We start from the raw sequence: 110,924 nt of genomic DNA, 5'->3' as shown, positions 1-110,924 counted from the left end.
GCTGAAAGCCCCGCTCCTCGCCGTTGCCGAAGAGGACGGTCGCAACGCCCTCGGACACCCGCAGGCTGATGGCGTGGTTGTGCCCCCACTGGCGGCCGAAGCCCCGGCTGGCGCGGGCGGAGTCCAGCGCCCAGTGGCTGCGGTAGATGCGCACGAAGTCCAGGCTGCCTCCCCACGGGTCCTGGTGGTCCACGATCTCCTGGAAATTCTCTCCGGTGGCGGGAATGACGGGGTCGCCCACGCACATGCCGTCCTGCCCGCCAGGGAACACGGAGACACCCCGGTAGCCGTCGCCGGGCGGCGGCACTGGGGGTGGGGGCGGCGGCAGGGGCGGCGGGGGTGGGGGAGGAGGTGGCGGCGGTGGGGGAGGCGGCGGGGGCGGTGGTGGCGGATCGGGGTCGATCAATTGCTTGGGGCCGCACCAGCCGCTGATTTCGGAGTCGCGCACATCACCTCGGTAGGCGCTCAGGCAGACGCAGGAGAACTGGTCGGTGTCCCGGTCATATTTGGGCCGGCTTTCGGTCCAGCCCGCCGGGTTGTAGAGGTATTCGGGGTGCTCGTTCTTGGGACGGTTGCAGATGGGCATGATGCTGGGGCCAAATCCATCCACGTTCTCGCAAGGATCGGGGCCCAGGTAAGGAATCCCTGTACAGAAATTGCGTCCATAGCTGGACCGCGCGCAAAACTGGGTCGGCCCATATCCGGCTGGCAACGCGCCGCATACGCCCGCCACCGTGCTGGACAGGACCGTGTAGCGCATCACGGGCGCCAGCGGGGCCTCTACGGCGATGCCATACCCAAACGGCTTGCTCCTGTCGATCCCCCCTGCCTCCGCCACGCCCCAATAACCCATGGCCTGCAATGCGATGCAGGCGGCCCATACAACCCTCATGAATCCCTCTCCCATTTGATCTTGAGTTACGCATTTTATCGACTGTGCAGAAACTCGAACATCAAGATACAAAGAGTTACATTACTCGCGACTTGCCTTGAAAATGCGCCAGGCCTTTTGTCTTCACGCCTTCAGATAATCCGACTTCCCGCCCAGCCACCGCATCACATGCCGCTCGGCCAGGGCGGGAAACCGGTCGAGCATGTGCGGTGCCAGCTCCCTCGCCCACTCCAGCAGCAGGGTGTCGGTGGCCAGGTCGGCAAAGCGCAGCAGCGGCGCGCCGGACTGGCGGGCGCCCAGGAATTCGCCCGGGCCGCGGATGTCCAGGTCACGCCGGGCGATCTCGAAGCCGTCGTTGGTCTCGGCCATGGCCTTGAGGCGTTCGCGGGCGGTCTCGCCCAGCCGCCCGCTGTCGTTGGTGGAGTACAGCAGCACGCAGGCCGAGGCTGCCGCGCCCCGCCCCACGCGCCCGCGCAACTGGTGCAATTGGGAGAGGCCGAACCGCTCGGAGTGCTCGATGACCATGAGCGAGGCATTGGGCACGTCCACGCCCACCTCGATCACGGTGGTGCTGACCAGCACGCCCATGGCGCCGCTGGTGAAGAGCGCCATGACGGCCTTCTTCTCGGCGCTGGGCATGCGCGAGTGCAGCAGGCCCACCTGCACGGGCGCCTGGCCTGCGGCGATGCCGCCTTGCAGGGCCTCGCTCAGCTCGGCATGGGTGGCGGTGGCGTTGGACAGGTCCAGCGCCTCGCTTTCCTCGATCAGCGGGCACACCCAGTACACCTGCCGGCCCGAGGCGACCTGGGCGGCGATGCGCTCGATGACCTCGTCCTTGCGGCTGTCCGCGATGAGCTTGGTGACGATGGGGGTGCGCCCGGGGGGCAGCTCGTCGATGGTGGAGACGTCCAGGTCGGCGTAGTAGCTCATGGACAGGGTGCGCGGAATGGGCGTGGCGCTCATCATGAGCATGTGCGGCTCCATGCCCTGCCCTTCGAGCTTTTGCCGCAGCGCCAGGCGCTGCGCCACGCCGAACCGGTGCTGCTCGTCGATCACGGCCAGGGCCAGGCACCGAAAGCGCACCTGCTCCTGGATCACGGCATGGGTGCCGACCACCAGCGCGGCCTCGCCGCTCTCCACCAGGGCCAGCATGGCGGCGCGCTCTTTCTTCTTCTGCCCGCCGACGAGCCAGGCCACGCGCTGGCCGCGCGCGGCCAGCAGGGGCTCCAGCCAGCCGACGAGCTTGGCGAAGTGCTGCTCGGCCAGGATTTCGGTGGGGGCCATCAGCGCGCACTGCCAGCCCGCGTCGATGCACACGGCGGCGGCCAGGGCGGCCACCACGGTCTTGCCCGAGCCCACGTCGCCCTGCAGCAGGCGGTGCATGGGCACGGAGCGGCCCAGGTCGCGGGCGATTTCCTCGCCCACGCGGCGCTGGGCGCCCGTGAGGCCGAAGGGCAGCACGGCCAGCAGTTGCTCGGCCAGCGTCAGGCCGCCGTCGCCGGGCGGCGGCGCCTGCAGCACCGGCGCGCGCAGCCGGGCACGTTCGCGCTTGGACTGCTGCTGGGACAGCTGCTGGGCCAGCAGTTCCTCGGCCTTGAGCCGCTGCCAGGCGGGGTGGCTGTGGTCCTCCAGGGTGGCGATGGCCACGTCGGGCGCCGGGTGGTGCAAAAAAGTGAGCGCCTGCCGCAGATTCCACCCCGGCGCCAGGCCGTTTTGGCCGGGCACACGGCCCACCGGCGGCTCCACGCCGGGCGGCAGCGTCTCGGACAGCTCCACGCGCTGCAGGGCGCTCACGATGGCGCGGCGCAGGTAGGCCTGGGGCAGTTGCGCCACGGTCGGGTAGACCGGGGTGAGCGCGGCCGGCAGGTCGCCGCTGGCCGTGCGAAAGGCCGGGTGCAGCATCTGTCGGCCCCAGAAGCCGCCCTTGACCTCCCCCCGGATGCGCAGGCGCGCGCCCACGGCCAGGGTCTTCTGGTGGGAGGGGTAGAAGCTGAAGAACCGCAGTTCGCACGTGCCGGTGCCGTCGTCCACCTGCACCAGCAACTGGCGGCGGGGGCGCGGCTGCACCTCGCTGGAGACGACGGTGGCCTCGATCTGCACGGTGTCGCCGTCCCGGGCGTTGCGCAGGGGGGTGATGCGGGTTTCGTCCTCGTAGCGCAGGGGCAGGTGCAGGGCCAGGTCGATGTCGCGCACCAGCCCCAGCTTCTGCAGGGCCTTCTGGGCAGGGCTGGGGACGGGCCGGGCCCCGGAGGGGCTGGGGGGCCCCGCACGCCCGGGCGCGCCCGCGGAACCGGCGGCGGCAGTGGCGGCGGCGCTACGGTCGGTCATGGGAAGGGGAAGCGGGCGCAAACAATGCGCAACAAGAGGAAACCGGCATGGGCAGAAAAGGCTAACATGCCAGCGCCGTCGTTCGGCGTTTTTTGCGGACGCACCCGCGTTATCCACTGGTCCCATGCTCAAGCGAATCAGCGTCCAACATCTTGCCCTGGGCATGTACCTGCACCAGTTCTGTGGCTCCTGGATGGACCACCCGTTCTGGCGCACCGGCTTCGTGCTCCAAGACCCGGCGGACCTGGCACGCATCCACGGCACCACCATCGCCGAGGTCTGGATCGACGTTTCCAAGGGGCTGGACGTGGCCTCCGATGTGGCCACCACCTCGCCCGAAGAGGCCGAGGCCCGCCTCGATACCGACTTCAGCCAGCTGCAGGAGATGCCGGACCTGAAGATCCCGCCCGCTCCGCCGCCCGCCCCGTCGCCTCGCATCCGCTCGCTCGCCCCCACCACCATGGCCGAAGAGCTGGGCCATGCGGCGTCGATCTGCCACCACGCCCGCCAGGCCGTGTCCTCGATGTTCCACGAGGCCCGCATGGGCCGCGCGGTGGATTCCAGCGATGCGCGCAGCCTGGTGCAGGAAATCTCCGATTCGATCACCCGCCACCCGTCGGCGCTCATCAGCCTGGCGCGGCTGAAGACGGCGGACGACTACACCTACATGCATTCGGTGGCGGTGTGCGCGCTGATGGTGGCCCTGGGGCGCCAGATCGGCCTGGACGCCGCGCGCATCCGCACCTCCGGCCTGGCCGGACTGATGCACGACATCGGCAAGGCGGCCATCCCGCTGGCGGTGCTGAACAAGCCCGGCAAGCTCACCGACGAGGAATTCGACATCGTGCGCAGCCATTCCGAGCACGGCTACCGCATGCTGCTGGAATGCGGGGGCGGCGTGGAGGACGAGGTGCTGGACGCCTGCCTGCACCACCACGAGAAGATGGACGGCTCGGGCTACCCGCACCGCCTGCCGGCCGAGCAGATCAGCCTGACCGCGCGCATGGCCTCGATCTGCGACGTGTACGACGCCGTCACCTCCGACCGGCCCTACAAGCGCGGCTGGGACCCGGCCGAATCGCTGCGGCGCATGGCCGAGTGGACCAACGGGCACTTCGACCCCCGCCTGTTCCAGGCCTTCGTGAAGAGCATCGGCATCTACCCCGTGGGCTCGCTCGTGCGGCTGACCTCGGGGCGCATCGGCGTGGTGATGGAGCAGGCCGCCTCGCTGGTGTCGCCGCGCGTGAAGGTGTTCTTCTCCACCAAGTCCGACCTGCGCATTGCGCCCGAGATCATCGACCTGGCCCAGCCCGGCTGCCCGGAGAAGATCGTGGCCCGCGAAGACCCGGACAAATGGCGCTTTCCGGACCTGAACGAGCTGTGGACCGGCATGCCGTCGGTGCCGCGCTGACGCCCCGGCCCTGACGCGACACCGGCCGCCCGCATGCCCCCGCCGCGCGCCAGCAACGATCCCGCGGGTGCCGTGCGCACCTACGCGATGGTGGAGCGCTCCAGCCACCTCGATTTCGACATCCGCGACCAGAGCGGCCGCACGCCGCTCACGCAGCCCCACAAGCACGAGTATTTCCAGATCCAGGTGAACCTGGAAGGCCACACGCAGCACCACATCGGCGGCGTGGCGCGGCCGTTCACCGCGCGCACCCTGAGCTTCGTGCTGCCGCACCGCATGCACCTCGTGCCGCACCCGCCGGGCACGCGCTGGCTGGTGGTGAACTTCAGCCAGCGCTTTCTGTGGCCCGGCCTGGCCGTGGACCCGCTCGACCTGGAAGACGTGCCGCTGGCCCTGGCACCGGAGCTGGCGCCGTTCCAGTTCCAGGAGCACCTGGACTTCACCTTCGACGAAAGCGGCTTCGAGGCCGTGCGGGCGCTGCTGGACCCCCTGCAGCGCGAGAACGCGGCGCGGCGCCTGGCCTCGCTGGCGTGCATCCGCGGTGGCCTGCTGCAGCTGCTGGCGCTGACCTGCCAGCGCTGGGAAGGCGAGTTGCGCGCGCTGGCCGCGGCCCAGGCGCAGCGCGGCAGCCGCCGCGCGGCCATGGCCCGGCTGCTGCGCTACCTGCGCGGCGAACTGGCCGGCGACCCCACGCTGGCCGACGCGGCCGAGGCCGCCTGCCTATCCCCCAACTACCTGGCTCACCTCATCAAGAAGGAAACCGGCAAGACCTTCACCGAGCTGCTGACCGAACGCCGGCTCGCCCTGGCGCAGGAACTGCTGCTGGCCACGGGCGAGCGCATCGGCGAGATCGCACGGCGCTGCGGCTTTGCCGACGAGGCGTATTTCGCCCGGCGCTTTCGGCAGTGGCACGGCCTGAGCCCCAGCGCCTGGCGCGCGCAGCGGCTGCGCGAACTGCAGGGCACGGCCGTGGCGGTGCCCGGTTCCGTCCAAGTTGTGCGCTGAATCGTCCGGGTGCGCCACGCCGGCGAACCTTAAGCTTTCCGTTGACCAAAACAACGGAGACGCTTTCATGGACCTGAACCGCCGAGACCTTTTGATGACCTCTTCCGCCACCGTGGGCGGCGCCCTGGCCGCAGGCTGCGCCAGCGTGACCGCCACCCCGTCCCAGCCCGCGCCGTTTTCGCTGAGCGTGCCGGCCGTGCCCATCGCCGGCAGCCGCGAAGTCTTTCCGGTGCACCGCATTTACTGCATCGGCCGCAACTACGCGGCCCATGCGCGCGAGATGGGGTCCGACCCCACGCGCGAGCCGCCGTTCTTCTTCCAAAAGCCCAACGACGCGGTGCAGTTCGTGCCGCCGGGCACCACGGTGGACCACCCCTACCCCGCCCTCACCCGCAACTACCACTACGAGGTGGAGCTGGTGGCCGCCCTGCATAGCGGCGGACGCAACATCGCGCCGGAGCAGGCGCTGCAGCACGTGTACGGCTATGCCGTGGGCCTGGACATGACGCGCCGCGACCTGCAAAGCGACATGAAGGACCAGAAGAAGCCCTGGGAGATCGGCAAGAGCTTCGACCTGTCGGCCCCCATCGGCCCCATCCACCGCACGGCCCAGACCGGCCACTTTCCCAAGGGCGCCATCACGCTGTCGGTGAACGGCACGGTCAAGCAGAGCGCCGACCTGGCGCAGATGATCTGGAGCGTGGCCGAGCAGATCAGCAACCTGTCGCAGGCGTTCGAGCTCAAGGCCGGCGACCTGATCTACAGCGGCACGCCCGAGAACGTGGGCGCCGTGGTGCGCGGGGACCTCATGGTGGCGCACATCGACGGCCTGCCGGACCTCTCGCTGCGCGTGGTCTGAGCCGGGCCGCATCGGCGCCGAGAAGGCGTTGGCAGGCCGGCCGGCGTGGCGGTGGCACACTGCCCCGCCATGACCTCCCCTTCTGCTCCTGAGCACCGCCGTGGGTGCGCGGCACGCGCCGTCGCTGCCCTCATGGCGCATGCCGCCTTCCGGTCCCGCTGGCTGGTCCTGCCGCTGCTGGGCCTGGCCGCCGGGCTGACCCAGGCGGCGGGCCTGCGCATGATCGAGGTGCCCGCCGATGCCCAGGGCCCGGCATTGCGCGGCGCGATCTGGACGCCCTGCGCCACGCCGCCGGGGCCCGTCGGCATCGGCCCGCTCACCCTGGAGGCGGTGCGCGACTGCCCCGTGCAGGGTGCACCGCTGCCGCTGGTCATCGTCTCGCATGGCTCGGGCGGCACCGCCTTCAGCCACCACGACACGGCCGCGGCGCTGGCCGATGCGGGCTTTGCCGTCGCGGCCATCAGCCACCCGGGCGACAACGCGCAGGACCTGAGCCGCCAGGGCCAGCTTTCCGCGTTCGCCACACGGCCGGCCGACATGCGGCGGCTCACCGACTACCTGCTGGGCACCTGGCCCGGCCATGCGGAGCTGGCCCCCGGGCGCATCGGCTTCTTCGGGTTCTCGCGCGGCGGCACCACGGGGCTCGTGGCCCTGGGCGCGGTGCCGGACTTCACCCAGCGCCCCGAGCTGTGCCCGGCCGGCTCGCCCATCCCGCTGTGCACCGAGATCCGCAACCGCTCCTGGCCCGCGGTGCCCGCGCCGGACCCGCGCATCCGCGCCGCGGTGATCGCCGACCCACTGAACTTCTTCACCCCCGAGACACTGCAGGCCGTGAAGGCCCCCGTGCAGCTGTGGGCCTCCGCGCTGGGCGGCGATGGCGTCACGCCCGGCAGCGTCGAGGCCCTGCGCCACGCGCTGCCGGCTACCCCCGAATGGCATGGGGTGCCTCAGGCGGGGCACTTCGCGTTCCTCGCGCCCTGCTCCGCCGCCCTGGCCGAGCGGCTGCCCGCCCTTTGCCGCGATGCGCCCGGCTTCGACCGCATCGCCTTCCATGCGGCGTTCCACCGCGAGGTGATCGCGTTCCTGCGCCAGCAGTTGGCGCCGGCCGGAGCCGGCGGTCCTTCCGCACGTTAAAGGCCGGCGGGCTCGCGCCCAGTGCCCATGGGACAATCGCGCGCTGTCTTTGGTCGTTTTTTCCTTGGAACGGGCCCGTCCGGCCCTCAAGTCCCCATGCCTGCCAGCCCCCGCACCTTCACGCTCAGCGATTTCGACTTCACGCTGCCCCCGCAGCTCATTGCCCAACACCCCGCCCCCGAACGCAGCGCCTCGCGCCTGCTGGACGGCCGCAGCACCGAGCCGGCCGACCGGGTCTTTCGCGACCTGCCCGGGCTGCTGCGCGCGGGCGACCTGCTGGTGTTCAACGACACGCGCGTGGTCAAGGCCCGCGTGTTCGGCGAGAAGGCCAGCGGCGGCAAGCTGGAACTGCTGATCGAGCGCGTGCTGACCGGCAACGAGGTGGTGGCGCACATGAAGGTGAGCAAGAAGCCCCTGCCCGGCGCCGTGGTGCATCTGGCGGGCGGATTGGCCGGTGGCGGCTTCGACGCCACGCTGCTGTCGCGCTGGCCCGAGGACGACGGCCCGCTGTTTCGCTTCGCGCTGCAGGGCCCCGCAGGCGAGACGCCCTACGACCTGATGGAGCGGCACGGCCACCTGCCGCTGCCACCCTACATCGAGCGGCACCAGGAGGGCGGCGAGGACCCCGATGCCGCCGAGGACGCACAGCGCTACCAGACCGTCTTCGCCCGGGCCCCCGGCGCGGTGGCAGCCCCCACGGCGGCGCTGCACTTCGATGCGGGTGTGCTGGCCGACCTGGAGGCCCGCGGCGTGGAGCGCGCCAGCGTCACGCTGCACGTGGGCGCCGGCACCTTCCAGCCCGTCAAGACCGAGAACCTGGCCGAGCACCAGATGCACAGCGAGTGGTACGAAGTGCCCCTGGCCACGCTGGCCGCGCTGGAGCGCTGCCGCCAGCGCGGGGGCCGCGTGGTGGCGGTGGGCACGACGACCGTGCGCACGCTCGAATCGTGGGCCCTGAGCGGCCAGGCCACGGGCGACACGCGCATCTTCATCACGCCCGGCTTCGGCTTCCGGGTGGTGGACGTGCTGGTCACCAACTTCCACCTGCCCAAGAGCACGCTGATGATGCTGGTGAGCGCCTTCGCGGGCTACGAGCACGTGATGGGCCTGTACCGCCACGCCATCGCGCAGGGGTACCGCTTCTTCAGCTACGGCGACGCCATGCTGCTGCAGCGCCCGCAGCCGGCGCACTGAACGCGGGCCGCCCGCGCCGTGACGAACCGCGCCGAGACGCCGCCCCCGCCGCCGCCGCCGCCGCTGCACGCCCTGCGCAGCCGCGGCGCGGCCGTCGCGGGCATCGGCCTCACCGTGGGCGCCTGCGCATGCTTCGCGGTGCTGGACGCAACCACCAAATGGGTCAGCGCCGCCGTGCCGCTCTTCATGGCGCTGTGGCTGCGCTACCTGTTCCAGGCGCTGCTGACCACGGTGTTCGTGCTGCAGCGCGAAGGCGTTGCCGTGCTGCGCACCACGCAGCCGCGGTTCCAGGCGCTGCGCGCGGTGCTGTTCGCCGCCACGAGCCTCTTCGGTTTCATCAGCATCCAGCACCTGCCGCTGGCCGAGTTCACCGCCATCGTGGCGGCCACGCCGCTGTGCGTGACGGTGGTGGCGGCGCTGTGGCTGCACCAGCGGGTGAGCGCGCCGCGCTGGGCGCTGGTGGTCCTGGGGCTGGCGGGCACGCTGGCCATCATCCGCCCGGGGGGCGAGGCGTTCACCTGGGCGATGCTCTGGCCGCTGTGCCTGCTGGCCACAGGCACGGGCTACCAGGTCATCAGCAGCAAGATGGCAGGGCACGAGAGCCCTGCCACCACGCAGCTCTACACCGGCTGGCTGGCCGCGGCGCTGGTGTCGGTGGGCGTGCCGTTCGCCTGGACCGCCATCGCGGACCCATGGCTGTGGGCCGGCATGTTCGCCATGGGCCTGTCGAGCGCCGTGGGGCACATGCTGCTACTCCAGGCCTATGCGCGCACGACGCCGGTGACGATCGCGCCGTTCCTCTACAGCCAGATCGGCTTCGCGATGCTCGCCGGCTGGCTGCTGTTCCGCCATGTGCCGGACGCCTGGTCGCTGGCGGGCATCGCGGCCATCGTGCTCAGCGGGGCCGCCAGCGCCTGGCTCACCGTGCGCGAGACGCGCTGAAACGCCGGTTTAAAGGGTTTCGTGGCCGTTGCCTTAGTGCTTATTGCCCTGGATGCTATTTATTTAATAGCAAATCAAAACGCCGCGGCATGCCCGTCCTTGCGCGGGTCCGAGCCCGCGATGTAGATGCCGCCCTCGCGCAGCACGAGCTGGGCGCCGCCGAAGGCGAACACGCCGTGGCCCGACTCCACGGTGACCTCGTGGCCGCGCGCGCGCAGTTCGGCCAGCACGGCGGGATCGAAGCCCGGCTCCACGGCCACGCCCCGACCGCCGGTGACGCGCCAGCGCGGCGCATCGGCGGCGGCCTGCGGGTTCTGGCCGTAGCGCAGCACGCGCAGCGCCATCTGCACGTGGCCCTGCGACTGCATGGGGCCGCCCATGACGCCGAAGGCCATGCGCGGCGTGCCGTCGGCATGCATGGCGAACGCCGGAATGATGGTGTGCGAGGGGCGCTTGCGCGGGCCCACCTCGTTGGCATGGCCCGGCACCAGGCTGAAGCCGTGGCCCCGGTTCTGCAGGCTGATGCCGGTGCCCGGCACCACCACGCCCGACCCGAAGCCCATGTAGTTGGACTGGATGAACGACACCATCATTCCCGAGGCATCGGCGGCCGCCAGGTACACCGTGCCGCCGCGGCGCGGCGCGCCATGGCCCGGATCGCCCGCGCGCGCCGGGTCGATGCGCAGGGCACGCTCGCGCAGGTAGGCCGGGTCCAGCAGGTCGCGCGGCGCCACGCGCATCGCGTCGATGTCGGCGTTGTGCTTGTACAGGTCGGCCAGCGCGAGCTTCATGGCCTCGATGCTGGCATGCACCGTCTCCACGTCGTCCACGGGGCGCGTGCCGATGCCCACGGCGTCGAGCAGCCCCAGCGCGATCAGCGCGGCGATGCCCTGGCCGTTGGGCGGGATTTCATGGACGACCGCATCGCCGAACGGCTGGCTCACCGTGCCCACCCAGTCGGCCTGGTGCGCGGCGAGGTCGTCCTCGGTCATCGCGCCGCCATTCGCCTGCGCATGGGCGGCCATCTGGCGGGCCAGCGTGCCGCGGTAGAAGGCCTCGCCACTGGTGTCGGCGATCAGCTCCAGCGTGCGGGCATGCGCTTCGCTGCGGAAGATTTCGCCAGCGCGCGGCGCCCGCCCGCCGGGCATGAAGCACTCCGCGAAACCCGGCTGCGCACCCAGCCGGTCCGCCCCCAGCGCCCACTGCGTGGCGATGATGGGCGAGACGGGAAAGCCGCCGCGCGCGTATTCGATGGCGGGCTGCGCCAGTTGCGCGAACGGCAGCTTGCCCAGCCGCTTCGACAGCGCGACCCAGGCCGAGACCGCACCGGGCAAGGTCACGGCGTTCCAGCCGGACTCGGGAATGCCGCCGCGCTGGGCGAAGTATTCGGGCGTCCAGGCCGCCGGCGAGCGGCCTGAGGCATTGAGGCCGTGCAGTTCCTTGCCATCCCACACGATGGCGAAGCCATCGCTGCCGATGCCGCAGCCCGTGGGCTCCACCACCGTCAGCGCCATGGCCGTGGCAATGGCCGCGTCCACCGCGTTGCCGCCGGCCATGAGCATGCGCAGTCCGGCCTGGGCGGCCAGGGGCTGCGAGGCGGAAACGATGTTGCGGCCCATCACGGGGCTGCGCTGCGAGGCGTAGGGATGGCCCCAGTCGAGGGCGGTGGCGTTCGGTGGGGGCGTTTGGGTCATGTCGTGTCTCCTTGGGTTGGGAAAGGCGCTCGGGGCGGGCTCATTGTTCCAGGGTGATCTTGCGCTCGCGGATCACGGCGGCCCAGCGTGCGCTGTCGGCCTGCACCATGGCGGCGAACTGCGCGGCCGTGCTGGGCCGGGCCGGCTCGACGCCCAGCTTGGCCAGGCTGGCGATGACGTCCGGGGCCTGCATGGCCTTGGCGAAGGCCTGGTGGATGCGCTCCACCAGCGCGGGCGGCGCGCCGGCCGGCGCGTACACGCCGAACCAGGTCACCGACGAATAGCCGGGCAGACCGGACTCCGCCAGCGTGGGCAGCTCGGGCGCGAGCGCGCTGCGCTGCTGGCTGGTCACGGCCAGGGCCCGCAGGCGGCCGCTCTTCACGTGGGGCATGCCGGTGGGAATCGAGTCGAACAGCACATGCACCTGGCCCGTCGCCAGGTCGGCGATCGACTGGGCCGTGCCCTTGTACGGCACGTGCGTCATCTCGATGCCGGCCTGCGCGCTGAAGGCCGCGGCGTTGAGGTGCACGATGGTGCCGTTGCCGCTGCTGGCGTAGTTGAGCTGGCCGGGGTGCGCCTTGGCGTAGGCGATCAGGTCCGCCACCGATTTGACCGGCAGCGAGGGCGTGACCAGCAGCACGCTGGCGGCGTCCGCCACATGGGCCACGGGCGTGAAGTCCTTGCGCGGGTCGTAGGCCAGGCGCGGCATGAGGTGGGGCGAGATCGCGTGCGTGCTGCTGGTGGTCAGCAGTAGCGTGTAGCCGTCGGCCGGGGCCTTGGCGGCCTCGGCCGCGCCGATGGTGCCGCCCGCGCCGGGCCGGTTGTCCACCACCATCTGCTGGCCCAGGTCCTGCGACACGCGCTGCGTGACCACGCGCGCCACCAGATCGGTCGCCCCGCTGGCCGGAAACGGCACGATCACGCGCACGGGGTGGCTGTGCCAGGCCTGCGCAGAGACCCCGCCGGCCATCGCGGCGAGCGACAACGCAACGAGCAGGCAGCGGGTGAAATTCACGAATCGCATGGAGCACTCCGATCGGGCACGCGGCAAAAGGGGCCATCTTAGGAATCGGTGCGCCCGCTGACCAACAGCAATTCGGCAAAGACCTTTGCCGCAACGGCAAAGCACTCGATACTTTGCACCTTCCCGAGCAAACCCCTTCCAAGCCCCTTCAAAGCCGTTTGCGCCTTTCTCCACCATGCGAGCCCACCTGCTGCAAGACACCGCCCTGCGTTACTTCCTCGAAGTGGCGCAATGCGGATCGCTGACCGAAGCCTCCGCCCGGCTGCACGTGGCCGCATCGGCCCTGAGCCGCCAGATCGCGGGGCTGGAGGCACAGCTGGGCACGCCGCTGTTCGAGCGGCACCCGCGCGGCATGGTGCTGACCGCGGCCGGCGAAATCCTCGCCACGCATGCGCGGCGCACCGGGCTGGACGCCGAGCGCGCGCTGGGCGAGATCGGCGCGCTGCTCGGGCTGCGTGCGGGCCAGGTGCGTCTGGCCACCTCGGATGTGTTCGCCAACGAACTGGTGCCCCGGCTGTGCGTGGCGTTCCAGCGCGAGCATCCGGGCATCCGCTTCACGGTGACGGCGCTGCCCACTGCGCAGGTGCCGGAGGCCGTGCGCACGGGCGTGGCCGACATCGGCCTGTGCTTCAGCCGCGCGCCGCAGCCCGGCATCCAGGTGGCCCACCGCCAGAGCGCGCCCGTGCTGGCCATGCTGCCGCCCGGGCACCCGCTGGCCGGCGCCAGCCGCATCAGCCTGGCGCAGATGGCCCGGTTCCCGCTCGTGCTGCCGCCGCAGGAAACCATCGTGCGCCAGATGATCGACATGGCCTGCAGCCGCCAGGGACTGCAACTGGAGCCCGTGCTGGTCAGCAACCACGCCCGCACCGTGCTGGAGTTCGTGGCGCATGGCGGCGGCGTGTCGGTGTCGAGCGAAATCGCCACACGCCATGCCGTGGCCGCAGGCGCCATCGTGGCACGGCCCCTCGGCGACCCGGGCATGGACCTGCGCGACATCGAAGTGCAGACCCTCGCCGGCCGCGCGCTGCCCGTGGCTGCGCAGGCCTTTCTGGAGCGGCTCAAGGCGCAATTGACGGCGCCCTGAAAGCCGTTCAGATCAGCGGTGGGCCATCCGGTGCTGCAGCGCCTTCAGCACGGCGCTGTCGAGCGGCCCCCGATGCACACTGTGCAGGGCGTCGTTCAGGAGTTCCCAGGTTGCCCCTTTTCCAGACTGATCGGCCGTCTTCACATGGAATGCGTCCAGCCCGTCGAATTCGACGGTGCGGCATGCCTCGGCCGTGATCGGCACCTTGGTGTGCAAATGCACGTAGAGCGCGGGCGCCGGCCGGCCGTCAGCGAGCGTTCCCGTATCGAGCTTCACCTCGAAAAGGGTTCCATGGCGGTCGTCGGGATCGCCCTGCGAGCGCTGTTTGCGCGGCGCGCCGATGCGCAGCATGCCGCCATCCGCCGCCACGCCCTGTTGCAGCAAGTGCGAGACATGCTTGAGCTCGGGATACGGAAAGGTCTTGATCAGGTCCGCCCCCATGGCGTGAACGGATCGGTGCATGGCATCGATGGCTTCGATGCGCTGGTCCAGGGCCTGAAGGGTGTCCAGGACCAGCGTCGACCCCTCCGCGCCGGCCTCCGCCAATTGCTGGCGCCGGACCTTCCACTGGCCTGGATCGCCGAACCATCCATCGAGCGTGAACCGGATCTGGCGCGCCAGGTTCAGCGGATCGTTGTTCTGCCCGATGGCTGCACCGATCGTCACGGTGTCCTTGCGAAGGGACGCACCCAACGCCAGCACGTCGCCGGGCTCCCGCAGCCTGCCGGCCTTGGGAGCCGGGAACGCTTTGAGGCGCTCTTGCGCCAGTTCCAGCACGACGGTCTGGCGAAGGGACAGCGCGACGGCTGCCGGGCCGCCGATGCCGTCCGGCGGCACATGCCCACCTGCCGGGGCCTTGCGGGCCTTGCCGGCATGGGAGCGCCTGGGCGCCGGCGTGGAAGGGGATGCGGCTAAATCGTCCGGCCCCGGTGCCATCGGTGCTTCGTCGTCGGGCGGCGCCCAGTTGGACGGACGCGTGGGCACCCCCAGGTAGGTGGTGCCTTCCAGCCGGTTCGCGGTGGCAACGGACACCTTGTGCCCATCGAGCACGGCATCGCATTCCTGGGCCAGGGCCCCGATGGATTTCGCCAAACGCTTGGCGAAATCCAGGGCGACCGCCTGCGAGGCGCCCGCTTCGGTATCGAAATGGCGGCTCGCCAGCAAGATGAACGCCTGCGCGTGCCCCCGCAAACGCAACGCACCGTTTTGCATGCGTCCCGCGTGGCCCGCCATGTCTGCCCGCATGGGCATGCGCGCGTCCTGCAGCAGATCGGCGGCCTTGCGCAGGTGCACGACATCGCCGACAAACTCTTTCTGCAGTTTCAGAGTCTGCTCGGTCACGCTGTCGGCAGCATCGGCTTGCGCCAGCATCATGACGCCCAGCATCACGCGATCCACGTGCGACTCAATGGCGATGAGCCGTGCCTTGGCAGCGCCCATCACCGCCGCCTTGAGCGTCGTGGCAGCGTCGGGCGTCGATTCGAACGTTTCCCGCTTTCCGAGCGAATCGATGGTGTCCGCCAGGGCCTTGCCCAAAGGCTCCAGCTCTTTGAGTTGCGCATCTGCTTTTTCGACATAGCCGGCCCAGGCCGCCTGGTAGCTTGCCGCGTCGGGGTGGTACAGCAGCTCTTGCGCCAATTGGTCGACGCCCGATTTCGGCGTGGTCATGACCATGCGGTAGGCGGACATCGTCCGCTGCTGCTCGATGAACACCGGAATTCGTGGGCCCGCGTGGTGCCGTTGGCCCATCGTCAGTTTTCCCAGCGCCTCCATGGCGAGCTGGGCTTGCTCGAAAGCGGGGGACGATGCCCTGCGCGTCAATGCAGCGTCACGCTCCAGCGACAAGCGCCCCATGAACGTCTGGTACCGATTCAGATGGGGAATCGCCTCGTCGATGGTCGTGGCCGCCGACCGGGCCGCAGGCGACGGGCGCGCCAAAGCCGCTCCCAAGACGTCGGGCCGCGGCGGAACGTTGGCCCGTGGGCGCTGTGCTGTGGCGCTGGCAGCGTCACCAGCCTGCGCCCCGCCACGCGGGCGCAACGTATCCGAAGGCCCACCCTGATGCACCGTGCTGCCACGCTGCCGCCCCGCTGATGACCTGGCCGGGGGAGCCGCATCCTGCGACGATGGCGTCGTTGCAGGACGCGCGGGTGTCCCTGCGGTACGGCCGCGATGGTTGACATTTCCCGATGGCATGGAAAACCTTGACGAAGTAAATCTGCAGCCTGAAGGATGGCTGCGGTACTGCGGAAAGACTCTCAAAACCCGAAGCAGCTCAGGGGCTGGCGAAGCCCCCTTTTTTGCATAGCGTGGGGGCCCGCCCAGCCCTCACGCCGTGGCTACTTCTCGGCGTGCTGCTGGCGAAACTCCCGCGCTTTCCCGAAGTGCCCGCACCCGATGAACGGCACGGGCGGGCGCAGCGCGGACAGCGGCGAAGGGTGGTTGGCCGTGAGCACCAGGTGGCCCCGGTCGCCCGGAATCCACACGCGCTTGGACTGGGCGTGCGAGCCCCACAGCATGAACACCACCGGCCGCTCGCCCTCGGCCACATGGCGGATCACCGCGTCGGTGAGCTCCTCCCAGCCCTTGCCGGAATGGCTGGCGGCCTGGCCTTCTTCGACGGTCAGGCAGGTGTTGAGCAGCAGCACGCCATTTTTGGCCCACTTGGCCAGGCTGCCGCCCGGCTCGGGCCAGGCGGGAAAGGGGGTGCCCAGGTCGCGCTGCATCTCCTTGAAGATGTTGCGCAGCGAAGGCGGCAGCTGCACGCCGGGCGCCACCGAAAACGCGAGGCCCTCGGCCTGCCCGCGGCCGTGGTACGGGTCCTGCCCGAGGATGACCACGCGCACCTGATCGGGCGGGGTCAGCTCCAGCGCGCGCAGCGGCCGGGGCGGGAAGATGGCGGCGCCATCCGCCAGCCTTGCCTTCAGAAACGCCAGCAGCGCCTGCCCCCGCGCACCGGCGAAAAAGGCATCCACCAGGGGCTGCCATCCGGGCGCCACGGGCCAGTCGGCAGGATCGGCGCTGTGCAGCTGGGTGGACGGCGCCACGGAATCATTCATGCTCAAAACAGCCTCCAGCACAATAATATCTAGGGCATATCGCTATTAATTTAATAGCACCCAGCAAGCCGGTGTCAGGCGAACAGCTTGGCCAGGGCCTCGCCGGGTTCCGGCGCCCGCATGAAGGCCTCGCCGACCAGGAAGGCGTTCACGCCCGCATCGCGCATCTGCCGCACGTCGGCGGGCGAGAGAATGCCCGACTCGGTCACCAGCAGGCGGTCGGCCGGCACGTTCTTTTGCAGCGCCAGGGTGGTCGAGAGCGACACCTCGAACGTGCGCAGGTTGCGGTTGTTGATGCCGACCAGCGGCGTTTTCAGGCGCAGCGCCCGGTCCAGCTCGGCGCCGTCGTGCATCTCCACCAGCACCGCCATGTCCAGGCTGCGGGCGATGGCCTCGAAATCGGCCATCTGCGCATCGTCCAGGCAGGCCACGATCAGCAGGATGGCATCGGCCCCCATGGCCCGCGATTCATAGATCTGGTAGGCGTCCACCATGAAATCCTTGCGCAGCACGGGCAGCTGGCAGCTGGCGCGCGCCTGCTTCAGGTAGTCGGGCTGGCCCTGGAAGAACTGCCGGTCGGTCAGCACCGACAGGCACGCCGCACTCACCTTGCCGTCGCCCTCGGCATAGCTCTGGGCGATGTCGGCGGGAATGAAATCCGCGCGCAGCACGCCTTTGGACGGGCTGGCCTTCTTGACCTCGGCGATCACCGCCGCCTGGCCCTTGGCTATTTTTGCGCGCAGCGCCCCTTCGAAGTCGCGCGTGAGCACGCGGCTTTCCGCGTCCGCACGAATGGCGGCCAGGGGCGCTTTCTTTTGCGCCGCCGCGATTTCTTCGCGCTTGACGGCAATGATCTTGTTCAGGATGTCGGACATGGAAGGCAATCAGGGAATGGAAAATAGGGTCAACGCATCGGGCGCAGCGGCTCGCCAGAGCGACGAATGTGAAGGCGCTCGGCCAGCATGTCAACGCAACGATCCAGCTGTTGCAATTGTTGATTCCAGGCCGCCTGGCGCACGGCAGAAAACGTAACAGAGGTCAGTTGCGCCACCGGGCCGCGCCGCACATGGCGCAACTCCAGCACAAAGCAGGTGCCGTGCGCGGCGCTGCTTCCGACGTAGCAGCCCAGGCTGTGCTCCGTGGCATTCAAAACGATGGGAAGCTGATGGCCCTGCCCCACCGCCATGATGCGCAACTGTTCGAAGTCCACACACCAGCCGCGCCACCGACGCTCCTGGCGAGCCAGTACCCAGATGGCTGCAGCAGCCAGCACGCCGGTGACTACCGCCACCCCCCAGGAAATCGGTGGCGCGTCCAGACCGGGAACCTGCATGGCCTTCCAGCCCAGAAACAGCGCAACAGGGCCCAGCATGGCGGCATACGCCCATGGGCCGCGCGGCGGGTTCAAGGCCTCGGGCAACAACAAGCGCTGCACTTGCGGCAGGGCCAGCGCCAGTGCTTCGACGCTGTGGAGCGGGCCATGCTCCACCCGAGGCGGCTTCGTGAGGTCCTGCGTCATGGCATGGCGAAGTTGCATCGACCCGCGCGCATCAGCGCGCCGAGCAAAGTGCAGGCATCGTCCACCGCGCGCGCCTCGGCCACGCCCGGTGGGCTGCGGTCTTCGGGAATGCCGCGACAAAGCGCGGCATCGACCTCGGGAGGCCGAGGGCGCCGAAGTTGGCGCGGCAGCACCACAACATGGGGGGGCAATGCCTCAGGCCGCCAGCGCATGGGTGCGCGCGACGAGTTGCTCCAGCTTGGCAAGGGCGGCGCCGCTGGCAATGGCGGCGCGGGCGCGGACGATGCCGTCCGCGATCGAGTCGGCCACGTTGGCGGCATACAGCGCCGCGCCGGCATTCAGGCAGACGATGTCCTGGGCCGGGCCGGGCTGGCCGCGCAGCACGCCCAGCAGCACCTCGCGCGACTGCTCGGGGGTGTCCACCTTCAGGGTCCGGTTGCTGGCCATGGCCAGGCCGAAGTCTTCGGGGTGGATTTCGTACTCGGTGATCTCGCCCTTTTTCAGCTCGCCCACCAGCGTGGCCGCGCCCAGGCTGACCTCGTCCATGCCGTCGCGGCCATAGACCACCACGGCATGCTCGGCGCCCAGCCGCTGCAGCGCGCGCACCTGGATGCCCACCAGGTCGGGGTGGAACACCCCCATGAGGATGTTGGGCGCGCCCGCCGGGTTGGTGAGCGGCCCGAGGATGTTGAACAGGGTGCGCACGCCCATTTCCTTGCGCACCGGCGCCACGTTCTTCATGGCGGGGTGGTGGTTGGGCGCGAACATGAAGCCGATGCCGACCTCGGCGATGCAGCGCGCGATGGCCTCGGGCGGCAGGTTGATGTGCACGCCCAGCGACTCCATCACGTCGGCGCTGCCGCTCTTGCTGGAGACGCCGCGCCCGCCGTGCTTGGCGGTCTTGGCGCCGGCAGCGGCGGCCACGAACATCGCGCAGGTGGAGATGTTGAAGGTGTTGGCGCCGTCGCCGCCCGTGCCCACGATGTCCACCATGTGCGTGGTGTCCGGCACGTGGACCTTGTTGGAGAACTCGCGCATGACCTGCGCGGCGGCGGCGATCTCGCCGATGGTTTCCTTCTTGACGCGCAGGCCGGTCACGATGGCCGCCGTCATCACGGGCGACAGTTCGCCGCGCATGATGAGGCGCATCAGGTGCAGCATCTCGTCGTGGAAGATTTCGCGGTGCTCGATGGTGCGCTGCAGCGCTTCCTGGGGGGTAATGGACATTCCGTTTCCTCGAATGAAGCTCAGGCGCCGGGACGCTCGGAGAGCGCAAGCCGGATGCCGAAACCGATGAACATCGCACCGGCCACGCGGTCCAGCCAATGCATGCCTCGCTGGATCGCACCCTGGCGGCGGGCCATCCAGGCCGCCGCCAGCGCCCAGCCGGCGTTGACCGGAATGGCGTTGATGTTGAACAGCACGCCCAGCAGCACGAAGGCCCAGGCCTTGTTCTCGGTGCCCGGCGCGATGAACTGGGGCACGAAGGCCAGAAAGAAGATGGCCACCTTGGGGTTGAGCACGTTGGTCCAGAACCCGCCCAGGAACACCTTCTTCAGCGAAGCTGGCGCCGAGGGAGCAGCGCGCGCGGCGGCCAGATCGGCGCCACCGGCCGCATTGGCAGGGGCCTTGGCCCACAGCATGCGAACGCCCATCCACAGCAGGTAGGCGGCCCCCACCCATTTGAGCGCCGTGAAGGCCGTGGCCGACGCGGCCAGCAACGCCCCCACGCCCACGGCCGCCGCGGCGATGTGCACGAAGCACCCGGCCGTGATCCCGAAGCCCGCGACGAGCCCGGCGCGCACGCCGGATTTCAGCGCGTTCGTGACGATGTAGAGCACGTCCGGCCCGGGCGTGAGGTTGAGCAGCCATCCGGCCGCGATGAACAGGAGCAGCTGGTGCGTCTCGATCATGGCCGCGCCTGCAGGAAGTTGCGCAGCATGGCGTGGCCGTGCTCGGTGAGGATGCTTTCCGGGTGGAACTGCACGCCTTCGATGTCCAGCGTCTTGTGGCGTACGCCCATGATCTCGCCGTCATCGGTCCAGGCGGTCACCTCCAGCACGTCCGGGCAGGTGGCCCGCTCGATGGACAGCGAGTGGTAGCGGTTCACCGTGAACTGCTCGGGCAGGCCGGCGAACACGCCTTGTTGGGTGGTGGTGATCACGCTGGTCTTGCCGTGCATCAGTTCCTGGGCCCGCACGATGGTCCCGCCGAATGCGGCCCCGATGGCCTGGTGGCCCAGGCACACGCCCAGGATGGGCAGCTTGCCGGCGAAGTGGTGGATGGCGGCCACCGAGATGCCGGCTTCGGCCGGCGAGCACGGCCCGGGGGAGATGACGAGCCGGTCGGGCGCCCGTGCGGCGATGCCCTCCAGCGTGATCTCGTCGTTGCGGTACACCTCGACCTCGGCACCCAGCTCTCCGAAGTACTGGACGATGTTGTAGGTGAAGCTGTCGTAGTTGTCGACCATCAGCAGCATGGCTTTGACCTCTTGAATGCTTGGGGGGCCGGGCCCGGCCCCCGTTGAGAAATGCACCCCCGTCACACGGCGCAGCCCGGTCCGGGCGGGTCCGCGGCTGCCGAGGCAGCGGGGGGAGACTTTTTTGGGATGCGCGCCCGTGCGGGCGCACCAGGGGTGTCAGTTCGCAGGCTTGCGCCAACGAAGGGGGAAGGGTGCCGCCAGGCAAGGACGCGGATGAGGCATGGCGGCGATTATCACCTGCCTGCCCGCCCCGCCGTGCAAAGGACGGATTCGCGGGGCGCCGGCCCCTGCGCAGCCCCTCAGCCTCCCTCAACGAGCCCTCCGGCGCGCCGCTCTCACGCGCCACGCCGGTGCCCGCCGCACTTCGCATGGCCGCAATCCGCATCGCATACAAAGCGTTTACATACGCTTGCCACGCGGAAAGTCGGAACCTCCGCGTTGGGTCCTGCAACCGCCCCCTTTCCGTTCCGAAAAGGCCGATTGCCGTCCAGTGCATTTCTTCATCAACTGCAAGGGGTCAATCCATGGGTGCGATAAAAAACGCGTTCAAGTCAATCGCGAAGGGCATTGAAAAAGCCGTTCAGGGCGTAGGGCAAATCGCCAAAGGCCTGGTCACGCTCGATCTGAAAGGGGCGGCGGCCGGTCTCAAGAAGCTGGGAGAGGCGGGCGGAGACATCGCCCGCGGCGCCATCAACCTCACGCCGGCCGCATTGGCGGCCAATACCTTACTGGACGGGGCGCTCGACAAGGTGCTCAAGAAGGTGCAGAGCGTCGCCCAGAAGGTGGTGGACACCGCCGTGGACAGCGTCGAGGGTGGCCTCACCAGCATCAAGAAGGGCGCCGTGGGCCTGGCCAAGGGCATTGCCAAAGGCAACCTGTCTCAAGCCCTGAACGGCATCAAGGACCTGGCGCTGGGCGCCATGGAAACCGCCTCCAATTTCGGGCCTGGCGGCATCGCCAAGAACGTGGCGCGCCTGGCGGTGGACTCCACCATCGACCTGGCCACGCAGGAGGTCACCAAGGCCGCGTCCAAGGTGCTGGACCCCAACGGCACATCGCTGCTGGGTGGCCTGGCCGTGGACACGATCGGTGCAGCCACCAGCGGCGGCCTGAGTTCCTCGCGCGCGGGCCGTTTCGCCGATGGCGAGAGCTTCCGCAAGGGCGCCAACGACCTGCCCGACACCCGTTCGACCGGCCTGCGCCAGAACGGGGACGACCTGTCCGGCATGTCCCCGACGGGCTTCCGCCAGGGCGCGCGCGACGCCGCCGAAACCGCGGCCCGCGATGCGGTCGATACGGTCGTCCAGAGCACCATCGACAAGCTGATGCTCAGCCTGCAGCAGACGCTGGACCCCAACAACGACTCGAACGCGGTCGGCACCGGCACGAACCTGGTCGGCGGTGCATTGCAGGACGCCGCCAGCACGGCCGTGCAGACCCGCGGCCGCCGCGGCACGGATGGCTCGCGCCATGCACAGGGCCCGGACGAAGTGCCGCCGCAGACCCGCCGCGAGGCCGTCAAGGAATCGGTGCAGAACTCGGTGCACAACGCCGTCGACATGGCCATCCAGGCCGCGGTGCAAGCCGCCCTGTACACGCTGCTGCCCAAGCTGGGGCTCGACCAGAACAGCGCGCTGGCAGCGCTCGGCCAGGGCGTGCTCGAGGACACGCTGTCCAACGTGAGCAGCCCGCGCAATGCGACGGGCCTGAAGTCGGGCAGCCGTCAGGTGGCCTCGGACCTCAAGCAAGGCCTGCAGAACTCCATCCAGGAAAAGCTGCTCGGCGTGGCGGACCAGGCCATCCAGGGCATCGTCGACCAGGTCATGGCCAAGGGCCTTCAGGGCCTGCAACCGACGGGCGGCGCATCGTCGCCGAGCGCGGGCGGCGTGGGCAGCCAGCTGGGCTCGGACCTGCGTGCCGGCATCCAGGACCGCATCCAGTCCGTGGTGAAGGACGTGATCAGCGGCGTGATGCAGTCGGTGATCGACACCGCCAACCAGGGCGTGGCCGCCGGCCTGTCCCTCGGCAAGGGCCTGCCGCAGTTGCCACAGCTGCCACAGCTGCCCACCAGCGCGAACGAAACCCGCGTTTCGATCGACATGCACATGCACATCCGCGCCTGACGCGGACGCTTCTTCCTCACTTCTTTTGAAAGGCAATGACCATGGACGACTCCAATGTTCACGAAGATCCCATCGCCGCCTTGGCCGTCTCCCTGGTCAACGCCATCCGCGAGAACCAGTTGGACGAAGCGGAAACCATGCTGGAGGAGCTGAATGCGCTCAGCCCGGACACCGAGGAGTACCTGATCTTTCCGGTGCTCATCGCGATCCAGCGGGGCTACACGCAGGAGGCCCTTCAGTACCTGAACACGCTGGGCGAGGACACCGCCCCGGAACTCAAGGCCCTGTGCCTGAACATCCTGGGCGATCCCACCTGGCACTACCACGCGCAAAGCTGCCTGGAAAGCGGCGACGAGCACGTGCGCAAATCCATGCGCGAGCTGCTCCAGCTGGAACCCGAGATCGCTGGCGATCTCGCATAGGACCGCCGCCATGCTGAAGCTCACTCCCCAGGCCGACCTGGGCGTGTTCTACGACGCGGATTCAGCCCGCTACGCGGCGGGCTGCGCCCAGGACTACACGCAGACGGTCACCCGCGACGCCTTCGCCGCGTTCTACGCCGAATGCCCATCCATCGGATTCGAGTCCGATGGCGCGCCGATCGGCGGCATCCTGTTCGATGGAGAACAGGCCCACATCGCGGTGCTGCCGCGCTACCACGGCCTCTGGGCCCTGCTGCTCAAGCCGGCACTGCAGTGGCTTTTTTCGCTGAAAGCCGACATTCTGGTCGCGGTGGAGAACGACAACCACCGCTGCCTGCGCTTCATGGAGCGCCATGGCTGGCAGCGGATCGAGGCCCGCGGCGACGACATCATCTACCGCATCACGCCGCAGGGCGGCCTGCGCAAGACCGAGTACCCGCGCCCCCACCGCAACGGCGCGCCGGCCGCGCGTGCGGCGGGCCCCGCCTTCTTCGGATCATCGCCATGCCTTCACCCTCAATGAGCGCCGCCGAGCGGCAGCCGCCCCAGGCCTGGGGCGCCGGCGCGCACCGGATCGTTCCCCATGACGGCGCGGGCGTTCGCCTGCGGCTCGTGTCCATGGTCCAGCCGCCCATTCTTCTGGACGACGGGTTTCCCCGCTCTTCCGGGCTCTGGGTGTCCAGCAACCTGTTGCTGCCCGGTTGCGAAAGCGCTTTGACGCAGCGGCACATGGCCGTGCAGGGCCTGCTGGTGCGGCTGGAAGCGCTGGCAGGCCAGGAGGGGCGCGAATTGAACCGCACCCTTCGCCTGTTCTCGGACAACCGGCTTTCGCAGGTGCACGCCAACAGCGCGGACTTCGAGCGCCTGAGCGCTGCGAGCGGCCTTTCGGGCCCGGCCGTGCACCCCGCCTGCGGCGACGCGATCGCGTGCATCGACGAAGAGCGCGAATGGCTGCTGGTCGATGCCCAGAAAGGCTTTCACCCCGGAGGCATGGCCCCTTCGGCAGCACTGATCGCCTCGCTCGTGCGGCTGGCAGAGGTGCCTGTGCATGCACGCCGCCGGCTGGTGGACGCTGGCGACCCCGCGGGCACGATCGAGGCGGCCAGGCCCCTGGTGCTCGAAGCCGCGCGCGCCCTGGTGCAGCAAGGACTGGGCGACACGAAGGTCCAGCTGTCGGCGCAGGCCATCGCATTGGCCGAGCATCTGAGCCCGGCCCACCTGATCCAGTGGCTGCTCACCGATGCGGCGCTGCCGTTCCGCGACCAGGCCTTGCCCGCCTGACCCCCGTGGCCCGGCACCCACCGCATGGGTTCCGGGCCCCAGGGCAGGCTGCTGCAGGCCGCACCCGATCCACGCGGTACCGCTGTCCCCACGGTGGATTTTGAGGGTCGCGAAGAACGGCGTTTGCCCATCCATTCCGTCTCGAATCCCGAGACACCTTTCTCCACCCTGGCAGGGAGCGTGGCCGGAAACCGCCGCCTCCGTTGTCCAACGAAAGCAGCGTCCATGAACACCACGGTCAACGGCTACACAGCCTCTCTCAGCATCAGCATCGGGCGCGCCCAGCCCGGCAAAACGGCGGGCAACACGGCCGCGCAGACCAAGGAGGCCGCAGCGGCCCTGGCGAAATACATGCACCAGAACGGCATCGACACGCAGACGCCGAATGGGCTCTACGGGCTGGCCCGCAACACCTCGGGTCAAACGCCCGAGGACGTCTCGGAAGCGGCGAATTTCATGCTGACCCACCCGGACATCTACGCACTGCTGGACCCCTCGGGCGGTGACGGTACCGCGGACGTCTCCAGTTTCGACTTCGCGGCGCGCGGCGGCTACGACGCGCAACTGCAGGACAGTGCGCCAGAGAGCGCGGTGCCCATGAACGAGCAGGCCGCCTCCGGCGCCATCGCAGCCTTCATGCGCCAGAACCATGTGCCGTCCATCGACCCCAACACGCTTTTCCAACTGGCCAAGCGGCCCAACAGCGACACCTCGCCCACCGTCTCGGCGGCAGCGAAGTTCATGCTGCAGAACCCCGAGTCCTATCGCCAGATCGAGACGAACGACGGGGGCGCCGCCGACGGCCTGTCGGAATCGGACGACTTCGAGGCGGCCGCCCAGGGTGCCCTTTCGGGGCTTTCGTCGCCCCGGCCCGCCGGTGGCTCCACGCTGCAGCCCCTGGCCGACCAGGACCGTGTAGCGCCGGTGGCGCCCCGCGCCCAGCAACGGTCCGCCCCTGCCGAGCCGCCCATGGACGCGCAGGATGCCTCCCGCATCCTGGCGGATCACATGCTCCAGGGGAACGCCTCGCCGCTGGCACGCCTGTTCAAGCCCCAGGCGATGACACCCGAACGGCTCTATCAACTGGCCGAGGGGGGCAAGGCCTCTCCCGAGGTGGCGGCGGCCGCGAAATTCATGCTCCAGAACCCCGATGTCTACCGCGCCATCGAAACCCATGACGTGCCTGGCGCGGACGGCAAATCCGGCGTCGGAAACCTGCTGGCGGCCGCGCGGGGCGAGGTCCCCGGCGTGGGCGGCCAGGCCTCCAGCGCCTTGGGCAACGTCCTGCAACTGCTGCGGCAATTGCTGGCGCAGCTCCAGGGCCCGACCGGTCAGCCGCAGCCGACGCAGGCCCAGCCGATGAACGGCCAGAGCGCGGCACGCGTCCTCGCCGACCACATGGTGCAGGAAGCCGGTGGCGCGCTCCACCTCTTCGGCAAGCGCTTTCTGCCCAAGACCCAGCCCATGACGCCGGACCGCCTGTACCAGCTGAGCCAGGGACAGGGCAAGGTAGCCGAAGCCGCGAAGTACATGCTCCAGCACCCCAACACCTACCGCGCGATCGAGACGCGCGACGTGGCCGGGGCCGACGGCAAGTCCGGCCTGGGCAACCTGCTGGCCGCCGCCCGCGGCGAGATCCCTGCCGTGAAGGGCGCAACGGACTCCCTGGACAGCCTGCAAAAGCTGCTGCAGCAACTGTTGAAGCTGCTGAAGGCCCATGCAGAGCCGAACCCGCCCCTGGACGGCCAGAGCGCGGCACGCGTCCTGGCAGACCACATGGTGCAGGAAGCCGGTGGTGCGCTCCACCTCTTCGGCAAGCGCTTTCTGCCCAAGACCCAGCCCATGACGCCGGACCGCCTGTACCAGCTGAGCCAGGGACAGGGCCAGGTGGCCGAAGCCGCGAAGTACATGCTCCAGCACCCCGACACCTACCGCGCGATCGAAACGCGCGACGTGGCCGGTGCCGACGGCAAGTCCGGCCTGGGCAACCTGCTGGCCGCCGCCCGCGGCGAGATCCCCGGTGTGCAGGGCCGGTCCGGCGGCTCGGCGCAGGCCCTCCTGCCGTTGTTGCAACTGCTGCTGCAGCTGCTCAAGGCCACCTCGAACACCCAGCCGCCACTGGATGGACAGAGCGCTGCGCACACCCTGGCCGACCTGCTGCAGCAGCAAGGTGGCTCGATGACGCCCGACCGCCTCTACCAGCTGAGCCAGGGCCAAGGCGAGATCGCCGACGCCGCGAAGTTCATGCTCAAGAACCCCGACATCTACCGTGCCATCGAGACGCACGACGTTGCCGGGGCCGACGGCAAGTCCGGCCTGGGCAACCTGCTGGCGGCCGCGCGAGGCGAGATCCCTGGCGTCGAAGGCGGCGCGGCGCAACGCACCGCAGGCGCGAGCCGCTCCGTGCTCGATGCGCTGCTGCAACTCCTGCAGTTGCTCACGGGCCAGGGAACCGCGCAGTCCAACGGCGCTTCGCGGCCCACCCGGCCCGTGCAGCCATCGCAGCTGGACGGCCAAGGCGCCGCACGCATCCTGGCCGACCACATGCTGGGTTGCCACGCCGGACTGCTGGCGAAGGCCTTCGGCGGCAAGGACATGACGCCGGGCCGCCTCTACCAACTGGCCAAGAGCGGCACGGCATCGCCCCAAGTCGCCGCAGCCGCGAAGTTCATGCTCCAGAACCCCGACACCTACAAGGCCATCGAGACCCACGATGTACCTGGCGCCGACGGCAGATCGGGTGTCGGCAATCTGCTGGCCGCCGCGCGCGGCGAAGTGCCTGGCGTGGGTAGCACGCCGGCTTCGAGCGCCGGCATTCTCCAGTTGCTGGCCCAGGTGCTTCAGGGCCTTCAGTCCCGTGAGCAGCAGCGCGTGGTGCAGATCGAAATGCGGGTGAGCGTGAGCGTCCAGGTCTCCGTCAAGGCCTGACCGACCCCTCGAAGACGCAATGGGGACGATGGCCTGGGCAATGCCCCAGGCCATCGTCCCTTTTTCTTGCCCGCCGCTGCCGAGCGAACGAAAAAAAAGGGCCGGCGATCATGTCGCGGCCCTCGTGGAAATCAGGGAAATCAGCGGGTGGCGGGATACCTGTCCAGCACCTTGCGCACGTAATCCTGCGTCTCGCGAAAGGGGGGAATCTTGTAGCCGTGCCGCACGACCGCCCCCTCGCCCGCGTTGTAGGCGGCCAGGACCAGCTCGGTCTGGCCACTGAACTTGTCGGCCAGAAAGCGCAGATAGCGCACCCCGGTCTCGACATTGACGGCGGGCGTGAACAGGTCGGCGGAGGACGGCGTGCCAAAGCGCGCGGCCGTGGCCGGCATCAGTTGCATCAGGCCCAGCGCGCCCTTGGGCGATCGGGCGTTGGGCGCGTAGGCCGACTCCACCTCGATCACGGCCTGGACCAGGTGCGGGTCGATGGCATGGCGGGTGGCGGCCGACTCGATCACCGGCCACAGCGCTTCGTGGCGCCAACGGGGCGTCACCATCGCCGTGGGCCAGACCCCACCGGACGGCGCGGCACCAACGGTGCGTGGGGCCCGGATCACGCGCACGCTTGCCACGGCGGCCGCGCTGGCCACGGGATCGTCCGCGTCTGCCGGATCGGCCGGCGGGTCAGGCAGCTCGACCGCCCGGCATTGCCCCACGATCGCCGGATAGCGCTTGGCAATGTCGAACGCCACGCGCACCGGATCGGACTCCGGCCCCTTCACCCAGCAGTCGTAGGCGATGAGTGCGTTGGCGCCACACGCCTGCAGCGCCGCCGCTGCCACCAGCGCATGGCGCTGCCAGCGCACCATCACAACAGGCCCAGGTGGCGCAGCACCGGGGCACGGCTGGCAAAGAAGCAGCGGGCGCTGTGCGCCAGGCGTTCGGCCGGCATCTGGCCCTCGCCCTCGCCTTCGAACCGGGCCCGCATCGCCTGGACCATTTCGTCCGCGGTCTGCGCGCCCTGGCAGGCGGCACGGATCTGCGCCATGGCGAGCGGCGACCAGCCCATGGCCTGGCCGCTGGCGGCGCAGGACAGGTAATGCAGTCCATCGTCGTCCGGCCGCTGCATGACCGCCTTGTTGAAGCGCTGCACCGATTCCCGAGCGCTCTCACGCAGTGCCACGGGCAACGCGGGATGCACTTGGGCTTCGTTTTCCAGCAGCATCAAGGCATCGACAATGAAATCCGCGCCCAGCGATGCCAGCTCGGGCCGGCGGGCCAGTTCGCGGGCGGTGGCGGGGCCTTCTGCCAGCGCGTCCAGCAGGCGCAGGGCGGTGGCGCCGTCCACATGGTCGGCGGCGCCATCGGACAACGGGCTCTCGCGGGTTTCGCTGCGCGCGGTGGCCAGGATCCAGGACCTGTCCAGGCGGAACTGCACATGCTGCTGCGCGCTGGCCTGGGGAGCGCCCCGGGTGTACAGATCCCAGCGGAAGGACCGGTTCACCGCGAAGTCGCGCAGGGTCTCCCGCAGCACCGGGTCATCGACCCCCCGAAGCAACTCCCGCGTGGCCGGGGGCAGGATGGCCGCATCCACCTGCTGGGACAGCACCGCAGGCGCTGCGAACTCCAGCCCCGCCTCGGCCATCTCGGCGGCGACCTGGTGAAAGTGCATGGGGTGCCAGTCGGGATTGAAATACTCGTGCGCAGCGTAGTGCGGATCGAGCCGCCGCAGCCCGTAAAGGCGCGCCTGCACCGAGAGGTCGTCGGAGAAATAGGCGGGGTTCACCTTGGCGAAATCGTCGAGGAAATCCAGCGTTTGCGACAACCGCTCGATCGGCGTTGCGCTGACCGGAACCTGGCGCAACCCATGCAGGTTCACCAATTCGCGCAGCGGCATCTGCGCGGCCCAGCCTGGCAGTGCGTTGTGGCTCACGAACACGACGCCTCCGGGGCGCAGCCGCTCGGCGATGAAACGCATCACCACCTTGCGCAGCGACGGCGAGATCCAGGAGTACACACCGTGCATGGAGATGATGTCCATGGGGGGCAGGTCACGATCGAGCAAGGTCTCGAAGGCGTCTTCGAACACCTCCACGTTCGACAGGCCCGCGTCCCGGGCCAGTTCGTTGGCATAGGCGACGTGATGGGGGTTGAAGTCGTTGCCGTAAAAGCGCATGTGCGGAAAGCAGGCCGCATGCGCCACCAGCGGCAGGCCGAACCCCATGCCCAGCTCGAAGCAGTTCAGTGGGGCCGACAGATCGGGGCCGCACACGCCGCGGGACTCCAGAGCCACGCTCATCTGCGCGGGCGAGAGGGCGCGGTAGTAACCGCGGGTATAGGGTTCGCTGCGCACGTCGAGCACGGCGGGCTGGGGTGATTTCATCGGTCTTCCTCTGAGCGTTGGGACGGTGACAGGGCGTGTGCACCTTCGCTTTTCGCGAAAGGCACCAACGGCTGCGCCCATTGCAGCCGCAACGCGCGGCCAGGCCGGTCCAACAGTCGAAACGATGGCCGGAAAGGCGAAGCAGAGGCACCATGTCGCACCCTGCCCGCCCCATGCCGCGCATGCCGGCGCCCCTACCGGTGCCCTTCGTGACAACCCTGGCGACGGGCCCTGAACCACCGAAATCATGGCCTTCGCGCCGCGGGCCGTGTCTTCGCCTGCGGTGCCGCGACGGCGGTGGGCCCCACCTACTCTTCGTTTGCCAGACAACGAACCGGAGTACTGCGTTGAAGTCCACCGCCCCCATCCCTCGCAAGCCATCCGCCCCCTCGGCCTGCGGCATGGGAGCCGTTCAGCGCGACACCCTCGCCGCCGTGCTGCTCGCCCTGTCTCTCACCGGGTCCGCTCTCGCACAGCCCTCCATGGGCTACATGAAGATGTCCCACCAGTTGGGCAGCCTCTCCAGCATTTCCGCCTCCGCCAACCCTTTCGCCGTTCCGGCGGCGGACCGCACCCAGGGCGATGCCGCCGTGGCCACCCGGCCCGTCACGATGCCATCGGCCCGGGCCACATCGCTGTCCGCCGCGCAAGCCCTTCCCTTGCCACCCAGCGCCATCGAACCGGCGGCCTGGGAGAAGGGCCGATTCGTCTACCGGGCGGAAAACAAGCGGATTGCGGACGTGCTGCAGGACTTCGCCGCCAGCCGCGGCACCCCAGCCATCGTGGCCGACGGGGTGGACGGCGTGGTCAACGCCAACTTCGATCTCAAGCCGCGCGAATTCCTCGACAGCGTCTCCCGTGCCTACAACCTGTTGTGGTACCACGACGGGTCGGCGTTGTACTTCTATCCGGGCCGCTCCATGCAAAGCCGCATGTTCCGGCTCAAGGGTTTCAACCGGGAACAGGTGGCGGAGTTGCTGCAGTCGTTCGACCTGGGCGACAAGCGCTACCCCATCCGGTTCAACGAGGCCAGCAGCACGCTGTATGCGTCCGGTCCGCCCCGGCACCTGGAACTGGTGAGTTCGGCCCTCGAAGCACTCGACGCGGGTGTGACCGACAACAACGCCCGTACGGCGCGCGTCTTCTCGCTCCAGTTCGCCTCGGCAGGCGACCGGGCCGTGGGCAACACCACCGTGCCGGGGGTCGCCTCCATGCTGCGCAAGCTCTACGGCGAGCGCGAAAAGGAAGGCGCCAGCATCGCTCCCCTGGTGCGGATGATGGACAAGGACACCGACAACACGCGCAAGAAGCTCGGTGCGTACATCCCCCTGCCTTCGGCCAACCAGTTCCTGCCCCCGCTGCCGCGCGCCACCAACCAGGACGCCAGCACGCCGGCCTCCGACCTGCGGCCGCTGACGCCCCCTGCGAAGAACCCCGAAGAAGACAACCAGCCGCGCTTCGAGGCCGACGAGGGCACGAACTCGGTTGTGGTTTTCGGCCGCGCCGACCGCATGGCGGAGTTCGAGACCCTGATCCGCCGGCTCGACCAAAAGCCCCAGCTGGTCGAACTGGAGGCCACCATCATCGAGGTCAACTCCGATAGCGTGGATGCACTGGGCGTGAACTGGACCTTGCGGGGCAGCGACACCAACATCAGCATGAACCTGTCCAACAGCCTCATGCCTGCCGCGGCGCTGGGCACGATCGTGGCCGACGCGGGCCGCCATCTGCTGGCCCGCGTGAACGCCCTGCAGGGCGAGGGCAAGGCCCGCGTCCTGTCCAAGCCCTCCGTCATGGGCGTCGCCAACCGGACCGCCGTCATGCGCGAAAAACGCGTGGCAACGGTGCGTGTGGCCGGCAACCTGGAAGCCAACCTGTTCCAGATCGAGGCCGGCACGCTGCTGGAGATGACGCCGCAGGTCACCCGCATGGACGGCAGCAACAACATCAAGCTCACGCTCTACATCGAAGACGGAGCGTTCGAGACGAACGTGGTGGACCAGGTCCCCATCGTGAAGAAAACCGAAATCCGCACCGAAGCCCATGTGCGCGAGGGCGAGAGCCTGCTCATCGGAGGCATCACCGTGGAGTCGGAGCAATCCCAGAACAACGCCGTTCCCGGGCTTTCCAAGCTGCCGCTCGTGGGCGGGGCATTTCGCAACAACGAGCGCCAGACGCAGCGCACCGAGCGGCTTTTCCTCATCACGCCGCGCCTTCTCAACAACGGCTCGCCCGCCGCCCCTGTCGCCTTTTTGAACGAGGTTCGCAAGCCATGAAGCAGCTTCGCATACTGACCGGCCAGCATGCCGGCGCACAGATAAATTTGACTTCAACGCGCTACCTGATCAGCGCGGAAGACGCAGCAGATATCCAGCTCACCGACTGGACTTCGGATGCGATGTTGATCGAAGCGGGAGAGGACGGAATGATTCAGTTCGCGCTGTCGCCACAAGGCTCTGCTCCGGCATGGCTCCCCATGGAGGATTTCACGCCCCATCGCATGGGTGACATCGTGCTGTGTACCGGCCCCGGCAACGCCACCTGGCCCGCCAGCGTCGATCTGATCGCCCGTCTCAGCCAGGTCCCCGTGGTCGCTCCCCAACGCCGCAAGGTGTCGCCGGTGGTCCTTTCGGCGGTGGTGGGAACCGCGCTCATGACCGCGGCGCTGAGTGCGGCCGTCGCGCCGTTGAGCCCCTCCAAGAAGGATCGCCCCGCCACCGACTCCGTCGCACGTGAGGCGGCGCCCAAGGAGCCGCTCCTGGTGCGGGTTCAGCGCGCCCTGGCGACGGCCCCGGTCTCCGGGCTGGAGGTGATTGCCCAGGCGGATGGCGTCATCGTGCGCGGCCTGCTGGCCGAAGCCTCGGATGCCGACACGGTACGCCAGCTGCTGGCGCCCTTCAAGTCGGAACGCATCGTGCACGCCTATGCGACGAGCACCGAAGTGGAGCAGAGCATCGCCGACGCGATTGCACGCCCGGGACTCCGTGTCCACCACCTGGGCGAAGGACGCTTCAACGTCACCGGCGACACGCAGAACCTGTCGGCGCTCAAGGACAGCGCCACGCGCATCGCGTCCGACTTGGCACCGCTGGTCAAGCGGATCGACGTGAGCGCCGCAGAACTGCCCCCTGCAGGCGTCAAGCGCATGAGCGCGCTGATGAACACCGGGGACCTGCAGTACGTACAGACACGCGACGGCGTGAAGCACCTATCGCCGCCGAATGCAGAGAGCCTGGCCGCCAACGACTGGTCGGTTTCCCGTTAACCCTTCACCCAACGAACGCCAACACCATGACTGCTTCCAACGAATCCATCATCTTCAGCGACCTCGCCAACCTGGACCAGGCGCTCACCGAGGACAAGAGTGGCGACCGTGCGCGGGCCATGATCCGCTACTTCGCGGAGATCGCGGATGAAAGCAGCGACATGCTGAAGTCCACCCAGGTGGACGCCGAGCGCCAGCTCGTCACGCAGCTGATCCAGGCGTTCTACGCGTCGCAGCGCGTGATCCAGCGGATCTGGGAAACCCTGCACGGCACCACCCTGGCCGTCTGAGACACAAGGAGCCCCTCCATGCTGGTCCTCGAAGCACCCACCGCGGCCAAGAGCGCATATCCGGTGATCTACCGCAACCTCATGACCGTGGGTTTGCTGGGCACGATCTACCGGGTGGGCGAAGACGCGCAAACCATCCACTCCACCGTCGAGATGACGCTCGAAGATGCCCACGGCTACTCGCTGTACCGCACCGTTGCCATGGCGATGGCCGGCCAACTGGGCGAAGCGCGGGAGGCCCTCGCAGCGCGCATCGAGGAAGAACCTCAGAACGGCGAGAACAAGATCGCCATGGCCGTCGCGATGCTCTTTGGCGGCGACCGGGGCTGGCGCTACTGGATCGACAACGTGCTGGCCACCCACTCAGACCAGGAGGTGCGCGAAGCCGCCTTCGGGGTGCTGAAGTACGTGGGCCAGCAAGGCCGGGGGGTCTCCCTCCACTGAACCGAAATTGGCATGGCGGCATCCGGCCGGCATGCCTCAACGAATGGAGGCCGCGCGGTGTGGCCTTCAGCAACGCGGAATGTTCCGCACTTCACCTGGGAATCCAAACATGTCCACGAGCAAAGCAGACGGCGATACGAAAGCCCTGATGGGCCGCATGCAGCAGCAGCAGAACAACCAGAACGCGATGACGGCACTGCAAGCCGAACTGAGCGAACAGCAAGGTAAGAACGCTGTCGTCTCCAACATGGCCGATGCGTTCCAAAAGAACTCCAAGGCCCTGTCGGACAAGCAAGCGCAAGGCGCGGGCTAAAGCGGCATCGCGCCATGGGCTCCAACGCTCATGGTGCTGCACTTTCTCTTTTCCAACGTTCAACTTTTAAAGGAATTCAATCATGTCGACGAGCAAAGCAGATGGCGATACCCGTGCGCTGATGGGCCGCATGCAACAACAGCAGGACAACCAGAACGCCATGACGGCACTGCAAGCCGAGCTGAGCGAGCAGCAAGGTAAGAACGCCGTCATCTCCAACATGGCCGATGCGTTCCAGAAGAACTCCAAGGCCCTGTCGGACAAGCAAGCGCAAGGCGCGGGCTAAAGCGGCATCGCGCCATGGGCTCCAACGCTCATGGTGCTGCACTTTCTCTTTTCCAACGTTCAACTTTTAAAGGAATTCAATCATGTCGACGAGCAAAGCAGATGGCGATACCCGTGCGCTGATGGGCCGCATGCAACAACAGCAGGACAACCAGAACGCCATGACGGCACTGCAAGCCGAACTGAGCGAGCAGCAAGGTAAGAACGCCGTCATCTCCAACATGGCCGATGCGTTCCAGAAGAACTCCAAGGCCCTGTCGGACAAGCAAGCGCAAGGCGCGGGCTGATGCTGCATCGCGCCATGGGCCGCACCGCTCATGGCGCAGCACAGCCTTTTACTTTTTCCCTCACAGGAGAGCCCCCATGGTCAACAAAGCAGATGGCGACACCAAGGCCCTGATGGCCCGCATGCAGCAGCAGCAGGACAACCAGAACGCCATGACGGAACTGCAAGCCAAGCTGAGCGAGAAGCAAGGCCGCAACTCCGTCATCTCCAACATGGCCGACGCGTTCCAGAAAAGCTCCAAGAGCATGACGGACAAGCTTGCGCAGGCTGCGGGATGAAGCGATCGGATCCTCTTTGGATCCAAGGCGTTCCCCCCGCGCATGGATTGCAAGCCTGTCCGCAGCCGCCGCAGGCCATGCCACCTTTCATCACCACGATCGTGACCCTTCTGGCTTGCGCTTCGTACGTCGTACTGGTGAGCGCCGAGGCGGACCATCAACCGACGCCGGCGCAGGGCTGTACGCGAGCCCAGGCCGTCTATGCAGAAGAAACAGGAGTGTTTTTATGAACCCGAAATTTGAGCGCAAGGAATTCGTTACCGCGCTGATCAAACTGGTCTACCGGACCATCGCCCAGGGCATGAACGACGAGGCGTCGGACATCCTTGCCGGAATCCGCACGGTGCGCCCCAAAGTGGCGGAGCTGGACATGATCGACGGCTGGATTTCCTTCCGGCGCGGGGCCTACCGCGAATGCATCCAGCTCGTGCGCACTCTGGAGAACCACCCGGAACAGTGGGGTTCCGCGAAAGCCATGATCGCCAACTGCCAATACATGCTGGGCGATCGCGGCTGGGAGATGACGCTGAACGAGCTGGAGCAAGGCAACGCCGGCCCGGACGCACTCGAACTGGTCAGCGGCCTGGTCATCAACCGGGCCCGGGCCGCAGGCACGTTCCAGGAAACCACCGAGGCACCCAAGCCCGCCGAGGCCGCCAGCGTTTCCGCGTTCCAGATGCCTTTCATGTTCATGCGCGCCTGACACCCCTTCATTTCCGGAGAATCCACCATGGACCCCATCGGCAGCATTGGCGCGGCATCCAGTTCCCTCATCGTCGATCAGGCGTCCAGCCCCTCGATGAACATGAGCGCCGTCGCGGAAAAATTCGCCCGCATGATGAAGGACGCGCCCCCGCTGTCCTCCGTGGAGACCGAGAGCCCGTCCACGCTGGGCAAGATGCTGATCAATCAGGACGAGTCCATCCGCAAGGAAATCCAGGACACGGCGGCACTCATGCAGGCCGCGATCCAGCAGCCGCCCGGGGTGGACCTGACGGCGTACCAGGTCACTCTGATGTACCAGTTCGCCGGCACCCACTTCCAGGTCCAGGCGATGAGCAGCCTTGCGCAAACCGCCAAGACCGGCCTGCAGACGCTCATGCGCAACCAATAACCCCCTTCAGCGAAGCACCCATCATGGCGCAATCCCTCTGCTCCCGCGCGGCGACCTACCGCCAGTTCGCGCGCCGCGCGCTGATCCCGTTGCTGCTGTTGCTGGCCCTCACCGGCTGCAAGACGGACCTCTATACCAAGCAGACGGAAACCGATGCCAACGACATGGTGGCCGCCCTGCTGGAAAGCGGTGTGCAGGTGAGCAAGGCCACCACCGATGCCGGCAAGACTTGGAACGTGCAGGTCGACCAGGACGATGTGGTTCGCTCGCTGACCGTGTTGCGGTCCTATGGCCTGCCCCGCGAGCGCCACGTCACGCTCGGCGAGATGTTCAAGAAGGAAGGCCTCATCTCCACGCCGACCGAAGAACGGGTGCGCTTCATCTATGGTGTGGCCCAGCAGCTGGAGGCCACGCTGTCGCAGATCGACGGCGTCGTCACCGCACGGGTGCACATCGTGCTGCCCAACAACGACCCCTTGGCATCCTCGGTCAAGCCGGCCAGCGCTTCGGTCTTCATCAAGTACCGCGAGAGCGCCAACCTGGCAGGGCTGGTCGCCGGCATCAAGAACATGGTGGCACGCAGCGTCGAAGGGCTGGCCTATGAAAACGTGACCGTCACCCTGGTGCCGGGCATGCCTTTGAGCCCTGCCGTGCTGAAGGAAGAGTCCAACAACAGCCTGTGGATCGGCCTGGCCGCCGTGCTGTTCGTCCTTGCCGCGGCGGGTGGATGGCTGGCCTGGAAGCGCCCCGCATGGCTGCCAGCGCCGCTGCGGCGCAAGGAAGCCAGCGCATCGCAACCCGCCGCCGATGCCGCCAAACCCATCCCGGTGTCGACCACAACGGCCGCGGGAGCCTCGGCATGACGCCCCTCCCCGACACGGACAATGGCCTGGGGCAGCGGCCATGAGCCGGGCCAGCCAACTCGCCTCGCTGGCGCAGGCGCTCCAGCTGCGGCTCGAAGCCCTGCACGAAGGCATGGACCCGAGCTGGCGTGCCCCGCTCGGACTGGCGCAATCCGCCCAGGACTGGGACCAGGGGGCCGTGGGACAGCGCATGTCCATTGCGCTGTATGAACGCAGCTGCGGCCCCCTGCCCCCCCTGCCCTCCCTGGACCACCCCGCCAGCCGTCTCGCGCTGATGGACCGGAAAAAAATGCTATCGCGGTTGTGCGCTCTCGCGTTGCTGGGACGGCCCGGTGTGCTGCGCTGCTGCGTCGAGCGCACATCGCGGGCGGCGCTGCAGCAATGCCTGGGGCCGGCCTACGGGGCCCTGCGCGGCCTTCAGGAAGGCACGCCCGTGCCCAGTGAAGTTGCAGCGTGGACGCCCCTCGCGTGGGCCTGGGTCGGTTATCGCGAGCTGGTGCGGGAAGGCGTGTGGCCCGACCGGGGGTTGCGCCGGCTGGCCCGCTTGTCCCTGCCCCTGTCGCGGCAGGACGAGCCCCGCGCCCGGCATGTGCCAGCGGCACTCAGTCCGGCCCATGCCCGCCTGGAGCGTCTGGAATCCCTGTTCGAAGGCACACCATGCTGATCTGGTCCAACCCGAGTGGCGCCCACCTGCGCACCGATACCGGCATCCTCCGGGCCCATGAAATCCCCACAGTGACCGGCGTGCTGGGGCTGCTGGAGAGCGTCCGAAATGAATGCGCCGCCATCCGCGAGGAAGCCCAAGCGCAGGCACTGCACACCGCCGAAGAAGCCGAACAGTCGGCCCAGGCCCTGCTGCAGCAAGCGCGGGAGGAGGCCGAAGCCCTGGTGGACGAGGCCCGGCGGGAGGCCGCTGCCGAGCGGGAACTGGGCTACGCCCATGGCGAGCGCGAAGCCGCAGCGCGGTGGCACGGCCGCTTCGCGCAGCTCAAGGCCACGCATGAAGCCGCCTGGCACGCCATGGACACCCAGCTGGCCGGCGTGGTCGCGCTGGCCGTCGAGCGCATCGTGCAGTCCGAATCGCGCGAAGCCCTGTTCCGGCGCGCCCTGTGGACCGTGAAGGATGCGCTGCGCCAAGCCGGAACGGCCAGCCTTCGCGTTCACCCGGACGAGGCCGACGCGGCACGCACCGCCATTGCCTCGGCCGTGCGTGGGCCGAACGAGCCCGATGTGCGCGTCGAAACCGACGCATCGCTCGCGCTGGGCTCCTGCATCTTCGAGTCCGACATCGGCCGGCTCGACACCAGCCTCGGCGTGCAGCTCGCTGGTGTGCGCTCTGCACTGGAGCGGGCCACCCGGTTGGCGATGGCCAATGCTTCGCAGGAAGCCAGTACGCCGCCAGACCCCGAAGAGATCGAGATCGAACCTTTGCATGGGGTCCAGCCGCCGTCCACCCACGAAGCCACGGAGTGGCTGGAGGCGGACGAAGCCGAAGCCGAAACCGAAGAGGCGGAGGAGCCTGTCGTACCCGAGGACCCACTGGGCACCGAAGAGCCGGTGCCCGAGCAAACCCTGGCATCCGTTGCACCGCCTCTGACCCAGAGGGCAGACGACTCGCCCAACTGGTTCTCATCCGCCAAGCCGTTGGAAGACGAAGACGATGCGACGGACTGGCTCGAAACCCTGGACCCGATGAACGGGACGGCCGGCGACGGCGATGACGAAGAGGAAAAGCACCATGCTTGAAGTCTCCGGACTGCCCCAATGGATGGAGCAGGAAATTGCCTCCGCGACGATCGTTCGCCGCAGTGGCAAGGTCGTCGAGGTGATCGGCACCTTGATGCGCGTGACCGGCCTGGACGCCAAGCTCGGCGAGCTTTGCCATGTGCTCGATGAAAGTGGTGGCTTGCTGCAGGCCGCCGAGGTGATCGGCTTTGCCAACGGCCAGAGCATCCTGTCGCCGTTCGGATCGATCCTCGGCGTGCGGGGCGGCTCGGCGGTGGTCGGCTTGGGCGAGGTGCTGTCCGTCCCCGTGGGCCCCAAGCTGCTGGGCCGGGTGATCGACAGCCTGGGCCAACCCATCGATGGCAAGGGCCCGCTCGATTGCCTCGAGCGGCGCCCGGTGTTCGCCCTTCCGCCCACCCCGATGGAGCGGGAAATGATCGAGCACCCCTTGCCCACCGGCGTGAAGGCCATCGATGCCCTGCTCACCCTGGGCGAAGGCCAGCGCATGGGCATCTTCGCCCCGGCGGGGGTAGGCAAGAGCACGTTGATGGGCATGCTGGCGCGTGGCACGGAGTGCGACATCAGCGTGATTGCGCTCATCGGCGAACGGGGCCGCGAAGTGCGCGAATTCGTCGAGTTCATTCTGGGCGAAGAAGGCATGGCGAGGTCCGTGGTGGTGTGCGCCACCTCCGATCGGTCGTCCAGCGAACGCGCCAAGGCAGCCCACGTGGCCACCGCCGTGGCCGAGTACTACCGGGACCAGGGCCTGAAGGTGCTGCTGATGATGGACTCGCTCACCCGCTTCGCCCGCGCGCAGCGGGAAATCGGCCTGGCGGCGGGCGAGCCCCCTGCGCGGCGCGGCTTCCCGCCCTCGGTGTTCGCCGAGATTCCCCGCCTGCTGGAGCGGGCCGGCATGGGTGCGGTGGGCTCGATCACGGCGCTGTACACCATTCTTTACGAGGACGAGAGCGGTGGCGACCCGATCTCCGAGGAAGTGCGAGGCATTCTGGACGGCCACATGATCCTGTCGCGCAAGATCGCGGCGCGCAACCAGTACCCGGCCATCGATGTGCTGGGCAGCCTGAGCCGCGTGATGTCGCAGATCGTGCCCAAGGACCATCAGCAGGCGGGTGGGCACTTTCGCCGCCTCATGGCGAAATACGACGAGATCGAACCGCTGGTGCAGATGGGAGAGTACAAGCCCGGCAACGATGCGCTCGCGGACGAGGCCATGCAGAAAATGCCCCAGATCCTGGATTTCCTGAACCAGGCCACATCGGATCTCTGGGATTTCGACCGATCGGTGGGCACCCTGGCACAGGTGGCCAACGGCTGACCCCACGTCCACGGCCCACCGGCCGGGATCGGGCCAACGGTCAGGCCAGGCGGCGGGGCAAGAGACCGGCGAGCGAGGCGATGGCCATGCGGCCCACGCCGGGCGCCGTGCGCAATGCGAACCGCGTTGCCTGCCCCAGCAGGCCCAGCGGGCGCACGTGGCCGTCAACCATGTCCCGCCACAACAGCCCTGTCATCAGACGCGACAGATCGATGCCGAGGTAAAGCGTCGCCAGCGCCAGGCATGCCACACGCCGGGCATAGCCCACACCGAACGCACGGGCCACATCGGAGGCCACATGGCGATGTCCGACCTCTTCCTCGCAATGCCAGCGCCACATCCGCGCCTCACGGCCATCGCCCTGCAGCCAGGTCGTTCCCTGCAGCACCTGCGCTGAGAGCAACGCGGTCAGGTGCTCGAACGCCTCGGCCAGTGCCAGGCGTGTCGGCAGCGGCAGACCGGCCAGGTCCTGGACCGCCGCCGCAACCCGCCCCTCCAGTTTGGATACCGGCACGCCGGTCTGCGCCAGGCGCTCGTTGTAACGGCGATGCGCTCGCTGATGGGTGGCTTCTTCGCGCACGAAGCGCAGGGCCTCGTCACGCAGTGCGGGGGCCAAGACGCCTTGCCCGCCGTCGGCCTGGAGCGCATCGGAGATGGCATCGATCACGAAGGCTTCGCCGGACGGCAGCAACAGCGACAGGGCGTCGAAGAACCGCGTGCGGAACAGGCCCCCATTCCAGGGCACCATACGGGCATGCGTCGCGGTCAAAGCAGCGCTCCAGCCCAGTGCGTGGCACGTCGCAGCACCGCAAACGGCAGGATGCGCCACAGGGGCCATGCTGCCGCGAGCGGCACGGTGCCACGCAGCAGGACGCCGTGGTCCAGCGAATCTGCGTGCGGGAAATAGTCCGGCCGCACGCCGACGATCTCGCGGAAGCCCTTGCGGTGGTAATACCGCAGCTGGGCATCGGCCGGCAGGCCGCCGCGGCGCGAATGCACATAGGTGTCCGCATCGGGCGCAAGCCCTTCCTGCAAGGCGCGGCGCAGACCGGGCACCGGCGATCCCAGATAGATGTCGCGCCAGCCATGCCGAAGCGCATGGGGCCAGAAGAAACGGATCAACTGGCAGGCCGCCTCCGGGTCCACGCTGGTCAGGCTGATCCCGAAGAGGCTGCCGCCAGGCTGCGCGCCGCCCGGTTGTCCCGCGCAATCGTGCCAGGAACGGGCGGCCACCAATGCCTCACGGCAGGCCGGCTTCATGAAAAGAGATGCCAGCGCCTCCCCTGTTTTAGGGCAGAACGCACCTACGCACAGATCGGGATGCGCCAGGATGCGACTTTGCAGAGTTGCTTCGTCAGCGGCTTGCTCCGGCGTCCATTGCCGGGCTTCCAGGCGCAGCAATTGCGGAATGTCGTCCAGACCCAAAAACCGCGCACGGGGCCGGCTGGCCACCCGTGAAACGCTCTGGGGCGCCATGGCTGGCGAACGCGCTCTGCGCGATGGCAACCAGGAGCCCGCTGGCGCGGTGCGCCGAATCTGCATATCGAAAGACATGGGGTCGGATGATCGCCAGCCCGTATGAAAGGCTGATGACACCCCGTGCAATCGGCCACCGCTGGCCTGGCCCGCTCGCTTGTCGGTCGATCGCTTCGCATGCCGGCTGCCTGCGCTGGGTATGGCTGCCTACCCTGGAGGCATCCCGATCAACGCGAGAACGCCATGAACAGCCTTATCCTGAAAAGCCCCCCTACAGAACTGCGCCCGGTAGCGGGCGGCCTCTTCGCCTGGCTGAGCGCCAAGGCCTCCAGCGCCCATCGCCTGCGCCGCGCATCGTCCCATCGCATGGGCGGCGCGTCCTTGGCGCCTGCCGCAAAGCAAGCAGCCGCCCGGCCGGCCGAGCACCCCGTGCGGGACCTGTCCGAGGGGCAGGCTGGCGTGCCGGTGGTGCGTGGCACGCAGGGCCTGCTCGACATCTGCGAGGACGGACTTTTCCCCGGGTTGCGCAAGATGGTGCTGCGGGGTGAGTTCAGCGACGCGGATCTGCAGCACCTGCCCGGGTCGCTCGAGGAGCTGGAACTGCTGCATTGCAAAGGGATCAGTTCCGCAGGCCTGGCACAACTTTGCCAGTTGGATCTGCGCTCGCTCACGGCCCGCCATCTGCACATCGATGCGCAAGGCGCCGCGATCCTCGCAGGCCATCCCACGCTGCGTTGCCTGGACCTCAGCCACAACCCGATTGGCGATGAAGGCGCTCGCGCGCTGGCTCGAAACCCCGGCGTGCAAACGTTGCGGCTGAACGACTGCGGTATCGGCAATGCGGGAGCGGCCGGCTTGGCGGCCAACCCCCACCTTCAGGTGTTGGAGCTGCGCAGCAACCCCACGCTGGGAGCCGAGGGCATCCGGGCCCTGGCCCGCAGTCACGGGATGCGTTCGCTCGACCTGAGCGACAACCGGCTGCGCGACCCGGCCATCGCCCCGCTGGGCAGCAACCGCAGCCTGACCCATCTGGTACTGGGCGGCAACCTGATCGGCGAGGACGGTGCGCGCAGCCTGGCGGCACACCCGTTCCTGGAATCGCTGAACCTGCAACGCAACCGGATCGGCGACAAGGGCGCCGGCGCTCTGGCGCGCATGCCACGGTTGCACACTCTGGTCGCATCAGGCAACGGCATCGGCACGGCCGGTGCGCACGCCCTGGCGCAGCACACCGCCCTGACCACCTTGGACCTGCGTCACAACCCGATTGGCGATGCCGGTGCCCAGGCGCTGGCCGACGCCCCGTCCCTGGTCTGCCTGGATGTGGGCAGTTGCCAAGTGGGCAATGCCGGCGCGTGCGCATTGGGCCGCTCCCGCACGCTGACTCGCCTGGTCCTGCGCAACGACATGGCCGGCACCGTGCAGATCACGGAAGCCGGCGCTTGCGCACTGGCCGCCAGCGCCTGCCTGACCGAACTCGACCTGGAGGGCCACCAGATCGGCTCCGGCGGTGCGCGGGCCCTGGCAGCCAACCCTCGCCTTCAAAAGCTGAACCTGGCCCGCAACCGGATCGGCGAGTCGGGTGCGCACGCGCTGGCCGGCAATCGCACGCTGGCATCGCTGGACCTGTGGAGCAACCCGTTTTCAGAGCGGGGGAACCGCGCGTATGCGCAAACGCATCGCGCACTGATGACCGCCCTCGGTTGAAGATTTCCGGCAACGCCGGATTGGCCGATCACCCCGGCCGGACAGCCGGGGCAGGGCCCGGCCGCTGATGCATGCCCGCTTCGGCTTGGCGTGCAGCCGCGACGGCGGGACTGGCAACAGTTGCCAACCCGCACCTATTCCCTCACTCAATCAGATTTGGGCTTGACCCACTTGGTCAGTTCGCCCAGGTGCTGCAGGGTGCGAAGGGTCTGATCGACCAACCCCTGGATCTGCGCGATCTCGTCTCGGTGGCCACCAACGCCAGCCGCACCGCCTCGCAGCAGCCGTTGAGCGATCTCCAGGTCAGCCAATTTCGCCTCGCGGGCATCCCGCAGTCCGGCCAGCGTGTCCATCGCCGCACTGAGGTACATCGCGTCATCGCCATCCTGTTCGGAAATCGCGCCTTGCAGCTCTGCAGCCAGGTCCACCACCTCTTTTTGCGCTAGATAAGCAGCATTCGACAGCCGTACCAGCTTGTTGCTTCGCGACTTGTCCAGAGAGTCGTTCAGGCTGTGCGACGCGCCGCCCAGGTATTCCTTGCTGGCCTGCCAGACGAAATCGTTGGAAGAACTCTGGCCCGCTTGCTGCAGCATGTAGCCCTGCGATCGCAGGGATTCGCCTGGCAGGGCAGAGTTGGAGCCGCCCCGCCCCAATTGTCCGACCAGGGCGCCGATGCCGGTCGAGGCAACGCCTGCCATCACATTGGACGCCAGCGACCGGCCCATGTCGCTCACCCGGGCACGCACGTCGTCGCCATTGGGCAACCATGATCCGCTGGTGCGCCAGGGGCCGATCCAGAAGTGCTGCGTCAATGCCAGCGTTTCCTTGGCCACCTCCGCGCCATAGCCTGGCAACCCTTTGATGTCGGCCAGCCCCGCCGCGGGTAACCCGGGCTGGGGCAGCCTTTTGGCAAACACGTTGGCCTTTTGCGTTCCACCCGCGAAATCGTCCAGGTTGGCATAGGCCACGGACTTGCCCATGCCCAGCGCCAGCTTGGTCACGCCCCCTCCGAGCCCCGAAGCCCATAGCGAGTGCGCGAACACCAAGGCGGGATTGGTGAACGCGTGAATCGGCATCACCTGCCGGCGCAGCACATTGAAGCCCGCCGTCATCAGCGGCTGGGCCAATACCCCCCACTGCTTGCCATCCAGGGCGGCCTGCAGCGTGGTCACCGACTTGCGCCGCAGGTCCGCCTGGGCCTTCAGTTCGTTCATCGTGGGCAAATGCCTCGGGCCACCGAGCGAGTCTGCCGTCACCGGCCTCCAGAACTCCTTGTGTCCGTTCACCACCCGGATCTGTACCGGGCAAGGGTCGGGGACCAGCACTTGGGGATCGATGGCCTTGAACTGGGGAAAGTTGGCCAAGGCCGCTCGCCGGTCCATGGCCGACAGCAACGTGGTATCGACCATGTGCGCGGTGAGCCCCCCGAGGGTGCCGCCCGCGAGCGCCGGATCGTACTGGTTGCTCAACTCTCCGATGTTCACCGACTGGCCTTCGGCATTCAGGCCCGAGCGCGGACCGATGGCGGTGGCCATCGCATTGGTGGCGGGCGAACGCGCCATCGAGCTCAACAACTGCCGGGCAAAATCGTACCCCGCAGGCAAGGCCGCATCGCCAGCCCGCAGCGAGTAGCCCTCGGCCCCGGCGGCCTCCCGCGCATCGGCCTTTTGCCGGGCCCATTCCATGTACTGCTCCGCCATTTCGCTCTGCTGCGCGTTTTCGATGCGAAACGGTATGTCACTCAGGAAGGCCACCAAGCGGCCGCCCGCGGACAGAGCGGAACGGTCTGCGGCCGGGGGATCGACCGCCACATGCGGCATGCCGGCCTCCAGGTCCACCATATCGATGGCGATGTCTTGCACCGGCGCCTGCACATCGGTCGCCTGGGCCGCTGCAGGCTGTGGCGCCTGGCCTCGCCATCCCACCTGTCCCGCCAGGGCATGGGCGCCGGTCCATGCAGCCCCCAAGCCTTGCGCCATGCGCCGTCCACCCGACTGCATGGTCTCCATCCAGCTGCGGGAGGCCCCGGCATTGGCAAGGTCTTCGTTCGGGGACGGCATGTCGATGGCGACGTAGCTTCCGGACGCCGGCGGGGAGTTGGTGCTCCGTTCGGGCAGCGCTGTTCGGCGCATCGGAGTGGACGGCTCGGCGGTGCCTGGCGCGGTGCGCGGGCTCAAGTCCTGGTGCTCGAGCGTTTGCGTCCGGGGCCGCTCGGTCGTGTGGCTGGCGGCCGTGGTGTTGGCATCGGTCCGATGGGGGGTAGACCGAATGCTGCGGCCAGTGATGTTCGGGTGGTCCATGGGAGTGTCCTTGGGTCCAGAAATTCGTGAAACGGAGGGTCAGCCGGTCTCAAGCCGAGGACGGCGCTGGCGCGGGTTCGTCCAGCAGTGCCTGCAGCACGCTGGTCCCGATTCCGTTGAGCATGTCCATGGCGGTGGCCGCGTCTTGAGGCGCCTCGATCCAGGACAGCGAACTGAGCTGCAGCATGCCCTCAGCGGATGCTCCCAGATACCAGCCAAACTCCTTCAGGACCACGGCCTGCAGCGTCAAAAGCTTCAAGACTTCCGGGCCGGCGAGCTCTTGCGCCGCGACCGGCAGCAGCACTTCGGGCAGCACCGCGGCATGCTCGCGGTGCAAATGGAAACGGCCGGCCAAACCGGCCGGCCCGCTGATGACCCGCGGGGCCACCAGGAGAAGGCCGTCTTCCGCCCGCAGGCCGATGTGCACGGCCAACTGGGTCAGGAAATCGATCTGGGCGCGCGTCGCGGCCTCGGGCACGCGGGCAACGGTGGATGGGGCGCTCATGGGAGTGTCCTATGACGAATTGAGTGGGGGGGTGTGGGAGAGAAATCAGGGCACGGAGGTGGCACCGACGGAAAGACATTGCACTGCCGCTGCTGCTGAAAACGAGGCAGCAGGCCGTGTGGCGGCGGGATGCGCCGCACGCAGGCGCAGCGGCTGGCAGGGCAGGCGAACGCCTGCATGCACCAGCCGCTGTGGCCAAGCAAGGCCGGAAGATCCGCTGGCATGGCGCAGCAGACTTCCAGCCTCTTTTTCATCAGCCCGTGAAGGCCTTCGTACCGCGGTTTTCCGCACCTTCCACCTTGGTGGCTGCGGGTGCGAGCACATCGTGGGGCGCGCCAACGATGTCGTTGTTGGCCAGCTTGATGTTGGCCTGCGTCGCGTCGGTACGCACCACGGCTTCCTTGACGTTCCTGATCGTCGAGTTGGTGATCGAGATGTCGGTCGCGAAGTCCTTGCCACCGTTGGTGCGGACCAGCTTGCTGGTGCCATCGAAGAAGGAGTTGTCGATGGAGAAGGCGCCGCCGTGGTTGAGCTGGAACGTCTTGTCGGTGGCATTCGCCGCGCCGCCGTTCTTGAACACCACGTCGCCTTCGCCCTTCTTCGTCATGAAGTCCTCACCCACATCGCGGCCAAACACGCCGTCGAGGGTGGCGTTGCCTTGGGTGTGAATGCCATCGCCGCCGGAAATCTGGACGTTCTTAAGGGTAGCACCGGGTTCCAGGATGAATACCGGCTTCTGATTCTCGCTCTGGCCGCCGTCCCCAAGAGCAGGCCCCGCCTTGTAATGCACGTTGCCGCCGTCGAAGGTGGTGCCGGCCTTGACCACAATGGGCTCATTGACGATCTTTTCGCCGCTGGCGGGTGGAATGCCAGTTACCTTGCCGCCAGAGCCAGAACCCGTAGTGGAAGGGGTCTCGGAAGGCTTAGTGCCGGTAGAAGGGCCCGTCGTGGAAGGCTTGTCGGTGGAAGGCTTTTCCGTACCGCCGCCATCACCCACTGGAGGCTTCGTGCCGCCACCATCACCAGAAGGCTTCGTGCCGCCACCATCACCAGAAGGCTTCGTGCCGCCACCATCACCAGAAGGCTTCGTGCCGCCACCACCAGCAGAAGGCTTCGTGCCGCCACCACCAGCAGAAGGCTGCGTGCCGCCACCACCAGCAGAAGGCTGCGTACCGCCGCCACCACCAGCAGAAGGCTGCGTGCCGCCGCCACCACCGGCAGAAGGCTGCGTGCCGCCGCCACCGCCAGCAGAAGGCTGCGTGCCGCCGCCACCACCGCCTCCACCCGACTCGCTATCGGACTCGTCCGGCTTCTTGCCCGTCAGGAGTTCGATCAGCTTTTGCAGCAACTCCATCAGTTGTTGGGTTGCATCCTGTGCGCCACCATTTTGCTTGTCGCCATTGGCCAGCTTGTCCAATGCGCTGCTGTCGCCCTTGATGAGGGCCTCGACCAATTGCTTGAGCATGTCGCCCGGCGAGCCCTGCCCTTTTGCACCATCAGTTCCATCGACTCCACCGGAATCACCAGTTCCGCCAGTTCCACCGGCATTGCTGCTGCCGCCAGAGTCCTTGGTGCCGCCGGCCCCACCGCCACCACCAGAGCCTTCCGCCTTTCCGCCCTGCAGGGTTTGCAGGATTTGCAGAATCTGCTCGAGCACCTGCAGCAGCTGCTGGATCGACGACTGGCCGTCGCCGCTTTGCGTGCCGTCCGCGCCCTCAGGGCCACCAGTGCCGCCAGTGCCGCCGGCACCGTTCGTGCCTCCGGTGCCACCCGTACCGTTTTTCCTGCCCAGGTCTTCCACCGCACCCGAGCCACCCGACAGCAGTGCTTCGATGAATTGCTTGGCCAGATCGCCAATGTCGCTGGCGCCTGTATTGCCGTCGCCACCACTGCCGCCGCCGTTGGTTTGCCCCGTGCCGCCGGCACTGCCCGTGCCGCCTGTGGTCATCTTGTCCAGGATCTGGCGCAGATAGCTTTCGCCCAGTTGCTCCAGCAGGTTGCCACCGCTGCCGCTGTCCTTGCCCATTTCATCGAGCGTGTTGCCGCCACCGCCGCCGAGCTTGTCGGCAATGCTTTTGGCCAGATCGCTGGCAGGATTCTTCTGCGAGTTCTGCTCCATGGACTTGGCGATCTGCTGCAGCAACTCGCCGAACTGCTGGATCAGGCCGGCCACGCCCTGGCCCTTGTTCGCGCCGCCGCCTCCGTTGGCGCTGCCCGCGCCGCCCTTGCCCGACACACCATCCGTGCCGCCCGCTTTGCTGTCGGAACCGTCTTTGTCCATCGCTTTCATGACTTGCTGCAGCACCAGCACGACCAGCTGGAGCAGTTCGTCCTGCAGTTTCTGGGAAGAGTTCTGTTGGTTGTCCGACAGAGAATCCAGGTTGTTGTTGAACCGGGAGGTGGTCTGGGTTTGGAAATTGACTGACATACTGACTCCTTAAGGCAAAGTGAAAAAAAAGCTGCCCACCCCATGGCGGCTCAGACAGAGAAATGCGGCGGAGGGATCCACCGTGTTGCGCGACGGCGTGGGTTCAGAGAAAGCGACTGACTGCGGTGGCGACCGAATCGACACGTGGTGGGAAACCCCGGCCCCGCGGTGCACATCGCTGGGACACTGCAGGCGCGACGGCACGAGGGGACGTCCACACCTCACCGACACAGCGCATCGGCGCGCCGCCAATGCACAGGACAGGCTGGCAGTCCAGCTGCGAAGGCGGGACTGCGCGGCCTGCCGGTTGCCCTCAGCGTTATCCATGGGGCACCGCCGGCGATTGGGGTGAGGCAGGGGGCGAGGCCGCAGGCGACAGCAAACGCTTGATGCGCTCGGCCACGGGCCGCATCGTGAGTTGCGGCCGCACCTGCTGGAAGAAAACGCCCACCAGGAGTACCAGCAGCAGCATGGTCGTCGCCCCCTTGATGGGCTGCGCGAGGCTGTTGGGCTCCAGCTTTTCTGCGGCCTTTCCCAGCAAGCCAATGCCCAGGTCAATGAGCATCAGGATCACGATCACCGGTCCGGCGATCTTGAGCACGGTTTCGGCGTAGTTGGTGACTTCGGTCGGCAGGAACCGCTCCATCAGCACCGACCAACTGGGCATGACGCCCGTGAGCGGCCACCACTCGTACGAATCGAACAGCAGGCCGATGAAGACCAGCATGCCCCCCAGCATGTAAAAGCCTACGATGGCCAGTTGCGACAGCAGGTTGCCCACCGGCGTGCTCTGCTGGCCGCTGAGCGGATTGGTCTGCTGGATGTTGTTGTAGCCGGTCTGGTTGTCAATGAGCATGCCCACGCTCTCGGCCACCCAGAAGACGGTGCCGACCGCGAACCCGATCAGCATTCCGATGACGCCCTCCTTGAGCACCAGCACCGCCATGTCCACGGCGGTCAGCGAATGCAGCAGTTCGGTCGGCTGGCCCCAGGCCACAAAGGCGCCCAGCACAAGCACGAGCCCACCGCGAGTGCGCCCATACAGCAGCATGTCGTTCGTTGCCGGCATGACGAGCATGGCGGCATAGATGCGCGCAGTGGACAGTGCCAGCACGGCAAAGAAGCCCTTGAGATCGAGGGTCAGCTGGAAAAGGCCCAGCCCCTGCTGCATGGAGGGGTCCATCGCCACCTCATGCCCTGGCGCCGCGCGCCAACTGCAATCGCGTGCGCGCAGCGGCACGGGAGCAGGCCAGCATGCGAGCAACGGCCGTTTCCTCTGCCTCCTCGTCCTGCGCGTCCTCCTGGGCCCGTTCAGCCTCCTGCACGGCCCGCTCCAGCCGGGCCTCGGTCGCCTCCAGTTGCTGCGTTGCGCGCCGCAGCGCGAACTCTCGCTCGGCCACCCGCTGCACGGCGGCTTCCACCTGCGCTGCGGCGCGCTGCGTCAGCTTGCCGGCATCGGCGCTGCGCACTTCCGCCTCCTTGACCAGGATTTGCAGCGTCACCACGTCCTGCGCATGAAAGCCTTGCGGACGCTCCGTGGTCGAGGCGATGCGGCCGCGCAGGTCGCTCTCGGCCTGGCGCACCTGCGCCTCCTCGGCCACGGCCGCTTCGTGCGCGGCCTGCTCGCGATCACGCTGCCGGGCGCTCTCCTGCAATGCCGCTTCGCTCTGCTCGACACGCCGCTTCTTCAGGCGCACCAGGATGCGCAACCCCTTGATCGTGCTCATGAATCCCTCTCCAGCGGCCAACCGACATCGATTGACCTTCTGGCGGCAAGACTAGAAGCGCGCGGCCTCGCGCCATGGAGCCCGAACGAAGGCAGTCACGGCAATGCGAATGTGGGCACGCAGCGCAGGACTGCGATCCGTCACGTTCGTCTGCGAGGGCAAGGACTTCGCATGGATCGCATGCCAGGCGGCGTGCAAAGCTAGATTGCAAGAACCCATCGCGCACCGCGACCAACGAGCCCACGCCATGTCAGAAAAAACGGAAGAACCCACAGACAAGAAGCTCCTGGACGCCCGCAAGAAGGGAGAGGTTCCCAAGAGCCAGGACGTCGTGGCCGCGGCCATCCTGGTGGCCTCGCTGCTGGTGCTGATCGGCTCCGGCCCCATGCTCTACGACCACATCGCGAAGGTGGTGAAAACCGCCATGCACCAAGGCATGCAGGCGCAGGACACGCAGGAGGTTCTGGCGCTGATTTCCTCCATGGTGCTGGACGGCGCGATCGCCGCGTTCTCCCTGGTCATCGTCTCCGTGCTGGTGGCGATCATTGCCATGATGGGCCAGGTGGGGGTGATCATTTCGTTCGAAGCCATCCAGCCGAAATTCGAAAAACTGAACCCCGCCGAAGGCCTCAAGAAACTGATCAACGCACGCTCGATCATCGAGTTCTGCAAGTCGGTGGTGAAGGCCGTGGCACTGGGGGCCGTGATCTGGCAAATCGTGCTCAGCCTCGTGCCATTGCTGGTGGGCTCGGCCTACCTTTCTGCCCAAGGCGCGGGTCAGGTGGCGTGGAGCGCCATCCTGCGGTTGATCGGTTTTTCGTGCCTGGTGTTCGTGATCATCGGTCCCGTGGACTTCGGCTTGCAGCGCTGGCTGTTCATGCGCGACCAGCGCATGAGCAAGGACGATATCAAGCGGGAGCGCAAGGACAGCGACGGAGACCCCCATGTCAAGGGCCAGCAGCGCTCGCTGCGTGACGAACTGGCCAACAGTCCACCGCAGGAACGCGTGCCCGGCGCCACCGTGGTGGTCACCAACCCGACCCACTACGCCGTGGCCCTGCTCTACGAGGAAGGCGTCACGCCCCTGCCCATCGTGGTGGCCAAGGGGATGGATGCACAGGCCGCAGTGATCCGCGGCCTGGCCGCAACGCATGGTGTTCCGATCATCGCCAACCCGCCCCTGGCCCGCGCGCTGCACCGCCTGCCGCTGAACCAACCCATTTCCGAAGAACTGCTCGAGTCCGTTGCCGTCGTGCTGCGCTGGGTCGCAGAACTCGACCAATTCGGCGGCGGCGCTGCCGCAAACAACCCGGCTCCCTGACAAGCCTTCACCACCAGGAACACCCCAATGGCCAAACGCTTCGACTCCACCCTGGTCAACGACGTCACGATGGCGGGCTTTCTCGTCGGCGTGATCGCGCTGATGATCCTGCCACTGCCGACCATCCTCATCGACGCGCTGCTGGCCATCAACCTCACGGTGAGCATCCTGCTGCTCATGACCGTGCTGTTCATACCGGACGCGCTATCGCTTTCGACCTTTCCTTCGCTGCTGCTGTTCACCACGCTGTTCCGGCTGGCGCTGAACATCGCCTCCACCAAGGCGATCTTGCTGCATGCGGACGCGGGCCACCTGATCGAGAGCTTCGGCCAGCTGGTGGTGGGTGGCAACCTGGTCGTGGGGATCGTGGTGTTCCTGGTGATCACCATCGTGCAGTTCATCGTGATCGCCAAGGGCTCGGAGCGCGTGGCGGAAGTCGGCGCGCGCTTCACGCTGGATGCCCTGCCCGGCAAGCAGATGAGCATCGACGCCGACTTGCGCGCGGGCCTGCTGACGCCCGATGAAGCCAAGCGAAAACGCGCTCACCTCGGAATGGAAAGCATGCTGCACGGCGGCATGGACGGCGCGATGAAGTTCGTGAAGGGCGACGCCATCGCCGGGCTGATCATCACCATGGTGAACATCCTCGCCGGGGTCGTGGTCGGCATCATGTACCACAACATGACGGCCGGCGAAGCCGCCAACCGCTTCGCGGTGCTGTCCATCGGCGATGCCATGGTGTCGCAGATTCCCGCCCTGTTCATCTGTATGGCAGCCGGCGTGCTGACCACCCGGGTGACGGACGAGCACAAGACCAAGCCCACCTCGCTCGGCGAGGACATGACCGAACAGCTGACCCGTAACCCGCGCTCGATGTATCTGGCCGCGGCGCTCACAATCGGCTTCGGCTTCATCCCGGGCTTTCCGCTGTTGCCGTTTGCCTTGCTGGCGGGCGGGCTGGTGGCTGGCGGACACTTCCTGACCAAGAAGCGCGCCCGTTTGGCGGGCAATTCGCTGTCCAAGCCGATCGCGGCACTGATGCGCGAGGGGGCCAAGGGCGATGCGCCGTCGATCCAGCAAAAAGCACCCGAATTTGCCAAGCCCCTTTCCATCCGCATGTCGGATGCGTTGGGCAAGCTGATCGATGCCGAGCGGCTCAACGGGGCACTCAACAAGGAACGGGAAGGACTGCAATCCCGGCTGGGCCTGCCGTTTCCCGGCGCTGCGATGTGGGTGGCCACCGAACTGGCCGGCCTGCGCTACGAAGTGCTGATCAACGACGTTCCGGTGGCGCAGCCTGAACTGCCGGGCCGCATGCTGCTGCTGCTCGACCCCCAATCGCCCCTGGCCGCATCGGCCCAGACACACGGGCCCGCACTGGGCAGCGAGGTCTCGCTGTGGCTGGCACCGGAGGCCGTGCCCATGGCCCAGCGAGAAGGCGCATGCATCGATGTGGAGCAGGTCATCGCGCGCGAAGTCGTGGGCATGCTGCAACGGCACGCCCACCTGTTCATGGGGGTTCAGGAGGTGCAGTGGGTGATCGAGCGCAGCACGCCGGAATACCCCGGTCTCGTGGCCGAGGTGCAGAAGATCATGCCCCTGCAGCGCATGGCCGAGGTGCTGCGCAGGCTGCTGGAAGAACAGGTGCCGATCCGCAACATCCGCAGCATTTTCGAGAGCCTGATCGTCTGGGGGCCCAAGGAAAAAGACCTGTTGCTGCTCACGGAGTACGTGCGCTCCGACCTCGGCCGCTATCTCGCGCATGAAGCGACCAGTGGCCAGCGGCATCTGTCGGCCATCTTGCTCGATCCGGACATCGAACAGGCGATCCGCGGCTGCATCAAGCCCACGCCGGCGGGGAACTACCTGGCCATGTCGCCCGACGACGCGCGCGACCTGACCGAGCGCATCGCCGCGGTTGCCGACACCGCAAGACAACCCGGCGTGGCCTTGGTGACGTCGATGGACATTCGCCGCTATGTCAAGAAGATGATCGAAAGCCGTCTCGACTGGCTGCGCGTGTACTCGTTCCAGGAGTTGGGAACCCAGGTGGAACTGCGGCCTATCGGCCGCGTTTCCTGAGGCCCGCGGCCATGAGTTCCCTTCAGCGCCCCGACCACACCCTGCGCCACGTCGCGCACCCCGCAGTGGCGGCCACCGCCGCGCTGCTGCGGCCGAACTCGCAAGAACGGTTTCGCCGCGAGCTGTTCCCCCCCGCACTGCCGCAGGAAGACCCCGCCGAAGGCGAGGCGATCAAGTCCACCGATCCCTTCGCCATGGCTTCGGAGGGCGCCCCGCCCGATCCCACGGAATCGGGCGAGGGAGAGCCTCGGGAGCAGGCCGACTCGCAAGGCGATTCGCCGCACGAAGAAGACCGGGACGACAACGCACCGCCCGCTCCTGCACCGCAGGCAGCGACGCCGGACCCATTGCCACCGCAATACTTCTTCATCCAGGGCGATACCGTTCCGCCGCCACTGGCACGCACACCCGCCCCCGGGGAAGCGGGGCAAGACCTGCCCGACGACCGGCCACCCGTGCACGCCGTCGGGGCCACCGGTACCGCCACGGATGCGGAGCCGCCGCAATGGCTGCGGGATACCGCGCAAACCATTACCGATCTGTGCCTGCGGGCAGACCCGGCCTTCCAGTCCTGGGCCGTCACAGTGCCCATGGACCCCAAGGTGCTGCCGGAATGCGAACTGGCCCTGGGGCTTTCGTCCTATGCCATGACGCTTCGCTTCCGAACGGTGTCGCCCGAGTCCCGCCACCTAATCTCAAAGCATCGCGATCAACTGCACGGGTTGCTTGCCCGCCTGGGCACGGCCCACCGAAGCATCGACATTGACCTGGAATGACCTTGAACGCTGTCAAGCCACCGGCTTTCCCCTTAAGCGACCTCGCAAGGTATCTCCCGCCCATGGACCACGGCGAAGCCCGTCTGGCGCGGGTGATGTTCGATCGGCGGTTCGTGCGCTGGGTCCGGGCCCTTTCGGGACAACCGGGTGCGTCGGTCAGCCGGGCGCCCGGTCGATCCGGCAAACGCATCAGCATGGAATTTCGTTCGGCGCAGGGCACGATGCGGCTGTCGGTCCCCAGGACCGACTGGCCTGCGCTGGAGATGGCGGCGCGCCTGCCGGACCCCGCGCTGGCCCGGGACGTTGCGCAATCGCTGCTGGCCCAGCCGCTCGCCCCTTTCCAGTCCCGCTTTGCAGGCCTGGTGCTGCATGGGATGCAGCTGGACTCCGGCGCTGCGCCTTTCGAGATCACTGCAAGAAATCGCCGCATCGGGCTGCAGGCCATCGACGAAGCGATGGCCGGGCAGATCCAGGCGCTGCTGGCTGCCTCGGTCCGAAGCGACGCAAGCCACCTTCTCGGCCTGCGCGTGGCCTGCCGCATCCGGCTCGCGCGCAAAACGTATGGAGCCTCCGAACTGGGCTCGGTCAGGGCGGGCGACGTGCTGCTCACAGGCGTGCCCGCCGGCGCTTCGGCCTCTTTGCATTGCCACTTGTCTTTTGGAATGGGCGTCTCCATGGAAACCACTGCACAACTCGATATCGACTCGCACGAAGCCACGCTCGACGGGGCACCTCAGCCCGGCAGCGAACCCATTCCGGAGCACGACCTGCCAGCGGGTGCGGAAATCGGTGCCATCGGAAAGCTGTCCATCCCCGTGGCCTTCGAGATAGACAGCGCCCGTGTCCGGCTTGACGATCTCGCGGCCTTCGGACCGGGCTCGGTCATCACGCTGGACATGCCCGTGCGCGAAGCACTGGTGCGCCTCGTTTGCCACGACCAGGTGGTCGGTACCGGCCGCCTGATCGTCATCGGCGAGCAGCTCGGCGTGCGCATCGAGCGCATGGGGCTCAGCCAGGCGGCCGAAGCACCACCACAAGACTTGCCATGACGCCGCTGTCATCCGTCCAGGGGCTGGACCCCATCTCGCTGTTCATCGCCCTGATGGCGCTGGCGGTGCTGCCGTTCGCGGCCATGGTGGTGACCTCGTACACCAAGGTGGTGGTGGTGCTGGGCTTGCTGCGCAACGCGCTGGGCATCCAGCAGGTGCCGCCCAACATGGTGCTCAACGGCATCGCCATCATCATTTCGATCTATGTCATGGCGCCGGTCGCCATGGAGGCGGCCGACAAAATCCAGAATGGGCCGCCGTCATCGCAGACGTCGAACACTCAGCAGCTGTTGGCGGCCGCTTCTGCAGCAAAGGAACCGTTCCGGCAGTTCCTCGTCAAGCACGCGCACCCGGCAGAAAAGGCGTTTTTCCTGAAGTCGGCACAGGCGATATGGCCCCAGGAACGCGCAAAGGCACTGCTGGTCGACGACCTGATCGTGGTGGCCCCCGCTTTCTTGCTGACGGAGCTGACGGCCGCCTTTCGCATCGGCTTCCTGCTGTATCTGTCCTTCGTGATCGTGGAACTGGTCATCGCCAACGTGCTGCTGGCCATGGGCCTGTCTCAGGTGTCGCCCACCAACATCGCCATCCCTTTCAAGCTGCTGCTGTTCGTCGTGCTCGACGGGTGGTCCCAGGTCATGCACGGACTCGTGCTGACCTACCGATGACGGAGCTCGCAACGCCATGACACACGACAACATCGTTCAACTGACGTCCGAGGCACTGATGCTGTGCCTCATTCTTTCGCTGCCTGCCGTGGCCGTGGCGGCCATCGTCGGTTTGCTGGTGGCGCTCGTGCAAGCCGTGACTTCGCTCCAGGATGCTGCCATTTCACAGGGCATCAAGCTGATCTGCGTGACCGTCACCGTTGCGGTCTCCGCCCCGTGGGTCGGGACCACCGTGCTGCAGTTCTCCCAGAGGCTGCTTGCCGCCACGTTCACGCCATGAACCCCAATGCGCCGCTCTTTCGCGGGCTGCAACAGCTGCAGCGGCTCAAGCAGTTGCGCCTGCGCGAGCACAACCATCTGCTCGCAGTCCAGCATGATCAGGCCGCGCGCAACGCCTCGCTCATGCAGCAAGGCCGGTTCGGCGACTACATTTTCCGTACGGTTCCCCGGCCGCCGCTGCCCTTGCCACCCAAGCAGGCCCGACTCCCCGGCCAGCCCGATGCCCCGCTTTTTGCGCCAGGGCAGGACATTCCGATCGAAATCCTGCAAACCGATCCCGAAGAATCCGAAGCACGGCTGGGATCTGCCGAGCGGTGGAAAGCGGCCCTCGACGACGACCGCGGAGAGCGCTATGCGCGGTACCGGGAATCGCTGCGGGACACCGGGAACGAGCCCACGGCGCTGGACAGCTTTCTGCGACAAGGAAGCAGCAGCCGTGACAAGGGGGACTCCCAAGAGAACTCCGAAGGCGGCAACTCTGGATCTGGTTCCGGCTCGGGATCGGGTTCCGGCTCGGGTTCCGGCTCGGGATCCGGGTCGGGGTCGGGATCTGGCAAAGGCGATCAAGGAAGTTCACGTGACAACCCTCAGGCAAGCCGAATGGCCAAATCGGGCCTTGCGGAGGGAGCCATGGCGGCCCACCAGGTTTTGCAGCGGCATTACGCCGGCACGGCGCAAGACCGGGCCCAGGTCCTTACCCGGCGGCTTTGGGAACACAGCCGAAAGCCCCACTTCGCCGCCACCCCCACGCGGGGCATGGCGGAGATGGCGGCTTACCTGCAAAACCACGAAGAGCAGGGTGCATTGGGAACCCTGCAGCGGGTCAAGATGGCGTTGTTGCTGTGCGGAGGTCCCGCTCCCGATGCAGCCAGTGACACCGTTCGCATGAAAGACCTCAAGGCCTTGCTGCCGCTCGCGTTGCTGAGCACCGATCTCCCGCGCACGCCGTCCCAGGCGAGCATCGCTGCAGAGCGGCAATTGCAGGCCAGCCAGTCCCTGAAACGGCCCGTTCGCCCATGAGTCTCGACCAATACAACCAACTGGTCACCGAGTTGTGCGAGGCCATCGACTTGCCCGATCCGCAGGCGGTGCTCGCACAGGGCTGGATCGAGGTCGAAGGATTCGAGGTTCTGCTGTCGCACTACGAGAACGACCCCGCCGCGCTGTATCTCAACTTCCATTTCGGCATCGTCACCGCAGGGCGCACGCTGACCATCTTCCGGCTCCTGCTGGAAGCCAACCTCACCGTATATGCGCAGGATCAGGCCCAGGCGGGCATCAACCCCGATACGGGCGGCATCATCCTGATCGTGCGGGTGCCGATGACACCGGAAATCACCGGGACCTGGCTGGCCGAAACGCTGACCCACTACACCGAGCACGGACGCTACTGGAAAGACAACGTGCTGAGCTCCACCGACGAAGCCTTCAACGGCATTTGCGCGGGGGACTACATCTGGCTCAAGGTTTGAAACCCGGGGCCCCGCCGCCAATGCCCTGATCGGGCTAGAACGTGTTCAAGGCCTTTTTTGGAGCTCATGCTGACGCGCAATCGGAGGGGGTGGGCCCCAGTGGCACCGCATGGGCGGGTGCGCATGCAGGTCGCCGGAGCGCTGCGTCATCCGGCTCCGCTCCAGCCCGCGGGACCCGTGCCTTCTCAGGCGGCCGGCGGCGTGGCGGCCCTGGCCGAAGTCCCAGGCGATGGGTGGCGCATTGCGCCTTGCACCCCATCCTGAAACGTCACTTGCACGGCCCGAAAAAGACATTGAGCACGTTCCTGCTGCCGTTACCAGTAAAGCGCGGTGTATTCGCTGCCGACCGCTTCCGTACCCTCATGGGACAGCAGCCGGTAGCCGCGTCCATAAGCCGCCTGGACGCGCAGTTGGCACCCGGCCTCCCGCAGCTTGGTGCGCAGCTTGTAGATGTGCTGCTCCAGGGTGCGTTTGTTGGACTCGACCGAGCGTCCCCACACCTTGGCGATGATCGTGGGCAAAGACACCACCTGGTTGGGCTTGGAAAACAGCAGGCAGGCCAGCTCGCATTCGCGGTGCGTGAGACCCACCGTCTTGTCCCCATGAACGAGGCAAAGCCTGGCGGGGTCAAGCCGGCAGCCGTCGACATCGATCGGGTGGGCGGCCTGGAACGCCTGGGCTTCCATGTGGCCGCGCAGCCGGGTCTTGAGTTCGTCATGCCCGACGCGGGAAAGGCTGATGTAGTCCACCGCACCGCAGGCCAGGGCCACGCCGAAGCCGGCGTGCAACTCGGCCCCCACCACCACGACGGGAACCTGATCGGAGACGCAGGTTTTGATCAGTCCCAGATCTTCCGCCAAAGTGCCTCCGCAGTCTTCAAGGATCACGGCATCAAAGGCCTGCTGTCTCACTTGCATGCGAAAAGCCGCAATGCTGACGTGCAGCATGGCTTGAATTCCGCCACGGGAAAGCAGGTCCACCAGGAACTGGTTCACCGTCGATCGACGCGAAAGAAGAGCAATGTTCATGGAATCCCTCGACGCAAATTTATATCGACAAATGGCGGCGCATCACGCTGCCCCCTTGGCCTGTTCAGCTGGACCGTGGGTGCCAAAAAAGCGCCATCCGGTTGCTACACATAGTCACAGATTTTGCAATTTTTTCCCAACCTTCCGCGGAACAGAATCAGCGAAATATTCTCTGCAGTATGCCCTTTCGATAGGTCAATTGCTTATAGGCAATAACTATTCGACGCCATAGCAGTCCCTTATCAGTCTCCGGTCCAGGCTTTGTGCGCTCAATTGGCTGGCGCAGCAGTCCCTGTTTTTTTGCTGGCCGTTCTGGATTCGCCGCGCTCCCCTCTCTCGCTGCAAATCCCGTCCTCGACGGCCTGATTTCACTCTAAGCACCTCGCATGAACGACGAAGCAGCCCTTCATGAAAAACCGATGACTTGCCGATGAACATTGGATGAACAGGGGAGCGGATGTGCTGCCAATAGCTTCAGGCAACGCGTGCAAAGGTATCCGAAGGCACTCACCATAAAACGTGGCAATTAGCAAAAGTTGAGGATTGAACGTAAGGAAGTTGAGCATTGCCCGGACGCCCGTTCCTAGCATTGACTGGTCATCAATCAAAGGCGCGGCAACACCGCGAAGACCCATGCTGCTCACACTTCTGTCGTTGACCTGCCAGCGCGCCCAAGCCCAGGCGCCAGAGCTTTCCAATCTCATTCACGCCATGCGCGTCAAGGACGCGGCGGGCATCGGCCGCCGGCGCCTGGAGCGCAATGGCCGCGATACGGGCACGCCGCAGGAAGGCGCGCTGCTCGGGCGCAGCCTGCTGCTGGTTGGCATGGAGGAGGCCGCCAGCGAAGTGTTCCACCAGCAGCTCAAGGCCTATGACCAGGTATCGCGCAGCAACGTGCGCTGGCAGTCGGCACTGGACCAAGCCTGGCTCTTTCATCATCTGAACAAGCCCGCCCGTGCCGTGGCCTGCTGGTCGATCGTGGCCAGCGACCACGAAGCCCCGCTCGAATTGCGTGTGGAAGGCCATTGCGGCAAGGCGCTGTCGATGCAGGCCCTGGGCCAGCATGCCGAAGCCCTGGCCACCGCACGCCAGGCGGAAGCGCTCTGCCAGTCAGCCCCCGCAGCCATGCTGGAGCCGCACGCCAGGGCGATCCGCCTGGAGGTGCTGGCCCGGGTGCACCTGCTGCGCCATGAAGAACTGACAGACCATGCGCTGTCGGAGTCCGCCATGGCACTGGCACGCGATCTGCCGACCGAGGCAGAGATGGTGGCCGAACTGGCGGCGCTCGAGTCAAGCCCCCACGCGCCCGAACTGCTGCGGGCCCGCCTGGCTTACCTGCGCTGCGGCTTGCTGGGACACCACCCTGCCAGCCGGCAAGAGGCGGTGGCGAGCTTCGTGCGCTGGCTGCGCGAACACGAACTGGCGGGCCTGGAATCGCAAGTGCGGGTGGAAGCCTGCCTCGCGCTGCTGACCGACAAGGCGGCCACGGGTGCCCGCGATGTGATCCAGCCGCTGGCCAGCGTCGAACGCGAGGTCGATCGGCACCCTTACGCGTCGGACATCCAATACTGCCTGTCCAAGATCCACATGGAAGAAGGCCGGCTGGGCGAGTCACTGCGCCAGTACAAGCGCCACGTGGCCCAGGCCATGCGCGTGGTGCACAACACGGTGCTGGCGCGCATGAACAGCGCCGCGTCCACCCTGCCCTCCCAGGCCCAGGACACGACCGGCTTGCGCCTGCCGCCCCGCTACCGCGCGGCCTACCGCTACATCGTCGAGCACCTGCACGACGCCAACCTTTCGGTGCGTGAAATCGCAGGCCGCCTGGGGGTCACCGAACGCGCCCTGCAACTGGCGTTCCGCAACCACCTGGGCATGACGCCTGCCGAACTGATCCGGACCGAGCGCGTGAAGCGCATCGAGGACGAACTGCGCGAGATGAGCGAAACCGGCGGACGGGCCCACATGCTGGACGTCGCGTCACGCTGGGGCATCTGCAACCGGTCCACGCTGGCCAACGCCTTCAAGCTGTCCGCCGGGCGTCCCGCCGATGCGCACTGATATCACGGCTGGCGGGACGCGACAGCCGCCCGCTGCCCTGCCGTCACTTCACGGAGGTCTTGGCGCCTTGCTCGACCAGCCGCGCGAACTCTTCATGTTCGTAGGCGATGTAGGTCTCCATCATGCTGCGGTAGATGGCCTCGATCACCTCGGGCTGGCCGCCTTCGGCCAGCGCACGCTCGCGCACCCGGCGCACGATGAATTCGATGCGGCCTTCGTCCCGCACCTGGGACTCGCGCTGCTTGTTCAATGCGGCCTGGGTCATGTAGCCGCCGCGCTCCACCAGCAACGGCACCAGGATGTCGTCCAGCGCGTCGATGCGCGCACGCACCTGCGCCATGCTGCTGCAGCGCTCCACCTTGTCGATCGCCCGGGTCATCATTCGAGTCCTTCCTCAACCAGTTCGGCAGCGCGCAGCAGAGCGCGGGCCTTGTGTTCCGTTTCCTTCCACTCCAGCTCGGGCACCGAGTCGGCCACGACGCCGGCCGCGGCCTGAACATAGAGCGTTCCGTCCTTCACGATGCCGGTGCGGATGGCAATGGCCACATCCATGTCCCCGGCGTAGCTGAGATAGCCACACGCCCCGCCATACAGGCCACGCTTGACGGGCTCCAGCTGGTCGATCAGCTCCATCGCATGCACCTTGGGCGCGCCGGTGAGCGTGCCTGCCGGAAACGTGGCCTTCAGCACGTCCATGTTGGTCATGCCGTCATTGAGCAGGCCCTCGACGTTGCTCACGATGTGCATCACGTGGCTGTAGCGCTCCACGGCGAACGCCTCCGTCACCTTCACCGTGCCCGTCTTGGCGATGCGCCCGATGTCGTTGCGCGCAAGGTCGATCAGCATCACGTGCTCCGCGCGCTCCTTGGGGTCGTTGACCAGTTCGATTTCCGTGGCCTTGTCATGCTCGGGCGTGTTGCCGCGCGGGCGCGTTCCGGCCAAAGGCCGGATCGTGACCTTCTGGCCTTGCGGGGTGCTCTCTTGCCGCACCAGGATCTCCGGCGACGCCGAGACGATGTGGAAGTCGCCCATGTGGTAGTAAAACATGTAGGGCGAGGGGTTCAGCGACCGCAGCGCGCGGTACAGGGAGAGCGGCGATTCGGTGTAGCGCTTGTGGATGCGCTGGCCCACCTGCACCTGCATGAAGTCGCCCGCGGCGATCAGCTCCTTGGCACGGTCCACCGCCGCCAGGTAATCGGCCTTGGCAAAGTCGCGCTGGGGAGGATGGCTCTCCGTCGGCTTGACGACCGGCGCGGCCACCGAATACTTGAGCTGGTCCTTCAAACCCCGCAGGCGTTGCTTGCCCCTGGAATACGCCTCGGGCTGGCCCGGGTCCGCGTAGACGATGAGGTACAGCTTGCCCGAGAGGTTGTCGATGACCGCCAGTTCCTCGCACTGCAGCAGCAGGATGTCGGGCAGGCCCATCGTGTCGGGCGGGCAACTCGCTTCGAGCTTCTTTTCGACGTAACGCACCGCGTCATAGCCGAAGTACCCCGCCAGGCCGCCGCAGAACCGCGGCAGGCCGGGGCGCAGCGCCACCTTGAAACGCTTCTGGTACGCCTCGATGAAATCCAGCGGATTGCCGGCGGCGGTCTCGACCACCTGCCCATCGGTGACCACCTCGGTCTTGGCGTCGGCCCCGAAGCCGCTGGCCCTCAGCAAGGTGCGCGCCGGCAGGCCAATGAAGCTGTAGCGGCCGAACCGCTCGCCCCCCACGACCGATTCGAGCAGGAAACTGTATTTGCCGCCGTCCTTGCTGTAGGCCAGCTTCAGGTACAGCGAAAGCGGCGTCTCCAGGTCGGCGAAGGCCTCCGCGATGAGCGGAATGCGGTTGTAGCCTTCGCTGGCCAGGCTTTTGAATTCAAGTTCTGTAATCACGGGAATTTCCCAGTCGGGCAGCGCCAGCACAAGGACGTGGGGCGCCGCAGTTCATTGCGTTCGGCCCGTCAGGGCCACGGGTGCAGCTGGGATTGCCCCAGGTGCCATCAGGCGTTCGATGCGGCTGGCTTGCGCCAGGGCCAGGCTCCCCGGTCGCTGCAACCTGTGATGAACACGTGGTGAATGAACATGGGGAGAAAGTGTAGCAAAGCGCCTGCGCCCGCCCGCCGCGGCCGGCGAACCAGGGGCCCTGCCGCAATCCTTGCTGAAAACCCTGTTGTGCGCGCCCGGACACGCGGCAACAATCAGAAACGAACGATCGTTCTTTTTTTGGGAGTTGCCATGATGTTTCTGCAGCGGTGGCTGGCAGCCACCCTCGCCGGCCTTCTTGTGACCATGGGGGCCGCCTGGGCCCAGGTCGTGACCGTCGCCGATGTGAAGTACGCCACCGCCCTGCCACTGCAAGGCAGCCCATTGCTGCTCAATGGCGCGGGCATCCGCTACAAGGCCGTTTTCAAGGTGTACACGGCGGGCCTGTACCTGGAGCGCAAGGCGGGCACGCCGCAGGAAGTGGCCGCCCTGCGCGGCCCCAAGCGGCTGTCGATCACCATGCTGCGCGACATCGAATCGGCCGAACTGGGCAAGCTGTTTTCGCGCGGCATGGAAGACAACATGGACAAGGCCTCGTTCTCCCGCCTGGTGCCCGGCGTGCTGCGCATGAGCGAGATCTTTTCCCAGCACAAGAAGCTCTCGGCCGGCGACACCTTCACCGTTGACTGGCTGCCCGGCACGGGCACCGTGATCAGCGTCAAGGGCGTGGCGCAGGGCGAGCCGTTCCGCGAGCCCGAATTCTTCGATGCCCTGATGGGCATCTGGCTGGGCGAGCGGCCGGCGGACTGGAAGCTCAAGGACGCCCTGCTGGGCAAGGCGGGTGGCTGACCCGGTTGTCCGCGGCCCTCCGGCTGGCGGCGCACGGGCGTCCGGCCCCTGCTTTTCCTGCCCCGCAACCCGGATGCTATTATTTTTATAGCTACATGCCCTAGTACATATTGCGCCAGAGCATGATTCTGGCCGCTTTCAAGAAAACCGCGATGCCGGCACGCCACCTGAATTCCAGGAATTTTTTCACCCGCCTGTAACCCGCGGCGCATTCCGCCCGAACTACTGGACGAGGCCCGATCGCCGGGCCCTCTTTCAGGAGCATTCATGGCGGCATCCGCGAAACCACAGCCCATCCACCCCTTGTGGATACGCATCAGCCACTGGCTGAACGCCCTGGCGGTGCTGATCCTCATCGCCAGCGGCTGGCGCATCTACAACGCGGCGCCGTTCTTCCCTTTCACGCTGCCCAACGCGCTGACCCTCGGCGGCTGGCTCGGAGGTGCACTGCAGTGGCATTTCGCCGCCATGTGGCTGCTGGCGGCCAACGGCCTGTTCTATCTGGCGATGAACCTCGCCAGCGGCCGGCTGGCCCGCAGGTTCTTTCCGGTCTGGCCGCGCGCCGTGCTGCGCGACGCCATGGACGCCCTGCGCGGAAAGCTCGCCCACACGGATGCGCGCCAGTACAACAGCGTGCAGCGGCTGGCCTATCTGTTCGTGATGCTGGACCTCCTGGTCCTGGTGCTGTCCGGGCTCGTGCTGTTCAAGTCCGTGCAGTTCCCCGTCTTGCGGGAATGGCTGGGGGGCTACGAGTTCTCGCGCCGCATCCATTTCGTGGCCATGGGGCTGCTGGTCGGGTTCATTGCCCTGCACGGTGTGATGGTGGCCCTGGTGCCGCGCACGCTGCTCACCATGCTGAGCGCCGGCCGCCAAGGGAGTGCGGCATGAACCTCTTCAGACGCCGGAGCTTGTCCAATGCCGATGCAGACCTGGCCTTGGCCGACGCGCGCAAGCTCCTGGAGCGCCACATGGCGCCCGCCGCACGCCGCCATTTCCTGCGCGGTAGCCTGACGCTGGGCGGACTGTCCCTGCTGGCCGGCTGCAGCATCAGCGACAACGAGGATGTGGAAGCCATGCTCCAGCGCATCTCGCGCTGGAACGACCGGGCCCAGGGATGGCTGTTCGACCCCGGCCGGTTGGCACCCACCTATCCCGAATCCATGATCGTCCGGCCGTTTCCCTTCAATGCGTACTACGGCGAAGACGAAGTCCGGATCGTGAAAGAGGAAGGCTACCGCCTCGAAGTGGTCGGCCTGGTGGCCGAAAAACGCCCCTGGACCCTTGCGGCACTGCGCGCCCTCGCGCAGCAGGAGCAGGTCACCCGCCACATCTGCGTGGAGGGCTGGAGCGCCATCGGAAAGTGGGGCGGCGTGCCTTTCGGCGATTTTCTGCGGCGCATCGGCGCCGACCTGAGCGCGAAGTACATCGGCTTCGCATGTGCCGACGACTATCACACCAGCATCGACATGGCGACCGCGCTGCATCCGCAGACGCTGCTCGCGCTGACCTGCGACGGCGAGCCATTGCCACCGAAATACGGCTTTCCGCTGAAGCTGCGCATACCGACCAAGCTGGGCTACAAGAACCCGAAACACGTCATGGCGATGTCCGTGACCAACACCTATCCAGGCGGCTACTGGGAAGACCAGGGCTACAACGGGTTCGGCGGCAGCTGAGCGATCGGGCTCGGCGCCGCAGACGGCGCGGCCGTGCCCGATTCCCAGGTGCGGCGCAATTTTTCTCTTCCCTCTACAAAAGGACTTTCGACATGAACAAGCTCACGACCGCACTGCTCGCCGCCTGCCTGACCGCGGCCTCCGTCTCCGCCATGGCGGCGGACGACATGATGAAAAAGGACCCCATGGCCAAGGACTCGATGGCGAAGGAAGCCACGCCGAAAGACGCCATGAAACACGACGGCATGAAGAAGGATGCGATGAAGAAAGACGGCATGAAGCACGACCCTATGGCCAAGGATTCCATGGGAAAGGACGCGATGAAGAAAGATGAGATGAAGAAGGACGAGATGAAGAAATAAGCCACGGCATGCCTGCAGGCAACGGGTCCATGCAGGCCGTCAGCGCAGGCCGTGTCCCACGCCATCGCGCGATGCGCGCGAGTGGCGCCGATGCCGTGTACCCTGATGCGGCCATGGCGCCCCCACCGCATCGAGAGATTGCGCACCTCCAGACCGAACAGCGCCTGCGAAGCCTGATGCTCGCCGGGCTGGAGGGCGATGCGGCGGCGTACCGGCAATTCCTGCAGCAAATGGCCACCCGCCTGCGGTCGTTCTACCGCCGACGGCTGTCCGGTTGGCCCGACGACGTGGAGGACCTTGTGCAAGACACCCTGCTGGCCCTGCACAACCAGCGCCATACCTACCAGCGCAGCCAGCCGCTGACGGCCTGGGTGCACGCCATCGCGCGCTACAAGACCATCGATCTGCTGCGCGCGCGCCAGGCGCGCGAAGCGCTGCACGACCCCCTGGACGACGATGCAACCGGCCTCTTCGATCACACCGAGGACACGGCCGCCGAGGCCCGGCGCGATCTCGGGCGACTGCTCGCCACCCTGCCCGACCGCCAGCGCCTGCCCATCGAGCAGGTCAAGCTGCACGGCCGGTCGGTCTCCGACGTGGCCCTGGAAACCGGCATGACGGAATCCGCCGTGAAAATCGGCATCCACCGGGGCCTGAAGGCGCTGGCGAGCCGCATCGCGTCTTCGTCCCCTCCCACGGCGAAGCCAAAGGCCTCCCCATGAAAACCGACGATCTGATCCATCTATTGGCCGCCGACACGGTGCCGGTCCCTCGCCATGCCGCAGCGAAGCGCCTGGCGCTCGGCCTTCTCCTGGCCGTGCCGGTTTCGGGTTGGCTGATGCGGTATGGGCTCGGGCTCAATCCAGCGCTCGGCCAATACGCCACCCTGCCCATGTTCTGGGTGAAGTTCGGCGCTCCGCTGCTGATGGCCCTGGCCGCGTTGCGGCTGGTCGCCCGGCTCGGAAAACCGGGCTCTGTCACCCGCGTCGCATGGCTGGGCTGGGCCGCCCCGATCGGCCTGGTGTGGGCCCTGGGGCTGATGGCGGTGTGGCAGGCCCCCGCGGCACAACTGCCGGAGCTGGTGCTCAGCCGCACCTGGCGTGTGTGCGCGGAAAATATCGCGATGCTGTCGCTGCCGGTGTTCCTGGCCGCGATCTGGGTGCTGCGGGGCATGGCGCCCGTCCGCCCCGCATGGGCCGGCGCAGGGGCCGGCGCCCTGGGCGGCGCGGTTGGCGCCACGGTCTATGCGCTGCACTGCCCGGAGCTGGCCGCACCGTTCATCGCCATCTGGTACGTTCTGGGCATGTCGCTGCCGGTGGCCGCTGGTGCCGTGCTGGGGCCTCGGCTGCTGCGCTGGTAGCGGGCCATCGCCCCGCCGCTGCGGCGCGTCAGGGACCGGGCAGCAGCGCCTCCAGCGAATCGACATAGCCGTCGGCATCCACCTCGCGCACGGGTTGCCCGTGGTTGTAGCCGTAGGTCACCAGCACCACGGGGCAGCCGGCGGCGCGGGCCGCCCGGGCATCGTTGCTGGAGTCGCCGATCATCAGCGTGCGCCCGGGCACGGTGCCCAGCGCCTCGCAGGTCCGGAGCAACGGCATCGGGTCGGGCTTCATGCGCTCGAAGGCATCGCCGCCGAACACCTTCTCGAAGAAGCCGTCCAGCCCCTTGGCCTCCAGCAGCGAAACGGCGAACGCCGTGGGCTTGTTGGTCAGGCAGGCCAGGCGCACGCCTTGCCGCCGCAGCGCCTGCAGTCCGGTGACCACCCCGGGGTACAGCGCGGCGAACTGGCCGTTGACGGCGGCGTAATGGCGCTGGTAGCTTTCCCAGGCCTGCGGATAGATTGCTTCTGTTTTGATAGCAATACGCCCTAGTGAATCATGCGCCAGAACGTGATTGAGCACCGAATGAATCAGGTGCTGCGAGCCCTTTCCCACCATGCGTTCGATGTCGGGCGCCGCGATGCCGGGCAGCCCCAGCTCGCGCAGCATGCGGTTGATCGCCTCGGAAAAATCGCCGAGCGTGTCCACCATGGTGCCGTCCAGGTCCACGATCGCGGCATCGGCTTGTGCGGGGGGCAGCGGAATCCAGTCTGAAAAGGGGGCAGATTGCATCGTCATGGCCATGAAAACAGGCGTGCAGTGAATGAAGGCGGGGTGGCGCCGTGGCGGTCCTGGTGCGGGAGAACGTCTTCAACCCTGCGGAAAACTCACCGCCTGCGTCCCACGCCGCTTCGGCCGCACGACCACCGTGCCCGCCAGCTTATCGTGCCAGCCCTGCTTGCGGCCGTCGAACGCCACCCACAGCAGGCCCAGGCCCAGCGGAATCGCGGAGGCGAAATACGCCACGTAGCGGCCCACCGACTGCCCGGGGGTCATCGGCTTGCCGGTGGCGGCATCCACCACGCGGGCGCCGATGGCCATCTTGCCCGGCGTGGCCTGCCGGCTCAGCCAGAACAGCACCACCGCCACGGCCGGCAGCACCCAGGAGATGACGAAATCCGCAGGCCCCAAGACCAGGCGCTCGGATTCGAAATACGCCCAGCCATAGAACGCCACCAGCAGCGGCACCGTCACGACGATCAGCAGCAGGGTGTCGATCAGCGTCGCGCCCACGCGCGCCCAGAAGCCGACATATTCGAGATCGGGAAAGCCGCTGGGGTCGTTCATGGCATCGTTTCCTTCTGAAGCAGGTGTTTGCGGCCTCAGGGGTCGAGGCACCCTGGATTCTGGCAGCGATCGCCGGACTGCGAGGGGTTTCAAACGCCAGTCGGCTTGGCCGCCCGGCGCCGCACCGGCGCCTTCGCCACCGTCAGTTCCGCCCAGACGGGGGCATGGTCGCTGGTGTCGTCCTTTCCGCGCTCGTCCCGGTCCACGCCGGCGTCCGCCACCTGGAGCATGCGGCTCACCAGGATGTGATCGATGCGCAGTCCCGCATCGCGCTCCCAGCGCCGGCGCCGGTAGTCCCAGAAGGTGAACGGCACGTCCTTCGGGTGCACCGTGGCGATGGCATCCGTCCACCCCTGGGTCAACAGGTCGGCATAGGCTTGCCGGGGCGCCGGCTGCAAAAGGGCGTTGTCCGCCCACGTGTCGGGCCGGTAGATGTCCGCATCCGTCGGCACGACGTTCCAGTCGCCCATCAGCACCACGGGATAGCCAGACGCCCAGAGCGCCTGGGCGCGGCGGTTCAGCCGCTCGAACCAACGCAGCTTGGCGTCGAATCGGGGGCCGGGCTGCGGGTTGCCGTTGGGCAGGTACAGGCAGGCATAGAGCACGCCGTTGACGGCCGCTTCGAGGTAGCGGGCTTCCTTGTCGGCCGGGTCGCCCGGCAGCGCGGTCAACACGGGCAGCGGATCGTGCCCGCGGCCGAGCAGCGCCACGCCATTCCATGTGCGCTGGCCGACGGCCACGCCCCGGTAGCCCGCCGCGCGCAGCGCCTCATCCGGGAACTGCGCCGTGGGACATTTGAGTTCCTGCAGCGCGACCACATCGGGCCGCGTGCGCTGCAGCCAGTCGACCAGCCGGTCGATCCGCTTGTTGACGTTGTTGATGTTCCACGTGGCGACGCGCATGGCGTCACCGGCCTGGACACGCTGCCGAATCGCTCACGCCGCTTTTCTTTCCGGTGCGCTCTTCCTGGCGGCGGCGCTTTTGGCACCGGCCTTCCTGGCAGGCGCTTTGGCCCCCGCCTTGCCGGCCGTTTTGCCCGCCGCCTTGCGCGCAGGCGCGGAGCCCCCCTTGAGGCTGCGCTTGAGCAGGGCCGTGAGGTCGATCACTTCGCCGGTCTGCGGCGCTTCTTCCTCCGGGTCCATGACGGTGTGGCCTTCGCCCGCCTTCGCCTTCTTGTCCACGAGCTTCATCACCTGGATGCGGAACTCGTCCTTGAAGTCGGCGGGGTCCCAGTTTCCGGACATCTCCTCGACCAGCTGCTTGGCCATCTTGAGTTCCGCGGCGCTCACACTCTTTCTGCCGGCGGCCGGCAGTTCGAGCGAGTCGAGCGTCTTGACCTCGTCGCCCCAGCGCAGCAGGTTCAGCACGAGCGCCGGCCCCGAAGGCACCAGCGCGGCCAGATGCTGCTTCGTCGAGATGACGACCTTCGCGAGGCCGACCTTGCCCGTCGCGATGAGGGTTTCGCGCAGCAGCGCATAGACCTTGTCGCTCTTGTTGACGGGTGCCACGTAGTACGGCCGCTCCAGGAAGATGAACGGCATGTCGTTCGCATCGATGAAGCGCTCGATCTCGATGGTCTGCGTGGTCTTGGGGAACACCGCCTCGATCTCTTCCGGGCTGATGATGACGTACTTGCCGTCTTCGTACTGCACCCCTTTGACGATGTTGTCCTTGTCGATTTCCTTGCCGGTCTTCTTGTTGATGCGCTTGTAGCCCACCGGGTCCATGGACCGCTTGTCCAGCCAGTCGAAGTCCACGCCCTGCTCCGTCGCCGCCGTGTGCAGCCCGACAGGGATATGGACCAGGCCGAAGGTGATGGCGCCCTTCCAGAGCGTGCGACTGCCAGTTGCCATGTGACTTTTCTCCGAAGGGGGAAACCCCGTTCGCCCCAGTCTGCGTCGATCGGTCTGCCACCCTTGTAGGCGGCCGCTTGCCGCAGCGGTAGGCATTGCCTGCCAATCGGGTGGCGGCACGGCCTTGGGCCATCCCCCGCGATCCCCTATGCTGGAGCGATGCCGTCCGCCCTTCGCCCCATCGCCATCCATGTGCAAGAGCCGTCCCCCGGCGACTTCCGCTGGGTGCTGATGGAGCGCGAAGGCGGCGGTGCCTGGGCGGAGATGGAACGGTCCGCGTCGTCCGCGGGCACCTACCACCAGGCCCTGGCCGATGGGCTTCGGGTCTTGCAAGCCATGATCGAAGACCTGGACATCGGCCCTCGCCTTGCCGTGAAGCGGGCCGCGAAAGCGGTGGCGCCATCGCACGATGCGCCCCAGACGGAGCGCCCGCCGGCCGATCCCCCGGCCCCCTCCAAACCCTCGCTGTTCGGATTCGGCCCCGCCCGCTGAACCGCCGCGCCTGGCGGCTGGAGGAGGTGGTGCAGAATGCCCACCACGTCCCTACAGGCCCCACCGATGACCACGCTCCAACACCTCCTCGGCACCGAATTTCCCCTCATCCAGGCGCCCATGGTGGCGGTATCGGGAAGCGCCATGGTGATCGCCGTGAGCGAAGCCGGGGGCCTGGGCTCCTTGCCCTGCGCCGGGCTCACGCCCGACCTGATTCGCCAGGAAGTCACGGCCATCCGCGCGGCCACCCGCCGGCCCTACAACGTCAACTTCTTTTGCCACACGCCCCCCCTGCCCGATCCGCAGCGGGAGGCGGCATGGCGTGCGGCGCTGGCGCCCTATTACGCCGAATTCGGCCTTCGTTCGGAGGACATCCCCGCCGGTGCGGGACGCCATCCGTTCAACGCCGAGGTGGCCGGCCTGCTGGCGGAGTTCCGGCCACCGGTGGTCAGCTTCCATTTCGGACTGCCGCCGGACGACCTCCTGGCGCAGGTGAAAAGCTGGGGCTCCAAAGTCCTCGCGTCGGCCACCACGGTGGAAGAAGCGCTCTGGCTGCAGGCGCGGGGCGTGGACGCGGTCATCGCGCAGGGCCTGGAGGCCGGCGGGCACCGCGGGCACTTCCTGTCGCACGACCTGACCAAGCAATCCGGCACCTTCGCGCTGCTGCCCCAGATCGTCGGCGCCGTGCAGTGCCCGGTCATCGCGGCCGGGGGCATCGCGGACGCCCAGGGCGTGGCCGCGGCCATGGCGCTGGGGGCCTCGGGCGTGCAGGTCGGCACCGCCTACATGCTGGCCACCGAGGCCACTACCAGCGCAGTGCACCGCGCCGCATTGCAAAGCGACGCCGCGCGCCACACCGCCCTCACCCACCTGTTCACCGGCCGCCCTGCCCGCGGCATCATGAACCGCGTCATGCACGAACTGGGGCCACTGAATCCCGCGGCCCCGGAATTCCCTCTCGCGACGGCCGCGCTGGCCCCGCTGCGCGCCAAGGCGGAAGCCTTGGGGCGCAGCGACTTTTCACCGCTGTGGTCCGGACAGAACGCGAGCGGGTGCCGGGAGGCGTCCGCCGCCGACCTGACGCGCGCGCTGGCGAAGGGCCTGCGCTGAGCGGCCGACCGTTTCCAGATTCACCGGCCCCACCGCTTTGACATGAAAATTCCTGCACTGCCCTTCACGACGACGGACTGGTCGCTCATCGCACCCACCGAGCACCCTGGCGAGACCGGAACGGCCCTGTGGCGCACCCAGACCGTGGGCGATATTCGCATTCGCCGGGTCGACTATTCCGCCGGCTACCTGGCCGACCACTGGTGCGACCGGGGCCACATCCTGTTCGTGCTGGAAGGCACGCTGGAAACCGAATTGAAGGATGGCCGCCGTGTCACGCTCACGGCCGGCATGAGCTATCAGGTGTCCGACTTCGGCGATGCGGCCCACCGTTCGTCGACGGCCACGGGCGCGCAGCTCTTCATCGTGGATTGACGCCTGGACCGCCCTGTGGCGGGCGAACGGCCCGCACGGCGGCTGCGCACCGTCCGACATACGCTCCTTCGGTGTACGCCTAGTCTGCAAACCTTGCCCCGGCCGGGCCTTCGCCCGGCTGCCAGGGGCGGTTCGCATACCAAAGGATCACCATGCCGATGTCTTCTCTTCGCCGCTTTTCCGCTCTCGCCACCACCGCCCTGCTGGCAGCAGCCGCCGCCACCGCGCACGCCGCGCCGGACGAATCCGCCCGGGCCCGCTACGAGCGCGACCGCCAGGCCTGCCTGAGCGGCAACACGCAGCAGTCCCAGGCCGTGTGCCTGCAGGAAGCGGGTGCGGCCCTCGAATCGTCGCGCACTGGTCAGTTGACCAATCCGGGCGCCCAGGCCGAGCAGAGCAATGCGGTGGACCGCTGCGCCGTGTTCAAGACGCCCGAAGAACGTTCCGCCTGCCTGGACCGCGTGAAGGGCCCGAGTGCCGTGTCCGGCTCGCCCGCCGCGGGCGGCGTGCTGCGCGAGAGCACCACGACCACCATCGTGCCGGCCCCCGCCACGCCACCAGCGCGTTGATTGCCGTGGATGCAGGCCGAGCCCGCGGCCGAGCCGCGTCAGGCCAGCTGCGTGCGCATGGCGCCGATCACGCCGGCGTAGTCGGGCTTGCCGAAGATCGCGCTGCCCGCCACGAAGGTGTCCGCGCCCGCATCCGCCACGCGGCGGATGTTGTCGGTCTTGATGCCGCCGTCCACTTCCAGGCGGATGTCCTTGCCGCAGGCGTCGATGCGCCGGCGCACGGCCTCGATCTTGCGCAGGGCCGAGTCGATGAAGCTCTGGCCGCCGAAGCCCGGGTTCACGCTCATGATGAGGATCAGGTCGATGTCGTCGATCACCCAGTCGAGTACGTCGAGCGGTTCGGCGGGGTTGAACACCAGGCCGGGCTTGGCGCCATTGGCGCGGATGGCCTGCACGCTGCGGTGCACGTGGGCCGAGGCGTCGGGGTGAAAGCTGATGTAGTCGGCGCCGGCATCGGCGAAAGCGGCGGCCAGCGCATCCACGGGCTGGACCATCAGGTGCACGTCGATCGGCACGGGCTGGCCGTCCGGGGTCTTGGCGTGGGGCTTCAGCGCCTGGCAGATCATGGGCCCGAACGTCAGGTTGGGCACGTAGTGGTTGTCCATCACATCGAAGTGGATCCAGTCGGCGCCAGCGGCGATGACGTTCTTCACTTCGTCGCCCAGGCGGGCGAAATCGGCGGACAGGATCGAGGGGGCAATGCGGTAGGTGCGGCTCATCCCCCGATTGTCGCAGCAGCCCGCGGCGCTCCGGAAGGCACGGCCGCTGGCCCGGGTACCATTGCGCCCATGCCGAAGTACCAGTTCCAGGCCGAGGTGCAATCCCAGTACCTGCCCGAGCAATCCACGCCCGACGAGGGCTTTTATGGCTTCGCCTACACCATCACCATCACGAACACGGGCGACATCCCCGCCCAGCTGATCTCCCGCCACTGGGTCATCAGCGACGCGCGCGGCCACACCGAAGAGGTCAAGGGCCTGGGCGTCGTCGGGCAGCAGCCGCTGCTCAAGCCCGGGGAATCCTTCCAGTACACGAGCGGCTGCCGCCTGCGCACGGCCAGCGGCAGCATGCACGGCCGCTATTTCTGCGTGGCCGAGGACGGCGAGCCGTTCGAATGCCCCATTGCGCTCTTCGTGCTGGAAGCCGTGTCCGGCGACGCCTCGGGCGCACCCCTGAACGGCAGAGTGCTGCATTGAAGCGCCACGCCAATGACCTGGGCCACCTGCTGGCCCAGCTGGATGCGGGCGCACCGCTGGCGCAGCGCCACCTTTGGCTGATTGCGCTGCTGGACTGGGTGCGGGGCAACCGCCGCTCGGTCGAGGCCGCGGTCGGCCGCATGCAGCTGTTCGTGGAGGCCATCGAAAAGGACGACGCCGCGCGCCAGCGCCTTCAGGACTGGTGGAGCGCGCTCGTCGGCACGGTGGACATCACCACCTTGCTGGCCGATTTCGGCTTCGCGCCGCGCACGGCCCTTGCCAGCGAAGTGGCGGAGCGCCTGCGCTACAAGCTGCTGCCCGGCAGCCCGGAGACCATCGACGCGTCCGAGCTGTTCATGCTGGCGCTTCCCTACGATTTCGATGCGCTGTGGCTCGCGGCCCTGGACGAAGCCCTGCTCGCGCGGCTGCTGTCGGCCATGGCCCCGGCCGAGGCGCCGGGCGCCACCCGCTGGCAGCGCGCCCTGCTGGACGCCATCACCTATTGCGCGGGGCAGATCCTGTCCACCGGCTTCGCACCCGAGCTGCGTCTGCGCATGAGCGAGGCCGCGCGCGACGCGCAGCCGTTCCACGCCCTGATCCGCGACGTGGAGAGCGTGCGCGTGGAGGTCCTGCACCAGCTGCGCACCACCGACCGGCTCGACGAATCCGTGCAGCGCCTGCGCGAGCGGCTCGATGCCTGCCGCGCCGCCGCGGCCACCGTGTATTCGCACTTCGAGGACAACGGCATTTCGGTGGGCCTGGTGTTCCGGCTGCGGCAACTGCGCGAGCGCATCCTGCGCGTGCGCGAGCTGCTGGACTGCCTGCTCTCGCCCACGCCCGCCCCCACCGCCGCCCGCCTGATGGCGCGGCTGGTCACCGTGGGCCGCGAACGGCGCAGCCTGCGCGCGCTGCTGGCGTCCAACTCGTCGCTGCTGGCGGCCAAGGTGGCCGAGCGCAGCGCCGAGACGGGCGAGCACTACATCACGCGCACCGGCGCCGAATACCGCGCCATGGTCGGCAAGGCCGCGGGCGGCGGCCTGGTGATGGCCTTCACCACACTCATGAAGTTCGGCCTGGCGGCACTGGCGCTGTCGGCCTTCTGGGGCGGCTTCTGGGCGGGCGTGAACTACTCGGTGAGCTTCGTGCTGATCCTGCTGCTGCACTTCACGGTGGCCACCAAGCAGCCCGCGATGACCTCGCCGGCCATGGCGGCCAAGCTCAAGGACCTGCACTCCGACGAGGCCGTGGTGTCTTTCGTGGACGAGGTCACGCACCTGGTGCGGTCGCAGGTGGCCGCGGTGCTGGGCAACGTGCTCGTGGTGTTCCCGACCGTGATCGGCATCACGCTGCTGATCGCCAAGGGAACCGGGCAGACGGCCATCAGCACGGCCCAGGCCCACCACGTGCTGGAGTCGCTGCACCTGCTGGGGCCCTCGCTGCTGTTCGCGGCCTTCACCGGCGTGCTGCTCTTCGCCTCCAGCATCATCGCGGGCTGGGCGGAGAACTGGTTCGTGCTGCACCGCCTGGATTCGGCCGTGCAGTACAACCCGCGCATCACCCGGCTGCTGGGCACGGCGCGCGCCGCGCGCTGGGCGCACTTCCTGCGCGAGAACTTGTCCGGCTTCGCCGCCAACATCTCGCTGGGCTTCATGCTGGGGCTGGTGCCGCCCATCGCCTCGTTCTTCGGGCTGGGGCTGGACGTGCGCCACGTCACGCTGTCGTCGGGCCAGCTGGGCGCGGCCAGCACGGCGCTGGGCCTGCCGGTGCTGCACATGCCGCAGTTCTGGTGGGCCGTGGCCACGATCCCGCTGCTGGGCGCGCTGAACGTGTCGGTGAGCTTCTACCTGGCCTTCCGGCTCGCCCTGCGCGCGCACAGCGTGACGGGGGTGGAGCGGGCCCGCGTCTATGCGGCCCTGCGCTCGCGCCTGCGGCGCGCGCCGCTGGAGTTTTTCATGCCCGCCCGGCGCGCGGCCTGAGCTCGGTTAAAAGATCTTTTCCGCCGCCTGGATCCCCCCCCGGAATGGAGGCCTCCGTCCTACAGGGTGAGGCCACCCCAGCGGGTAAATTCGGGCGACCCCGGGGTCGGGCCGCTGCGCGCCGAGGGGGCTTCGCGAAGGCCGACCCAAACCTGCAGGCCTGGCGCCTGCGCGAAGAGGACATACAAAGAATGGATGAAATCCTGAGCTTCTGGGCGCAATGGTTGCGCCCTTCGGCCGGGTTGCCCACCGTGCAATGGTCGCTGCTGCTCGCAGTGGCCGCGGTATCGGGCTACCTTTTCCAACGCCACATCGGCCTGCCCAAGGTGGTCGGCTACACCCTGGTCGGCACCATCGCCGGCCTGCTGGGCTTCACCGGCGCCGTGTGGCCGCTGCAGGGCATCAGCCTGTTCCTGCTGGAGCTGGGCATCGCGCTGGTGCTGTTCGAGGCGGGCGGGCGCATTCCGCTGCGCTGGTTCCGCCACAACCCGATGGTGCTGGTGCAGAGCATCGCCGAATCGGCCCTCACCTACTTCGCCGTGTACTACGTGCTGATGTGGCTGGACGTGCCCCAGCGCGCCGCCGGCCCGCTCGCCCTGGTGGCCCTGGCCGCCTCGCCCGCGGTGCTCAGCCGCGTGGTGGCCGACACGCGCGCCGCGGGCCCGGTGACCGACCGCGCCATGGTGCTGGCCACGCTCTCCACGCTGTACGCCCTGACGCTGGGCAGCGCCACGGCGGAGCTGATCAACCGCCCCGCCGCGCGCATCATGGACACCATCTACCCGGTCATGGTGGTGCTGGGCGTCTCGATCATCGTCGGTGCCGTGCTGGCCCTGGTGCTGCGCATGGCGCTGCGCTTCATGAGCCCCACGAGCGAGAACACCTCGTTCCTGCTGCTCACCCTCATCGCCGCCGGCACGGCCGTCGCGGCGCACATGGGCGGCTCCGCGCCGCTGGCCGCGCTCCTGGCCGGCATGCTGCTCAAGCAGCTCAATCCGCGCCCCTGGGCATGGCCGCGCCAGATGGGCACGGCCTCGTCTTTGCTGACCATGCTGATGTTCGTGCTGGTCTCCACCGTGGCGGCGCAGGCCGACTGGAGCGGCCCGGTGGCCGGCGTGGTGCTGGCCCTGATCGTGGTGCGCCTGGCGGCCAAGGCCCTGGGCGTGGCGGTGGGCAACGTGGGCAGCGGCGCCAGTTGGCGCCAGGCCCTGTGGGTGGGCTGCGCGATGACGCCGATGTCGTCCATCGCGCTGCTGATCGCATCGCAGTTCGTGGTGGCCTCGGCCTCCACCGGCCAGCTGATCGCCCGCGTGGCGCTGCCGGCCATCCTGGTCATGGAAGTGCTGGGGGCCGTGATCGCCACCGTCGCCATCTACCGCGCGGGCGAGAGTTCGAAACCCTGGGCGCCGCTCTCGCGCGCCGCCAACGGAGACAACAGCCGTGAGTCTTGAAGCCTTCCACCATTCCGAGCCCCTGACGCTGGGCGTCGAGCTGGAGTTGCAGCTCGTCAACACGCACGACTACGACCTCGCGCCCTATGCCGAGGACATGCTGCGCCTCATGCACAAGACGCCGCTGCCCGGCAGCGTCGTGCCCGAGATGACCAACAGCATGATCGAGATCTCCACCGGCGTGTGCCACAGCAGCAGCGAGGTGCTGGGCCAGCTCACGCAGATCCGCGATGCGCTGGTCAAGAGCGCGGACAAGCTCAACATCGCCGTGGCCGGCGGCGGCACGCACCCGTTCCAGCAATGGCACGAGCGGCGCATCTACGACAAGCCGCGCTTTCGCGAGCTGTCGGAACTGTACGGCTACCTGTCCAAGCAGTTCACGATCTTCGGGCAGCACGTGCACATCGGCTGCCCGGACGCCGACGCGGCGCTGCTGATGCTGCACCGCATGTCGCGCTACATCCCGCACTTCATCGCGCTGTCGGCCTCCAGCCCTTACGTGCAGGGGCAGGACACGGCGTTCGATTCCGCCCGGCTCAACTCGGTGTTCGCGTTCCCGCTGTCCGGCCGCGCGCCCATGGCGCTCACCTGGACCGACTTCGAGCACTACTTCGACAAGATGACGCGCACGGGCGTGGTCAAGAGCATGAAGGACTTCTACTGGGACATCCGCCCCAAGCCCGAGTTCGGCACCATCGAGATCCGCGTGTTCGACACGCCGCTCACCGTGGAGCGCGCCGCCGCGCTCGCCGGCTTCGTGCAGTCGCTGGGTGCATGGTTCCTGGCCGAGCAGCCCTTCATGCCGACCGAGGACGACTACCTCGTCTACACCTACAACCGCTTCCAGGCCTGCCGCTTCGGCATGGACGCGGTCTATGTGGACCCGGCCACGGGCAACCACATGCCGCTGCGCGACCACATCCTGCAGACGATCGACCACATCGCGCGCCACGCGGGCGTCACCGGGGCGTCGAGCGCGCTGCACATGCTGCGCAGCGAGGCCGACGCCGGCCAGAACGACGCGCGCTGGCTGCGCGAGCGCCAGCGCAACGAGCAGTTGCTGGGCGAGGTGAGCCGGCAGGCGGCGCAGCGCTTTCGGGGCGCGGTGTCCTGACGGGCCGACGGCAGGCCGCGCCCATGGCGAACGCCACGCTTCGCGCGCTGCGCGCCGACATCACCCGGCTGGCGGTGGATGCCATCGTCAACGCGGCCAATTCGTCGCTGCTCGGCGGCGGCGGGGTGGATGGCGCCATCCACCGCGCGGCCGGCCCGGAGCTGCTGCACGAATGCCGCCTGCTGGGCGGCTGCAAGCCCGGGGATGCGAAAGCCACCAGGGGCTACCGGCTGGCGGCCTCCGTCATCGTGCACACCGTCGGCCCGGTGTGGCGCGGCGGCTCGAACGGCGAGGCGGAGCTGCTGGCCTCCTGCTATCGCCAGTCGCTTCTGCTGGCGAGCGAACGCGGGGCGAGGACGGTGGCGTTTCCCTGCATCAGCACGGGCATCTACGGCTACCCGATCGAACAGGCGGCGGTGGTGGCCGTCGATGCGGTGCGCGCCACCCTCGAACAGACGCCCGATATTCGGGAGGTGACCTTCTGCTGCTTCTCGGAGCAAGACCTGTCCGTATACCGAGAGGTGCTCGCACAACAAGCCGAATAGCCCCGGGATGCCCCTGAAAGCGGCATATTTAAAACCAATGAGAATATTAATCTATTTTTAAATTCTCAATGGTGATATAATGCCCTTTGTTGCAGTCCTGGCGCCTGACCCGTGCCGTCACCGCAACGCTTGCTGGGAACCGGCCATCGGCCCCCGGCAGGCCGCCTTTTGCGACCTTCGTCGCCCTGTCGATCTGCCGAGCTGCAGCCGACCGAGTTCCTCGATGCTCACGCAGGCCCTCTCCCGCCTGCGATCCTGAATGAATTAGATTTCCAAGACCGCCATTCCCATGGGCCAGTACGTCGTCTCGCCCTCGACACATCCGACCGACTGTGGCCGCTTCCGTGCCTCCTTCTCGGTCCATCGATCCCAGGGTAACGGCAGCTACTGCCGCGTATTCCGTTTCGACAAAGCCTTTGCATCCCGCGAAGCCGCCCGGCTCTTTGCCATCACCCAGGGCTGGCTGCAAGCGAGCATGACGCATCCTCCGGCGTGCTGAGGCCAAGGGTCCGCCAAGGCAGATCCCTTTTCCCCTTTCGCACCACCGTCCTCCAACGGCGCGCCATTCGTTGCGCACCTCTTTCAGAAAGGCTCTTTCCATGAGCAGCAAAATCTACGTGGGCAACCTGCCCTACTCCGTGACCGATGCGATCTTGCAAAGCAACTTTGCCGAGTTCGGCGCCGTCTCTTCGGCCAAGGTCATGATGGACCGTGAAACCGGCCGCTCCAAGGGCTTCGGCTTCGTGGAAATGGCGTCCGCCGAAGTCGCCCAGGCGGCCATCACCGGCCTGCACGGCATGTCCGTGGACGGCCGCTCGATCGTCGTGAACCTGGCCCGCCCCCGCGAAGAAGGCGGCGGCTCGGGTGGCTACAGCGCAGCGGGCTACGGCGCGAACAAGCGTTCCGACGTGGGCTACGGCACGGGTGGTTTCGGCGGTGGCCGTTACTGAGCCCTGCCGCACTCCGCGCAAGACCGGCCCTCCTGGGCCGGTTTTTTTTCGCCCCGCCGCCCTGCAGGCCGCCCCTCGGCGCGCGCCGCAGCGCGAAGGGACACCCAATCTGGCAAAGGGCGTGAGGCCATTGCGGGTGCCGCCCGCATGACAGCCTACACTGCCCGCATGCCCTTCCCCCTCTCCGGCCCCCACCACGCCACCCTGGCCGCACTGCCCCGCGCAGCGGCCGGCGCGCACGCGGCCGCCAAGAGAGCTCATCGGCCGGTGCCCCCGCACCTTCCTGAGCCCGGCGGTCCGCTCCCCTCTCTTCCTCTTTCAGCGCAACCTTCCGCCGCCGGGCCCCTGCCTCGCGCGGCCGCGGGCGCACGCTCTTTCGGGCGGTGCCCGCATTCATTCGATGGAGTGTGTCGATGCATGCAACGATTCACGGCGAGCGCACGCTCACCGAACTTGATTTCGCCCGCCTGAGCAAACTGCCCGGGCCCGAGCTTCCCCCCGCCCTGGCCGCGCTGCTGGCCAGCGCCGAGGTGACCGGCTCGCGCGCCGTGCCTGGCGATGTCGTGACGATGTACTCGCGCGTGGAGCTGGTCGATGTGCAGACCGCCCGGCGCCAGACGCTCACGGTCTGCTACCCGCGGGATGCCGAGCCCACGGCCGGCTTCATCTCCGTGCTCTCGCCGGTGGGCAGCAGCCTGCTGGGCCTGAAGGTCAGGGACGTCGCGAAGTGGCTCACGCCGAACGGCGACGCCTGCGCGGCGCAGGTCGTCGCCATCCTCTTTCAGCCCGAGGCCAGCGGCGACTACCAGACGTAGCGCGGGCCGTGGCCTGCCGCACCGTATGCTCCTGCCATGGGTGAATTCGATCTGATCCGCCGTTTCTTCCAGCGCCCCGTGCGCCGTGCCGCGCTGGGCGTGGGCGACGACTGCGCGCTGCTCGCGCCCGCACCGGGCATGCACCTGGCCGTCTCCAGCGACATGCTGGTGGAGGGCCGCCATTTCTTCGCCGACGTCGATCCCGAGGCGCTCGGCCACAAGGCGCTGGCAGTCAACCTGAGCGATCTGGCCGCGTGCGGCGCCCGGCCGCTGGCCTTTACGCTCGCCCTGTCGCTGCCGCGTGCCGACAGCGACTGGCTGGAGCGCTTTTCGCGCGGGCTGCTGGCGCTGGCCGATGCGCACGGCTGCGAGCTGGTGGGCGGCGACACCACGGGCGGGCCGCTCAACATCTGCATCACCGTGTTCGGCGAAGTGCCCGCCGGCCAGGCCCTGCTGCGCAGCGGCGCGCGTGCGGGCGACGACCTGTGGGTGAGCGGCACGCTCGGGGACGCGCGGCTGGCGCTGGAGGCGCTGCGCGGCGAGCGCACCCTGCCCGCGCCCTGGCTCGCCCAGGCCCGCGAGCGGCTGGAGCGCCCCATGCCGCGCGTCGCCCTGGGGCAGGCCCTGCGCGGGCTGGCCCGCAGCGCCATCGACGTGAGCGACGGGCTGGTGGGCGACCTGGGCCACATCCTGCAGGCCTCTGGCGTGGGGGCCCGCATCGACACCCAGAACGCTATTGAATTAATAGCAATAGGGGCAATGAGTACTAGGGCATCAGGGGCTTTTGACCACGAAACCCTGCTGCGCTGCGCCCTGGCCGGCGGCGACGACTACGAACTGCTGTTCACTGCCGCGTCCGAGCACCGCGCCGAGGTCCAGGCCGCTGGCCAGGCCACGGCCACGCCCGTGGCCCGCATCGGCACCATCGAGGCCGCGCCCGGCCTGCGGCTGGTGGATGCCCAAGGCCAGCCCCTCCCTCACCAGTACTCGTCATACGACCACTTCCGCTGATCGGCAGCGCAATCACTTGCGGGACATCGCCGCTCCTGCAAAGCAGCAGTTGTCGTACCACTTTGTGACGAAATGCCACTGAAATCACGCTTTCGGCGGTCCCGACATTGGCGGCCGATACCGGCCGCGCAATCGTTTGCGCCTAAGTAGGTACTAACTCAAAGCGCCTTACCAAAGGCTTACGAGCCCTCTGGAGCGTGGCAGACCGGGTAAACACGCATCGCCTCCTCTCCCCTGCCTCCCACAATCGCCGCCAAGTTGTACGACATCCTTCAAGATGATCTACACAACAAGACAGCCGGGATCCCCAGGCTGCGATCGCCGCGCCGACGGCGCGTGCATTCCTTGCATCGAAGACGAGAGGAGACATTCCATGAAACGCAGAGATTTCGCGCTGACGGCGCTCGCACCGCTGTGGCTCACCGCCTGTGGCGGCGGTTCGGGCGGCGCATCCGGCCCGCAGGGAGAGGTGGCCACCGCGCTGCGGCGCGCCGCCGACTACATGGACGAGGTGGTTTCGTACCGCGGCGGCTACGTGTGGTCGTACTCGCCCGACCTGAAGCAGACCTTCGGCGAGATGGAGGCCTACCGCACCATGTGCTGGATCCAGCCGCCGGGCACGCCCTCGGTCGGCCACGTGTACCTGGACGCCTACCACGCCACCGGCGACGAGCGCTTCCTGCAGGCCGCCGAGCGCACCACGCTGGCCATCGTCGCGGCGCAGCACGCCTCGGGCGGCTGGAACTACATCCACGACTTCGCGGGCGAGGCGTCGCTGCGCCAGTGGTAAGACACCATCGGCAAGAACGGCTGGCGGCTGGAGGAATTCCAGCACTACTAGGGCAACGCCACGTTCGACGACGCGGGCACGGCCGTGGCCTCGCAGCTTCTGCTGCGCATGTATGTGGAAAAGCGCGACGTGCGTTTTCTCGCGCCGCTGCAAAAGGCCATCGACTTCGTGCTCAACGCGCAGTTCGGCCCCGAATAAGGCGTGGCGAACGGCGGCTGGCCGCAGCGGTTCCCGCACTTTCCCGGCGCGGTCGGCGCCATGCCCTCGCCCCACCCCGAGCAGGTGCCCGCGGGCGCCCATTCGGGCATGGAAGACGGCGACTACACACTGCACGTGACCTTCAACGACGACGTGATGGGCGAGAACATCAAGTTCCTCACGATGTGCGTGATGGCGCTGGGCGAGACGCGCCTGCTGGCCCCCATCGCACGTGCCATGGAATGCATGCGCCTCATGCAGCAAAGCGGCCCGCAGGCCGGCTGGGGCCTGCAGCACCTGTCGCGCCCCATGGCCGGCCGCCCGGCCGGCGCACCGGCCGGCGCGCGCAGCTACGAGCCCCGCTAGCTGGCCACGCACACCACGCAGACCAACATCCGCCAGCTGTTCAACTACTTCCAGCTCACGGGTGAGCGCCGCTATCTCGCGCGCATCCCCGAGGCCATCGCCTGGCTCAAGACCTGCCCGCTGCCGGCGGCAGCCATCGCGGGCAGCCCGCTGCTGGGCGGCGGCCGCACCCACCCCACGTTCGTGGAGCTGGGCACCAACGCGCCGCTGTACGTGCACCGCTACGGCTCCAACATCCACAACGGCGGCTACTACGCCGACAAGGACTGGGCCAACACCGTCAGCCACTACTCGGCAGGCCGCGCCATCGACATCGCGGGGCTGGAGTCCACCTACCGGCAGCTCGATGGCATGAGCGATGCGGCCGTGGCCGCCATGGCGGCGCGCTCGCCCCTCAAGGCCGGCACGGCCACGCGCGCGCTGCCCCGGTATTTCTCGATCCGCGAGGTGGACTTTCCCGACCTGTTCGCGGGCGCCACCATGGCCACGCCCAAGGTGCCCGACAGCGAGGCGCAGACGCTGGTGGACGAGCTGGGCCCCAAGGGCTACTGGACCTCGCCCGTGCCCGAGGTCGTCAACCCCTACCAGGGCGACGGGCCCTCGGCGGCCTACACCGGCACCGCCTACCGCAGCAAGCATGTGGGCGATGCCTGGGACACGTCGCCCTACCCGGCCGACAACCCGCCGGAGGTCCCGCCCTACGTGAAGCGGGACAAGCCGCAGTTCATCGTCACCTCGGAGTGGATCCGCCGCATGGGGCGGCTCATCGCCTACGTCGCACCGCAGGCGTGATGCAGCGCGGGCACTGACGTTTTTTCGCATCAGCGTCCAACGCTGTGGCCACCTGCCGCAGCCTGCCGGCCCGGGATCGGACCCCGGGCCGGCAGGCTGTCTTTCATTGAGTCGCACCCAATAGATTGGCGCACAAATTATCATATTTATCAAATAAAAAAGAGAGCAAGAAAGGCTCAACGCGACGCATTTCTCTTTCCACGGTTCGAAATGTACAGAATTCAGATATTTTTTGATACACATTTTTTTGTTTCAAATATATCATTTATGCGGAATATTGCATTTCTAACTTCCCAGCCAGACCAGAGAGGATTGACATGACCCCGCGCAGCACCCTGACCGTTTCCCGGCGACTTCTGATCGCTTTCGGTACCGTTATCGGTATTTTTTTGGCTGTCACCGCGTCGTCCCTGTACAGCAGTACCCAATTGGAGAAGGCCGAGAAGTTGAACGTCCACACTTACAAAGTGATGGACACAGCCAACACCTTGCTCAGCAGCATGGTCAACATGCAAACCAGCGTCCGCGGTTATCTTCTCAGTGGCGAGGAACGGTTTCTCGAACCCTGGAACACCGGCATCCGTGAATTCGACGAGGCGTGGATGCAAGCCAAGCAATTGACCGTTGCCAATCCGGCGCAGCAGCAGCGGCTGGACGCCATGAAGGCGAAGAATGCGGAGTTTGTGGCCGTCATGAGCAGCCTTGTCCAACTGCGGCGCGATATCGCTGCAGGGACCAAAACAACGCAGGACCTGCTGGGGCAAGTCGGACAAAGCAACGACAAGGCCACGATGGATGGATTCCGTGCGTTGCACGCCGAATTCGACAAGGTCCAAAGCGATCTCCTGAGCAGCCGTGCCGCTGCGGCAGACCAGATGCGCTCATTCATTGCCAACGTCATCGTGGAAGGCTCCCTGCTCGCCATCGGGCTGGCCTGTGCGCTGGGCGTGTGGGTGACGCGGTCCATCACGCGGCAGCTCGGCGGCGAGCCGGACTACGCCTCCGAGGTGGTGCGCCAGATCGCCGCAGGCAACCTCGCCGTGGACGTGAGCACCCGCGCAGGCGACCAGGGCAGCCTGCTGGTGGGCATGAAGGCCATGCGCGACAGCCTGGCGCAGGTGGTGGGCCAGGTCCGCCAGAGCAGCGACTCGATCGCCACCGGCAGCACGCAGATCGCCACCGGCAACGCCGACCTGAGCCAGCGCACGGAAGAGCAGGCCTCCAACCTGCAGCAGACCGCCGCCTCGATGGAAGAGATCACGGCCACCGTCAAGAACAACGGCGATACCGCCCGCCAGGCCACGCAGCTGGCCGACTCCGCCAGCGCCGTGGCGCAGCGCGGCGGCGTGGTGGTGGGGCAGGTCGTGGACACCATGGAGGCCATCACCGCCTCCAGCAAGAAGATCGTGGACATCATCGGCGTGATCGACGGCATCGCCTTCCAGACCAACATCCTGGCGCTCAACGCCGCCGTGGAAGCCGCCCGCGCCGGCGAGCAGGGCCGGGGCTTCGCCGTCGTGGCCAGCGAAGTGCGCAGCCTCGCGCAGCGCAGCGCCGACGCCGCCAAGGAGATCAAGGGCCTCATCACCGACAGCGTGCAGAAGGTGGACGCAGGCAGCCAGCAGGTGGAGGAGGCCGGCCGCACCATGGCCGACATCGTGGCGCAGGTCAAGCGCGTGAACGACCTCATCAGCGAGATCAGCGCCACCACGCAGGAGCAGACGCTGGGCATCGGCCAGGTGAGCGACGCCGTGAGCCAGCTCGACCAGGTGACGCAGCAGAACGCCGCGCTGGTCGAGGAAAGCGCCGCGGCGGCGGACAGCCTGCGGGCGCAGGCGGGCAGGCTGGTGCAGGCGGTGAGCGTGTTCCGGCTGGACCACGAAGCCCCCAGCCTGCACGCGGTGGCGGCCCCCGCGCCGGCCCGCGCCGCAGCGCCCAAGCCCGCCCCGCTGCGCGCGGCCATGGCACCGCACGCGCCGGCCCGCATGGCGGCTGCGCCCAAGAAGGCCGCTGCGCCCCGCCCGAGCCAGCCGTCGCTGGCCCTGGCCGGCGGCGGCAGCGAAGACGACTGGCAGAACTTCTGACACGCCCCCGCGCCCCGTCGTCCATGGCCCATCGTCCCGCCCCGGTACGATGGGCCACCGGACGCCGCCGGGACCCCTTTTCTTCCTCCATTGCCTGCAAGAGATCCGCCATGGCCCTTTCTTCATCGCCCACCGACCCCAACAACGCCACCGCCGCCAATGCCGTCAGCAAGGGCGGCGAATTCCTCTCGTTCCGCCTGGGCGACGAGGAATACGGCATCGGCATCCTCCAGGTGCAGGAAATCCGCTCCTACGAGCCGCCGACGCGGCTGGCCGGCGCGCCCGACTTCATCAAGGGCGTGGTCGATCTGCGCGGCATCATCATTCCCATCGTGGACCTGCGTCTGCGGCTGCATTGCGCCAGCGCCGAGTACAACCACTCCACCGTGGTGATCGTGCTCAATGTCGGCCAGTACACCGTGGGCGCGGTGGTGGACGCCGTCTCCGATGTGGTGGAGTTGACGGCGGAGATGATCCGCCCCGCGCCCCAGCTGTCCTCCAGCGTGGACGACCAATTCATCCTGGGCCTGGGCAGCGTGAACGACCGCATGCTCATCCTCGTGGACATCGAGGGCCTGGTGGGCAGCGAGACGCTGGGCCGCATGCGGCCGACCCACATGAGGCCCGCCGCAGCGGCTGCGGCGGCCTTCGCCGACTGATCACCGAGCGCCTGCGGCCGCGGCTGCGGCGGGCAGGGGTGAATAATCGCCGGGCGCGGTATCCTGCCGCCCGCCCCACGATTGCATCCGCCAGCCCATCCAGGAGCCGCACTTGATCCATTCCCTGCCCTCCCTGCGGCATGCGCCCGCCGCACGGCCGACCCCCTCCCTGGCCGCGCTGCTGGCCGCTCTGTCCAGCGCCACGGCACTGCTGGGCACCGGCGCCGCCCTGGCGCAGGACAGCGTGGCCTCGCGCATCACGCAGGTCACCGTCTCGCCCGGCAGCGCCACCGTGGAGCGCACCGCGCGCGTGGCCGCCGGTGCCCGCAGCGCCGTGTTCCGCTGCCTGCCCGCCTCCATCGACACCGCCAGCCTGCAGATCGCCGCCGGCACCGGGCTGCGCGTGGGCGAATTCAAGATCACCACCGAAGACCGCGACGTGGCCGCCGGCTGCGCCAGCCCGCTGGACGGCCGCATCCAGGACCTGGAAGACCAGCTGGCCGCCGTGCGTGCCGAGACCGCCTCGCTGCAGTTGGTGAACCGTTACCTGCAGGGCGTGGCCGGCAACGCCGGTAGCGCGGCCGACACGCCGCAGCCCGACCGCCGTCCGGCCGCGGGCCCCGCCGCCGCGGTAAGCCCGGGCCAGATCGGCGCCACGGCCGATGCGCTGCGCAAGACCTCGCTCGACGCCCTCACCCGCTCGCACGCGCTCAAGCGCCGGCAGGAGGCGCTGGAGCTCGCGCTCAAGCCCCTGGTGGCCGAGCGCAACCGCAACGCGGGCGGCCCGCGGGCGCGCGCCGTGTCGGTCGCCGTCCACCTCGCCGCCGAGCGCGAGGGCGAACTGCGCCTGTCCTACCAGGTGCGCGGCCCCGGCTGGCAGCCCACCTACCGCGCCGTGCTGAACAGCGACACCGGCGCCGTGGTGCTGGAGCGCCTGGCGCTCGTCGCGCAAAACAGCGGCGAGGACTGGACCGATGTGCGGCTCACCCTCTCCACGCAAGCCGCCACCCGCGCCACGCGCGGCCCCGCGCCCGGTGCCTGGACCCTCGATGTGGCGCCGCCCCCGCAGCCGCAGATGGCCATGGCCCGCCTGCCCGCACCGGCGGCACCCGCTGCGATGGCCGCGCCGGCCAGCGTGGCCGAGGAAGCCGAGCCGCCCAGCTTCGACGTCACCGCGTTCGCCGGCACCTACGCCACGCAGTTCGCCGTGCCCCAGCGCATCACCGTGCCCTCCAACGGCCAGCGCACCACGCTGGCCCTGGGCACGCACAACGCGGCCGCCACGCTGCTCACGCGCGCCGTGCCCGCCCGGCAGGAGACGGCCTACCTCGTGGCCGAGATCGCGCCGCCGGCGGGCGCCTGGCCCGCAGGGCCCGTGGGGCTGTACCGCGATGGCGCCTTCATCGGCAACGACACGCTGGATTTCGCGCAGGACGCCATGGCCGGCGGCAGGGCCACCCTGTGGTTCGGGGCCGACGACCAGGTGATCGTGCAGGCCGAGCCGCCGCAGGAGACCACCGGCAGCGCCGGCTTCACCGGCGGGCGCACCGAGCGCCGCACCGATCGCGCCTACCGCATCGAGAACCGCCACGCCCGGGCCATCGCGCTGCAGGTGCTGGACGCAGCGCCGGTCTCGCGCAACGAGAAGATCGAGGTCGAATCCCGCTACACGCCCGCGCCGCAGGACACGGCCTGGAACCGCACGCCCGGCACCATCGCCTGGCAGCAGCCGCTGGCCGCTGGCGCCACCGCGCGCTTCACGGCCACGCACACCGTGCGCTACCCGAAAGAGATCGCGCTGAGGGAGCGCGAATGAACGCCGCCCCCTTCGGCCCTGCCACGCCCGCCGCCGCACCGCGCCGCGCGACCGCCGCCTTCATGCGGTCGCACCCGGCGCACTGGATCGCCCTGGGCTTCGGCGCCGGCCTGTCGCCCAAGGCGCCCGGCACCGTGGGCACGCTGTGGGCCTGGCTGGCCTACCTGGTGCTGCAGCAGTGGCTCGCGCCCCTGCATTTCGGCGTGCTGATCCTGGCCGGCACGCTCGTCGGCTGGTGGGCCTGCACCACCACCGCGCGCCACATGGGCGTGGCCGACCCCGGCAGCATCGTGTGGGACGAGGTGATCGCCTTCTGGCTCGTGCTGTGGCTGGCCATGCCCATGGGCTTCTGGGGGCAGTGCGCGGCGTTCGCGCTGTTCCGCTTCTTCGACGCCGCCAAGCCCGGCCCCGTGGCCTGGGCCGACAGTTTGTTCAAGGGCTTCGGCTGGCGCGGCGGCTGGGGCATCGTGTTCGACGACCTGGTGGCGGCCTTCTGCACGCTGGTGGTGATCGCGCTCTGGAGGCATCTGTGGTGACACCGGACGATTTGCTATCAAAAGCAGAGCATGATGCCCTAGAGAATATTGCGCTGGAGGCCGATTTGGCTCATATCGCGCAAACGCTCGTCGCGCGCGGGTGGATGCTGGCCACCGCCGAAAGCTGCACCGGCGGCCTGATCGCCGGTGCCTGCACCGACTTGGCCGGGTCGAGCCGCTGGTTCGAGCGCGGCTTCGTCACCTACTCCAACGCCGCCAAGACCGACCTGCTGGGCGTGCCCACCGCCCTCATCGCAGCGCACGGCGCCGTGAGCGAGCCCGTGGCGCGCGCCATGGCCGAGGGCGCCGTGGCGCGCTCGCTGGCGCAGGTGAGCGTGGCCGTGACGGGCGTGGCCGGACCCGGGGGCGGGAGCGCGGACAAGCCGGTGGGGACGGTGTGGTTCGGCTGGTCGGTGGAGGGGCAGACCCACAGCGAGGTGATGCGCTTCGCGGGCGACCGGGCGGCCGTGCGTGCCGCCACCGTGCGGCATGCGCTGGCGCGGCTGGCCGATCTTCTGGTTTGACAGCAAACCCCCAAGCCTAAAAACTTGGGCCTGTGCGCCTCAAGTGGCGGCCTCCCTCGGTCCGGCGGATTCGATGCGGGCGGCATCCCAGCGCTTCAGTTCAACGGACTTCGCGAGCATGCCCAAGGTGAGCGGCACCTTCTTCTGTCGATCCCGATAGCGGCGCAAAGGCATCCAAAACAACTGCAATGGATTGAATCCTTCGTCGTGGAAGTACCGTCCGAAATCGAACCCGCTGGAGTCGACGCCGAACTCCGCGAAGAAGGTCTCCATGAACTCCACCGCATCGTCGCCCGTGATGCTGAGATCGTCCTCGATCCTGGTCGCTGAATGCAGATCGCGCCGCGGCAGAACCCCGGACGCTCTTCTGGCGAACGCTTCGATTTCTTCCAGTGCCTGACCCGCCATCAAGGAATCCTGCTGTCTCACGCACCCGGCCCCAGCCGCCCCACCAGCCCCGCACTGGCCTCGTTCAGCCCCACCACCTCCACCACAGCCCCGTGGTGCCGCAGCCGCTGCACCACCTTCTCCAGCGCGGCCACGGCCGTCACGTCCCAGAAATGCGCACGGGACACGTCGATGCGCACCGGGCGCCCTTCGGCCGCGAGGATGTCGAACGCCTCGATGAACGCATCGGCCGAGGCGAAGAACACCTGGCCCGACACGTGCCAGGTGCGCAGGCCGGTGGCGGCATCGTCCTCGGCCCGCACGCCGAGCAGGCGCGCGACCTTGAACGCGAAGAACACGCCGCTCAGCACCACCCCCACGCCCACCCCGGCCGCGAGGTTGTGCGTGGCGAGCGTCACGGCCACGGTGGCGAGCATCACGGCGCTGGACAGGCGCGGGTGGCGCACCACGGCGCCCAGCGACTTCCAGTCGAACGTCGAGGCCGACACCATCACCATGATGGCCACCAGCGCGATCACCGGCACGCGCGACACCCAGTCCTTCAGCGCCACCATCAGGATGAGCAGGAACACGCCGGCGAACAGCGTGGACAGGCGGCCGCGCCCGCCGTATTTCACGTTGCCCACGGCCTGGCCGATCATTCCGCAGCCGGCGATGCCGCCGAAGCAGCTGGCCGCGATGTTGGCCAGGCCCAGGCCCGCGCACTCGCGGTTCTTGTCGCTGGGCGTGTCGGTCATCTCGTCCACCACGGCGGCGGTGAGCACCGATTCGAGCAGCCCCACCATGGCGATCGCCAGCGCCGGCAGTGCGATGGCGCGCAGCGTCTCCAGCGACACCGGCACCGCGGGCAGGCCGAACAGCGGCAGCGCATCGGGCAACCGGCCCAGGTCCGCCACGGTGGGCAGGTGCAGCCCCATGGCGGAGGCGATGAGTGTGAGCGCCACCACGCAGATCAGCGGCGACGGAATGGCGGTGAGCGCCCGCACCCGCAGCCGCTGGCCCAGCCACGGCAGGCCGTAGATGAGGGCCAGCCCCAGCGCCAGCATGCCCCAGATGGCGGCGCCCGCGCCGCGCAGGTGCGGCAGCTGCGCCGAGAAGATCAGCACCGCCAGCGCGTTGACGAAGCCCGTGCGCACCGAGCTGGAGACGAAGCGCACGAGCACGCCCATGCGCAGCAGCCCGAACGCCACCTGCACCACGCCCGCCAGCAGCCCCGCCGCCAGCAGGTGGCCCAGCCCGTGCGACTGCACCAGCGGCGCCGCCACGAGCGCCACCGAACCGGCGGCTGCCGACACCATGGCCGGGCGCCCGCCCGCGAAGGCGATCACGATGCTGATGACGAACGAGGCGAACAGCCCCACGGAGGGATCGACGCCCGCCACGAACGAAAACGCGATCACCTCGGGAATCAGCGCGAACGTGGCCACGGCACCCGCGAGCAGTTCGCGCGGAATGCTGGGCGCCCATTCGGCGCGCAGGCGGGCCAGGAAAGCAGGGGTCATGGAACGGCAACGCGCGCCGGAGCGCGCGTAAAAGCAAAAGGAAAGGGGAAGGGGAAGCGCCCGGTCAGGCCGCGCCGGCGCCCGTCAGGCGCCGCAGCACTTCTTGTATTTCTTGCCGCTGCCGCAGCTGCACGGGTCGTTGCGGCCGGGGGTGTCGGCGCGGCGCACGGCCTCCACGCGCGGGCCGATGCTCTTCCAGAGCTGGCGCAGGTCGTACACGGCCCAGACGGCTTCGCTGAACGACTCCAGGCGGGCCTCGCTCACGCTGGCCGGGCCGTCTTCGGCATACAGGTTGTGCTCGGGCTTGCCGGTGTCGTCCTCGGTCAGCACCACGATGTTTTCCAGCGCGCCGTCCAGCCACTGCGCGGCGTCCTTGTCGCGGGGGGCGGCCCATTCCTCGGGCCAGTTCTCCACGGCGAACATGAAGCCGAGCGCCCACACCTGGCCGAACGAGGGAATGTCCTGGCCGGCCATCTCGGCGCGTTCTTCCTCGGGCAGGCAGGCGACGGCGCCGCGCATGTCCATCACCTCGGGCTGGAAGGCGCGGTCGTCCTCCAGCGATTCCACCTCGGTCGCCAGCTGGCGGCTGACCTCGTCGAACCGCAGCGTCCACAGCTCCATGAACCGTGCCTGCTGGGCCTCGTCCTTGAAGGCCGGCAGCAGCGGCAGCGGGGCCCCCGCGCCCTCGGTCACATCGATGGGGCCGCCGTCGTCCAGCAGCATGGGCAGGTATTCGGCGGCGGGAATGGCGCGGCGCGTACAGGCCAGCGCGGTCAGGAAGCCGTCGCAGAACTCCCACTGCGGGATCTCTTCGGCACGGCTGCGCAGGTCGTCCAGCAGCGTGTCCAGCTCGTCGAGCGCATCGTTGTCGAGGGCGGGTTCGGTGCCGGCGGCAGCGGCGGTGTCGTGGGAGGATTCGGTCATGGGGCGGCTCCAGGGCGCGGCGGGGGGAGAAAAAGGCTTCGTTATGATGCCGCAGCCCGCGCAAAGCGGCGAACCGGGGCGGGCGCGGCATGGCGCCGGGGGCAGGTGCAGACAGCCCCGCCCAGGGCCACGGCCGGGCCGCAGGCGGCGATTTTATCCGCCCGGCCCCGGCCGGCCCTGCCGGCCTCGGTTCGCACCCCGTTCGCAGCCCCGGGCCCGGCCCGTTCCCCTCTTTCGCACCGACCCCATGCCGACCCACGCCGACCCTGCTGCGCCCCGCACCTCCGTCCCCACCGACCCCGCGGACTTCCTGCGCGAGCATGCGGCCACCCAGGCGCCCAACGTGCAGAGCTACCGCCTGCCCGGCGAGCAGTGGTGGCTCAAGCGCGCGGGCGCCAGCCACGGCGCCGGGCGCTACCGCGCCATGGCGGTACTGGCGCGCCTGCTGGGCCTGGCGGTGCTGCGCCCGGTGCCCACGCCGGGCGGGCCCGCGGCCATCGCCATCGAGGTGCGGCGCCTGCAGGACTTCGCCGCTCGCGGCCTGCGCGCACCCGAGGTGCTGGCGGTGCAGCACGACGCTTTTTTGATGCGGCACTTGGGAGCCCCCGACGAGGAAACCCATTCCCTGGGCAACGAGATCGACCACGCCGTGGCCGAAGGCCCCGAGGCCGTGCTGGCCCTGTGGCGCCAGGGCCTGGACGCCATCGCCCGGGTGCACGCCAGCGGCACCTGCCTGAGCCAGGCGTTCGCCCGCAACCTCGTGCGCTGCCCCGACGGCGTCGTGGGCTATGTGGATTTCGAGGACGACCCCGCCACCGCGCTGCCGCTGGCCGTGTGCCACGCGCGCGATGCGCTGTGCTACGCCCAGTCCACCGCGCTCTACCTGCGCCAGGCGGGCGCGCTGGACGCGGCCCGCACGCTGTGGGCGGCCTGGCTGGGCGCCCAGGGCCCGGACATGCGCGCGGTGCTGGCCACCACGGTGCGCCGCCTGCGCTGGCTGCGCCACCTGCCGCCCAGCCGCCGCCTGGGCCGCGACCTGCAGCGCGTGCGCGCCGCCTACGACCTGCTGGCGCCCTGACCGCCCCCACCCAGGCGCAGAGGGCGCCTGAGCGCGGTCACTCCTCGCTCGTCCACTCCACCTGCACGCCCAGGCTGCGCAGGTTCTCCACGAAGCGCGGGTGCGCGCGCCGGATGGGCGTGGCGTTGCGGATCTCCGAGCGCCCGTCGATGCTGGCGGCCACCATGAACAGGGCGATGGCCACGCGGATGATGTAGGGGCTCTCCACCACGGCAGGCGTGAGCGCATTGCCGCCGAAGGTCACGATGCGGTGCGGGTCGGACGAGAACACGTGCGCGCCGAACTTCGACAGCTCGCCCGTCCAGCCCAGCGCCCCGTCGTACACCTTGTTCCAGAACATCGCGTTGCCCTGCGCCCGCACGCCCAGCGCGATGAAGATGGGCAGCAGGTCCACGGGAAAGTAGGGCCAGGGCGCGGCCTCCACCTTGGTCAGCACGTTGCTGGTGAAGGGCGTCTGCACGGTGAGCGGCCCCTCGCGGTGCGCGCGCGACCAGCCGTCCGCATGCTCGATTCGCACGCCGAACTTGGCGAAGGTGCGGTCGATCAGCGGGAAGTTCTCCGGCGCGCTGTTGCGCACCACCACGTCGCCGCCGGTGATGGCCCCGAGGGCCAGGAAGGTGGTGATCTCGTGGAAGTCCTCGTCGAAGCGGAACTCGCCGCCCCCCAGCGCCGCGCCGCCGTGCACTGTGAGGCGCGACGTGCCGATGCCGTCAATGCGCACGCCCAGCATGGCCATGAAGCGGCAGAACTCCTGCACGTGCGGCTCCGACGCGGCATTGTTGAGCGTGGACACGCCGCGGGCCGAGGCCGCGCACAGCACGAAGTTCTCGGTCGTGGTGACCGAGGCGTAGTCGAGCCAGTGGTGCGTGGCGTGCAGCGGCCCGTCGCAACGCACGAGCAGCGAGCCCTGCGCGCGCTCCACCGCGCCGCCGAAGCTGCGGAACACCTCCACGTGCGGATCGATCTCGCGCACGCCGAGCGTGCAGCCCTTCACGTTGTCTTCGAGCCGCGCCACGCCGAAGCGCGCCAGTAGCGGCGGCACCAGCATGATGGACGAGCGCATCTCCTCGGGCAGGCGGTGGGCGGCGGCGTCGAACGCAGTGTCCTTGTGGTGCAGTTCCAGCGTGCCGCTGGCGTGGTCCATGCGCACGTCGCTGCCCAGGGTGCGGAAGATGTCCAGGATCTTGCGCACGTCGGTGATGTCGGGCACGCCGTGCAAGGTGAGCGGCGCCTGGGTCAGCAGCGTGGCGCACAGCACGGGCAGCACGGCGTTCTTGTTGGCGGAGGGCGTGATGCGGCCACGCAGCGGCGTGCCTCCGTGCACGATGAGATTGGACATGGGCGGGATGCGGGGGGAACCCGAAAAGAAAACAGCCGGCACTGTAACCCCCTCCCCCGTTTGGCGCCCGGCCGGCCGTGGCCCCCGGGTCGCGTGCGATTCCGTAGCCGGCCGTGGGCCGCGTCCGACAGGGCCCGGCCTGCGCGCGGCCTATCTTCGCCGCAGCGCTCCCGCCTTTCCTTTCCTAACGCCTGCATGTCTTCCTCTGCTTCTGCCGCTGCGCACCCCGCGGCAGCCACCGCGGCACCCGCCCCTGCCGCCCCCCTCGCCGCTTCCCGGCGCGCCCCCACTTTTTCCGCCGCCGCCTGGCGCCAGTTCATGAGCGTGGCCAAGCCGTACTGGCTCGGCGACAAGAAGGTCGCTGCCTGGTCCCTGCTCGGCCTGCTGGTGCTGCTGATGCTGTGCGAGACGCAGCTGGCCGTGATGCTGATCGACCGCACCGGCGAGATGACCTCGGCCCTGGCCGCCAAGGACCGCGACCGCTTCTGGGACGCGGTGCGCACCTGCCTGCTGGTGCTGGGCTTCGCCGTGCCGGTGTACGCCTTCTACTACTACATGCGCGATGCGTTCTCCAACCACTGGCGGCGCTGGCTCACGCACCGCTTCCTGGACGGCTACCTGGGCGGCCGGCGCTACTACGAGCTGAACACGCAGGGCGGCATCGACAACCCCGACCAGCGCATCAGCGAGGACATCAACACCTTCACCGGCCGCTCCACGCACTTCCTGCTGATCTTCGTCGGCGCGGGCATGCAGCTGGTGGCCTTCAGCACCGTGCTGTGGTCGATCTCCAAGGTGCTCGTGGCCTTTCTGGCGGTGTATGCCCTGCTGGGCACGGTGGTGGCGCTGTGGGTGTTCGGCGCGCCGCTGATCCGCCTGAACTTCTGGCAGCTGCGGCGCGAGGCGGACTTCCGCTTCGGGCTGATGCGGCTGCGCGAGAACGCCGAGTCGATCGCGTTCTACCGCGGCGAGTCGCAGGAGCGCGCGCAGCTGGACCACAGCTTCCAGGCGGTGTTCACCAACTACGCGCGGCTCATCAAGCGCCAGCGCTCGCTCAACCTGTTCCAGCGCGCGTTCAGCCAGCTCACGGTGGTGATTCCCGCCATCATCCTGGCCGATGCGGTGCTCTCCGGCGACATGGAGGTGGGCCGCGCCATCCAGGCGGCCGGCGCGTTCGCGGCGGTGCTCGCCGCCGTCTCGCTGATCGTGGACAACTTCGAGAGCCTGAGCCGCTTCGTGGCCGGCATCGGCCGGCTGGACACGCTGGCCCAGGCCCTGCTCGGCGCGCCGGCCCGGCGCGAGGAGCCGGCGGCGCCCGAGGCCGTGTCCGCTGCGCGCAAGCTGCGCCGCCAGCAAAAGCGCGAGTCGCGCCGCCAGCGCGGCACCCCGTCGGCCGCCCCGGCCTCGCAAGCAACGCCCCCCGCGCCCGCCGCCAAGGCGGCAGCCCCGGACACCTCCCGCGAGATCCAGGCGCGGGAAGGCGAACGCCTGGCGATCGACGGGCTCACGCTCTACACCCCGAAATTCGGCCGCCTGCTGGTGAAGGACCTCACGCTGGAGCTGCAGCCGGGCGATGCGCTGCTCATCACCGGGGCCAGCGGCTGCGGCAAGAGCTCGCTGCTGCGCGCCATTGCCGGGCTGTGGCGCACGGGCGACGGCGTGGTGCAGCACCCGCCGCTGGACGAGGTGTTCTTCCTGCCCCAGCGCCCCTACATGCAGCCCGGCACGCTGCGCAGCCAGATGATCTACCCGGCGCGCACGACCGCGCTGGACGACGCGCAGTTGCTGCAGATCCTGAACGACGTGCACCTGCCCGAGCTGGCCGAACGCGTGGGCGGGCTCGACGCCACGCGCGACTGGGAAAAGCAGCTGTCGGTCGGCGAACAGCAGCGCCTGGCCTTCGCCCGTGTGCTGGTGCGCCAGCCGCGCACCGTGATCCTGGACGAAGCCACCAGCGCGCTGGACGGCGCCAACGAGGCAGCGCTTTACGAGCGGCTGCGCGCCAGCGGCGCCTCCATCATCAGCATCGCCCATCGGCCGGCGGTGCTGGCGCACCACACGCACGTGCTGCAGCTGCTGGGCGAGGGCCGCTGGGCCCTGCACCCGGCCGAGGGCTTTCAGTTCGAGGCGTGAGGGGGTGAGGCGCCGCGCGCGGCGGGTGGCGTGAGCAGGCTCAAGCGGCGCACGCCGCGGGTTCCAGCACCAGCACGGTCGCCACGTGCGCGTCCTGCGCCAGCAGGCGCTTGCGCATGCAGACCACGGCCTTGTCCTTGGACAGCAGGATGGCGCGGTGCGCCACGGCCAGGTCGATGAACTTCTGGTCGTCCGCATCCTTGCACACCGAGGGCACGCGCGCCGCCTCGGGCACCACGCGCACCCGGGCGTCGAAGGCGCCCAGCACGGCCGCGGCATCCAGGCCGTAGAACGCCAGGCGCGGCACGATCTGCGGGTAGGCCAGCACGCGCTCCAGCTCGTCGCGCATGGCCTGCGTGGCCACCCACTGCAGCCGCCCCTGGGCGAGCAGGTCGCGCAGCGGCGCCACGGCGGGATCGGCGAACACCAGCAGGTCCAGCACGATGTTGGTGTCCACCACCACCGCGCGGGGGACCTCGCCGCCCGCGGCTTGCGCCGGCAGGCGCAGCTCAACCCGCATCGGGCGGGCTTTCCACGGGCCGGGGGGGACGCTCGCGCGCTGAGCCGCGCACCATGTCGAAGCGGAACAGGCGGCACTCGATGGGGCCGTTCCACATGGGCACGCGGCGCGATTCCTTCAGGCGCATCTTGCCGGGCAGCTTGAGGTCGGGCGTGAGCATCCAACCCTGCCAACCGGAGAAGTTCTTCTTCCAGTGCGTGGCGAGCTGGCTGAAGAATTCGCCGCCGTCCTCGGTCTGCGCCGTCTCGCGGCCCGCACGCTCCACGTGGCCGGCACGCTCGGACGCGCTGCGCCCGGCCGTGCCCGCGGCGGCAATGCGCTCGCCGTAGGGCGGGTTCAGCAGCATCACGCCGGGCTGGGCGGTGGGCGGCATGCGCTGCAGCGCGTCGCCACCGCGCAGTTCGATGGCCTGGGCCACGCCCGCGCGCTCGGCGTTGCGCTGGGCGAAGTCCACCATGCGGTGCGACACGTCCGAGCCGAAGATGCCCACTGCCGGCGGTTTGATTGCCTGTTCTGCTTCATTTTTGATAGCAGACCAGACATGGGCCTGGAACGGCAGCAGCTTCTCGAAGGCGAACCGCCGCTGCATGCCGGCGGGGATGTGGCAGGCCATCTGCGCGGCCTCGATCAGCACGGTGCCGCTGCCGCAGCAGGGGTCGTACAGCGGCACGTCGCCCTGCGGGTCCCAGCCGGTGGCCGCGATCATGGCGGCGGCCAGGGTCTCCTTGAGCGGGGCGTCGCCCTTGTCCTCGCGCCAGCCGCGCTTGAACAGCGGCTCGCCCGAGGTGTCGATGTACACCGTGGCCTCGTCGGTGGTCAGGTGCAGGTGGATGCGCACGTCGGGCCACTGGGTGTCGACGTCCGGGCGCACGCCGGTCTTGGCGCGGAAGCGGTCGGCCACGGCGTCCTTCACGCGCAGCGCGGCGAAGTTCAGGCTGGTGAGCGGGCTGTGCTGGGCCGTGACGTCGATCTTGAAGCTCTGGCGCGGGGTGAACCAGATCTCCCAGGCGACCTCGCTCGCGGCGGCGTACAGGTCGTTCTCGGAGCGGTACGGCCGGTGGCCGAGCTGCACCAGCACGCGCTGTGCGAGCCGGCTGTGCAGGTTGAGCATCAGCGCGTCGCGCCAGGAGGCCCGCAGCAGCACGCCGCCCCGGCCGGTAAGCAGGTCCTGGCCGGTCAGGCCGGTGATGCCGTGCACCTCGTCGGCCAGAAAGCCCTCGACGCCGGCGGCGCAGGGCAGGAAAAGTTGCAGTTGGTTCATAGACGGCCCCGAGGATACGCGCTGGCAGCCCCGCTGCGCGGCCGAGGGGCCGCAGGGACCTGCCGCGGGGATGGCCGGCGTGCGGAGGACCGGGCCCTCCGAGGCATCAGGGTTTCCACCTAGCAGAACCCTCGACTTGGCATTTGATCCGGGTCAACCAATGGTCAGAATGAACCCTTGTGTGTATCCATTTGCAAAGGTACTCCATGTTCAAAAGCCTGCGTGCGCGCCTCATCGGCATCTGCGTCGCCATCACCGTGCTCTCGCTGCTGGCCCTGGCGCTGGTCACCTTCTTCGTGGTGCGCAAGGACACGCTGGCGCAGCTGGACGAGAACGTGGGCGGGCTCACCCGCCTGCATGCCGACGAAGTGGCTGAATGGGTGCGCGAAAAGCAACGGATCACCTCGTCCCTGAAGGTCGCCACCGAGCAGCCGGACCCGCTGCCCATGCTGCGCGCCATCAAGCAGGCCGGCGCGTTCGACCTGGTGTATTTCACCTATGCGGACAAGCGCCACATGGCGCTCACCAAGGTCCCGGAGGGGTACGACGGCACCTCGCGCCCCTGGTACAAGCAGGCAGCGCAGGCGGGCGGCCCCGTCATCACCCCCGCCTACGTGGGCGCGAGCAGCGGCAAGCTGACCATCACCTTCGCAGAGCCCGCCGGCCCGGCCGGCCAGCCCACGGCCGTGGTGGCCACCGACATCTACCTCGATTCCGTAACCGCCAAGGTCAACGCCATCCACCCGATCGCCAAGAGCTTCGCCTTCCTGCTGGACGGCGACAGCAAGATCCTGGCGTATGCCAAGCCCGGCATGGCGCTCAAGCCCGTCTCCGACATCTCGGGCAGCCTGGACGCCGCGCTCATCAAGCGCCTGGCCGAGCGCAACGAGCGCACCGACGTGCAGATCGACGGCGCCGAACAGATGCTCTACGCCGCCAAGGTGCAGGGCACGCCCTGGACGCTGGCCATCGCCATCGACCGCGCCGAGGCCACGCAATCGGTCAGCGCGCTGCTGAAAGTGGCCATCGTCATCACCCTGCTGAGCGTGGTGGCCGCCGTCGCGCTGGTCACCGTGGCCGTGAGCCACCAGCTGCGCCGCCTGGGCGTGGTGCGCGATGCGCTGGAAGACATCGCCTCGGGCGACGGCGACCTGACGCGCCGCCTGTCCACCCACGGCAGCGACGAACTCACCCAGATCGCCAGCGCCTTCAACCACTTCGTGGACAAGATCGCGGCGGTGCTGGTGCAGATCCGCGCCTCGTCCGAATCCGTGCGCCTGGCCACCAGCGAGATCGCCAGCGGCAACCAGAACCTGTCCTCGCGCACCGAGCAGCAGGCCAGCTCGCTGGAGGAGACGGCGGCCGCCATGGAACAGCTCACCGCCACCGTGCAGCAGAACGCCGAGAACGCGCGCCAGGCCAACACGCTGGCCACGGGCGCCTCGGAGATCGCCACGCACGGCGGCACCGTGGTGGGCCAGGTCGTGAAGACCATGGGCGGCATCGATGCCTCGGCCCGCAAGATCGTGGACATCATCGGCGTGATCGACGGCATCGCCTTCCAGACCAATATCCTGGCGCTGAACGCGGCCGTGGAAGCCGCCCGCGCCGGCGAGCAGGGCCGCGGCTTCGCCGTGGTGGCGAGCGAGGTGCGTACGCTGGCCCAGCGCAGTGCGACCGCCGCCAAGGAGATCAAGGCGCTGATCGACGATTCGGTCACCCAGGTGGATGCCGGCAGCAAGCTGGTGCAGGACGCCGGGGCCACCATGGACAAGATGGTGGACAGCGTGCGCCGCGTGACGGCCATCGTGGCCGAAATCAGCAACGCCAGCCAGGAGCAGAGCACCGGCATCGCCGAGATCGGCAGCGCCGTGAGCCAGATGGACCAGTCCACCCAGCAGAACGCCGCGCTGGTGGAAGAGGCCACCGCCGCCGCGCAGTCGCTGCAGCAGCAGGCGGCGCAGCTGGCCGATGCGGTCGCCGGCTTCAAGCTCGACGCCCACGGGGCCGCAGCGCCGTCGCGGGGCGGTCCGGCGGCCGGAACGAACCGCGCCCTGACCATGCGATAAAAAACGGCCTCCAGCACAATAAACACTAGGGCATATAGCTATATATTTGATAGCAAAATCACCCGACCGCATGGCGATCGGGCTCAGGCCTGGGGCGTGGCAGCCCCAATCAGCGAGAAAGGACAGGGCGCCGGGTGGCATTCAAGCCCGCGAGCGCCCTTCTTTCGGCCTTCGCTGACGGCGCCAAGGCCCCCTGGCGGCCATGATGGCGCGATGACCCCCACCCTGCCCTCGCGCACCCCTTCGGCGCCAGCCCGCCCCGGCCGAGCCCCCCTCACGCCACGCACCTGGCTCGCCCTGGCCGGCTGGCTCGCGATCGCCTTCGTGGCTGCTGCGGTCGGCAGCATCGCATCGGTCCAGGCGCCGCAGTTCTACGCCCAGCTCACCCAGCCGGCCTGGGCACCGCCCGCCTGGCTGTTCGGGCCGGTGTGGAGCGCGCTGTACGCCATGATGGGCATCGCCGCCTGGCTGGTGTGGCGCGAGCCCGCAAGGGCCCTGCGCCGGCGCGCGCTGTGGCTGTTCGCCGTGCAGCTGGCGCTCAATGCGCTGTGGAGCTGGCTGTTCTTCCAGTGGCACCAGGGCGCCTGGGCGCTGGCCGACATCGGCCTGCTGTGGTGCTGCGTGGCCGCCACCCTGGTGGCGTTCTGGCGGCTGCGGCCGCTGGCCGGGGCGCTGCTGGTGCCTTACCTGGCCTGGATCACCTTCGCCGCCGCGCTGAACTTCACGGTCTGGCGGCTGAATCCGCAACTGCTGGGCTGAGGGGCCGGCGTCTTTCGCGGCGCAGGCGCTACAGCGCCTTGCGCAGGTTGGCCGGCGCGATCTTGAGCGCCTCGCGGTACTTGGCCACGGTGCGGCGCGCGCACTCGATGCCCTGCTCCTTCAGCATCTCGGCGATCTGGCTGTCCGACAGCGGCTTGGCCGGGCTCTCGGCCGAGACGAACTGCTTGATGAGCGCCCGCACCGCCGTGCTGGAGGCGTTGCCCCCGGTCTCGGTGCCCAGGCCCGAGCCGAAGAAATACTTGAGTTCGTACGTGCCCTGCGGCGTGGCCATGTACTTGGCCGTGGTCACGCGGCTGATGGTGGACTCGTGCAGGCCCAGCTCATCGGCGATGTCGCGCAGCACCAGCGGGCGCATGGCCAGCTCGCCGTGCACGAAGAAGTTCTTCTGCCGGTCCACGATGGCGCGCGACACACGCAGGATGGTGTCGAAGCGCTGCTGGATGTTCTTGATGAACCAGCGCGCCTCCTGCAGCCGCTGCTGCAGGCCCTGGTGGCCCTCGCCGCCGCGGTTGCCGCGCAGCGCGCCGGCGTAGATGTCGTGCACGCGCAGGCGCGGCATCACATCGGGGTTGAGCTGCACGCTGAAGTTCTGCTGGGTGCCGCGCCCGGTCTTCTTCACGATGACGTCGGGGACGATGATGTTGCGCTCCACCTCGGCGAAGGCGCGGCCGGGCCGGGGCTCCAGGCGGGCGATCAGCGCCATGGCCGCGCGCGTGCGCTCCTCGCCGCCACCGCAGGCCTGCGCCAGGCGGCGCACGTCGCGCCGCGCAAGCATCTCCAGCGGCTGCTGGCAGATGCGCATCGCGGTCTGCACCACGTCGGGGTCGCCCTCGCCGTCCTCGCGCAGCGCCTTGAGCTGCAGGGTGAGGCATTCGGCCAGTCCGCGTGCGCCCACGCCCACCGGGTCCAGGCTCTGCAGCAGGCCCAGCGCCACGGTGAAGCGGTGCACCAGCTCCTCGACCTGCTCGGTGTCGTCCTCGCCCGCCAGGCTCACGGCGAGCGACGGCAGCGATTCGTCCAGGTAGCCATCGTCGTTGAGCGACTCGATGAGAAAGCGCAGCGCGGCGGTGTCGACCTCGGACAGGCGCAGGCCCAGCGCCTGCCGGTGCAGGTAGGCGGTGAGCGACTCGTGGCTGCGGGCCAGTTCGGTGGCGTCGGCTTCGTCGCCCTCGCCGGCCGTGCGCGTGCGCGCCGGGGCGTCGCCGCCCCATTCGCCGTCGTCCGGCGCCATCTCGACGGTGCCGTCGCCTTCCCAGTCGGGGGCGTCGGCGCTGCCAGGCGCCTCGGCGGCGCTCGCGGCATCGCCCTCCGAAGAGGGCTCCACCGCCGCGCTGGACTCGCCGGGCGCGCCGGAATAGATGGCTTCTTCGGTGTGGCGGTCGTCCTCGCTCACGGGCGCATCGGCCTGCGGCAGACCGAATTCTTCGCGCGCGGCCTCTTCGGCGGTGCGTTCGAGGAAGGGGTTTTCGTCGAGCATCTGCTCGACCTCTTGCGACAGTTCCAGGGTGGACAACTGCAGCAGCCGGATGGATTGCTGCAACTGCGGCGTGAGTGCCAGATGCTGCGAGACGCGCAGCGACAGCCCCGGCTTCATCACACCGGTGCCGCCGGGCCGCCCCGAGGCGCGAGAGCCCCCGCGGGGAGCAGCGCAGTCAACACGATGACCAGCGTGGACGCCATGCTCACATCCTGAAATGCTCGCCGAGGTACACGCGCCGCACCTCGGCGTTGTCCACGATCTCGGAGGGCGTGCCCCGCGCCAGCACGCGCCCATCGCTGATGATGAACGCGTGGTCGCAGATGCCCAGGGTCTCGCGCACGTTGTGGTCGGTGATGAGCACGCCGATGCCCCGCGCCTTGAGGAACCCGATGATGCGCTGGATCTCGATCACGGCGATGGGGTCGATGCCCGCGAACGGCTCGTCGAGCAGGATGAAGCGCGGCTGCGTGGCCAGGGCCCGCGCGATCTCCACGCGGCGGCGCTCGCCGCCCGAGAGCGCCAGGGCCGGGGAGGCCCGCAGATGCTCCACGCGCAGCTCCTGCAGCAGGGCGGTGAGGCGCGACTCGATCTCGTCGCGGCTCAGGGCCTTGTCGTTCTCGTCGCGCTGCAGCTCCAGCACGGCACGCACGTTCTCCTCGACCGTCAGCTTGCGGAAGATCGACGCTTCCTGCGGCAGGTAGGACAGGCCCAGCCGCGAGCGGCGGTGGATGGGCATGTCGGCCACCGAATGGCCGTCGATGCGGATGTCGCCGCCGTCGCTGCGCACCAGCCCCACGATCATGTAGAACGAGGTGGTCTTGCCCGCGCCGTTGGGGCCGAGCAGGCCGACGACCTCGCCCTTTTGCACGACCATCGACACGTCCTTGACCACCTTGCGGCTGCCGTAGGACTTCTCCAGGTGCTCGACCTCCAGCCGGCTCGTGTTGCCGGCCGCCGAGGCGTCGGAAGGGTGTGCCGCCGCCATCACTTCGCGCCGCCGCCCAGTTCGCCGCTGGGCCGCAGGGCGGGGGCCGGCGAGGTGGGGGCCGCAGCGGGCGCCCCGGCCTTGGCCGGAGTCTCCTTGGGCGAGAGCACCGCGCGCACGCGGCCTCCGGGCGTGGCCGCGGTGTTGCTGCCGGCGGGGGCGGCCTTCTGGCCATCGACAGTGAACACGTCGGTCAGGTTGTTGTAGACGATGAGGGCACCGGCCATCTCGTCGGTGAGGGTGGATTCGCGGTAGCGGCGCAGTTCCGAGCGGCGGATGAGCCGCACCAGATCGGCCCGGCCGTCGTACTCGATGACTTCGCCCTCGCCCTCGACGAACTCGTCGGGCATGCCGGGCGCCGTGTCGCGCTTTTGCCGGAAGAAGGCCCGCTTGCCGGCCTCGGCCGTCATGGTGCCGTACTGGAAGCCATCGGGGTCCTGCCGGACATCCAGCCGCGCGCCGCGCAGCAGGATGGTGCCCTTGGTGACCACCACGCGGCCGGTGAAGACGCTGGTTTGCTTGAGTTCATCGTGGCGCAGTGCATCGGCCTCGATGTTCATGGGCTTGTTGCGGTCGGCCTTTTCGGCGCGGGCGCCCCCCATGGCGAAAGCCAGGGCGGCAAGCAGGAGGATCGGTAGGAGGCGTTTTCTCATAGGGCACGAATCTTGCAAAGATTGTAGCCACCCCTTGGCGCGATCCGGGAGCAGCAAAGAAAAAGCCCGCAAACGCGGGCTTGCATCGCACGGAGCGGGGGACTCAACCGCCCTTGGCGGCGGTGGAAGCGAGGTACTCCACCACTTGCAGCACGCCCTGCATGTTGCCGGCCATGGTGCCATCGGTGTAGTAGCGGCCGGCCACGCCCATCGAGGGCACGCCTTCCACGCCGTAGGCTTCCTGCAGCTGGGCGGCCTTGCGCAGCTGGTTGGACACGGAGAAGGAGTTGTACGCCTCCTTGAACTTGGCCACGTCCACGCCCTGCTTGCCGACCCATTCGAAGATCAGGTCGTCCTTGTTGAGGGCCTGCTTTTCCACGTGCACGGCGCGAAACACCTTGGCGTGCAGATCACCGACCTTGCCCATGCTTTCCAGGGCGAAGTACAGCTTTTGCTGCGGTGCGAAGCTGGAGTTGAACGCCACGGGCATGCGGCGGATGACCAGGTCCTTGGGCGCCGCCTTGATCCAGGCTTCCAGCGTGGGCTCGAAGGCGTTGCAGTGCGGGCAGCTGTACCAGAAGAACTCGATGACCTCGACCTTGCCGGCGGGCACGTCGCTGGCCACGGGCTTGGCGAGCTTGACGTAGTCCTTGCCTTCCTTGAATTGGCGGGCCTGGGCCATGGCGGGCGTCGCCAGGGGCAGCGTCAGGGCGGAAGCGGCCACGGCCGTGGCGGTGGACAGGGAAAACTCGCGGCGTTTCATGAAAAAGACACTCCTTGTTCGGTCAGAGGGTTGTGAGCGGCAGCCTGCGGGAAAAGTTCAGCGCTGCACGCGCACCAGCGCGGATTCGACGCCCGCGCCATCGAGCTTGTCCTTGAGCATTTCGGCATCGTCGCGCTTGGTGAAGGGGCCGACGCGCACGCGAAAGACGGTGCGGCCGCTCTGCTCGCGCTCGCTCACCCGGGCCTCCCAGCCCAGCATGGCCAGCTTGGCGCGCTGCGCATCCGCGTCGCCCTGGGTGCGGAAGGCACCGGCCTGCACGAAGTAATCAAACGGCTCGGCGCCGCCGGGCGCGCTGGCGGCCCGGGCCTTGGCCAGATCGCCCAGCGGATCGGACGAGGCGGCCGGCTTGCTGGCGGCACCCCGAGGCGCCGAAGCGGCGGCCACGGCGGCCGGCACCGAAGCGTTGCTCGCGGGGGCCGGTGCGACACCGGCCACCGCGGGCGTCGAGCTGGCGGGCACGGGCGGGCGCGCCGGGTTCTTGCCGTACAGCGGCGAATTCGGGTCCCAGTTCTTGTTCTTCTGGGATTCGGCGGCGTCCTGGTCGGCATTGCGCGCACCGCCCTTGTTGAGGAAGGGCACCGGCACCTTGGTCACATACACGGCCACGCCCAGCGCCGCCCCCAGGCCCACGACCACCCCGAGGATGAAGCCGATGGCGGTGCCCCCACGTTGCTGTTTTGTCATATCCGTAAACACTCACATTCTGGCTGGCGCCGATACGCCCAGCACGGCCAGGCCATTGTGCAATACCTGTGCGGTGGCGGCGACGAGCGCCAGGCGCGCGCGCTTGACGGCTTCGTCGTCCACCAGGATGCGCTCGGCGTCGTAGTAGCTGTGGTAGCTCGCGGCCAGGTCGCGCAGGTAGAAGGTGACGTCGTGCGGCGCCTCGCCTTCGGTGGCGGCGGTGAGCATTTCGGGGTATTTGGCCAATTGCAGCATCAGCGCCTGGGCCTGCGGGCCTTCGAGCGCGGACAGGTCCACGCCCTGGAGGGACGCCACATCGCCGCCGCCCTGCTCGGCCCAGCTGCGCAGCACGGAGCAGATGCGCGCATGCGCGTACTGCACGTAGTACACCGGGTTGTCGTTGTTCTGCGCCACGGCCAGATCGACGTCGAAGGTGTATTCGGTGTCGGGCTTGCGGCTCAGCAGGAAAAAGCGCACGGCATCCTTGCTGGTCCACTCGATCAGGTCGCGCAGCGTCACGTAGCTGCCGGCGCGCTTGCTGATCTTGACCTCTTCGCCGCCCTTGACCACGCGCACCATGGTGTGCAGCACGTAGTCGGGGTAGCCCTGCGGAATGCCCACGTCGGCGGCCTGAAGGCCGGCGCGCACGCGGGCGATGGTGCCGTGGTGGTCCGTGCCCTGGATGTTGACGACCTTGGCGTAGCCGCGCTCCCATTTGGAGATGTGGTAGGCCACGTCGGGCACGAAGTACGTGTACGAGCCGTCCTGCTTGCGCATCACACGGTCCTTGTCGTCACCGTAGTCGGTGGATTGGAGCCACAGCGCGCCGTCCTGCTCGTAGGTCTTGCCGTTGGCGACCAGCCGGTTCACCGTGGCCTCGACGCGGCCGCTGGTGTACAGGCTCGACTCCAGGTAGTACTCGTCGAACTTCAGGTTGAAGGCCTGCAGGTCCTTGTCCTGCTCGTGGCGCAGGTAGGCCACCGCGAAGTTGCGGATGGACTCCACATCCTCCACGTCGCCGCTGGCCGTGAAGGCGCGGTCGGTGGCCTGCACCGTCTTCTTCGCGAGGAAGTCGTTGGCGATGTCCTGGATGTAGTCGCCGTTGTAGAACCCCTTGCTGGCGGGATTCTCGGGGTCGGTGGGCCAGCAGTCGTCGCCGGGTTTGAAGCCCTTGGCGCGCAGCTGCGTGCTGTGCGTGAGCGTGTGGATCTGCACGCCTGCATCGTTGTAGTAGTACTCGCGGTGCACCTTCCAGCCCTGCGTGGCGAAGAGGTTGCAGATCGCATCGCCCAGGGCCGCCTGGCGGCCGTGGCCCACGTGCAGCGGGCCCGTGGGGTTGGCCGAGACGAACTCGACCAGCACCTTCCGCCCGTTGTCCGGCTGTTGCCCGAAGCGCTCGCCGGCGGCCAGCACTTCGCGCACCACTTCCTGCTTGGCGGCGGGCTTCAGGCGGATGTTGATGAAGCCGGGGCCGGCGATCTCCAGCGCCTCGACCCAGCGGCCGAAGGCCGGCGTGGCCAGCAGGGCCTCGCGCAGCGTTTCGGCCAGTTGCCGGGGGTTCTGCCTGGCGGCCTTGGCCAGCTGCATGGCGGCGGTGCAGGCGAAATCGCCGTGCGCGGCCACCTTGGGGGATTCAAAAGCAGCACGCCCGGCAGCGCCGGGCGACAATTTTTCCAGCTCGCCGGCGAGCGCCGCGAGCAATTCCTGTTTGACGGAGAGCATGCGGCGATTCTACGGGCCGCCCGTCATCCAAACTTTCGGCCATGACGTTATGCTGAACAGCCTCGCGGGGTGCGCGTCGACGGGGGGCTTCCTATCCACTTTTTGCAGGAACACGACATGAAGAATCTGCTCTCCGTGGTGGCCGCCGCCGGCCTCGCCCTCTCCTTCGCCACGGCGCATGCCGCCGATGCCCCCGCAGCCGCCGCCTCCGCGCCGGCCAAGGCCCCCACTGCTCAACAGAGCAAGATGGCCACCTGCAACGCCGATGCCAAGACCAAGGCACTCAAGGGCGACGAACGCAAGGCCTTCATGAAGGACTGCCTCAGCGCCGACAAGCAGGCCGCCCAGCAGGGCAAGATGACCACCTGCAACGCCGACGCCAAGACCAAGGCGCTCAAGGGCGACGAGCGCAAGGCCTTCATGAAGCAGTGCCTGAGCAACAAGCCCGCCGCCTGATCCGGCCGCCGGTCCGCCCTCTCGTCAAAAAGCCCCGCACAGCGGGGCTTTTTGCTGGGCGCGGCCGCTATTAGGTAGCATTCGCCCATGACGCTCTGAGCGATGCAAGGCGGCGAACTTGGCTGGCGGGATACGGCCCAGCGAACCTAGGATCAAGCCTAATCCGATCAAACCCCAGACGAAATCGCTAACATGCCAAGGCATTGCATTTTTCCCACGTACAGATCATGCAAAAGACCAGCTCTCCGGGTCATGATGTGGACGCCTCATCAAGATCAAGCAGCCTTGAGCATGGTTGGAACGTCGATCTCGGGAATGGTGAGTGAGTTCGAAAAGAACATTGCCTCGGCTCCCTCGTAACGGTCTTGGGCGCTATAGCGCAGGCCGTAAGTAATGCCTTTGCAACTGCCGTACAGACTCTTTATCTCTGGTGCCGCGTCGTATGACACGATCCACTTCTGACGGATGGAGGACATCACCAGATCCGCTATCTCGACGTGATCGACATGTTTGTAATAGCTTTCGTAGAGTCCGGCGCCTTTGACGTAGTAAGGCGGGTCAAGATAGATCAGCGTCTTGTCTGGCAGACCAGGCAATACATCAAGAATCAAATCCTTGGCGTCGAGATTGAACAGCCGGATGCGTGATTTGTAGCGCGCAATTCGCTCAATGCGGCTCAGTAAATCTGGCTTATTAAAGCGAGCGTCGAGCTTCCAAGTTCCCGTTTGCTGCTTGCCACCGATAACACCGCCCTTGATGATTCCCGAGCGGTTAGTTCGATTCAAGAAGAAGGTGGAGAACCCCAACTCTAGAAGCGAAGACTGCTGTGCATTGGTTTGAACATCCTTTTGGCGGTACCACTCGTCCATCGATACATCGGTTTCTTCGATCATCCGGCACAGCGCGTCAGTTCGGTTAAGAACACTGTTCCAGAAGGCGTAGACCGACGGGTTGAAGTCGTTCAGAACAATCTCAGAAACATACTCGCCGATCAGCAGGGAAAACGCGATCGATGCGCCACCCGCGTAGGGCTCGACGTAGCAGCCATCAAGCAAGTCGTTCTCTTCGACGATGAGCTTCAAGAAGCCAGTGAGCTTGCCCTTGCCGCCGGGGTAACGTAGTGGGGTACTGAATCGCATTTCGGCCGCGATCTTAGACAGAAGCAGTGGCCTTGGCCAGCACTATTTTCAGGGGTGCGGTGCCCACAGGGCTGCCACGAAAGGCTGCAGTCGATTCCATGTTTGCTTCAGCATATCTGTGTCAGCGTTGAAGCTCGGGTTGTGGACATAGGCATTGAGCGTTTCAGGCGAAACGAACGAATGCCTATTCGCCAACTCGGTGCTGATGCCTTTGAGGTCTTTCACTGTCATAAGTTTGTTGTCTTCGATGTACTTGACGCAAGCTTTCAGCTTGTTCAACAGGGTCTCGTTTACACCTGCTTTGAGCGTCACATCGAAGTCACGCATATATCGGTCAACGCCGAACTCCAAGAAGACACGCAGCAAGACTGAAGCACCGTTGATGTAGCTGAAGATGTTCAGCGTCTTCAACTCATGATAAACATCGTTGACCTTGCCTTGAGGCAGCTTGAGCTTGAAGTCCTTGGGGATCAGCGTCTTGCGGTCTTTGCTACTTACGGCTTGCCTGACTTTGGTCTCACGGGTTGCAGCCTGCGCGCTTGGCGGGGGCGTAGATTTGTCGACCACCCACGGTTTGCTGCCCTTGGGTGGCTTGGGGAACTTAGCAAGCAGCTTCTCTGCGAAGGCTTCTCTCCCATCTTGATCATCAATAGCTCGAACGTTAAATTTCTCTCCTTCGAATTTAGCAGTGGCGATGGCAGTGACGATTTCAGCGAGCACGGAAGTAAGCCATTTTCTATCAGAGTCTGATTTGAGCTTGCCGTCATCCAGCACGATGCCCAATTTCTCTCGGACAGTGTCATCACCCAATATCCGGCCGAGAGTGGTGATCGCGAACTTCCCAGAATCAATCTTGTCTGCGACATCTCGTGCAACGGCACCTTGTGTACGGACGTAGTCCAATGCATCCAGATAGGGGGTTGGATAGCCCATCTCCGCATCGAAACGGTCGCGTGCTACAGCGCCCCAATCTTCAGTGCCGGCGCCGTCCAACCCCTTTCCATGTTTGCGACGCACCCAAACTAGACCGGTTTTCCGATCCGGTGCTACTGCACAAAACAGGCTTTTGGGGACATTCTTGAGATGCTTTTCGCTGAGCTTTTTGATGCCGTCGGATATCTCTGAACCTTCAGCAAGTGACGGCTCCAAGAGAAGCTTGAGAGCAAGAAGTCGCCGGTTGCCCTCAAGCATTACGTACTGCCAGGGCTTACTTGGCGCTGGATATACCAACGGTAGGTCGAAAGGACTCACCCCTTCTTTTGCCACGTCCTGTGCCAGGACAAGCAACCGCTTTCTGGGCTTCCCCCGGTTTCCCGGACACATCGAATGACATGATGTGTTTAGGAGGCAAACATGCCAAGGACGAGAAGAGCATTTACGGACGAGTTCAAACGGGAAGCGGTGAAGCTGGTGAAGCAACCT

The 110,924-nt window shown here is 67.9% G+C and carries 111 protein-coding genes and 1 pseudogene (1 of these 112 running past the window's edge); 69 read left to right on the top strand and 43 right to left on the bottom strand.

Annotation, left to right across the window (positions count from 1 at the left end):
- Both AVMA1855_RS14850 and recG read right to left on the bottom strand, forming a co-directional pair.
- Positions 1-892: the 5' portion of a DUF6531 domain-containing protein gene (locus AVMA1855_RS14850; RefSeq protein ID WP_284426290.1), read on the bottom strand. 2,780 nt of this gene lie to the left of the window's left edge; 892 of the gene's 3,672 nt are visible here — the first part of the coding sequence; the start codon lies at positions 890-892; its stop codon lies beyond the left edge, outside the window.
- 123 nt (positions 893-1,015) lie between these two features.
- Complete coding sequence (recG, locus tag AVMA1855_RS14845) at positions 1,016-3,220, bottom strand: ATP-dependent DNA helicase RecG (protein ID WP_284426289.1); 2,205 nt, start codon at positions 3,218-3,220, stop codon at positions 1,016-1,018.
- Positions 3,221-3,344: 124 nt separating this feature from the next.
- Here recG and AVMA1855_RS14840 point away from each other — a divergent pair, with 124 nt between their 5' ends.
- The 6 genes from AVMA1855_RS14840 to AVMA1855_RS14815 all read left to right on the top strand — a co-directional run bounded on the left by AVMA1855_RS14840 (position 3,345) and on the right by AVMA1855_RS14815 (position 9,765).
- Positions 3,345-4,631 carry a cyclic di-GMP phosphodiesterase gene (locus tag AVMA1855_RS14840; RefSeq protein WP_284426288.1) on the top strand — a complete coding sequence of 429 codons (1,287 nt, stop codon included), beginning with the start codon at positions 3,345-3,347 and terminating at the stop codon, positions 4,629-4,631.
- A gap of 33 nt (positions 4,632-4,664) precedes the next feature.
- Complete coding sequence (locus AVMA1855_RS14835; RefSeq protein WP_284426287.1) at positions 4,665-5,636, top strand: AraC family transcriptional regulator; 972 nt, start codon at positions 4,665-4,667, stop codon at positions 5,634-5,636.
- A gap of 94 nt (positions 5,637-5,730) precedes the next feature.
- Positions 5,731-6,495 carry a fumarylacetoacetate hydrolase family protein gene (locus tag AVMA1855_RS14830; protein ID WP_502870338.1) on the top strand — a complete coding sequence of 255 codons (765 nt, stop codon included), beginning with the start codon at positions 5,731-5,733 and terminating at the stop codon, positions 6,493-6,495.
- A 132-nt stretch (positions 6,496-6,627) separates the two neighbouring features.
- On the top strand, positions 6,628-7,629 hold the full coding sequence (locus AVMA1855_RS14825) for an alpha/beta hydrolase family protein (RefSeq protein ID WP_502870339.1): 1,002 nt from the start codon (positions 6,628-6,630) through the stop codon (positions 7,627-7,629).
- Between the two features lie 96 nt (positions 7,630-7,725).
- Positions 7,726-8,823 (top strand): tRNA preQ1(34) S-adenosylmethionine ribosyltransferase-isomerase QueA, encoded by a 1,098-nt coding sequence (gene queA, locus AVMA1855_RS14820; RefSeq protein ID WP_284426284.1) that lies wholly within the window; start codon positions 7,726-7,728, stop codon positions 8,821-8,823.
- A gap of 63 nt (positions 8,824-8,886) precedes the next feature.
- Positions 8,887-9,765 carry a DMT family transporter gene (locus AVMA1855_RS14815; RefSeq protein ID WP_284426300.1) on the top strand — a complete coding sequence of 293 codons (879 nt, stop codon included), beginning with the start codon at positions 8,887-8,889 and terminating at the stop codon, positions 9,763-9,765.
- 74 nt (positions 9,766-9,839) lie between these two features.
- On the opposite strand, the gene AVMA1855_RS14810 is transcribed toward AVMA1855_RS14815, so the two are convergent.
- Positions 9,840-11,459, bottom strand: coding sequence for a gamma-glutamyltransferase family protein (locus AVMA1855_RS14810; RefSeq protein ID WP_284426283.1), 1,620 nt, complete (start codon positions 11,457-11,459; stop codon positions 9,840-9,842).
- A 40-nt stretch (positions 11,460-11,499) separates the two neighbouring features.
- Positions 11,500-12,429, bottom strand: coding sequence for a Bug family tripartite tricarboxylate transporter substrate binding protein (locus tag AVMA1855_RS14805; protein ID WP_284426299.1), 930 nt, complete (start codon positions 12,427-12,429; stop codon positions 11,500-11,502).
- Positions 12,430-12,658: 229 nt separating this feature from the next.
- On the opposite strand from AVMA1855_RS14805, the gene AVMA1855_RS14800 reads away from it, so the two are divergent.
- Entirely contained in the window at positions 12,659-13,567 is a 909-nt protein-coding gene (locus AVMA1855_RS14800) for a LysR family transcriptional regulator (RefSeq protein WP_284426282.1), read from the top strand.
- Between the two features lie 12 nt (positions 13,568-13,579).
- On the opposite strand, the gene AVMA1855_RS14795 is transcribed toward AVMA1855_RS14800, so the two are convergent.
- From AVMA1855_RS14795 to AVMA1855_RS14760, 8 genes are all read right to left on the bottom strand, one after another.
- Complete coding sequence (locus AVMA1855_RS14795) at positions 13,580-15,505, bottom strand: T3SS effector XopP-like protein (RefSeq protein ID WP_284426281.1); 1,926 nt, start codon at positions 15,503-15,505, stop codon at positions 13,580-13,582.
- 401 nt (positions 15,506-15,906) lie between these two features.
- Positions 15,907-16,626 (bottom strand): uracil-DNA glycosylase, encoded by a 720-nt coding sequence (locus AVMA1855_RS14790; RefSeq protein ID WP_284426280.1) that lies wholly within the window; start codon positions 16,624-16,626, stop codon positions 15,907-15,909.
- Between the two features lie 74 nt (positions 16,627-16,700).
- Positions 16,701-17,501: an indole-3-glycerol phosphate synthase TrpC gene (gene trpC, locus AVMA1855_RS14785; RefSeq protein WP_284426279.1), complete on the bottom strand. Its 801-nt coding sequence runs from the start codon at positions 17,499-17,501 to the stop codon at positions 16,701-16,703.
- Between the two features lie 29 nt (positions 17,502-17,530).
- Positions 17,531-18,145: a hypothetical protein gene (locus AVMA1855_RS14780; RefSeq protein ID WP_284426278.1), complete on the bottom strand. Its 615-nt coding sequence runs from the start codon at positions 18,143-18,145 to the stop codon at positions 17,531-17,533.
- A complete protein-coding gene (locus tag AVMA1855_RS14775; RefSeq protein ID WP_284426277.1) occupies positions 18,142-18,336 on the bottom strand; it encodes a hypothetical protein in 195 nt (64 codons plus the stop codon). The genes AVMA1855_RS14780 and AVMA1855_RS14775 overlap by 4 nt, the downstream gene beginning before the upstream one ends.
- A gap of 4 nt (positions 18,337-18,340) precedes the next feature.
- Positions 18,341-19,372, bottom strand: a complete 1,032-nt coding sequence (trpD, locus tag AVMA1855_RS14770) for an anthranilate phosphoribosyltransferase (protein ID WP_284394214.1) — start codon at positions 19,370-19,372, stop codon at positions 18,341-18,343.
- Positions 19,373-19,392: 20 nt separating this feature from the next.
- Positions 19,393-20,058, bottom strand: coding sequence for a LysE family translocator (locus tag AVMA1855_RS14765; RefSeq protein ID WP_284426276.1), 666 nt, complete (start codon positions 20,056-20,058; stop codon positions 19,393-19,395).
- On the bottom strand, positions 20,055-20,624 hold the full coding sequence (locus tag AVMA1855_RS14760; protein ID WP_284394222.1) for an aminodeoxychorismate/anthranilate synthase component II: 570 nt from the start codon (positions 20,622-20,624) through the stop codon (positions 20,055-20,057). Before AVMA1855_RS14760 ends, AVMA1855_RS14765 begins: the two co-directional genes overlap by 4 nt.
- 527 nt (positions 20,625-21,151) lie before the next feature.
- Here AVMA1855_RS14760 and AVMA1855_RS14755 point away from each other — a divergent pair.
- The 5 genes from AVMA1855_RS14755 to AVMA1855_RS14735 all read left to right on the top strand — a co-directional run bounded on the left by AVMA1855_RS14755 (position 21,152) and on the right by AVMA1855_RS14735 (position 27,381).
- Complete coding sequence (locus AVMA1855_RS14755) at positions 21,152-22,750, top strand: hypothetical protein (protein ID WP_284426275.1); 1,599 nt, start codon at positions 21,152-21,154, stop codon at positions 22,748-22,750.
- A 41-nt stretch (positions 22,751-22,791) separates the two neighbouring features.
- Positions 22,792-23,172: an HrpB1 family type III secretion system apparatus protein gene (locus tag AVMA1855_RS14750; RefSeq protein WP_272565598.1), complete on the top strand. Its 381-nt coding sequence runs from the start codon at positions 22,792-22,794 to the stop codon at positions 23,170-23,172.
- Between the two features lie 10 nt (positions 23,173-23,182).
- Positions 23,183-23,695: a GNAT family N-acetyltransferase gene (locus tag AVMA1855_RS14745; protein ID WP_284426274.1), complete on the top strand. Its 513-nt coding sequence runs from the start codon at positions 23,183-23,185 to the stop codon at positions 23,693-23,695.
- Positions 23,677-24,453: a hypothetical protein gene (locus AVMA1855_RS14740; RefSeq protein WP_284426273.1), complete on the top strand. Its 777-nt coding sequence runs from the start codon at positions 23,677-23,679 to the stop codon at positions 24,451-24,453. The genes AVMA1855_RS14745 and AVMA1855_RS14740 overlap by 19 nt, the downstream gene beginning before the upstream one ends.
- Before the next feature lie 225 nt (positions 24,454-24,678).
- A complete protein-coding gene (locus AVMA1855_RS14735; protein WP_284426272.1) occupies positions 24,679-27,381 on the top strand; it encodes a hypothetical protein in 2,703 nt (900 codons plus the stop codon).
- Between the two features lie 140 nt (positions 27,382-27,521).
- Here AVMA1855_RS14735 and AVMA1855_RS14730 read toward each other — a convergent pair whose 3' ends face one another.
- On the bottom strand, positions 27,522-28,250 hold the full coding sequence (locus AVMA1855_RS14730; RefSeq protein WP_284426271.1) for a lytic transglycosylase domain-containing protein: 729 nt from the start codon (positions 28,248-28,250) through the stop codon (positions 27,522-27,524).
- Positions 28,250-29,764 carry a methyltransferase regulatory domain-containing protein gene (locus AVMA1855_RS14725; protein WP_284426270.1) on the bottom strand — a complete coding sequence of 505 codons (1,515 nt, stop codon included), beginning with the start codon at positions 29,762-29,764 and terminating at the stop codon, positions 28,250-28,252. Before AVMA1855_RS14725 ends, AVMA1855_RS14730 begins: the two co-directional genes overlap by 1 nt.
- A 347-nt stretch (positions 29,765-30,111) precedes the next feature.
- Here AVMA1855_RS14725 and sctC point away from each other — a divergent pair, with 347 nt between their 5' ends.
- The 14 genes from sctC (at position 30,112) to sctN (ending at position 39,963) form a co-directional block, all read left to right on the top strand.
- A complete protein-coding gene (gene sctC / locus AVMA1855_RS14720; protein WP_284426269.1) occupies positions 30,112-32,040 on the top strand; it encodes a type III secretion system outer membrane ring subunit SctC in 1,929 nt (642 codons plus the stop codon).
- Positions 32,037-33,029, top strand: coding sequence for a secretion protein (locus AVMA1855_RS14715; protein ID WP_284426268.1), 993 nt, complete (start codon positions 32,037-32,039; stop codon positions 33,027-33,029). Before sctC ends, AVMA1855_RS14715 begins: the two co-directional genes overlap by 4 nt.
- A gap of 26 nt (positions 33,030-33,055) precedes the next feature.
- On the top strand, positions 33,056-33,319 hold the full coding sequence (locus AVMA1855_RS14710; protein WP_284426267.1) for a hypothetical protein: 264 nt from the start codon (positions 33,056-33,058) through the stop codon (positions 33,317-33,319).
- Between the two features lie 18 nt (positions 33,320-33,337).
- A complete protein-coding gene (locus AVMA1855_RS14705; protein ID WP_284426266.1) occupies positions 33,338-33,763 on the top strand; it encodes a hypothetical protein in 426 nt (141 codons plus the stop codon).
- Positions 33,764-33,872: 109 nt separating this feature from the next.
- Positions 33,873-34,076, top strand: coding sequence for a hypothetical protein (locus AVMA1855_RS14700; RefSeq protein WP_284394232.1), 204 nt, complete (start codon positions 33,873-33,875; stop codon positions 34,074-34,076).
- 82 nt (positions 34,077-34,158) lie between these two features.
- A complete protein-coding gene (locus AVMA1855_RS14695) occupies positions 34,159-34,362 on the top strand; it encodes a hypothetical protein (protein ID WP_284394233.1) in 204 nt (67 codons plus the stop codon).
- Positions 34,363-34,444: 82 nt separating this feature from the next.
- The gene (locus tag AVMA1855_RS14690) at positions 34,445-34,648 is read left to right on the top strand and encodes a hypothetical protein (RefSeq protein WP_284394233.1); all 204 of its coding nucleotides are present in this window, start codon (positions 34,445-34,447) and stop codon (positions 34,646-34,648) included.
- 76 nt (positions 34,649-34,724) lie between these two features.
- Positions 34,725-34,925 carry a hypothetical protein gene (locus tag AVMA1855_RS14685; RefSeq protein WP_284394234.1) on the top strand — a complete coding sequence of 67 codons (201 nt, stop codon included), beginning with the start codon at positions 34,725-34,727 and terminating at the stop codon, positions 34,923-34,925.
- Positions 34,926-35,151: 226 nt separating this feature from the next.
- Positions 35,152-35,628, top strand: a complete 477-nt coding sequence (locus AVMA1855_RS14680) for an HrpB1 family type III secretion system apparatus protein (RefSeq protein ID WP_284394235.1) — start codon at positions 35,152-35,154, stop codon at positions 35,626-35,628.
- A gap of 27 nt (positions 35,629-35,655) precedes the next feature.
- The gene (locus AVMA1855_RS14675; RefSeq protein WP_272565623.1) at positions 35,656-36,039 is read left to right on the top strand and encodes a type III secretion protein; all 384 of its coding nucleotides are present in this window, start codon (positions 35,656-35,658) and stop codon (positions 36,037-36,039) included.
- Positions 36,040-36,062: 23 nt separating this feature from the next.
- The gene (gene sctJ, locus AVMA1855_RS14670) at positions 36,063-36,902 is read left to right on the top strand and encodes a type III secretion system inner membrane ring lipoprotein SctJ (protein ID WP_284394236.1); all 840 of its coding nucleotides are present in this window, start codon (positions 36,063-36,065) and stop codon (positions 36,900-36,902) included.
- 40 nt (positions 36,903-36,942) lie between these two features.
- Entirely contained in the window at positions 36,943-37,566 is a 624-nt protein-coding gene (locus AVMA1855_RS14665; RefSeq protein WP_284394238.1) for a type III secretion protein HrpB4, read from the top strand.
- Entirely contained in the window at positions 37,560-38,648 is a 1,089-nt protein-coding gene (gene sctL / locus AVMA1855_RS14660; RefSeq protein ID WP_284426265.1) for a type III secretion system stator protein SctL, read from the top strand. Before AVMA1855_RS14665 ends, sctL begins: the two co-directional genes overlap by 7 nt.
- A complete protein-coding gene (gene sctN / locus AVMA1855_RS14655) occupies positions 38,641-39,963 on the top strand; it encodes a type III secretion system ATPase SctN (protein ID WP_272565633.1) in 1,323 nt (440 codons plus the stop codon). The genes sctL and sctN overlap by 8 nt, the downstream gene beginning before the upstream one ends.
- Before the next feature lie 40 nt (positions 39,964-40,003).
- Here the strand turns inward: sctN and AVMA1855_RS14650 are convergent, their stop codons facing one another.
- Both AVMA1855_RS14650 and AVMA1855_RS14645 read right to left on the bottom strand, forming a co-directional pair.
- Positions 40,004-40,711, bottom strand: a complete 708-nt coding sequence (locus AVMA1855_RS14650) for a metal-dependent hydrolase (RefSeq protein ID WP_284426264.1) — start codon at positions 40,709-40,711, stop codon at positions 40,004-40,006.
- Positions 40,712-40,728: 17 nt separating this feature from the next.
- A complete protein-coding gene (locus AVMA1855_RS14645; protein WP_284426263.1) occupies positions 40,729-41,439 on the bottom strand; it encodes a hypothetical protein in 711 nt (236 codons plus the stop codon).
- Between the two features lie 243 nt (positions 41,440-41,682).
- On the opposite strand from AVMA1855_RS14645, the gene AVMA1855_RS14640 reads away from it, so the two are divergent.
- Positions 41,683-43,146, top strand: a complete 1,464-nt coding sequence (locus AVMA1855_RS14640; protein ID WP_284426262.1) for a leucine-rich repeat domain-containing protein — start codon at positions 41,683-41,685, stop codon at positions 43,144-43,146.
- 146 nt (positions 43,147-43,292) lie between these two features.
- On the opposite strand, the gene AVMA1855_RS14635 is transcribed toward AVMA1855_RS14640, so the two are convergent.
- The 5 genes from AVMA1855_RS14635 to AVMA1855_RS14615 all read right to left on the bottom strand — a co-directional run bounded on the left by AVMA1855_RS14635 (position 43,293) and on the right by AVMA1855_RS14615 (position 50,106).
- Positions 43,293-45,446 carry a hypothetical protein gene (locus AVMA1855_RS14635; protein ID WP_284426261.1) on the bottom strand — a complete coding sequence of 718 codons (2,154 nt, stop codon included), beginning with the start codon at positions 45,444-45,446 and terminating at the stop codon, positions 43,293-43,295.
- A gap of 49 nt (positions 45,447-45,495) precedes the next feature.
- Entirely contained in the window at positions 45,496-45,951 is a 456-nt protein-coding gene (locus AVMA1855_RS14630; RefSeq protein ID WP_284426260.1) for a hypothetical protein, read from the bottom strand.
- Between the two features lie 253 nt (positions 45,952-46,204).
- Positions 46,205-48,379, bottom strand: coding sequence for a pectate lyase (locus tag AVMA1855_RS14625; RefSeq protein ID WP_284426259.1), 2,175 nt, complete (start codon positions 48,377-48,379; stop codon positions 46,205-46,207).
- Between the two features lie 319 nt (positions 48,380-48,698).
- Entirely contained in the window at positions 48,699-49,562 is an 864-nt protein-coding gene (gene sctT, locus AVMA1855_RS14620; protein ID WP_284394248.1) for a type III secretion system export apparatus subunit SctT, read from the bottom strand.
- Between the two features lie 7 nt (positions 49,563-49,569).
- Positions 49,570-50,106 (bottom strand): type III secretion protein, encoded by a 537-nt coding sequence (locus tag AVMA1855_RS14615; protein WP_284426258.1) that lies wholly within the window; start codon positions 50,104-50,106, stop codon positions 49,570-49,572.
- A gap of 247 nt (positions 50,107-50,353) precedes the next feature.
- On the opposite strand from AVMA1855_RS14615, the gene sctU reads away from it, so the two are divergent.
- From sctU to AVMA1855_RS14575, 8 genes are all read left to right on the top strand, one after another.
- Positions 50,354-51,427, top strand: coding sequence for a type III secretion system export apparatus subunit SctU (gene sctU / locus AVMA1855_RS14610; protein ID WP_284426257.1), 1,074 nt, complete (start codon positions 50,354-50,356; stop codon positions 51,425-51,427).
- 27 nt (positions 51,428-51,454) lie between these two features.
- Positions 51,455-53,509, top strand: a complete 2,055-nt coding sequence (sctV, locus tag AVMA1855_RS14605) for a type III secretion system export apparatus subunit SctV (protein WP_284426256.1) — start codon at positions 51,455-51,457, stop codon at positions 53,507-53,509.
- A gap of 11 nt (positions 53,510-53,520) precedes the next feature.
- The gene (locus tag AVMA1855_RS14600) at positions 53,521-54,285 is read left to right on the top strand and encodes a type III secretion HpaP family protein (RefSeq protein WP_284426255.1); all 765 of its coding nucleotides are present in this window, start codon (positions 53,521-53,523) and stop codon (positions 54,283-54,285) included.
- Between the two features lie 62 nt (positions 54,286-54,347).
- On the top strand, positions 54,348-55,334 hold the full coding sequence (gene sctQ, locus AVMA1855_RS14595) for a type III secretion system cytoplasmic ring protein SctQ (protein WP_284426254.1): 987 nt from the start codon (positions 54,348-54,350) through the stop codon (positions 55,332-55,334).
- Positions 55,331-56,002, top strand: coding sequence for a type III secretion system export apparatus subunit SctR (sctR, locus tag AVMA1855_RS14590; protein WP_284394255.1), 672 nt, complete (start codon positions 55,331-55,333; stop codon positions 56,000-56,002). The genes sctQ and sctR overlap by 4 nt, the downstream gene beginning before the upstream one ends.
- Before the next feature lie 16 nt (positions 56,003-56,018).
- Complete coding sequence (gene sctS, locus AVMA1855_RS14585; RefSeq protein ID WP_272565653.1) at positions 56,019-56,282, top strand: type III secretion system export apparatus subunit SctS; 264 nt, start codon at positions 56,019-56,021, stop codon at positions 56,280-56,282.
- On the top strand, positions 56,279-57,301 hold the full coding sequence (locus AVMA1855_RS14580) for a hypothetical protein (RefSeq protein WP_284426253.1): 1,023 nt from the start codon (positions 56,279-56,281) through the stop codon (positions 57,299-57,301). The genes sctS and AVMA1855_RS14580 overlap by 4 nt, the downstream gene beginning before the upstream one ends.
- Complete coding sequence (locus AVMA1855_RS14575) at positions 57,298-57,753, top strand: CesT family type III secretion system chaperone (protein ID WP_272549503.1); 456 nt, start codon at positions 57,298-57,300, stop codon at positions 57,751-57,753. The genes AVMA1855_RS14580 and AVMA1855_RS14575 overlap by 4 nt, the downstream gene beginning before the upstream one ends.
- 314 nt (positions 57,754-58,067) lie before the next feature.
- On the opposite strand, the gene AVMA1855_RS14570 is transcribed toward AVMA1855_RS14575, so the two are convergent.
- Positions 58,068-58,781, bottom strand: coding sequence for a winged helix-turn-helix domain-containing protein (locus AVMA1855_RS14570; RefSeq protein WP_284394261.1), 714 nt, complete (start codon positions 58,779-58,781; stop codon positions 58,068-58,070).
- Between the two features lie 633 nt (positions 58,782-59,414).
- Here AVMA1855_RS14570 and AVMA1855_RS14565 point away from each other — a divergent pair.
- Positions 59,415-60,842 (top strand): helix-turn-helix domain-containing protein, encoded by a 1,428-nt coding sequence (locus tag AVMA1855_RS14565; RefSeq protein ID WP_284426252.1) that lies wholly within the window; start codon positions 59,415-59,417, stop codon positions 60,840-60,842.
- Between the two features lie 43 nt (positions 60,843-60,885).
- On the opposite strand, the gene AVMA1855_RS14560 is transcribed toward AVMA1855_RS14565, so the two are convergent.
- Together AVMA1855_RS14560 and trpE are read right to left on the bottom strand one after the other, a co-directional pair.
- A complete protein-coding gene (locus AVMA1855_RS14560) occupies positions 60,886-61,221 on the bottom strand; it encodes a chorismate mutase (protein ID WP_284426251.1) in 336 nt (111 codons plus the stop codon).
- Positions 61,221-62,720 (bottom strand): anthranilate synthase component I, encoded by a 1,500-nt coding sequence (gene trpE / locus AVMA1855_RS14555; RefSeq protein ID WP_284426250.1) that lies wholly within the window; start codon positions 62,718-62,720, stop codon positions 61,221-61,223. Before trpE ends, AVMA1855_RS14560 begins: the two co-directional genes overlap by 1 nt.
- Before the next feature lie 342 nt (positions 62,721-63,062).
- Between trpE and AVMA1855_RS14550 the strand changes: the two genes are divergently transcribed.
- The 6 genes from AVMA1855_RS14550 to AVMA1855_RS14525 all read left to right on the top strand — a co-directional run bounded on the left by AVMA1855_RS14550 (position 63,063) and on the right by AVMA1855_RS14525 (position 67,057).
- Positions 63,063-63,659, top strand: a complete 597-nt coding sequence (locus AVMA1855_RS14550; protein ID WP_284426249.1) for a chalcone isomerase family protein — start codon at positions 63,063-63,065, stop codon at positions 63,657-63,659.
- Positions 63,660-63,926: 267 nt separating this feature from the next.
- On the top strand, positions 63,927-64,547 hold the full coding sequence (locus AVMA1855_RS14545) for a cytochrome b/b6 domain-containing protein (protein WP_284426248.1): 621 nt from the start codon (positions 63,927-63,929) through the stop codon (positions 64,545-64,547).
- The gene (locus tag AVMA1855_RS14540) at positions 64,544-65,335 is read left to right on the top strand and encodes a molybdopterin-dependent oxidoreductase (RefSeq protein WP_284426247.1); all 792 of its coding nucleotides are present in this window, start codon (positions 64,544-64,546) and stop codon (positions 65,333-65,335) included. Before AVMA1855_RS14545 ends, AVMA1855_RS14540 begins: the two co-directional genes overlap by 4 nt.
- Positions 65,336-65,427: 92 nt before the next feature.
- Complete coding sequence (locus AVMA1855_RS14535; protein WP_272565669.1) at positions 65,428-65,697, top strand: pentapeptide MXKDX repeat protein; 270 nt, start codon at positions 65,428-65,430, stop codon at positions 65,695-65,697.
- A 113-nt stretch (positions 65,698-65,810) separates the two neighbouring features.
- The gene (locus AVMA1855_RS14530) at positions 65,811-66,419 is read left to right on the top strand and encodes a sigma-70 family RNA polymerase sigma factor (RefSeq protein WP_284426298.1); all 609 of its coding nucleotides are present in this window, start codon (positions 65,811-65,813) and stop codon (positions 66,417-66,419) included.
- The gene (locus AVMA1855_RS14525; RefSeq protein ID WP_284406619.1) at positions 66,416-67,057 is read left to right on the top strand and encodes an NrsF family protein; all 642 of its coding nucleotides are present in this window, start codon (positions 66,416-66,418) and stop codon (positions 67,055-67,057) included. Before AVMA1855_RS14530 ends, AVMA1855_RS14525 begins: the two co-directional genes overlap by 4 nt.
- A 28-nt stretch (positions 67,058-67,085) precedes the next feature.
- Here AVMA1855_RS14525 and gph read toward each other — a convergent pair whose 3' ends face one another.
- The 4 genes from gph to ku form a co-directional block, all read right to left on the bottom strand.
- On the bottom strand, positions 67,086-67,808 hold the full coding sequence (gene gph / locus AVMA1855_RS14520) for a phosphoglycolate phosphatase (protein WP_502870337.1): 723 nt from the start codon (positions 67,806-67,808) through the stop codon (positions 67,086-67,088).
- A 78-nt stretch (positions 67,809-67,886) separates the two neighbouring features.
- The gene (locus AVMA1855_RS14515; protein ID WP_272565675.1) at positions 67,887-68,363 is read right to left on the bottom strand and encodes an RDD family protein; all 477 of its coding nucleotides are present in this window, start codon (positions 68,361-68,363) and stop codon (positions 67,887-67,889) included.
- Positions 68,364-68,452: 89 nt separating this feature from the next.
- The gene (locus AVMA1855_RS14510; protein WP_284426245.1) at positions 68,453-69,265 is read right to left on the bottom strand and encodes an exodeoxyribonuclease III; all 813 of its coding nucleotides are present in this window, start codon (positions 69,263-69,265) and stop codon (positions 68,453-68,455) included.
- 33 nt (positions 69,266-69,298) lie between these two features.
- Entirely contained in the window at positions 69,299-70,216 is a 918-nt protein-coding gene (gene ku, locus AVMA1855_RS14505; protein ID WP_284426244.1) for a non-homologous end joining protein Ku, read from the bottom strand.
- Between the two features lie 159 nt (positions 70,217-70,375).
- On the opposite strand from ku, the gene AVMA1855_RS14500 reads away from it, so the two are divergent.
- From AVMA1855_RS14500 to AVMA1855_RS14485, 4 genes are all read left to right on the top strand, one after another.
- Positions 70,376-70,708 carry a hypothetical protein gene (locus AVMA1855_RS14500; protein ID WP_284426243.1) on the top strand — a complete coding sequence of 111 codons (333 nt, stop codon included), beginning with the start codon at positions 70,376-70,378 and terminating at the stop codon, positions 70,706-70,708.
- Positions 70,709-70,774: 66 nt separating this feature from the next.
- Positions 70,775-71,818: an NAD(P)H-dependent flavin oxidoreductase gene (locus tag AVMA1855_RS14495; RefSeq protein ID WP_284426242.1), complete on the top strand. Its 1,044-nt coding sequence runs from the start codon at positions 70,775-70,777 to the stop codon at positions 71,816-71,818.
- A gap of 42 nt (positions 71,819-71,860) precedes the next feature.
- Entirely contained in the window at positions 71,861-72,193 is a 333-nt protein-coding gene (locus AVMA1855_RS14490; protein ID WP_272565681.1) for a DHCW motif cupin fold protein, read from the top strand.
- Between the two features lie 158 nt (positions 72,194-72,351).
- On the top strand, positions 72,352-72,762 hold the full coding sequence (locus AVMA1855_RS14485; protein ID WP_284426241.1) for a hypothetical protein: 411 nt from the start codon (positions 72,352-72,354) through the stop codon (positions 72,760-72,762).
- A 38-nt stretch (positions 72,763-72,800) separates the two neighbouring features.
- Here the strand turns inward: AVMA1855_RS14485 and rpe are convergent, their stop codons facing one another.
- Complete coding sequence (rpe, locus tag AVMA1855_RS14480; RefSeq protein WP_284426240.1) at positions 72,801-73,481, bottom strand: ribulose-phosphate 3-epimerase; 681 nt, start codon at positions 73,479-73,481, stop codon at positions 72,801-72,803.
- 69 nt (positions 73,482-73,550) lie between these two features.
- Between rpe and apaG the strand changes: the two genes are divergently transcribed.
- From apaG to AVMA1855_RS14390, 18 genes and pseudogenes are all read left to right on the top strand, one after another.
- Positions 73,551-73,958 carry a Co2+/Mg2+ efflux facilitator ApaG/CorD gene (gene apaG / locus AVMA1855_RS14475; protein ID WP_272565684.1) on the top strand — a complete coding sequence of 136 codons (408 nt, stop codon included), beginning with the start codon at positions 73,551-73,553 and terminating at the stop codon, positions 73,956-73,958.
- Positions 73,955-75,934: a transporter-like protein TlpB gene (tlpB, locus tag AVMA1855_RS14470; RefSeq protein WP_284426239.1), complete on the top strand. Its 1,980-nt coding sequence runs from the start codon at positions 73,955-73,957 to the stop codon at positions 75,932-75,934. Before apaG ends, tlpB begins: the two co-directional genes overlap by 4 nt.
- 191 nt (positions 75,935-76,125) lie before the next feature.
- The gene (locus AVMA1855_RS14465; RefSeq protein WP_272565687.1) at positions 76,126-77,385 is read left to right on the top strand and encodes a cation:proton antiporter; all 1,260 of its coding nucleotides are present in this window, start codon (positions 76,126-76,128) and stop codon (positions 77,383-77,385) included.
- A complete protein-coding gene (locus AVMA1855_RS14460; protein ID WP_272549522.1) occupies positions 77,375-78,499 on the top strand; it encodes a YbdK family carboxylate-amine ligase in 1,125 nt (374 codons plus the stop codon). Before AVMA1855_RS14465 ends, AVMA1855_RS14460 begins: the two co-directional genes overlap by 11 nt.
- 23 nt (positions 78,500-78,522) lie before the next feature.
- Entirely contained in the window at positions 78,523-79,044 is a 522-nt protein-coding gene (locus AVMA1855_RS14455; protein WP_284426238.1) for an O-acetyl-ADP-ribose deacetylase, read from the top strand.
- Positions 79,045-79,333: 289 nt separating this feature from the next.
- Positions 79,334-79,543: a hypothetical protein gene (locus tag AVMA1855_RS14450; protein WP_284426237.1), complete on the top strand. Its 210-nt coding sequence runs from the start codon at positions 79,334-79,336 to the stop codon at positions 79,541-79,543.
- A 100-nt stretch (positions 79,544-79,643) separates the two neighbouring features.
- Positions 79,644-79,994, top strand: a complete 351-nt coding sequence (rbp, locus tag AVMA1855_RS14445) for an RNA-binding regulator (RefSeq protein WP_272565691.1) — start codon at positions 79,644-79,646, stop codon at positions 79,992-79,994.
- Between the two features lie 413 nt (positions 79,995-80,407).
- Positions 80,408-80,809, top strand: coding sequence for a GreA/GreB family elongation factor (locus AVMA1855_RS14440; protein ID WP_284426236.1), 402 nt, complete (start codon positions 80,408-80,410; stop codon positions 80,807-80,809).
- A gap of 36 nt (positions 80,810-80,845) precedes the next feature.
- A complete protein-coding gene (gene thiL / locus AVMA1855_RS14435; RefSeq protein WP_284426235.1) occupies positions 80,846-81,820 on the top strand; it encodes a thiamine-phosphate kinase in 975 nt (324 codons plus the stop codon).
- Positions 81,821-82,193: 373 nt separating this feature from the next.
- On the top strand, positions 82,194-82,610 hold the full coding sequence (locus AVMA1855_RS14430) for a hypothetical protein (protein WP_284426234.1): 417 nt from the start codon (positions 82,194-82,196) through the stop codon (positions 82,608-82,610).
- Between the two features lie 258 nt (positions 82,611-82,868).
- Entirely contained in the window at positions 82,869-83,174 is a 306-nt protein-coding gene (locus tag AVMA1855_RS14425) for a hypothetical protein (RefSeq protein ID WP_284426233.1), read from the top strand.
- Positions 83,175-83,357: 183 nt separating this feature from the next.
- Entirely contained in the window at positions 83,358-83,966 is a 609-nt protein-coding gene (locus AVMA1855_RS14420) for a hypothetical protein (RefSeq protein ID WP_284426232.1), read from the top strand.
- Positions 83,967-84,283: 317 nt separating this feature from the next.
- Positions 84,284-84,769, top strand: a pseudogene (locus AVMA1855_RS26635) (CHASE3 domain-containing protein); the annotation flags it as partial.
- A 6-nt stretch (positions 84,770-84,775) separates the two neighbouring features.
- Complete coding sequence (locus AVMA1855_RS14410) at positions 84,776-86,050, top strand: methyl-accepting chemotaxis protein (protein ID WP_284426297.1); 1,275 nt, start codon at positions 84,776-84,778, stop codon at positions 86,048-86,050.
- Positions 86,051-86,160: 110 nt separating this feature from the next.
- Complete coding sequence (locus AVMA1855_RS14405) at positions 86,161-86,709, top strand: chemotaxis protein CheW (protein WP_284426231.1); 549 nt, start codon at positions 86,161-86,163, stop codon at positions 86,707-86,709.
- Between the two features lie 112 nt (positions 86,710-86,821).
- A complete protein-coding gene (locus AVMA1855_RS14400) occupies positions 86,822-88,525 on the top strand; it encodes a DUF4139 domain-containing protein (RefSeq protein ID WP_349817113.1) in 1,704 nt (567 codons plus the stop codon).
- A complete protein-coding gene (locus AVMA1855_RS14395) occupies positions 88,522-89,061 on the top strand; it encodes a phosphatidylglycerophosphatase A family protein (protein ID WP_284426230.1) in 540 nt (179 codons plus the stop codon). The genes AVMA1855_RS14400 and AVMA1855_RS14395 overlap by 4 nt, the downstream gene beginning before the upstream one ends.
- A gap of 104 nt (positions 89,062-89,165) precedes the next feature.
- Positions 89,166-89,585 carry a CinA family protein gene (locus AVMA1855_RS14390; protein ID WP_284426295.1) on the top strand — a complete coding sequence of 140 codons (420 nt, stop codon included), beginning with the start codon at positions 89,166-89,168 and terminating at the stop codon, positions 89,583-89,585.
- 39 nt (positions 89,586-89,624) lie between these two features.
- Here AVMA1855_RS14390 and AVMA1855_RS14385 read toward each other — a convergent pair whose 3' ends face one another.
- From AVMA1855_RS14385 to AVMA1855_RS14375, 3 genes are all read right to left on the bottom strand, one after another.
- Complete coding sequence (locus tag AVMA1855_RS14385) at positions 89,625-89,993, bottom strand: DUF1493 family protein (protein WP_284426229.1); 369 nt, start codon at positions 89,991-89,993, stop codon at positions 89,625-89,627.
- 17 nt (positions 89,994-90,010) lie between these two features.
- Positions 90,011-91,495: a SulP family inorganic anion transporter gene (locus tag AVMA1855_RS14380; RefSeq protein WP_284426228.1), complete on the bottom strand. Its 1,485-nt coding sequence runs from the start codon at positions 91,493-91,495 to the stop codon at positions 90,011-90,013.
- Between the two features lie 84 nt (positions 91,496-91,579).
- On the bottom strand, positions 91,580-92,419 hold the full coding sequence (locus AVMA1855_RS14375; RefSeq protein WP_272565705.1) for a UPF0149 family protein: 840 nt from the start codon (positions 92,417-92,419) through the stop codon (positions 91,580-91,582).
- A gap of 247 nt (positions 92,420-92,666) precedes the next feature.
- Between AVMA1855_RS14375 and AVMA1855_RS14370 the strand changes: the two genes are divergently transcribed.
- A complete protein-coding gene (locus tag AVMA1855_RS14370) occupies positions 92,667-93,497 on the top strand; it encodes a BUD32 family EKC/KEOPS complex subunit (RefSeq protein WP_284426227.1) in 831 nt (276 codons plus the stop codon).
- A gap of 37 nt (positions 93,498-93,534) precedes the next feature.
- Here AVMA1855_RS14370 and AVMA1855_RS14365 read toward each other — a convergent pair whose 3' ends face one another.
- On the bottom strand, positions 93,535-94,836 hold the full coding sequence (locus AVMA1855_RS14365; RefSeq protein ID WP_284394361.1) for a UDP-N-acetylglucosamine 1-carboxyvinyltransferase: 1,302 nt from the start codon (positions 94,834-94,836) through the stop codon (positions 93,535-93,537).
- A 195-nt stretch (positions 94,837-95,031) separates the two neighbouring features.
- On the opposite strand from AVMA1855_RS14365, the gene AVMA1855_RS14360 reads away from it, so the two are divergent.
- Positions 95,032-96,969, top strand: a complete 1,938-nt coding sequence (locus AVMA1855_RS14360) for an ABC transporter ATP-binding protein/permease (RefSeq protein ID WP_284426226.1) — start codon at positions 95,032-95,034, stop codon at positions 96,967-96,969.
- A gap of 40 nt (positions 96,970-97,009) precedes the next feature.
- Here AVMA1855_RS14360 and AVMA1855_RS14355 read toward each other — a convergent pair whose 3' ends face one another.
- Both AVMA1855_RS14355 and AVMA1855_RS14350 read right to left on the bottom strand, forming a co-directional pair.
- Positions 97,010-97,489 (bottom strand): putative toxin-antitoxin system toxin component, PIN family, encoded by a 480-nt coding sequence (locus AVMA1855_RS14355; RefSeq protein ID WP_284426225.1) that lies wholly within the window; start codon positions 97,487-97,489, stop codon positions 97,010-97,012.
- Positions 97,479-98,750: a THUMP domain-containing class I SAM-dependent RNA methyltransferase gene (locus AVMA1855_RS14350; RefSeq protein WP_284426224.1), complete on the bottom strand. Its 1,272-nt coding sequence runs from the start codon at positions 98,748-98,750 to the stop codon at positions 97,479-97,481. The genes AVMA1855_RS14355 and AVMA1855_RS14350 overlap by 11 nt, the downstream gene beginning before the upstream one ends.
- A gap of 206 nt (positions 98,751-98,956) precedes the next feature.
- Here AVMA1855_RS14350 and AVMA1855_RS14345 point away from each other — a divergent pair, with 206 nt between their 5' ends.
- A complete protein-coding gene (locus tag AVMA1855_RS14345; protein WP_284426223.1) occupies positions 98,957-100,819 on the top strand; it encodes a methyl-accepting chemotaxis protein in 1,863 nt (620 codons plus the stop codon).
- A 213-nt stretch (positions 100,820-101,032) separates the two neighbouring features.
- Complete coding sequence (locus AVMA1855_RS14340; RefSeq protein ID WP_284426222.1) at positions 101,033-101,578, top strand: TspO/MBR family protein; 546 nt, start codon at positions 101,033-101,035, stop codon at positions 101,576-101,578.
- Positions 101,579-101,606: 28 nt separating this feature from the next.
- Here the strand turns inward: AVMA1855_RS14340 and AVMA1855_RS14335 are convergent, their stop codons facing one another.
- The 6 genes from AVMA1855_RS14335 to argS all read right to left on the bottom strand — a co-directional run bounded on the left by AVMA1855_RS14335 (position 101,607) and on the right by argS (position 107,907).
- A complete protein-coding gene (locus tag AVMA1855_RS14335) occupies positions 101,607-103,193 on the bottom strand; it encodes an RNA polymerase factor sigma-54 (RefSeq protein WP_284426221.1) in 1,587 nt (528 codons plus the stop codon).
- Between the two features lie 88 nt (positions 103,194-103,281).
- The gene (gene lptB / locus AVMA1855_RS14330; protein WP_284394373.1) at positions 103,282-104,064 is read right to left on the bottom strand and encodes an LPS export ABC transporter ATP-binding protein; all 783 of its coding nucleotides are present in this window, start codon (positions 104,062-104,064) and stop codon (positions 103,282-103,284) included.
- A complete protein-coding gene (gene lptA / locus AVMA1855_RS14325; RefSeq protein ID WP_272565719.1) occupies positions 104,064-104,717 on the bottom strand; it encodes a lipopolysaccharide transport periplasmic protein LptA in 654 nt (217 codons plus the stop codon). The genes lptB and lptA overlap by 1 nt, the downstream gene beginning before the upstream one ends.
- A gap of 103 nt (positions 104,718-104,820) precedes the next feature.
- On the bottom strand, positions 104,821-105,480 hold the full coding sequence (locus tag AVMA1855_RS14320; RefSeq protein WP_284426220.1) for a thiol:disulfide interchange protein DsbA/DsbL: 660 nt from the start codon (positions 105,478-105,480) through the stop codon (positions 104,821-104,823).
- A gap of 57 nt (positions 105,481-105,537) precedes the next feature.
- Entirely contained in the window at positions 105,538-106,185 is a 648-nt protein-coding gene (locus AVMA1855_RS14315; RefSeq protein WP_284413356.1) for an SPOR domain-containing protein, read from the bottom strand.
- A 12-nt stretch (positions 106,186-106,197) separates the two neighbouring features.
- Positions 106,198-107,907 (bottom strand): arginine--tRNA ligase, encoded by a 1,710-nt coding sequence (gene argS, locus AVMA1855_RS14310; RefSeq protein WP_284426219.1) that lies wholly within the window; start codon positions 107,905-107,907, stop codon positions 106,198-106,200.
- A gap of 117 nt (positions 107,908-108,024) precedes the next feature.
- On the opposite strand from argS, the gene AVMA1855_RS14305 reads away from it, so the two are divergent.
- On the top strand, positions 108,025-108,363 hold the full coding sequence (locus AVMA1855_RS14305; protein WP_284406653.1) for a PsiF family protein: 339 nt from the start codon (positions 108,025-108,027) through the stop codon (positions 108,361-108,363).
- A 275-nt stretch (positions 108,364-108,638) separates the two neighbouring features.
- On the opposite strand, the gene AVMA1855_RS14300 is transcribed toward AVMA1855_RS14305, so the two are convergent.
- Together AVMA1855_RS14300 and AVMA1855_RS14295 are read right to left on the bottom strand one after the other, a co-directional pair.
- Positions 108,639-109,502, bottom strand: a complete 864-nt coding sequence (locus AVMA1855_RS14300) for a DNA adenine methylase (RefSeq protein WP_284426218.1) — start codon at positions 109,500-109,502, stop codon at positions 108,639-108,641.
- Positions 109,503-109,550: 48 nt separating this feature from the next.
- Positions 109,551-110,693 carry a hypothetical protein gene (locus AVMA1855_RS14295; RefSeq protein ID WP_284426217.1) on the bottom strand — a complete coding sequence of 381 codons (1,143 nt, stop codon included), beginning with the start codon at positions 110,691-110,693 and terminating at the stop codon, positions 109,551-109,553.
- Between the last annotated feature and the right edge of the window lie 231 nt (positions 110,694-110,924).

The sequence above is a fragment of the Acidovorax sp. SUPP1855 genome, assembly GCF_030158955.1.
Classification (GTDB): domain Bacteria; phylum Pseudomonadota; class Gammaproteobacteria; order Burkholderiales; family Burkholderiaceae_C; genus Paracidovorax.
Note: the sequence above shows the minus strand (reverse complement) of the source record. Positions and strands in the feature narration are given on the sequence as shown.

Coding starts and splice junctions, on each gene's coding strand:
- recG (WP_284426289.1), bottom strand. CDS start 3,220: ATGACCGACCGTAGCGCCGCCGCCACTGCCGCCGCCGGTTCCGCGGGC.
- AVMA1855_RS14840 (WP_284426288.1), top strand. CDS start 3,345: ATGCTCAAGCGAATCAGCGTCCAACATCTTGCCCTGGGCATGTACCTG.
- AVMA1855_RS14835 (WP_284426287.1), top strand. CDS start 4,665: ATGCCCCCGCCGCGCGCCAGCAACGATCCCGCGGGTGCCGTGCGCACC.
- AVMA1855_RS14830 (WP_502870338.1), top strand. CDS start 5,731: ATGACCTCTTCCGCCACCGTGGGCGGCGCCCTGGCCGCAGGCTGCGCC.
- AVMA1855_RS14825 (WP_502870339.1), top strand. CDS start 6,628: ATGGCGCATGCCGCCTTCCGGTCCCGCTGGCTGGTCCTGCCGCTGCTG.
- queA (WP_284426284.1), top strand. CDS start 7,726: ATGCCTGCCAGCCCCCGCACCTTCACGCTCAGCGATTTCGACTTCACG.
- AVMA1855_RS14810 (WP_284426283.1), bottom strand. CDS start 11,459: ATGACCCAAACGCCCCCACCGAACGCCACCGCCCTCGACTGGGGCCAT.
- AVMA1855_RS14805 (WP_284426299.1), bottom strand. CDS start 12,429: ATGGCCGGCGGGGTCTCTGCGCAGGCCTGGCACAGCCACCCCGTGCGC.
- AVMA1855_RS14800 (WP_284426282.1), top strand. CDS start 12,659: ATGCGAGCCCACCTGCTGCAAGACACCGCCCTGCGTTACTTCCTCGAA.
- AVMA1855_RS14790 (WP_284426280.1), bottom strand. CDS start 16,626: ATGAATGATTCCGTGGCGCCGTCCACCCAGCTGCACAGCGCCGATCCT.
- trpC (WP_284426279.1), bottom strand. CDS start 17,501: ATGTCCGACATCCTGAACAAGATCATTGCCGTCAAGCGCGAAGAAATC.
- AVMA1855_RS14780 (WP_284426278.1), bottom strand. CDS start 18,145: ATGACGCAGGACCTCACGAAGCCGCCTCGGGTGGAGCATGGCCCGCTC.
- trpD (WP_284394214.1), bottom strand. CDS start 19,372: ATGTCCATTACCCCCCAGGAAGCGCTGCAGCGCACCATCGAGCACCGC.
- AVMA1855_RS14765 (WP_284426276.1), bottom strand. CDS start 20,058: ATGATCGAGACGCACCAGCTGCTCCTGTTCATCGCGGCCGGATGGCTG.
- AVMA1855_RS14760 (WP_284394222.1), bottom strand. CDS start 20,624: ATGCTGCTGATGGTCGACAACTACGACAGCTTCACCTACAACATCGTC.
- AVMA1855_RS14755 (WP_284426275.1), top strand. CDS start 21,152: ATGGGTGCGATAAAAAACGCGTTCAAGTCAATCGCGAAGGGCATTGAA.
- AVMA1855_RS14750 (WP_272565598.1), top strand. CDS start 22,792: ATGGACGACTCCAATGTTCACGAAGATCCCATCGCCGCCTTGGCCGTC.
- AVMA1855_RS14745 (WP_284426274.1), top strand. CDS start 23,183: ATGCTGAAGCTCACTCCCCAGGCCGACCTGGGCGTGTTCTACGACGCG.
- AVMA1855_RS14740 (WP_284426273.1), top strand. CDS start 23,677: ATGCCTTCACCCTCAATGAGCGCCGCCGAGCGGCAGCCGCCCCAGGCC.
- AVMA1855_RS14735 (WP_284426272.1), top strand. CDS start 24,679: ATGAACACCACGGTCAACGGCTACACAGCCTCTCTCAGCATCAGCATC.
- AVMA1855_RS14730 (WP_284426271.1), bottom strand. CDS start 28,250: ATGGTGCGCTGGCAGCGCCATGCGCTGGTGGCAGCGGCGGCGCTGCAG.
- AVMA1855_RS14725 (WP_284426270.1), bottom strand. CDS start 29,764: ATGAAATCACCCCAGCCCGCCGTGCTCGACGTGCGCAGCGAACCCTAT.
- AVMA1855_RS14715 (WP_284426268.1), top strand. CDS start 32,037: ATGAAGCAGCTTCGCATACTGACCGGCCAGCATGCCGGCGCACAGATA.
- AVMA1855_RS14710 (WP_284426267.1), top strand. CDS start 33,056: ATGACTGCTTCCAACGAATCCATCATCTTCAGCGACCTCGCCAACCTG.
- AVMA1855_RS14705 (WP_284426266.1), top strand. CDS start 33,338: ATGCTGGTCCTCGAAGCACCCACCGCGGCCAAGAGCGCATATCCGGTG.
- AVMA1855_RS14700 (WP_284394232.1), top strand. CDS start 33,873: ATGTCCACGAGCAAAGCAGACGGCGATACGAAAGCCCTGATGGGCCGC.
- AVMA1855_RS14695 (WP_284394233.1), top strand. CDS start 34,159: ATGTCGACGAGCAAAGCAGATGGCGATACCCGTGCGCTGATGGGCCGC.
- AVMA1855_RS14690 (WP_284394233.1), top strand. CDS start 34,445: ATGTCGACGAGCAAAGCAGATGGCGATACCCGTGCGCTGATGGGCCGC.
- AVMA1855_RS14685 (WP_284394234.1), top strand. CDS start 34,725: ATGGTCAACAAAGCAGATGGCGACACCAAGGCCCTGATGGCCCGCATG.
- AVMA1855_RS14680 (WP_284394235.1), top strand. CDS start 35,152: ATGAACCCGAAATTTGAGCGCAAGGAATTCGTTACCGCGCTGATCAAA.
- AVMA1855_RS14675 (WP_272565623.1), top strand. CDS start 35,656: ATGGACCCCATCGGCAGCATTGGCGCGGCATCCAGTTCCCTCATCGTC.
- sctJ (WP_284394236.1), top strand. CDS start 36,063: ATGGCGCAATCCCTCTGCTCCCGCGCGGCGACCTACCGCCAGTTCGCG.
- AVMA1855_RS14665 (WP_284394238.1), top strand. CDS start 36,943: ATGAGCCGGGCCAGCCAACTCGCCTCGCTGGCGCAGGCGCTCCAGCTG.
- sctL (WP_284426265.1), top strand. CDS start 37,560: ATGCTGATCTGGTCCAACCCGAGTGGCGCCCACCTGCGCACCGATACC.
- sctN (WP_272565633.1), top strand. CDS start 38,641: ATGCTTGAAGTCTCCGGACTGCCCCAATGGATGGAGCAGGAAATTGCC.
- AVMA1855_RS14650 (WP_284426264.1), bottom strand. CDS start 40,711: ATGGTGCCCTGGAATGGGGGCCTGTTCCGCACGCGGTTCTTCGACGCC.
- AVMA1855_RS14645 (WP_284426263.1), bottom strand. CDS start 41,439: ATGGCGCCCCAGAGCGTTTCACGGGTGGCCAGCCGGCCCCGTGCGCGG.
- AVMA1855_RS14640 (WP_284426262.1), top strand. CDS start 41,683: ATGAACAGCCTTATCCTGAAAAGCCCCCCTACAGAACTGCGCCCGGTA.
- AVMA1855_RS14635 (WP_284426261.1), bottom strand. CDS start 45,446: ATGGACCACCCGAACATCACTGGCCGCAGCATTCGGTCTACCCCCCAT.
- AVMA1855_RS14630 (WP_284426260.1), bottom strand. CDS start 45,951: ATGAGCGCCCCATCCACCGTTGCCCGCGTGCCCGAGGCCGCGACGCGC.
- AVMA1855_RS14625 (WP_284426259.1), bottom strand. CDS start 48,379: ATGTCAGTCAATTTCCAAACCCAGACCACCTCCCGGTTCAACAACAAC.
- sctT (WP_284394248.1), bottom strand. CDS start 49,562: ATGGACCCCTCCATGCAGCAGGGGCTGGGCCTTTTCCAGCTGACCCTC.
- AVMA1855_RS14615 (WP_284426258.1), bottom strand. CDS start 50,106: ATGAGCACGATCAAGGGGTTGCGCATCCTGGTGCGCCTGAAGAAGCGG.
- sctU (WP_284426257.1), top strand. CDS start 50,354: ATGTCAGAAAAAACGGAAGAACCCACAGACAAGAAGCTCCTGGACGCC.
- sctV (WP_284426256.1), top strand. CDS start 51,455: ATGGCCAAACGCTTCGACTCCACCCTGGTCAACGACGTCACGATGGCG.
- AVMA1855_RS14600 (WP_284426255.1), top strand. CDS start 53,521: ATGAGTTCCCTTCAGCGCCCCGACCACACCCTGCGCCACGTCGCGCAC.
- sctQ (WP_284426254.1), top strand. CDS start 54,348: ATGGACCACGGCGAAGCCCGTCTGGCGCGGGTGATGTTCGATCGGCGG.
- sctR (WP_284394255.1), top strand. CDS start 55,331: ATGACGCCGCTGTCATCCGTCCAGGGGCTGGACCCCATCTCGCTGTTC.
- sctS (WP_272565653.1), top strand. CDS start 56,019: ATGACACACGACAACATCGTTCAACTGACGTCCGAGGCACTGATGCTG.
- AVMA1855_RS14580 (WP_284426253.1), top strand. CDS start 56,279: ATGAACCCCAATGCGCCGCTCTTTCGCGGGCTGCAACAGCTGCAGCGG.
- AVMA1855_RS14575 (WP_272549503.1), top strand. CDS start 57,298: ATGAGTCTCGACCAATACAACCAACTGGTCACCGAGTTGTGCGAGGCC.
- AVMA1855_RS14570 (WP_284394261.1), bottom strand. CDS start 58,781: ATGAACATTGCTCTTCTTTCGCGTCGATCGACGGTGAACCAGTTCCTG.
- AVMA1855_RS14565 (WP_284426252.1), top strand. CDS start 59,415: ATGCTGCTCACACTTCTGTCGTTGACCTGCCAGCGCGCCCAAGCCCAG.
- AVMA1855_RS14560 (WP_284426251.1), bottom strand. CDS start 61,221: ATGACCCGGGCGATCGACAAGGTGGAGCGCTGCAGCAGCATGGCGCAG.
- AVMA1855_RS14550 (WP_284426249.1), top strand. CDS start 63,063: ATGATGTTTCTGCAGCGGTGGCTGGCAGCCACCCTCGCCGGCCTTCTT.
- AVMA1855_RS14545 (WP_284426248.1), top strand. CDS start 63,927: ATGGCGGCATCCGCGAAACCACAGCCCATCCACCCCTTGTGGATACGC.
- AVMA1855_RS14540 (WP_284426247.1), top strand. CDS start 64,544: ATGAACCTCTTCAGACGCCGGAGCTTGTCCAATGCCGATGCAGACCTG.
- AVMA1855_RS14535 (WP_272565669.1), top strand. CDS start 65,428: ATGAACAAGCTCACGACCGCACTGCTCGCCGCCTGCCTGACCGCGGCC.
- AVMA1855_RS14530 (WP_284426298.1), top strand. CDS start 65,811: ATGGCGCCCCCACCGCATCGAGAGATTGCGCACCTCCAGACCGAACAG.
- AVMA1855_RS14525 (WP_284406619.1), top strand. CDS start 66,416: ATGAAAACCGACGATCTGATCCATCTATTGGCCGCCGACACGGTGCCG.
- gph (WP_502870337.1), bottom strand. CDS start 67,808: ATGCAATCTGCCCCCTTTTCAGACTGGATTCCGCTGCCCCCCGCACAA.
- AVMA1855_RS14515 (WP_272565675.1), bottom strand. CDS start 68,363: ATGAACGACCCCAGCGGCTTTCCCGATCTCGAATATGTCGGCTTCTGG.
- AVMA1855_RS14510 (WP_284426245.1), bottom strand. CDS start 69,265: ATGCGCGTCGCCACGTGGAACATCAACAACGTCAACAAGCGGATCGAC.
- ku (WP_284426244.1), bottom strand. CDS start 70,216: ATGGCAACTGGCAGTCGCACGCTCTGGAAGGGCGCCATCACCTTCGGC.
- AVMA1855_RS14500 (WP_284426243.1), top strand. CDS start 70,376: ATGCCGTCCGCCCTTCGCCCCATCGCCATCCATGTGCAAGAGCCGTCC.
- AVMA1855_RS14495 (WP_284426242.1), top strand. CDS start 70,775: ATGACCACGCTCCAACACCTCCTCGGCACCGAATTTCCCCTCATCCAG.
- AVMA1855_RS14490 (WP_272565681.1), top strand. CDS start 71,861: ATGAAAATTCCTGCACTGCCCTTCACGACGACGGACTGGTCGCTCATC.
- AVMA1855_RS14485 (WP_284426241.1), top strand. CDS start 72,352: ATGTCTTCTCTTCGCCGCTTTTCCGCTCTCGCCACCACCGCCCTGCTG.
- rpe (WP_284426240.1), bottom strand. CDS start 73,481: ATGAGCCGCACCTACCGCATTGCCCCCTCGATCCTGTCCGCCGATTTC.
- apaG (WP_272565684.1), top strand. CDS start 73,551: ATGCCGAAGTACCAGTTCCAGGCCGAGGTGCAATCCCAGTACCTGCCC.
- AVMA1855_RS14465 (WP_272565687.1), top strand. CDS start 76,126: ATGGATGAAATCCTGAGCTTCTGGGCGCAATGGTTGCGCCCTTCGGCC.
- AVMA1855_RS14455 (WP_284426238.1), top strand. CDS start 78,523: ATGGCGAACGCCACGCTTCGCGCGCTGCGCGCCGACATCACCCGGCTG.
- AVMA1855_RS14450 (WP_284426237.1), top strand. CDS start 79,334: ATGGGCCAGTACGTCGTCTCGCCCTCGACACATCCGACCGACTGTGGC.
- rbp (WP_272565691.1), top strand. CDS start 79,644: ATGAGCAGCAAAATCTACGTGGGCAACCTGCCCTACTCCGTGACCGAT.
- AVMA1855_RS14440 (WP_284426236.1), top strand. CDS start 80,408: ATGCATGCAACGATTCACGGCGAGCGCACGCTCACCGAACTTGATTTC.
- thiL (WP_284426235.1), top strand. CDS start 80,846: ATGGGTGAATTCGATCTGATCCGCCGTTTCTTCCAGCGCCCCGTGCGC.
- AVMA1855_RS14430 (WP_284426234.1), top strand. CDS start 82,194: ATGAAACGCAGAGATTTCGCGCTGACGGCGCTCGCACCGCTGTGGCTC.
- AVMA1855_RS14425 (WP_284426233.1), top strand. CDS start 82,869: ATGCCCTCGCCCCACCCCGAGCAGGTGCCCGCGGGCGCCCATTCGGGC.
- AVMA1855_RS14405 (WP_284426231.1), top strand. CDS start 86,161: ATGGCCCTTTCTTCATCGCCCACCGACCCCAACAACGCCACCGCCGCC.
- AVMA1855_RS14395 (WP_284426230.1), top strand. CDS start 88,522: ATGAACGCCGCCCCCTTCGGCCCTGCCACGCCCGCCGCCGCACCGCGC.
- AVMA1855_RS14390 (WP_284426295.1), top strand. CDS start 89,166: ATGCTGGCCACCGCCGAAAGCTGCACCGGCGGCCTGATCGCCGGTGCC.
- AVMA1855_RS14385 (WP_284426229.1), bottom strand. CDS start 89,993: ATGGCGGGTCAGGCACTGGAAGAAATCGAAGCGTTCGCCAGAAGAGCG.
- AVMA1855_RS14380 (WP_284426228.1), bottom strand. CDS start 91,495: ATGACCCCTGCTTTCCTGGCCCGCCTGCGCGCCGAATGGGCGCCCAGC.
- AVMA1855_RS14375 (WP_272565705.1), bottom strand. CDS start 92,419: ATGACCGAATCCTCCCACGACACCGCCGCTGCCGCCGGCACCGAACCC.
- AVMA1855_RS14370 (WP_284426227.1), top strand. CDS start 92,667: ATGCCGACCCACGCCGACCCTGCTGCGCCCCGCACCTCCGTCCCCACC.
- AVMA1855_RS14365 (WP_284394361.1), bottom strand. CDS start 94,836: ATGTCCAATCTCATCGTGCACGGAGGCACGCCGCTGCGTGGCCGCATC.
- AVMA1855_RS14360 (WP_284426226.1), top strand. CDS start 95,032: ATGTCTTCCTCTGCTTCTGCCGCTGCGCACCCCGCGGCAGCCACCGCG.
- AVMA1855_RS14355 (WP_284426225.1), bottom strand. CDS start 97,489: ATGCGGGTTGAGCTGCGCCTGCCGGCGCAAGCCGCGGGCGGCGAGGTC.
- AVMA1855_RS14350 (WP_284426224.1), bottom strand. CDS start 98,750: ATGAACCAACTGCAACTTTTCCTGCCCTGCGCCGCCGGCGTCGAGGGC.
- AVMA1855_RS14345 (WP_284426223.1), top strand. CDS start 98,957: ATGTTCAAAAGCCTGCGTGCGCGCCTCATCGGCATCTGCGTCGCCATC.
- AVMA1855_RS14340 (WP_284426222.1), top strand. CDS start 101,033: ATGACCCCCACCCTGCCCTCGCGCACCCCTTCGGCGCCAGCCCGCCCC.
- AVMA1855_RS14335 (WP_284426221.1), bottom strand. CDS start 103,193: ATGAAGCCGGGGCTGTCGCTGCGCGTCTCGCAGCATCTGGCACTCACG.
- lptB (WP_284394373.1), bottom strand. CDS start 104,064: ATGGCGGCGGCACACCCTTCCGACGCCTCGGCGGCCGGCAACACGAGC.
- lptA (WP_272565719.1), bottom strand. CDS start 104,717: ATGAGAAAACGCCTCCTACCGATCCTCCTGCTTGCCGCCCTGGCTTTC.
- AVMA1855_RS14320 (WP_284426220.1), bottom strand. CDS start 105,480: ATGAAACGCCGCGAGTTTTCCCTGTCCACCGCCACGGCCGTGGCCGCT.
- AVMA1855_RS14315 (WP_284413356.1), bottom strand. CDS start 106,185: ATGACAAAACAGCAACGTGGGGGCACCGCCATCGGCTTCATCCTCGGG.
- argS (WP_284426219.1), bottom strand. CDS start 107,907: ATGCTCTCCGTCAAACAGGAATTGCTCGCGGCGCTCGCCGGCGAGCTG.
- AVMA1855_RS14305 (WP_284406653.1), top strand. CDS start 108,025: ATGAAGAATCTGCTCTCCGTGGTGGCCGCCGCCGGCCTCGCCCTCTCC.
- AVMA1855_RS14300 (WP_284426218.1), bottom strand. CDS start 109,502: ATGCGATTCAGTACCCCACTACGTTACCCCGGCGGCAAGGGCAAGCTC.
- AVMA1855_RS14295 (WP_284426217.1), bottom strand. CDS start 110,693: ATGCTTGAGGGCAACCGGCGACTTCTTGCTCTCAAGCTTCTCTTGGAG.